We start from the raw sequence: 114,040 nt of genomic DNA on the forward strand, positions 1-114,040 counted from the left end.
TCGGTGGCGTGGGGGTTGTGGGAGCAGGCCAGCGGCATGACCCGACACCTGGGCGAGCGCGACAAGGCCCGCATGACCCGAGCCGGGCTCGCGCCGCTGTCCACCGAACACGCCCTGCAACTCTTCGACGAAGCGATGCTGGCCGAGCGCCCCGTGCTGGTCGCCGCCCGCATCGACGCGGCCGGGCTGGGCGCAAGCGGCGCAGTGCCGCCGCTGCTTCGTGAGCTGGCCGCTCGTCCGGGGCGCCGGCTCGTCATCGATACCGACACTGCCGTGTCGACGTCGGGGCTGGCCGCCCGGCTGCAGGGGCTCAGCGCCGAACAGCGTCACCTGCAGCTGGTGGAATTGGTGTCCACCAACGCCGCAACCGTTTTGGGCCGCCCCAGCGCGGACATCGACGCCCAGCTGCCGTTCCAAGACCTCGGATTCGATTCGCTGACCGCCGTCGAACTGCGCAACCGGCTCAAAACCGCTACCGGACTGACCCTTTCGCCCGCCCTGATCTTCGACCACCCGACCCCGGCGGCCTTGGCCGAACACGTCGACGAGCAGCTCAGCTTTGCGACGATCACCGGGAGTGCGCCCGACCGGTTGGCTCGTTTCAACGACATCGCCCGCGAGCTCCAAACGCTGGTCGACCAACCCGACTGGAGCCCGGATGAGAAAGCCCAGTTCTCCGCCCGCATCCAAGCCATTCTGACCGGTCTGATGGCCCCGGCCCCCAGCCAAACTCACATCGACGACGGCGATGACCTCGCGACCGCCACCGACAGCGAGCTCTTCGCCATCCTCGACGAGGACGTCGGCCCCCGATGACGGATGTGGCGATCATCGGCCTGGCATGCAGGTTCCCCTCCGCCGCCGGGCCACGCGATTTCTGGCGCCTCGTTCGCGATGGCCGGGAAGCCACCCAGTTGCCGGGCGACGTCGCCGAGTTCGACGCGGACTTCTTCAACCTGTCGCCACGCGAGGCCCGCGCGATGGATCCCAGGCAGCGATTGGCGCTCGAATTGGCATGGGAATTATTCGAGGACGCCTTCGTGGTGCCGGAAACGCTGCGCGGCGAGCGGGTTTCGATTTACGTCGGAGCGATGACCGACGACTATGCCGTCCTTACGCTCCACGACACCCCGAACAACCTGGACAATCTCGATCATCATTCGTTCGCCGGGATCAGCAGGGGGATGATCGCCAACAGGATCTCCTATGCCTTCGGGTTGCAGGGCTCCAGCATGACCGTTGACTCCGGCCAATCGTCCTCGCTGGTCGCGGTGCACCTGGCATGCGAAAGCCTGCGCACCGGCGAATCGCCGCTTGCGATCGCCGGCGGGATCCACCTCAATCTGGCCGACGAAACAGCGCTGCTGGAAACGGAATTCGGCGCGCTGTCACCGTCGGGCCACACGTATGCTTTCGACGAACGCGCGGACGGCTACGTGCGCAGCGAAGGCGGTGCCCTGGTGCTGCTGAAGCCGCTGCCCGCGGCGGTGGCGGACGGAAACCGCATCCACGCCATCATCCGGGGAAGTGCCGTGGGCAATTCCGGACACAGCTCTCCCGGCCAGACTGTGCCGTCGGTTTCCGCACAAGCCGACGTCATCCGGCGCGCGCTATGCAGCGCGGGCCTCGACAGTGACGACATTGACTACATCGAAGCCCACGGCACCGGAACCGAAATCGGTGACCCGGTCGAGGCGAGGGCGTTGGGTGAGATCTTCGCCGAACGCAGAGACCGTCCGGTCGGCGTGGGATCGGTCAAGACCAACATCGGCCACACCGGAAGCGCCGCGGGAATCGCCGGCCTCCTCAAGGCCGTGCTGGCCCTCGAAAACGCCATGATCCCGGCAAGTCTCAACTACACCAGACCGCCCCCCGGAATCGACCCGAAAAGCCTTGGCCTGCATGTCCATACCGAGCTGACACCGTGGCCGCTGCGGGACGGGCCGAAGCGGGCCGGAGTGTCGTCGTTCGGAATGGGCGGAACGAACGCGCACGTGATCGTCGAGGAGGCTCCCGCGGCGCCGGAAAGCCTTGTGCCCGAGCGTGATGACCCCGAGGTCGCGTGGGTGCTGTCGGCGCGGTCGGCCGAAGCGCTGGCGAATCAGGCCGGGCGGCTGGCCGAACATGTGCGCACGGATGAACATGTAGGTGTGGCCGACGTGGCGTGGTCGTTGGCGACGACCCGGTCGGTCTTCGAGCACCGCGCGGTTATGGTCGGTGGCGATCGCGGGCAGTTTGTCGCGGGGTTGACGGGATTGGCCGCCGGGCGGCCGGGCCCGGACGTCGTGGTGGGGCGTGCCGAGGGGGCGGGCAAGACGGCGCTGGTGTTTCCGGGCCAGGGCTCGCAGCGGTTGGGGATGGGCGCCGCGCTGTATGAGCGTTTCCCGGTGTTCGCCAACGCCTTTGACGAATCCGTGCGGGCGTTGGACGGGCAGCTGCGGCTGCCACTCAAGCGTGTGATGTGGGGCGACGATGCGGCGCTCCTGGAAAGCACCGAGTTCGCCCAGCCCGCGTTGTTCGCCCTCGAGGTCGCCTTGGCGGCCTTGTGGCAAGCGTGGGGTGTCGTGCCCGACGTGGTGATGGGTCATTCGGTGGGCGAGATCACCGCGGCGTACGTGGCGGGCGTGTTGTCGCTGGGGGATGCGGCAAAGGTGGTCGCGGCCCGGGGCCGGTTGATGGCGGGGTTGCCGGCCGGTGGGGCGATGGTCGCGGTCGCCGCCGGGGAAGACGAGGCGGCCGCGCTGCTGCGCGACGGCGTGAGTATCGCGGCGGTCAACGGGCCAACGGCGGTGGTGATTTCGGGCGAGCAGGGTTCGGTCGCCGCCATCGCGGATCGGTTCGCGCAGCAGGGCCGTCGCGCGCATCGGCTGGCGGTCTCGCATGCGTTTCATTCGCCGTTGATGGACCCCATCCTCGACGAATTCGGCCGGGCGGCGGCGGACGTGTCGGTGGGTCAGCCGCGAATGGGCTTGGTATCCAACGTGACTGGGCAGCTGGCCGGCGACGGCTATGGGTCGCCGCAGTACTGGGTCGAGCATGTGCGGCGACCAGTCCGTTTCGTCGACAGCGTAAGGGCAGCCGAGTCGCTCGGGGCCGACGTGTTTGTGGAGGCGGGTCCCGGGGCGGGCCTCACGGCCGCGGTCGAGCAATCGTTGACGGGCGAGCGGGGCAGGGCGGTGGTGACGTTGGCCGACGACCGTCCCGAAATCGATTCGCTGCTCGGCGCTGCCGGGCGCGTGTTCACCGCAGGTGTGCAGGTGGATTGGCCGTCGGTGTTGACCGGCACCCCGGCCCGTCGAGTGGACTTGCCGACATACGGATTCGCCCGCCACCGGTATTGGCTGGGCGCGGCCACGGGGGCGCCGATCGCGAGCCGCTGGGCGGGCCTGGCCGAGCAGCTGCGGGCGCTGCCTCCGGCCGAGCAGCGCCGCCGGCTGCAGGAGTTGGTGTGCTCGCACGCCGCCGCGGTGTTGGGGCACCCCGGCGGTCATGACATCGACGCCGAGCGCGCCTTCGAAGACCTCGGCTTCGAGTCGATGACCGGGGTCGAACTGCGCAACCGTCTCACGACCGAAACCGGGTTGGCATTGTCGCGCACGTTGATCTTCGACTATCCGACCCCAGCGGCATTGGCCGCTTACCTTCAACAACTTCTGCACGGCGATCATGTATCGGACGACGAGAAGACTTGGTCGACGCTGCGAAAGATTCCACTCCAGGAACTGCGCCGAACAGGATTGCTCGACAAGCTTTTACTGCTCGCCGGCGAATCGGAAAAGGCTGTTCCCGATTCCACCGTTAGTGACGACGTTATCGACTCTTTAAGTCCCGATGCGTTGATCGCGATGGCGCTCAAACAAGATGACGACGATGGCATTGCTTGACGAAAGATGCGCTGGCAGAATCGATTACGCGACGCCCCCCGGGCAACTATTCGACAGATGTTGAATAGCACTGGCTTTGCCGCCCGGCACGTGACGGCTAAACTTTGGGAACCGGGGAAATCCCATTTGAGCAGAGGGTAGGGCATGAGCGTCATCGCAGGAGTGTTCGGTGCCTTGCCGCCACATCGGTACCGCCAAAGCGAAATTACCGACCAATTCGTCGAGCTCCCCGTATTGAAGGAACACGAGGGGATTGTCCGGCGCCTGCACGCGGGCGCGCGGGTGAACAGCCGCCACCTGGTTCTGCCCCTGGAGAAATATCCGTCGCTGACCGACTTCGGTGAGGCGAACGAGGTCTTCATCGAGAACGCGGTGGAGCTGGGTTGCGAGGCGCTGCTGGGCGCACTCGACGAGGCGGGCCTGCAACCGCACGACATCGACATGATCGCCACCACGACCGTGACCGGCGTTCTGGTGCCGTCATTGGATGCCCGGATCGTCGGACGCCTCGGACTGCGCCCCGACGTGCGCCGGGTGCCGATGTTCGGCCTGGGTTGCGCGGCCGGGGCGGCGGGGCTGGGTCGGCTGCACGACTACCTGCGTGGCGCGCCCGACGGCGTCGCGGTCCTGGTGTCGGTCGAGCTCTGCTCGCTGAGCTTCCCGGCGGTCAAGCCGACCGTGTCGGGTCTGGTCGCCACCGCGATGTTCGGCGACGGCGCGGCGGCCGTGGTCGCCGTCGGCGATCGTCGCGCCGAGCAGATGACGGCGAGTGGCCCCGATATCCTCGATTCGCACAGCCGCCTGTACCCGGATTCGCTGCAGATCATGGGCTGGAACGTCGATTCCGCCGGGCTGCAGCTCATGCTGTCACCCGAGCTGCCGACCCTCATCGAGCGCTACCTGGCCGACGACGTCAACACCTTCCTCGCCTCACGCGGCCTGATCAAGGACGACATCGGTGCGTGGGTGGCCCACCCCGGTGGACCGAAGGTGATCGACGCGATCGCCAAGAGTGTGGAGCTTGCGCCCGAGGCGCTCGAGCTGACGTGGCGTTCGCTCGGCGAAATCGGCAACCTGTCGTCGGCCTCGGTACTGCACATCCTGCGCGACACGATCGCCAAGCCGCCACCGAGCGGCAGCCACGTGCTGTTGCTTGCGATGGGCCCCGGATTCTCCTCGGAAATGGTGCTATTGCGCTGGCACTGAGTCGACGACGTCGACGGTCAGGCCCGGCTTGGGTGCCAGCGCGGCGAGGTTGGCGGCGCGAATCCGCTGAGCGGGTAGCCGCAGCCGGGTCCTGGCGACCAGCCGGGCCAGCATGACCGTCATCTCGGTGGTCGCCATCGCCGCCCCGATGCAGCGGTGCAAGCCGCCGCTGAACGGGATGAACTCGTGCGGTGCCGGCTTGCGGTAACCGGGCGCGCCGGGATCCCAACGGGCCGGCCGGAATTCGGTTGGGTTCGGCCAGATCTCGGGAAGCCGGTGCGTCACGTACGCGCTGAAGATCAACAACCGTCCGGCGCGGATGCGGTGCCCGCCGAACCGGAGGTCGCGCATCACCCGCCGGGCGGAGATCACCCCGGGCGAGTAGAGCCGAAGCGTCTCGTGCACAACGCCGTTGAGATAGGTGAGCGCATTCAAATCGGCGGCGGCCGGCGGCCGGCCACCAAGCACGCGGGTCACTTCGTCGGCGGCGCTGTCCCACGCGCCGGGCAGGGTCAGCAGCGTGTAGATCGCCCAGGCGAGCGCGCCGCTGGTCGTTTCGTAACCCGCGGTAATGAGCGAAACGATCTCGTCGCGAATTTCGTTGTTACTCAAGGCGTAACCCTCGTCGCCGCGACCGTTGATCAGCATGGTCAGCATGTGGTCGTCGGGCCTGGGACCGGCGCGGGCGCAGGCGATTTGGGCGTCGACGAAGTCGTGCAGACGCGAGCGCGCGGCCGTCGCCCGTCGCCATCCCCGCAAGTTGAGCCGGCGTTGTAGCGCCACCACCTGCGGCAGTTGATGAGTCAGGTCCAGCAGGGGTTGGAGTTGCTCCCCGAGGAAGTCGGAGTGCGTCGCGATCCGCGAGCCGAACAGGCTTTCTGCGGTGCTACGCCGGACCGCCGAGCGGCACTGCCGATAGATGTCCAGCCGTTGCCCGGGCCGCCAGCCGTCGATGACGGTGTCGATAGTGGAAACCATGGTCTGCACGTAGTCCTGGATCTGCCGGTGCCGCAGGCCCGGCGCCACCACACTGCGCCGACGCCGGTGGTCGTCCCCGTCGCTGACGATCAATGCCGTGGGCCCGTCGACGAGCGCCAGGTTCTCGAAGGTTTCGCGCCAGCTGAACGCGTCGGCGTTGGCGAAGACGAACTTGTTCGCCTCGGGTCCCAGGAGGTAGGTGTAGCCGTGCCGGCCGATACCAGAGTTGATGACCGCGCCGCGACGCCGATACAGCGCGAGCAACGCCTCGCCGGGCAGGTAAGGCACCGGCCGGTAACCATTCATTCCAGCACCTCCGATAGCTCGAGCCAGCGCGCTTCCGTTGCCGCCACCTCTTTTTCGAGTTCGCGCAACTCTTCGGTCAGTCGAGTCAGCGCGACATGGTCGGATTGGTCATGCTCGGCAAGTTCGGCGTGTTTTGCCGCGATTCGCTCGGCGAGGCGAGCCAGCTGGCGGTCCGCCGCGGCCAATTCCTTTTCGGTGGCGCGACGCTGAGCGCCCGGCTTGGGCCCCGGCGGCTCTGCAGTGGGCGTGGTGGTCGCGGAACGGGTTGCCAGCCGCAGATATTCGTCGATGCCGCCGGGCAGGTGCCGCAACCGGCCGTCGAGAATCGCGTACTGCTGGTCGGTCACACGCTCGAGCAGATACCGGTCGTGCGAGACGACGATCAGGGTGCCCGCCCACGAGTCGAGCAAATCCTCGGTGGCGGTCAGCATTTCGGTGTCCACATCGTTGGTCGGCTCGTCGAGGAGTAACACGTTCGGCTCGGACAGGAGGGTGAGCATGAGCTGCAGCCGGCGTCGCTGGCCGCCGGACAGGTCGCCGACGCGCGCGGACAGCTGACCCCGGCCGAATCCGAGTCGCTCCAGCAGTTGGGCGGGGGTGACGTCGCGGCCGTCGACCTGATAGCCGCCGCGCAGCCGGCCCAACACGTCGGCGATCCGGTCGCCCGCGAGCGCGGCCAGCTCCTCACCCCGTTGGTCGAGGACGGCGAGTTTGACGCTCTTGCCGCGCTTGACGCGCCCGGTGTCCGGCTGAATCGTGCCCGCGATCAGTCCCAGCAGGGTCGACTTGCCGGCGCCGTTGGCGCCGACGATGCCGGTGCGTTCACCCGGGGCAATCCGCCATTCGACGTCGCGCAGCACGGGCCGGCCGCCAAACGGGACCGACACGTCGAGCAGATCGACGACGTCCTTCCCGAGCCGCGCGGTCGCCAGCTTGGCCAACTCGACCCGGTTGCGCAGGGGCGGCACGTCGGCGATCAGCTGGTTGGCGGCCTCGATCCGGAACTTCGGCTTCGACGTTCGCGCCGGCGCGCCCCGCCGCAGCCAGGCCAGCTCCTTGCGCATCAGGTTCTGCCGTTTGGCTTCGGCCACGGCGGCCAGCCGGTCGCGCTCGACGCGCTGCAGCACGTACGCCGCGTACCCGCCTTCGAACGGCTCGACGATCCCGTCGTGCACCTCCCACGTGGTGGTGGCGACCTCGTCGAGAAACCAGCGATCGTGCGTCACCAGCAGCAGGCCGCCGGTGTTGCGCGCCCAGCGCTGTTTCAGGTGGTCGGCCAGCCAGGTGATGCCCTCGATGTCGAGGTGGTTGGTGGGTTCGTCGAGGGCGATCACGTCCCATTCGCCGATCAGCAGCCTGGCGAGCTGCACCCGACGTCGCTGGCCGCCGCTGAGCGTGGCGATCTGCGCGTCCCAGGCGATGTCGGAGACCAGGCCGCCGACCACGTCGCGGGCCCGCGGGTCACCGGCCCACTGGTGATCGGCCCGCTCGCCGACCAGCGTCCAGCCCACGGTGCGATCCGCGTCGAGGGTGTCCGCCTGGCTCAGCGCGCTGACCCGCAACCCGCTGCGCCGGGTGACCCGGCCGGAATCGGGCGGCAGCTGGCCGGTCAGCAGGGCCAGCAGGCTGGACTTGCCGTCGCCGTTTCGCCCCACGATGCCGATGCGCGCGCCGTCGTTGACACCCAGCGTGATCGAATCGAAGACCACCTGAGTCGGATATTCGAGGTGTACGGCCTCGGCCCCGAGTAGGTGCGCCACCGGGCCGACGTTAGTCGAGCGAAGTCCGGATATTGGGATCGGTAGCGGCCCACTTCCGGTTAGCTGAGGAAATGTCATACAACCGAACCGCAAAGAAATTCGTTGCCGGGGCGCTGATGTCGGGAGTTCTCGCGCTTACCGGAACCGGACTCGGCCTAGGTATCGCACACGCCCAGCCGTTCATCCCGGGAGACGGGCCGGTGCCGCCCGGCGCATCCGGGCCGTACAAATGCTGCCCGGGAGATGAAAAGGGTGGCCTTCACCCTCAAACCGGCCGCGGCTGCCCGCCAAATGTCAACTGGGACAAGACTCAATGCCACACGTGGTACGGCGTCGTCTGGGGCCACGGAAACGTCACCCCCGGAGTTTGGGAGGGAACCGACCCGCCGCCGCCCGAAGCGACGCAGAAGCCATGGTGCGGGTTTCCCTTCATGTGTTCGGGAACGCCGTGATCAACGGCCGGTAGCCGGCGGGTGACTTTTACGAATTGCCAGGCGATTTCACCGGACTACGTCTACTGTTTTCGCCGTGGGTATGGCAAAGAGTGCGGGCATCATCCGGTCTGCCGGCGCGATCTTCGTGGCCTTCGCGGCTGTGGCCGCCGTCCCTGACGCGAACGCCGATCCGCCACCGGGATGCATCGTGGGGCCCGGACCGGCGCCGGACTGCGCTCTGCGTGCGTTCGAGGCAGACGTCGCCGCGGCCGGTTACCGGGACGCCGGGGGCAGAACCGTGGGATTGGACCAGGCCCTGGATATGTGTGGGCTGATGGACCGAGGCCTCACACCGCAGGAGACGGCGAGCTATTTCCTGCGGGACAATCCGGGGCTGGGTCCGGACGGGGCGAACCAGATCGTCGGGATCGCAATCAACGACCTCTGCCCCTGGCACCACTGACGACCAGCCCGCGGTCAGCAGGTCACGTGGCTGAGCGCACGGATGGGCTCGGTCGAGGTGTCGGTCTCTCCGGCCAGCTCGCGGCGAGCGAACAACTCGAACGCGAGTTCGTGCGCGATGAGCTGATCGACGATCGGCGCGTCCGAACCCTCGACCAACGTGCGGAGCCGCGTGTACCGACCCAGGTATTCCGCGGCCGCCCCGACAAAGCTCTGCAGCATGGGCAGGTACTCGACTTCGGTGACGCTGCCCGCGGCGTCGAGCACGGCCTTGTCCGGCTCCGCGGGGATGCCCAAACGCGCGATCACGGGCTCCAGCAGCTCCTTGGTGGAGCGCTCGAGGCACCTCAACAGGTCGATCTTCTCGCGCAGGGCCGGGTCGGTGTTGCGCTCCGCCATCCCGGCAAAGTACGCCTCGCCCAATACTTCGCCCTGGTAAGACTCCACCCAGAGCTGGGCGGCTTCGTCGTTGGTGGTATTGACTGAATCGGTCATCGTCACAGAGACCACCTCCTTGGCGGCAAAACCCCCGCGGCCAGTCTTGCTTACGGGGGCGCAGGCGCACAATCGCGACGGATCAGTCGCTATCCGGGTCGGTGGTGGACGCGGCGGCAAGCCGGATGGTGATTTCGGCGCCACCAGCGGGACGATTGCGGGCGGTGAGAGTGCCGTGGTTGCGTTGCGTGAGGGTGTCGACGATGGCCAGACCGAGGCCGGTGCCGCCTGTGGTACGCGCGGTGTCGGCGCGAGTGAACCGGTCGAAGGCGTGTGGGAGGAAGTCGGGTGGAAATCCGGCACCGTGGTCGCCGACTTGGATCTCGACCCCGTCGGCGGTGGCCCGCTGGACGTGGATGGTGATCGGCGGGGCACCGTGTTGGGTGGCGTTGTCGATAAGATTGCTGATGATCCGATCCAGGTCGTTCGGCTCGACGCGAACGTATTGGCCTACGGCGCACTCGATCTCGAGTTCGTCGCCGCGGCTGTGTCGATAGCGCTCGCCGATCACTTGCAGATGGCTGTGTAGGTCGATGGCCGGTGGCTCGGGCGAGCTGCCGGTGTCTGCGACGGTGAGCAGATCGCGCGCGAGGCGGGACAGCCGGGTGGTCTCGTTCAGCGCTGAACGGATTGCGGCGACCAGTTCGGGGTTGCTTCGTGGGCGCCGTAGCGCGAGTTCGAGTTCGGTGGTCAACAGGCTAAGGGGCGTGCGAAGTTCGTGGCCCGCATCGCTGACGAACCGACGTTCCCGTTCCAGCGCTTCTTGCAGCCGTTGCAGGAGTTCGTTGAAGGTTGTTCCCAGATGGTGGATTTCGTCATGGGCCGGCGGGACGGGTAGACGCGCGTGGGTGTCGGCGGCGCTGAGCCCGGCGGCGCGGGCGCGCATACGCTCGACCGGTCGTAGGGCGGCGGCGGCCAACAGATACGCGCCCAAGGCCGCGGCCAATAAAACGATTGGGAAACCGGTGGCCAGTTCGTTGCGCAAGTCGGCCACGGCGGCGTCGCGATCTGCCAGGCTCTGGGCCGCCACCACCACGCGTCCGCCGGGCACCGGGCCAGCCGCCACCCGCACCGGGCCCTCGAGGTTGCCAAGCCGGGGGTGATCCGCAATCAGCTGCCCGCGTCGAGCAGTGACCATTTCGGCAGGTGACAGAGCCGTCTGCCCGACGAGATTCGGGGTTGCGGCCAACACCTGACCATCAGGGGCAATGACCTGCTGGGCGGTGTCGGGGTCACCGCCGGCCAGCGTTGGATCGGTCGCGACCGCCAACGGCCGCAGGTTGGCCAGCCGATAGAACAGGGACTCGGTGATCGCCGCGTCGAGCGATTCCTTGGTGTGGGCGACAGTGAGAGCCCCGACGGCCAGCAAGACCATCGCCATCACAGCAGTGAAGGCGGCGGCGAGCCTGATCCGGATCGGCCAGCGCCGCATCATTTGCCCGTTTCGTCCGGTGCACCGCCGTCGGTACGCATCCTGTAGCCGATGCCGCGCACGGTTTCGATAGAGCACGCCCCGAACGGCCGGTCGATCTTGTCGCGCAGTGCGCGGATGTGGACGTCGACCACATTCGAACGTGATTCATACGCGAAGTCCCAGCAGTGTTCCACCAGCAGCTCGCGGGTTAGCACTGTGCCGGGTCGACGCATGAGTAGTTCGAGCAACCCGAATTCCTTAGTGGTCAGGCCGATTTCGAGGTCGCCGCGCCAGCATCGGCGACTGGCGGGATCGGCCCTTAGCGGTCCGACGGTCAACACGCTGGGTCGTGGAGTTGGCCCGCGGCGGATAAGCGACCGGAGCCGGGCGAAGAGTTCATCAAGGTGAAAGGGCTTGGTGAGGTAGTCGTCGGCGCCGCCGTCGAGTCCGGCGACACGATCGGCGACAGCGCCGCGGGCGGTAAGCATCAGCACCGGTACCCAGTTCTGCCGGTCGCGCCATTTACGGCAGATATCGAAGCCGGACATCCCCGGCAGCATCACGTCCAGCACCACCGCGTCGTAGTCGTAAACCATGGCGGCCTCGTAGCCCGTGGAGCCGTCGGCGAAGATGTCGACGGCGTAGCCGTCTTCGGCCAGGCCGCGGCGCAGCAAGTCGGCCATCTTGGGCTCGTCTTCGACGACCAGCACACGCACCGTCGCCACCAGCCTTCCCGGGTTCGGCGTCGAGCCCCGAATCCATCATCACCTTTATGCGGGTGAAACAGGTGTAGTCGGCGTTGATGAAGCCACGATGAGGATGTGCGGGCGGCCTTCATCGTGACTTCATGAAGAAGCGATAGACCGTGGGCATGGCGGGCACCAAGCATGCTGTGCGGATCATCGCGAGTGCCGCCGCGGCGGTGGTGCTGGCGGGTTGTTCGGGCTCCAAGGGTGGCGGGGGTAGCGGCAACGGCCAAGCGGGCAATCCTCGTTCGGCGGTGACCACCAGCGACGCCGATTGGAAGCCGGTGGCCGACGCGCTGGGACGTAGCGGCAAGCTCGGCGACAATAACACCGCGTATCGCATCAACTTGCCGCGCAACGATCTTCACATCACGTCCTACGGTGTGGACATCAAACCGGCGCTGTCGTTGGGCGGATACGCGGCATTCGCCCGATACGACAACAACGAGACGCTGCTGATGGGCGATCTAGTGATCACCGAGGAAGAGTTGCCCAAGGTCACCGATGCGCTGCAGGCGCATGGCATCGCCCAGACCGGGCTACACAAGCATCTGCTGCAGCAAAGCCCGCCGGTGTGGTGGACGCACGTCCACGGGATGGGTGATGCCACCCAACTGGCCCAAGGTCTGAAGGCGGCGTTGGACGCCACAGCGATCGGTGCTCCGACCCCGTCGCCGGCACAACAACCCCCGGTCGACATCGACGTCGGCGCGGTGCAACAGGCCTTGGGCCGCAAGGGAACCCAAGATAGCGGGCTGTTGAAGTACAGCATTCCTCGCAAGGACACCATCGTCGAGGACGGGCACGTGCTGCCTCCAGCCTCGCTGAATCTGACGACCGTGATCAATTTTCAGCCCGTCGGCGGCGGTCGCGCAGCGATCAACGGCGATTTCATCCTGACCGCCCCCGAGGTGCAGAAGGTCATCCAGGCGTTGCGCGCCGGCAATATCCAGATCGTGGAGTTGCATAACCACGGGCTGACCGAGCAGCCCCGCCTGTTCTACATGCACTACTGGGCCGTGGACGACGCTGTCACCCTGGCCAAGGCGCTGCGTCCGGCGCTGGACGCCACCAACTTGCAGTCGTCATGATTCGGATGCTGACCGCGAAACCGGTCGAACAGTCGAGCTGACCGAGGACGGGATTCGGATGTTGTCGTGGGCCGTGATCGGCTACGGGGCTGCGCTGTCGGCCCTCGCCGCGGCAATTCTGCTTGCTCTCGTCGGGCGGGAGCGTCGCATATCAGTACTGGTGTGCGCGGCCGTGAGCGCCCTGTTGGGACCGGTCGCCTGGAATGCGATCCTGCACAGTACCCACGCCGAGCAGTTCTTCCACGACGCACCGATTCCGGTGTTTCCGATCAGCTGGCAAGACACCGGGTCAGGCGTGTTCACCGTCGCGGTCGCCGCGCTACTGCTCGGATTCGGGCCACTACGCACAGACGCGGCACGGCGACTCGCGGGCGTGGCCACGCTGGCGGGACTCGGCGCGCTGCTCGTCGATGTCTACCTCTACTGAGCAGGTCCGGCGACGACCAGGTTTCCGTTATCGCGCGCCGGAAGGCGGTTGGTGGCGGGCTACAACGCAACCGTGGAGGGGCTGTCGGTGGTAATGCATCCTGATAGCGGTGGATAGTTTCGTGCTTGAGCGAGTCAGCGTCGTTCGCGACAAGGCGACCGTGCTGCGGCAGGTCAGCGCGCATTTTCCCGGTGGTCGTTGCATTGCAGTACGCGGTGCCAGTGGATCGGGAAAGACCACGCTGCTGCGGTTGCTCAACCGGCTCATCGATCCGACCGCCGGACGAGTCTTGCTTGACGGGGTACCACTCATCGAGCTAGATGTGCTCGCGTTGCGTCGGCGCGTAGGCCTCGTTGCGCAGGCACCCGTGCTGCTCACCGAGGCCGTGCTCGATGAGGTTCGAGTCGGACGCCCAGACCTTCCTGAAGGTCGAGTGACCGGGCTGCTGGGGCGGGTCGGTCTGGGCGAAAAGTTCGTAACACGTCCAACGTCCGGACTTTCCGGTGGCGAGGCGCAGCGGCTATGTCTCGCCCGGTCGCTGGCCGTCGAACCGGAGGTGTTGTTGCTCGACGAGCCGACCTCGGCGCTGGACGGGCCATCGGCTGCGGTCATTGCCACGCTGGTGCGTGATCATGTAAATGCTGGGGGCACTGTGGTACTCGCTAGTCATGACGCGGCTCTCGTCGGTGATGTCGCTGGCCGAATATTTGAACTCGATCGCGGGCGCCTGACCGCGGGTCGCGGTACCGGCGACACCGACCACACTTCGCCACGATGACAACGCCCGGGCTGGCCGTGCCGGGCTGGGGCGGGGTTGCCGCTTCGCTGACGCTGGTCGCCGTGGCTGCCGCAGTGGCGTACCGAGAGCGGCTTGGTCTGACCCGCGACATCGTCGTTGCGGCTGCTCGCGCCGGGCTGCAGTTGATCGCTGCCGGGGCGATTCTGCTTGCCCTGTTTCGGTGGGCCGGGCTACCCGGCGCCGCGGGCTGGGTGCTCGTCATGGTGCTGATCGCGGGGCAGGTGGCGGGCCGTCGCGGCAGGGGCGTGCCCCGGGCCCGGATTGCGGCGACCGTCGGCATCGCTACCGGCACCGCCCTGACGCTCGTCGCCTTGCTGGCGGGTCGCGTGATCACCGCCCAGCCGCGGGTAATCGTTCCGGTTGGCGGCATGATCGTCTCGGGCGCCATGCTGGCCGCCGGAATTGCGTTGCGGCGGCTACACGAGGAAGCCCAGGCTGCGCGTCCGGCGATTGAAGCGCGGCTGTGCCTCGGCCAGTCCGCCCGCGAAGCGTTCTTGCCGCACCAACGATCCGCCCTGCGCACCGCGCTGATACCCGCGATCGACTCCACCAAAGTCGTTGGCTTGATTAGCCTTCCGGGCGCGATGACGGGACTCATCCTGGCGGGAGTCGATCCGCTGACCGCGATCCGCTACCAAATTGTGGTGATGTATATGCTGCTCGCCGCTACAGCGCTGGCGGCGCTCATCTGCGCGCGCTTGGCTGAACGTGCTTTGTTCGACCGCGCACACCGGCTCGTTTCGCCGGATCTGCTCATCGATGCACGCCATCGACAGCCCGGATAGTTTCGAATCGAAATCGCGAGATCAGTCGTTGTCCGGGGCTTCCGTGCCCACGAAGTGGAACCCCTGGTCGAGGTGCACTTCGATCTGGGTGCCGTCGGGTTTGGTGACGAGCACCCCGTAATAGGCGGCGCCCTCGTTGGTTTCCTTCTCGACCTTGCCGGCTTTGCCCGGTACAGCTTGTACCGCCGCGGTGCGAGCCTGATCCGCGGCCGGTCCAGTGATCTCCTGGTCATCGGCGGCGGCGACGCCGATGCCGATGCCCGTCAGGACGGCGAGGCCGGCCACACCCATGCCGATTTTCGTTCGGAACCTCATCGATCCACCCCTTCCGGTCGTAGCGAAGGCGACGCTAGCGACGGCACATGAAGCCGGGATGAAAGCGATCGTTTGATGCGGGCCGAAGTTGTCGGTGGGGTCACCTATACTCGAACACATGTTCGATACACGGCTCCACGACTACTGGGAGCCTTCCGATACCGGGCAGTCGCGCGCCCTGATAGATCGAATGTGCGCGGCGTGGCGGACCGAGGCGCGGGCGGTGGCCGATCGCTTGGACGCGATCGGGGAGCTGTTCGAGCTGCGCCGGGCCGAACGTGGCGAACATCAGGACTGGGCCGTGGATACGTGGGCGGCGGTGGGTGCCGAGGTGGCTGCTGCATTTCGGATCAGCTTGGCCATGGCCGGCAGCTATCTTCGCTATGCGCTGGCGATGCGCGAGCGGTTGCCGCAAGTGGCCGAGGTGTTCCGGGCCGGCGACATCGATTACCGACTGTTTCAGACGATCGTCTACCGAACCGATCTGATCACCGATCCCGAGGTGCTGGCCCGGGTCGACGCCGAGCTGGCCGTGCGCGCGCCGCGGTGGCCATCGATGACGCAGGGCAAGCTGGCCGGGGCGGTCGATCGCGTAGTGGCCGCGGCGGATCGTGATGCGGTCCGCCGGCACCGCGAGAAGATGCGCGACCGCGAGGTGTCGATCTGGGAGACCGAGGGTGGGATGAGCCAGCTCTATGGCACCTTGTTCACCACGGACGCTGAAGCGCTGGACAAGCGCCTGGATGCCCTGGCGGCAACCGTGTGCGCGGCCGATCCGCGGTCCAAGGATCAGCGGCGGGCCGACGCCCTAGGCGCCCTCGCCGCGGGCGCCGACCGGCTGGGCTGCCAATGCGGCGGCTCTGACTGTGTTGCCGGTGGGCGCACCGCGGCGGGACCGGTGGTCATCCACGTGGTGGCCGAGCAGGCGACCGTCGAGGGGAGGGGAACCAACCCGGGATCGCTGTTGGGTGCCGACGGGCTGATCTCCGCCGAGCTGGTGGCCGAGCTGGCCAAGACCGCCCGGCTGCAACCGTTGCTCCCGCCGGGCGGCGCCGAATCCCACTACACTCCGTCGGCCAAGCTTGCGGCCTACGTGCGAGCACGGGATCTGACCTGCCGGGCGCCGGGCTGCGATCGCCCGGCCACCGAATGCGACCTGGACCATACGATTCCGTTCGCCGACGGCGGTGCCACGCATGCGTCAAACATCAAGTGTCTGTGCAGGTTTCATCATCTGCTGAAGACGTTCTGGGGGTGGCGCGACCAACAGCTGCGCGACGGCACGGTGATCTGGACCATGCCGGATGGGCACACGTACGTCACCACGCCGGGCAGTGCGCTGCTATTTCCTGCCCTGTGCGCGCCCACCGGCGCGCTCCCCACACCCGATCGCGCGGACCTGGATCGCCGCGGCGACCGCACGGCGATGATGCCGCTGCGCGCGACGACACGGGCCCAGAACAAAGCCCAACGCGTCAACGCCGAGCGCGGGCGTAATTATCGAAACCGTCAACCCTGTCGGGCGGTCTCCCTTGCCGCGCGAGAGATCGACTACGTCCCAACCGATCCCGACCCACCGCCCTTCTGACCGCGGCGGCATCGCGCCCGGCCAAAACACCCTGACCAGAACCGCACGTGCTGCCGATGTGCCATGATGGCCACGCTGTCAACAGTCAGGGAGCGCCGGGTGGATCTCAATATTTCGATGGTCACACGACCGGTCGAGCGCCTGGTCGCCACGGCGCAAAACGGTCTGGAAGTACTGCGGCTGGGGGGCCTGGAAACGGGGACTGTCCCGTCGCCGTCCCAGATCGTCGAGAGCGTGCCGATGTACAAGCTTCGGCGCTACTTCCCACCCGACAGCAGGCCCGGCCACGCGCCGGTGGGCCCGCCCGTGCTGATGGTGCATCCGATGATGATGTCGGCCGATATGTGGGATGTCACCCGCGAGGACGGCGCGGTGGGCATCCTGCACGCCGCGGGTCTCGATCCCTGGGTCATCGACTTCGGGTCACCCGACAAGGTCGAGGGCGGCATGCGCCGCAACCTGGCCGACCACATCGTCGCGCTCGGCCAGGCCATCGACACCGTGAAGGACGCGACGGGCAGCGACGTGCATCTGGTCGGGTACTCGCAGGGCGGCATGTTCTGCTACCAGGCCGCCGCGTACCGGCGTTCGAAGAACATCGCCAGCATCGTGGCATTCGGATCCCCGGTGGACACCCTGGCCGCCCTGCCCATGGGTATCCCGGCGAACTTCGCCGCGCCCGCCGCCAACTTCATGGCCGATCATGTCTTCAGTCGGCTGGACATCCCAAGTTGGATGGCGCGCACCGGTTTTCAGATGATGGACCCGCTCAAGACCGCGAAGGCCCGGCTCGACTTCGTGCGTCAGCTGCACGACCGGGAGGCGCTGCTGCCGCGCGAGCAACAGCGCAGGTTCCTGGAACGCGAAGGCTGGATCGCGTGGTCGGGCCCGGCGATCTCGGAGCTGCTGAAGCAGTTCATCGCCCACAACCGCATGATGACGGGCGGTTTCGCGATCAACGGGCAGATGGTCACGCTCACCGACATCACCTGCCCGGTGCTGGCCTTCGTCGGGGAGGTCGACGACATCGGACAGCCGGCGTCGGTGCGCGGGATCCGACGGGCTGCGCCTAACGCCGAGGTCTACGAATGCACCATCCGGACAGGGCATTTCGGCCTCGTCGTCGGATCAAAGGCGGCGAGGGAAAGCTGGCCGACGGTCGCCGAATGGGTGCAGTGGCTGTCCACCGGTGGCGACAAGCCGGTCGGCATCGACTTGATGGCGGATCAGCCGACCGAATCCACCGACAGCGGTGTGGCGTTCAGCTCGCGGCTCGCGCACGGCATCGGTGAAGTCTCCGAGGCGGCGCTGGGACTGGTGCGCGGCGCGGCCGGCGCGGTGATCGCGGCCAACAAGTCGATGCGCACCCTGGCCGTGGAGACCGCGCGCACCCTGCCCCGGTTGGCTCGCCTGGGACAGATCAACGATCACACCCGAATCTCGTTGGGCCGCATCATCGACGAGCAGGCGCACGACGCCCCGCAGGGTGAATTCCTGTTGTTCGACGGGCGAGTGCACACCTACGAGGCCGTCAACCGGCGCATCAACAACGTCGTTCGCGGCCTGATCGAAGTCGGCGTTCGGCAGGGCGACCGTGTCGGCGTGCTGATGGAGACCCGGCCCAGCGCGCTGGTGGCGATCGCCGCGCTGTCGCGGCTGGGGGCGGTCGCCGTCGTGATGCGCCCCGACGCCGACCTGGCCGCCTCGGTGCGGCTCGGGGGAGTGAGCGAGATCCTGACCGACCCCACCAACCTGGAAGCCGCCCGCGAGATGCCGGGCCAGGTGCTGGTGCTGGGCGGCGGCGAGACGCGCGACCTGCACCTGCCCGAGGACGCCTTGGAGCAGGGCCAAGTCATCGACATGGAGCAGATCGACCCGGACGCGGTCGAGCTGCCGGCGTGGTATCGCCCGAACCCGGGATTGGCCCGCGATCTGGCGTTCATCGCGTTCAGCGCCGCGGGCGGCGAGTTGGTGGCCAAGCAGATCACCAATTTCCGGTGGGCGGTGTCCGCGTTCGGAACGGCGTCGGCCGCCAACCTGGACCGCCGCGACACGGTGTATTGCCTGACGCCGCTGCACCATGAGTCGGCTCTGCTGGTCAGCCTGGGCGGCGCGGTCGTGGGCGGTACGCGCATCGCGCTGTCGCGTGGGCTGCGACCGGACCGGTTCGTCAAGGAAATACGGCAGTACGGGGTCACAGTGGTGGCCTACACCTGGGCCATGCTGCGCGAGGTGGTCGACGATCCGGCGTTCGTGCTGCACGGCAACCATCCGGTGCGGCTGTTCATCGGATCGGGCATGCCGACCGGGTTGTGGGACCGGGTCGTCGAGGCGTTCGCGCCCGCCCGCGTCGTCGAATTCTTCGCCACCACCGATGGGCAGGCGGTGCTGGCCAACGTGTCAGGCATCAAGGTCGGCAGCGAGGGCCGCCCGCTGCCCGGCGCGGGCCGCGTCGAGCTCGGCGCCTACGACGCCGAACACGACCTGATCCTGGAGAACGAGCGCGGCTTCGTCCAGGTCGCCGACACCAACGAGGTCGGCGTGCTGCTCGCCCAGTCCAACGGCCCGATCGACCCGACCGCGTCGGTCAAACGCGGGGTCTTCGCTCCCGCCGACACGTGGATATCGACGGAGTACCTGTTCCGCCGCGACGAGGACGGTGACTACTGGCTGATGGGCAGGCGCGGCACGGTGATCCGCACCGCGCGCGGATTGGTCTACGGCGAGCCGGTCACCGACGCGCTGGGCTGCATCAACGGCGTCGACCTCGCGGTGACCTACAACGTGCCGGTCGGTGATCACGAGGCGGCGGTCTCGGCGGTGACGTTGTTGCCGGGGGCCACCATCACCGCGGCGGACCTGACCGAGGCCGTCGCCAACATGCCGATCGGGCTGGGACCCGACTTCGTCTGCGTGGTGCCGGAGATGACGTTGAGCGCGACCTACCGTCCCACCGTCAGCGCCCTGCGGGCCGCCGGAATCCCCAAAGCGGGGCGCCACGTCTGGTATTTCGACGTGGGCAGCAACGAGTTTCGCCGGCTGACCCCGGGTGTGCGGACGGAACTGGGCGGCGAGCACTGACGTGGTCGACGATTCGCTGCTGAACATTCTGGTGTGCCCCGCGGACCGGGGCCCGCTGCTGATGGTGTCCGCGGACGACGGGGCCGAGTTGCTCTACAACCCGCGGCTGCGGCGGGCCTACCGCATCGAGGACGGCATTCCGGTGCTACTGGTCGACGAGGCCCGCGACGTCGACGACGACGAGCACGCACGGCTCACGGCGCAAGCGCGTCCGGCAGATCCCCGGTGAGGTAACGCTGCAGGTTCGGCGCGATGGTGTGCGCGATCTGTTCGGCCGGCAGTGACGCGAACGGTTCGATCCGCACGATGTAGCGCGCCATGACCACGCCCATCAACTGCGAGGCGACGAACTGAGCGCGGATCTTGCCCGTCCCGGGTGGCGTGTCGACGCGCGAACCCACCTCCCTGACAACCACCTCTTGCAGGAATGAGCGCGCCAGACTCACGTCGGCGCCGGCAAGCAGCGACCGCACCGTCGCGATCAACCCCGCGCCCATTTCCGAATCCCAGATCGGCAACAGCACCGACGGCAGCCGTAACCCGAGTTCCTCCACCGGCGTTTCCCGCATTGGCACCAGCACCGTCATGGGGTCGACTGGAAGCTTGATCGCAGCGGCAAACAGCTGCTCCTTGGTGCCGAAGTAGTGATGCACCAGGGCGGAGTCGACGCCCGCCCCCGCGGCGACGGCGCGAATCGAGGTTCTGTCAATGCCGTTGCGGGCGAACAACTCTCGGGCGCTGGTCAGGATCCGCTCCCGCGTGTCGGAAACCCCGGCGGGTCGTCCGGGCCGCCGGCGCCCGGTTTGGGCGGTTGCCACGCTAGGGCGTCCGTCGTCGCAGGGTGGCCGCGGCCAGGCACAGCGCGGCGAGCGCGAAACACATGACCACGACGATGTCGCGTACGGCGATGTACGTCAAATTCGGGTGCGCGCCCACCTGCTGCAGCGCCTCCAGCGCGTAGCTGGCCGGCAGCACGTTGCTGATCCACTGCAACCAGTGCGCCATCAACGCCCGCGGGACGATGATGCCGGCCAGCAGCAGCTGCGGCACCATCACCAGCGGTATGAACTGCACCGCCTGAAACTCGGTGCGGGCGAACGCACTACACAGCAGGCCCAGGCCGACGCCCAGCACGGCGTTGACGATCGCGATCACGAACACCCAGAGCGGGCTGCCCGCGGTGTCGAAGCCGAGGAACCAAAACGACACACCGCATGCCAGAATCGCTTGCGCCGCAGCGGCTATCGAGAACGCGGTGCCGTAGGCGATCAGCAGGTCGAGCCGGCGCAGGGGAGTGGTCAGGATGCGCTCCAGCGTGCCCGAGGCCCGTTCGCGCTGCATCGTGATCGACGTGATGATGAACATCACGAAAAGCGGGAAAAGGCCCAGCAGGATCAGGCATGCGTTGTTGAACGGTGTCGGCGTGCCCGGGCGGTGCGGTGCGTTTTCGAACATGAAGTACATCAGCGTGATGACCAGGACCGGCACCAGCAGGATCAATGCGACGCTGCGACGATCGGCGACCAATTGGCGCAAGATCCGCGTCGTCGTGGCGGTGTACCCCTTGAGGCCTAGCCGGCTTGGCGTGTGGTGCTGTGCCTGATGATGGACAGAAACCCGTCCTCCAGTGACGTGCATCCGGTGTCCTCTCGTAGTTGGGTCGGGGTGGTGTGCGCGACCAGATACCCGTCGCGCATCAGCAACAGATCGCCGCAGTGGTCGGCTTCGTCCATCACGTGGCTCGAGACCAGCAGCGTGGTGCCGCCGCGAGCCAGGTCGGTGAACTGTTCCCAAAGATCCACCCGCAGCACGGGATCCAGGCCCACGGTGGGCTCGTCGAGCACGAGCAGATCGGGTTGGCAGACCAGCGCGCACGCTAGCGAGGCCCTGGTGCGCTGGCCTCCGGAGAGGTTGCCGCAGAAGGCAGTTCGGTGATCGGTGAGCCCGACTCGGTCGATTGCGGTATCGGCGGCGCTGCTGTCGAAGCCATACAGCGACGCCAGGTAGCGGACGTTGTCGACGATCCGCAGGTCGTTGTAGAGCGTCGCGTCCTGCGGCATGTACCCGACTCGACGGCGCAGCGGCGCGGATCCGGCCGGGTGGCCCAGCACCGTCACCGTCCCCGACGCCACGATCTGCGTGCCGACGATGCAGCGCATCAGCGTCGTCTTGCCGCAGCCGGAAGGGCCGAGCAAACCTGTAATGCTGCCGCGGGCAATCCGCACCGAGAAATCATGAAGAGCTGGGCGTTTTCCGCGAATCACGCGCAGGTGGTTGATGTCGACGGCCGGTTCCGCACCGCCCTGCCTTAATTCATCGTGCGATGAAATCATCATGTGATGAATATCCGCCGGCGCGGCGGGATTGTCAAGGGGTGGTGGCGCCGGATCTGGCCGGCCGGGAATCTATCGCTCGCCGACGCCCGGGCGGCGCTGCGGCAGATGTCCGTGCACCCCTTCTGCGTAGGCGGTTTCGGCGTGCTGAGTGACGTCGACGCCGGCGGTCTCCTCTTCGGCGCTGACCCGGAAACCCATCACCCGATCGATCAACTTCGCGAGAACAAATGTCACGACGAACGCATAGAGGGCCACCACGACGATCGCGAGCGCCTGCTTGCCCAGCTGGGCGAAGCCGCCGCCGTAGAACAGGCCCCGCGGGCCCGACGTCATGACGGCGGTGGCAAGCAGCCCGATCAACGACACACCGACCACGCCGCCGACGAAGTGCACACCCACCACGTCGAGCGAATCGTCGTAGTTGAAACGGAATTTCGCGCCCACAGCGAACGAGCACACGATGCCCGCGGCGACGCCGACGACCGCAGCGCCGAGTGTGTTGACGGTTCCGCACGACGGGGTGATGGCGACGAGGCCGGCGACCACACCGGACGCCGCGCCGAAGGTCGTGGGCCTGCCGTCGCGGAGTTGTTCGACCGATAGCCAGCCGAGCATGCCCAGGCAGCCGGCGACGAGGGTGTTGAGGAAGATGGCCGCGGCAGTTCCGTTGGCGGCCATGGCCGAACCGGCGTTGAAGCCGAACCAGCCGAACCACAGCAGCCCGACACCAACGAAGAGCAGCGGCAGATTGTGCGGCCGCATGGCGTCCTTCTTGAAGCCGATGCGGGGTCCGAGCACCAGCGCCAGGGCCAGGGCGGAGCAGCCGGAGACGATCTCGACGACGAGCCCGCCCGCGTAGTCGAGTACGCCCAGCTTGGCGAGCCAGCCGCCGGGGCCCCACACCCAGTGTGCGACAACCGAATACACGATGATCGCCCATGTCGGGACGAACACAACCCAGGCCGCGAACTTGGCGCGATCGGCGATCGCGCCGCTCACCAGGGCGGCCGTGATGATCGCAAACGTCAACTGGAATGTCGCATAGAGCAGTTCGGGCACCGTGCCATGGAGGCTGTCGGGGGTGATCCCGAGCATCCCGATGTGCTCGAGGTTGCCGACGAACCCGCCGGCCCCGTCCTGGGAGAACGCGATGCTGTAGCCCACCAGCAGCCACGCCACCGTGACCAGCGGGATGGAGATGAAGCTCATCATCATCATGTTCAGCACCCCGGTGGTGCGGACCATGCCGCCGTAGAAGATCGCAAGGCCGGGGGTCATGAGCAGGACGAGTGCGGTGCTGGCCAGTAGCCACGCGGTGGCCGCGGGGTCGATCGCATGCATGATGACCGGATACTGCCATGTTCGGGGTGCCGGTAGGTTCGGTGGGTGCGATCCGGTCGCGGCGCGGGCCAGCTGTCAGTAGACCCGGTCGAGGCAGCGCATCGGCTGCTCGGTGCGACCATCACCAGCCGCGGGGTGCGCGCCATCGTGGTCGAGGTGGAGGCCTACGGCGGGGTTCCCGACGGTCCGTGGCCGGACGCCGCGGCCCACTCGTATCGCGGCCGCAATGGTCGCAACGCGGTGATGTTCGGTCCCCCGGGGCGGCTGTACACCTACCGCAGCCACGGGATCCACGTCTGCGCCAACGTCTCGTGCGGGCCCGACGGCGTGGCCGCCGCCGTATTGCTGCGCGCCGCCGCCATCGAGGACGGGCTCGACGCGGCCCAGGCCCGGCGCGGCGAGGCGGTTCGCCACATCGCGCTGGCGCGCGGCCCGGGCAATCTGTGCTCGGCCCTGGGAATCACCATGGCCGACAACGGGGTCGACGTCTTCGACCCAAAGAGCCCGGTGCGGCTGGCGCTCAACGAGGCGCATGGCGCGGTATCGGGCCCGCGCGTGGGGATCAGCCAGGCCGCCGACCGGCCATGGCGACTGTGGCTGGCCGGCCGACCGGAAGTCTCCGCCTACCGCCGCAGCCCCCGCGCCCCGGCGCCGGGGGCCAGCGACTAGCCCGCCAGACCGGCTAGGCCGGGGCGGGCGCCGGTGCGACTGTGCGAAATGCGGGGTCCACGCGGCGCGCGAGGAAAATGAACGTCACGGCCAAAAGCGGCGCGACGGCACTGTATATCGCGGCCGGCGTGGCCATTTCGGCGCTGTTCAACAACTGCGGACTCAACGCAATGCCCATCGCCACCACGGCATTGTGCATTCCGACCTCCAGGCTGACAGCGACGGCCTGCCGCGGTGCCAGCCGCATCAAACGCGGCGCCAGATAGCCGACCGAGAGGCTCACGGTGCAGAACGCGATGACGGCTCCGATCAGCACGCCGAAGTTGTGCCACAGCGTCGTTCGCCCCCCTGCGAAGGCCGCCAGCACGGCGAGCACTAGGAGCGCGATCGCGGCTATTCGGACCGGTTTCTGCAGCCGCCGGCCCAGCTCGGGGAAGTGGTGGCGAATCGCCACCCCGATCGCGATGGGGACGAGCACAAGGCCGATCACCGAAAGGAGCTTGTCCAGCTGCAGGGGGAGAAACCGCCCTTCGCCGAGGAACCAGGACATCGACACCGCGAGGATCGCGGGCAGGGCAACGACCGATAGCACCGCGTTGATTGCGGTCAGCGTGAGGTTAAGCGCCAGGTCACCATTGAACAGATGGCTCAGCAGGTTCGCCATCGTGCCGCCGGGCGTGGCCGCCATCAGCATGAGCCCGACCGCGAGATGAGGTTCGAGGTGAAAGACCTCGGCGATCACCAGGCACACGGTCGGCAGCAGCAGCGCTTGGCAGGCGAGCGCCACGACGAGTGGTTTGCGCAGCGTTGCGGCCCGCTTGAAGTCGTCGACCGTGAGTGTCAGCCCGAGCGCGAGCATGATGATGGCGACGACCAACGGCCAGTACTGGTTGTTCATGACGCTCCGGGTTGTCGTGCGCTAAGGGGGAAAGCCATAGCGCGACGATGCGCCACCTAGTTAGCTTGCCTTAGATAGCCGCGCGGTAGCGAATCGTGGCCGCGCGAGCGACTAAAGTCGTGCGCGATGTCTTCCGGAATCCTCGACGAGCTGGGCTGGCGTGGGCTGATCGCACAGTCCACCGACCTCGACGCGCTGGCGGCCGAGGACCCGCCGCTGACGGTGTACGCCGGCTTCGACCCGACCGCGCCGAGCCTGCACGCCGGACACCTCGTGCCGTTGCTGGCGTTGCGGCGCTTCCAGCGCGCCGGTCACCGGCCCATCGTGCTGGCGGGCGGCGCCACGGGCATGATCGGCGATCCGCGGGACGTCGGCGAGCGCACCCTGAACGAGACGGGCACGGTCGCGGACTGGACCGAAAAGATCCGCGGACAGCTGGAACGATTCGTCGACTTCGACAGCTCACCCACCGGCGCGATCGTCGAGAACAATCTCGAGTGGACGCGCGAGATGTCGGTGACGGAGTTCCTGCGCGATGTCGGCAAGCACTTCTCAGTGAACGTGATGCTGGACCGCGACACCATCCGGCGCCGGCTGGAGGGCGACGGAATCTCCTACACCGAGTTCAGCTACATGCTGCTGCAGGCCAACGACTACGTCGAACTGCACCGGCGGCACGGCTGCACGCTGCAGATCGGTGGCTCGGACCAGTGGGGCAACATCATCGCCGGAGTCCGCTTGGTCCGCCAAAAGCTCGGCGCCACAGTGCATGCGCTGACGGTTCCGCTGGTGACCGCCGCCGACGGCACCAAATTCGGCAAGTCCACGGGTGGCGGCAGCCTGTGGCTCAACCCGCAGATGACCAGCCCCTACGCCTGGTACCAGTACTTCATCAACACCGCCGACGCCGACGTGATCCGCTACCTGCGCTGGTTCACCTTTCTGTCGGCCGACGAGCTGGCCGAGCTCGAACGCGCCACGGCCGAACGCCCGCAACAACGCGCCGCGCAGCGTCGGCTCGCGACCGAACTCACCGTTCTGGTGCACGGCGAGGCCGCCACCGAGGCCGTCGAACACGCCAGCCGGGCGCTCTTCGGCCAGGGCGAGCTGGACCGGCTCGACGAGGCGACGCTGGCCTCGGCATTGCGCGAGACGTCGGTCGCGGAGCTCAAGCCCGGCGGCCCGGACGGGATCGTCGATCTCCTGGTGGCCAGCGGGCTGTCGGCCAGCAAGGGTGCGGCCCGGCGCACGATCGGCGAGGGTGGCGTGTCGGTCAACAACATTCGCATCGACAGCGACGAATGGGTGCCCCAGAGCTCGGACTTCCTGCACGGCCGCTGGCTGGTGCTGCGCCGCGGCAAGCGCAATGTCGCGGGCATAGAGAAGGTCTAGAACCGCGCCGCGAAACGCGTTGGTGCGCAAACCTTTATCTCGCTGTGCCATAAACGTGACTTCCGCTGGCCACTGTTGTCACAGTGATTTGCGCGCGGGGGACTCGGCAGGCGACGGCTCTTCGATTTACCGCGGTGGCAGCGGGTCTGCTCGCCGCGACGACGGTGTCGGCGGCTCCGATCCGGGCTGACATGCTCGGCAACGCGTTTCTCTCGGCGCTGAACAACGCCGGCGTGCCCTACAGCCAGCCGATCAGCACGACGGCGGCGGGCCAGGCGGTGTGTCCGATGCTGTTCCAGCCGGGTGAGTCTTTCGACACGGTCGTCCGCGAAATGGCCGTCAGGAGAGGGATGTCCGAGAAGTCGGCAGGGGTCTTCACGATCGTGGCCATCGCGACGTACTGTCCGGCGGTCTTGGCTCCGCTGCTGAACGGGCGGCTGCAGGCCTAGTTCGCCCGGCGGCCGGCATTCGGCGTGCCCGTATCCTTTGCAGCGTGGTCGACGACAGGCATGGCCGAGACGGGGAGCGACGGCCGCGCTCGGCGTCGCGGTGGTCAGGACCGGGGCGGGCGCGCCCGGCCCAACCGCAGAGCGCTGCGGTGGACCGCCCGTCCCGCGACGCCACGTCCCAAGACGGGCCCCCGATACCGCCCGGCGTGGACGCCAGGCAACTCGCACCCGAAATCCGCCGCGAACTGAGCACCTTGGATCGTGCCACCGCCGACGCCGTCGCACGCCATCTGGTCGCCGCCGGGGAACTGCTGGACGAAGACCCCGAAGCCGCCCTCCGCCACGCGCGGGCGGCGCGGTCGCGGTCCAGCAGGATCGCCGCCATCCGGGAAGCGGTCGGGATCGCCGCCTACCACTGCGGCGATTGGGGCCAGGCGCTGGCCGAATTGCGCGCCGCACGCAGGATGGGCAGCAAGTCCGCGCTGCTCGCGCTGATCGCCGATTGCGAACGCGGCCTCGGCCGCCCGGAGCGGGCGCTCGAACTGGCCCGCGGGCCGGAGGCGGCCGAGCTCAGCGGAGACGACGCCGACGAGCTGCGCATCGTCGCGGCGGGCGCCCGCTCGGATCTCGGGCAGCTGGAGCAGGCGCTGACCGTCTTGTCCACGCCGCAGCTGGACCCGACCCGCACCGGTTCGACGGCCGCGCGGTTGTTCTACGCCTACGCCGACACGCTGCTGGCGCTGGGCCGCGACGACGAGGCGTTGCGGTGGTTCTTGCGCTCCGCGGCCGCGGACATCGACGGTGTCACCGACGCCGAAGACCGGGTCAGCGAGCTCGGCTGAGAGTTTGGCTGACGTGAAAACCCTTGCGCAGGAATATGATTGCCTGCTGATAGACCTGGACGGGACCGTGTTTCGCGGTGCCCAGCCCACCCACGGCGCGGTGCAGTCGCTCGACGAAGTGCGCAGCCGCAAGCTGTACGTCACCAACAACGCCTCGCGCAGCCCCGACGAGGTCGCGGCGCACCTGCGCGAGCTCGGCTTCGACGTCACCGGCGAGGACATCGTCACCAGCGCCCAGAGCGCAGCCCACCTGCTCGCGGGTGAGCTACCCCCGGGATCGGCGGTGCTGATCGTCGGCACCGACGCCCTGGCCGACGAGATCGCCGCGGTCGGCCTGCGGCCGGTGCGCAAATATGAGGACAACCCCGTGGCCGTCGTGCAGGGCCTTTCGACGACCATCGCCTGGCCGGATCTCGCCGAGGCGGCGCTGGCCATCCGGGCCGGCGCGCTCTGGGTGGCGGCCAACGTCGACCCCACGCTGCCCACCGAGCGGGGCTTGCTGCCGGGGAACGGCTCGTTCGTGGCCGCGCTGCGGACGGCGACCGGCGCCGAACCCCGCGTGGCGGGCAAGCCCGCGCCCACGCTGATGACGGACGCGGTGGCGCGCGGCGATTTCCGGGCCGCGTTGGTGATCGGCGACCGGTTGGACACCGACATCGAGGGCGCCAATGCCGCCAAACTGCCCAGCCTGATGGTGCTCACCGGCGTCAATACCGCGCGGGACGCCGTCTATGCCAAACCCGGGCAGCGGCCCACCTATATCGGGCACGACCTGCGCTCGCTGCACCAGGACGCAGGCCTGCTCGCGGTGGGTGCGCAGGCGGCATGGCGCGTCGACGTCGGCGCGGAGGCGGTGACGGTCGGCGCTGGCGGCGACGACGACGGGGACGGGCTATCGATCGTGCGCGCCGTCGCCGGCGCGGTATGGAGCGCCCCATTCGACGGGCGGCCGCTGCGAATCGAGGCCGCGGACGGCCGGGCCCGCGACGCGCTGCGGCGCTGGTCTCTGGTGTACGGCGACTAGCGGGTCACGCAGTGAAAGGAGCCAGAAAACTACCCACAAATTGGCACACCTCTCCTGAACCCCCACCGCGGCTACAGCGTCGCACTTCGCGGTTTCATTCGAGTTACCGCAAGTTACGGATTGCGGTGTGGCGTATGGCCACGGCTGATCGCAGTTGCTGGGCGAGGATATTGTGGCCGCAATGACTATCGATCCTGAACAGATTCGCGCGGAAATCGACACGCTGCTGGCCCAACTCCCCGATCCGGGGGACCAACAGGCCGTGGAGAACGGGCCGTCGCTGGCCGAGCTCGAAGAGATTGCCCGCCGTCTTTCCGAGGCGCACGACGTGCTGCTGCAGGCGCTGGAGTCCGCGGAGAAGGGCTGAGTGCCCCATGCCTCGACGCGCCCGCGTTGACGCCGAGCTGGTGCGGCGCGGCCTGGCCCGGTCTCGTCAGCAGGCCGCGGAGTTGATCGGCGCCGGGAAGGTCAGCATCGACGGCCTGCCGGCGGTCAAGCCCGGCACCGCCGTCGCAGTCACCGCGGCGTTGACCGTCGCCGACGAGGGCGAGCGCACCTGGGTGTCGCGCGGCGCGCACAAGCTCATCGGCGCGCTGGACGCCTTCGATATTTCCGTCGCGGGCCGCCGCTGCCTGGACGCCGGCGCATCGACGGGCGGGTTCACCGAAGTCCTGCTGGACCGCGGGGCCACCCAGGTGGTGGCCGCCGACGTCGGCTACGGCCAGCTGGCGTGGTCGCTCCGTTCCGACCCGCGGGTGGTGGTCGTCGAGCGGACCAACGCCCGCGAGCTATCCCCCGAGGCGATCGGGGGCCAGGTCGACCTGGTAGTCGCTGACCTGTCGTTTATCTCGCTGGCCACCGTGTTGCCCGCGCTGGCTGGATGCGCTTGCCCCAGCGCGGATATCGTTCCCATGGTGAAGCCACAGTTTGAGGTGGGCAGGGGTCAGGTCGGCGCCGGCGGCGTGGTCCGCGATCCCGGGCTGCGCGCCGACTCGGTGCTCGGCGTCGCGCGGCGGGCCGGGGAGCTGGGCTGGCACACCGTCGACGTCATGGCCAGTCCGTTACCGGGACCGGCGGGCAATGTCGAATACTTCTTGTGGTTGCGCGCCGAGACCGATCGGGGGCTGTCCGCCGATGGGCTGGTGGATGCGGTGCGGCGCGCCGTCGCGGAGGGCCCGCAATGACCACTGAACGTACCGTCCTGCTGATCGTCCACACCGGGCGCGACGAAGCGACCGAGACGGCGCGGCGCGTGCAGAAAGTGCTGGGCGACAACGGCATTGCGCTTCGCGTCCTGTCCGCCGAGGCCGTCGACCGGGGATCGTTGCACCTGGCGCCCGACGACATGCGGGCCATGGGCGTCGAAATCGAAGTGGTCGACGCCGACCCACACGCCGCCGAGGGCTGCGAACTGGTGCTGGTGCTCGGCGGCGACGGCACCTTCCTGCGTGCCGCCGAATTGGCGCGCAACGTCGGCATTCCGGTGCTGGGCGTCAACTTGGGCCGCATCGGGTTCCTGGCCGAGGCCGAGGCCGAGGCCATCGACACGGTGCTGGACCATGTCATCGCGCGGACGTACCGGGTGGAGGAACGCCTGACGCTCGACATCGTCGTGCGCCAGGGGGGCCGCATCATCGACCAGGGCTGGGCGCTCAACGAGGCGAGCCTCGAAAAGGGCCCGCGGCTGGGTGTGTTGGGCGTCGTCGTCGAAATCGAGGGACGGCCGGTGTCGACGTTCGGCTGCGACGGGGTGTTGATCTCGACGCCGACCGGATCCACCGCCTACGCGTTCTCCGCCGGTGGTCCCGTGCTCTGGCCCGATCTCGAGGCGATCCTGGTGGTGCCCAACAATGCTCACGCACTGTTCGGCCGGCCGATGGTCACCAGCCCGGACGCCACCGTCGCGATCGAGATCGAGGCAAGCGGTAACGACGCCCTCGTGTTCTGCGACGGCCGGCGCGAAATGCTGATACCGGCCGGCGGCCGGCTCGAGGTAACCCGTTGCGCCACACCGGTGAAATGGGCGCGCCTGGATAGCGCACCGTTCACGGACCGCCTGGTGCGCAAGTTCCGGTTGCCGGTGACCGGCTGGCGCGGGAAGTAACGACGCTGCAACGGTGCTGATGGAATGCTGACTGAAATCCGCATCGAGTCGCTGGGCGCCATCAGCGTCGCGGTCGGAGAGTTCGGTCGCGGTCTGACCGTATTGACCGGCGAGACGGGTACCGGCAAGACGATGGTGGTGACCGGGCTGCACCTGCTCGGCGGAGCACGCGCCGACGCCACCCGGGTGCGATCCGGAGCTGACCGCGCGGTGGTCGAAGGCCGTTTCACGACAACCGATTTCGATGACGAGACGGTCGCGCAACTGGACGGCGTGCTGGAATCGCTGGGCGCGGAGCGCGACGAGGACGGTAGCGTGATCGCGCTGCGCTCGGTCAGCCGCGACGGACCGTCGCGGGCGTATCTCGGCGGCCGCAGCGTGCCCGCGAAGTCGCTGGGCGACTTCACCGCCGAGCTCCTCACCCTGCACGGTCAGAACGACCAGCTGCGGCTGATGCGGCCCGAGGAGCAGCGCGGCGCGCTGGACCGCTTCGCGGCCGCGGGCCCGGCGCTGGAGCGCTACCGCAAGCTGCGCGACGCCTGGCTGTCGGCCCGACGCGACCTCATCGAACGCCGCGACCATGCCCGCGAACTCGCGCAGGAGGCCGACCGGCTGAAATTCGCGCTCAACGAGATCGACACCGTCGACCCGCAACCCGCGGAGGACGAGGAACTGGTCGCCGACATCCGGCGGCTCTCCGAGCTGGACACCCTGCGGGAGGCCGCCGCCACCGCCCGCGCGGCGTTGTCCGCCGACGACACCGAGGCGTTCGGCTCCAGCGCCGTCGACACCCTCGGGCGCGCGCGTACCGCCCTCGAATCCGCCGACGACGCCACCCTGCGGGCACTGGCCGCGCAGATCGGCGAAGCGCTCACCGTCGTCACCGACGCGGGACACGAACTCGGCGACTATCTGGAGCAGCTGCCGGTCGACGCCAGCGCGCTGGAGTCGAAGCTGGCCCGTCAGGCCCAGCTGCGCACCCTGACCCGCAAGTACGCGGCCGACATCGACGGCGTGCTGCGGTGGGCGCAGGAATCCCGGGAGCGGTTGGCGCAAATCGACGTCTCCGAGGAGGGCATCGCCGCGCTGGAACGCCGGGTCGACGAGCTGGCGCGCGAATTATGCGACGCCGCAGTCGATCTCAGCAATCTTCGGCGCAAGGTCGCCAAGCGGCTGGCCAAAGCGGTGACGGCGGAACTGGCCGGGCTGGCGATGGGCGACGCCGAATTCGCCATCAGCGTGACCACCGATCTTGCGTCCGGCCAGGACGATCCCGCCGCCCTGACGCTGCCCTCGGGCGAGCTGGCCCGCGCCGGCGGCGATGGTGTCGACCAGGTCGAGTTCGGGTTCGCGGCGCACCGCGGCATGACGGTGCTGCCGTTGGCGAAGAGCGCGTCGGGCGGCGAGCTGTCACGGGTGATGCTGGCGCTGGAGGCGGTCCTGGCAGCGTCGGCGGCGGGGACAACCATGGTGTTCGACGAGGTCGACGCCGGCGTCGGGGGCCGCGCGGCGGTTCAGATCGGGCGACGGCTCGCGCGGCTGGCGCGCACCCATCAGGTCATCGTGGTGACGCACCTGCCGCAGGTTGCGGCCTACGGCGACGTGCACCTTGTTGTGCATGCCGCCGGGCCGCGGGGGACGAGTGTGGTGCAACGCGTGACCGGCGACGATCGGGTCGCCGAGCTGGCGCGGATGCTGGCCGGGCTCGGCGAATCCGACAGCGGCCGCGCACACGCCCGCGAACTACTGGATGCCGCTCAGAACGACGAGATCTGATTTCGGCGCGGGCGCAACCAAGCCGTTATGAGCTTGTGACAGATGTGACTCTAGATAACTTCTGAGGCTAATGTTACGGCGCGCCTCCTCGCCTCGGCCGGGCTTCACCGACAGAATCGCCCCCATGAAGATGTCAGGCCTGCTAACTCGTAATGCCTCCCGACCGGGCCTTACCGGCACCGCGCGGGTTGACCGCAATATCGACCGACTGCTGCGCAGGGTCTGTCCCGGCGACATCGTGGTGCTCGACGTCCTGGATCTGGACCGCATCACCGCGGACGCCCTCGTGGAAGCCGACATCGCGGCTGTGGTCAACGCGTCCCCATCCGTCTCGGGCCGCTATCCCAACATGGGCCCGGAGGTACTGGTCAACAACGGAGTGACCCTGATCGACGAGACCGGACCCGACATCTTCAAGAAGGTCAAGGACGGGGCCAAGATTCGCCTATACGAGGGCGGCGTGTACGCCGGCGACCGCAGGCTGATCCGCGGCACCGAGCGCACCGACCACGACATCGCGGACCTGATGCGGGAGGCCAAGAGCGGACTGGCGGCCCACCTGGAGGCGTTCGCCGGCAACACAATCGAGTTCATCAAGAGCGAGAGCCCGCTGTTGATCGACGGCATCGGCATCCCCGATATCGACGTGGACCTGCGTCGCCGGCACGTGGTGATCGTCGCCGACGAGCCGAGCGCCGAGGATGACCTGCGATCTCTCAAACCGTTCATCAAGGAGTACCAGCCGGTGCTCATCGGCGTCGGCAGCGGCGCGGATGTGTTGCGCAAGGCGGGATATCGGCCGCAGATCATCGTCGGCGACCCCGACCAGATCAGCACCGACGCCCTCAAGTGCGGCGCCCACGTGGTGTTGCCCGCCGACGCCGACGGGCATGCGCCCGGCCTGGAACGAATTCAGGATCTCGGCGTCGGGGCGATGACCTTTCCGGCCGCGGGCTCGGCGGTCGATCTGGCCCTGCTGCTCGCCGATCATCATGGCGCGTCGCTACTGGTGACGGCCGGCCACACCGCGAACATCGAGACGTTCTTCGATCGCACACGCACGCAAAGCAATCCGTCGACCTTCCTGACCCGGCTTCGGGTGGGGGAGAAGGTGGTGGACGCCAAGGCGGTTTCCACGCTGTACCGCAGCCACATCTCGACGGGCGCCATCGCGCTCTTGGCGCTGACAATGCTGATCGCCGTCATCGTCGCCCTGTGGGTATCCCGCACCGACGGGGTGGTGCTGCATTGGATCACCGACTACTGGAACCACTTCACTCTCGTCGTGCAGAGGTGGGTGACCTAGAACGGTGCGCACGTGATCTCGTTACGCCAACATGCGTTCTCACTGGCCGCGGTCTTCCTGGCGTTGGCCGTGGGCGTCGTGCTGGGTTCGGGCTTTCTGTCCGACGCGCTGTTGTCCAGCCTGCGTGACGAGAAGCGGGACCTGTTCACACAGATCGGCGGGCTCAACGACCAAAAGAACGTGCTGAACGAGAAGCTCAGTGCCGCAAACAATTTCGACACCCAGCTGGGCGGTCGAATAGTGCACGACGCGCTCGGCGGCAAGTCGGTGGTGGTCTTCCGCACGCCCGATTCACGAGATGACGATGTCGCCGCGGTGTCGAAAATCGTCGGCCAGGCCGGCGGTACGGTCACCGGCACGGTCTCACTGACGCAGGAGTTCGTCGACGCCAACTCCGCGGAGAAACTCCGCACGGTGGTCAACTCGTCGGTGCTGCCCGCCGGCCAGCAGCTGAGCACCAAGCTCGTCGACCAGGGCTCGCAGGCCGGCGACCTGTTGGGCATCGCCTTGTTGGTCAACCCAAACCCAGCCATCCCGCCGGTGGACGACGCGCAGCGGGACACCGTGCTGGCGTCGCTGCGTGATACCGGCTTCATCACGTATCAGCCCAGCGATCACCTCGGCGCCGGGACTGCCGCCCTCGTCGTGACCGGCGGCGGGCTGCCGCAGGACGCTGGCAACCAGGGCGTCAGCGTCGCCCGGTTCGCCACCGCGCTGGCACCACACGGCGCCGGCACCCTGCTGGCCGGGCGGGACGGATCCGCGACGGGCGGCGCCGCGGTCGCGGTGGCCCGTGCCGATGCCGCCATGGTTTCGGCGATCAGCACCGTCGACGACGTCGACACCGCGCCCGGCCGCATCACCGCGATCCTGGGCCTGCACGACCTGATCAATGGCGGCCACGTCGGGCAGTACGGCACCGGTCACGGGGCGACGTCGATCACCGTGCCCCAGTAGCCACTCACTAGCCGCTCCGCACACCGGGCGTGTTCCCCGCGGCGCGGCACGGTGGATGTTAGGGTGGATTTCCGTGGGTCGGCAGGCCCAGCTGGTTAAGGCTAGAAAAGTCGAAGCCCTGCCCGTCTTCACGGAGGTCGCCAGTGCGTAAGCACCCGCAAACCGCCACCAAGCACCTCTTCGTCAGCGGTGGGGTCGCTTCGTCGCTCGGCAAGGGGCTGACCGCGAGCAGCCTGGGCCAGCTACTCACCGCACGCGGGTTGCACGTGACGATGCAAAAGCTCGACCCGTATCTCAATGTCGACCCGGGCACGATGAACCCGTTCCAGCACGGCGAGGTCTTCGTGACCGAGGACGGAGCCGAGACCGACCTCGACGTCGGCCATTACGAGCGCTTCCTGGACCGCGACCTGTCCGGCTCGGCGAATGTTACTACCGGACAAGTGTATTCGACCGTCATCGCCAAGGAACGACGCGGCGAATATCTCGGCGACACCGTCCAGGTCATCCCGCACATCACCGACGAGATCAAGCGGCGAATCATGGCGATGGCCGAACCGGACGCCGACGGCCACCGGCCGGACGTCGTGATCACCGAAATCGGTGGCACCGTGGGCGATATCGAGTCGCAGCCCTTCCTGGAGGCGGCGCGCCAGGTCCGCCACGACCTGGGGCGGGAGAACGTCTTCTTCCTGCATGTGTCGCTGGTCCCGTATCTGGCGCCGTCGGGCGAACTCAAGACCAAGCCGACCCAGCACTCGGTGGCCGCGCTGCGCAGCATCGGTATCACCCCGGACGCGCTGATTCTGCGCTGCGACCGCGATGTCCCCGAAGCCCTGAAGAACAAGATCGCGCTGATGTGTGACGTCGACATCGACGGTGTCATCTCCACCCCGGACGCGCCGTCGATCTATGACATCCCGAAGGTGTTGCACCGCGAGGAACTCGACGCCTTCGTGGTGCGCCGGCTCAACCTGCCGTTCCGCGACGTCGACTGGACCGAATGGGACGACCTGCTGCGCCGGGTGCACGAGCCACACGAGACGGTGCGAATTGCGTTGGTAGGAAAGTATGTCGAGCTGTCCGACGCCTACCTGTCGGTCACCGAGGCGCTGCGCGCGGGCGGGTTCAAGCACCACGCGAAGGTCGAGATGGTCTGGGTGGCCTCCGACGGGTGTGAGAGCGCCGCCGGGGCCGCCGCGGCGCTCGGGGACGTGCACGGCGTGCTGATCCCCGGCGGGTTCGGCATCCGCGGCATCGAGGGCAAGATCGGCGCCATCCAACACGCCCGCTCGCGCGGTTTGCCGGTGCTCGGGCTGTGCCTGGGCCTGCAGTGCATCGTGATCGAAGCCGCCCGCTCGGTCGGTCTCACCGAGGCCAACTCGGCCGAATTCGAAGCGGGCACACCGGATCCCGTCATCTCCACGATGGCCGACCAGGAGCAGATCGTGGCCGGCGAGGCCGACCTCGGCGGCACCATGCGGCTGGGCGCCTATCCCGCGGTCCTGCAGCCGGATTCCATTGTGGCCCAAGCGTATGGGACGACGGAGGTATCCGAGCGACACCGGCACCGCTACGAGGTCAACAACGCCTACCGCGACAAGATCGCCGAAAGCGGTTTGCGTTTCTCAGGCACCTCACCAGACGGGCACCTGGTGGAGTTCGTCGAATACCCACGCGACATCCACCCGTTCGTCGTCGGCACCCAGGCCCACCCCGAACTGAAGAGCCGGCCCACCCGGCCGCACCCGTTGTTCGTGGCATTCGTCGGGGCGGCCATCGACTACCAGAAGGGCGAGCAGCTGCCGGTGGAAATCCCCGAGCACACGTCCAACGGCGATCAGCATCTAGACAGCACACGGCGGCCGTTACCCGAGCCGGCGACCCGTGGCTGAGCACGTTTTCGAAACGGCGTCATCCGAAACGCTGCACACCGGAAAGATTTTCGCGCTGCGCCGCGACCAGGTGCGCATGCCCGGCGGCAAGGTCGTCACCCGCGACGTCGTCGAGCACTTCGGCGCGGTCGCCGTCTTGGCGATGGACGACGATGGCAACATCCCCCTGGTCTATCAGTACCGCCACGCGTTCGGCAGGCGGCTGTGGGAGCTCCCCGCCGGGCTCCTCGACGTCGACGGTGAGGCGGCGCATCTGACCGCCGCCAGGGAGCTGCAGGAGGAGGCCGGCCTGCGGGCCGATACCTGGCGGGTTCTCGTCGATCTCGATTCGACGCCCGGGTTCAGCGACGAGTCGGTGCGGGTCTATCTGGCCACCGGACTGACTGAGGTGGAACGGCCCGAGGCGCACGACGAAGAAGCCGACATGACGTTGCAGTGGTATCCGCTCGCCGAGGCCGCCCGCAAGGTGCTCAGCGGTGAGATCGTCAATGCCATTGCCGTGGCGGGGATTTTGGCCGCCCAGGCCGTCACCAACGGCTTCGCGGACCCGCGTCCGCTGGACAGTCCCTGGATCGACAAGCCGAGCGCGTTCGCCGCGCGAAAGGCCCGGGGATGACGGCGCCGGCGCTGGAGACTCAAATGCAGGGCTACCTCGATCACCTGACGATCGAGCGGGGCGTGGCGCCCAACACGCTGAGCTCGTATCGCCGCGACCTGCGCCGCTACTCGAAACACCTGTCGGACCGCGGAATTCACGATCTGGCGAAAGTCGGTGAGGACGACGTCAGCGAGTTCCTGGTCGCGCTGCGGCGCGGCGACCCCGATTCCGGGACGGCGGCCCTGTCCGCGGTGTCGGCCGCGCGGGCGCTGATCGCCGTGCGCGGCTTGCATCGCTTCGCCGCCGCCGAAGGGCTGGCCGAGCTCGACGTGGCGCGGGCGGTCCGGCCCCCGACGCCGGGCCGCCGGCTGCCGAAAAGCCTCACCATCGATCAGGTGCTGGCGCTGCTCGAGGCCGCCGGCGGCGAGAGCCCGGCCGACGGTCCGCTGACGCTGCGTAACCGCGCGCTGTTAGAGCTGTTGTATTCCACCGGATCACGGATCTCCGAAGCCGTCGGCCTCGACGTCGACGACATCGACACCCAGGCACGGTCGGTGTTGTTGCGCGGCAAGGGCGGCAAGCAGCGGTTGGTGCCGGTCGGGCGCCCCGCCGTGCAGGCGCTGGACGCCTACCTGGTGCGGGGGCGCCCGGAGCTGGCTCGCCGCGGCCGGGGGACGGCGGCCATCTTCCTCAACGTGCGCGGCGGTCGGCTGTCGCGGCAGAGCGCATGGCAGGTGCTGCAGGACGCGGCAGAGCGCGCCGGGATCACCTCGGGTGTGTCGCCGCACATGCTGCGGCATTCCTTCGCCACCCATCTGCTCGAGGGCGGCGCCGACGTTCGGGTGGTGCAGGAGTTGCTGGGCCACGCCTCGGTGACGACGACGCAGATCTACACGCTGGTCACCGTGCACGCGCTGCGCGAGGTGTGGGCCGGGGCCCATCCCCGCGCCCAATAGCCCGCGCGGATTTCAGGCCAGGAGCTCGGATTCCAGCACCAGGTCGGAGACCATCGACTGGTATTCGAGGTGCGCCTTGTGCTCGACGGTGTTCCAGAGCTTGCCCTGCTGCTGACGCATGTACTCGCGGTATTTCGGTGCGCCCGGCACCCTGACGTTGTCGGCGACCACGATCGAGCCCGGATGCAGCCAGCCCCGGTCCAGGATGCTCTTCAGGTCGTTCAGGTAGGCGTCCTTGTCGTGGTCGAGGAAGACGAAATCGAGTGCACCAGAAGCGAATCCATACTCGTTGGCCAGCCTGTCCAGGGTGCGGCCGCCGTCGCCGATGGTACCGACGACACAGGTCACCCGGTCGGCGACGCCGGCGTGTTCCCAGATCTGGCGGGCGTTGATGGCGTTGGCCTCGGCGAGTTCGACGGAGTACACCCGGGCGGCGGGGGCGGCCCTGGCGATCCGGAGTGCCCCGTATCCGACGTAGGTGCCCAGTTCCAGCGCGAGCGCGGCATTGGCGCGGCGGACTGCGGAGTCGAGCAGCAGCCCCTTCTCGTCGCCGACGTTGATCAGCATCGACTTCTCGTAGGCGAACTTGTCGATGGTCGCCAGCACGTCGTCGATGTCGCCGGCGCGCGCGTTCTTCAGGACGTACTCCACCGCAGCGGCCTCGCGGCCGTCACCGATCTGCCCAGTCGTCAGGATGTTGCGCGTCCCGGCGGCCATTCGCCAGACCGACCATCGCAGGAGCGGTATCCGTCGCTTGAGATCCATGGGAATCCACGATAGTGGCGCCCGCGCCATGGCCGACCAATGTTGCTGGTGTGACTAGTGTTAACGCTGCGCGCTATTGTGCCCGTTACCAGCGAGATTCGGCAATATTCGCTGGTTATATCGCCCGCGGGTCGCCCGGGTTCTGCGCGTCAACCCATTAGACTCTGCTGCGATGTTCACCTCCCGAACACTCGACCGGCGATGACCGATCCGTCCGACAGCGATATCGCTATCGGTCTGACCGGGCGTCCGCCACGGTCGATCCCGGAGCCGCAGCCGCGCACCTCGCACGGCCCGGCCAAGGTTGTCGCGATGTGCAACCAGAAGGGCGGTGTCGGGAAAACCACGTCGACGATCAACCTGGGCGCCGCGCTCGCCGAGTACGGCAGGCGGGTGCTGCTGGTGGACATGGATCCGCAGGGCGCGCTGTCGGCGGGGCTCGGCGTCCCGCACTACGAGCTGGAAAAGACCATTCACAACGTGCTGGTGGAGCCGCGGGTGTCGATCGACGACGTGCTGCTTTCCACCCGGATCAAGCACATGGATCTGGTGCCCAGCAATATCGACCTGTCGGCGGCCGAGATCCAGCTCGTCAACGAGGTGGGCCGCGAGCAGACCCTGGGCCGGGCGCTGCATCCGGTGCTGGACCGCTACGACTATGTGCTGATCGACTGCCAGCCGTCGCTGGGCCTACTTACCGTCAACGGGCTGGCCTGTTCGGATGGCGTGGTGATCCCCACCGAGTGCGAGTTCTTCTCGCTGCGCGGGCTGGCCTTGCTAACCGATACCGTCGACAAGGTGCGCGACCGACTCAATCCCAAGCTGGAAATCAGCGGCATCCTGCTCACCCGCTACGACCCGCGTACCGTCAACGCGCGCGAGGTGATGGCCCGCGTCGTCGAGCGATTCGGCGACCTGGTGTTCGACACGGTGATCACCCGCACCGTGCGGTTCCCGGAAACGAGCGTGGCGGGCGAACCGATCACCACCTGGGCGCCGAAGTCGACGGGCGCCCAGGCCTACCGCGCGCTGGCGCGCGAGTTCATCGACCGATTTGGCGCGTGAACGACACCGCCAATGGTGAGGCGCCACCGCAGAACGGCTACGCGGCTGGTTTTCAAGTCCGCCTGACCAATTTCGAGGGGCCGTTCGATCTGCTGCTGCAGCTGATCTTCGCCCACCGGCTCGACGTGACCGAGGTGGCACTGCATCAGGTCACCGATGACTTCATCGCCTACACCCGGGCGATCGGTTCCCAGCTGGAGCTCGAAGAGACGACGGCGTTCCTGGTGGTTGCGGCGACGCTGCTCGATCTCAAGGCGGCCCGGTTGCTGCCGGCCGGGCAGATCGACGACGAAGAGGACCTTGCGCTGCTGGAAGTCCGCGACCTGCTGTTCGCCCGGCTGCTGCAGTACCGCGCGTTCAAGCACGTTGCGGAGATGTTCGCCGAGCTGGAGGCCACCGCGCTGCGCAGCTATCCCCGCGCGGTGTCCCTGGAGGACCGTTTCACCGAACTGCTGCCCGAGGTGATGCTCGGCGTCGATGCCGAGCGATTCGCCGAGATCGCCGCGGTCGCGTTCACCCCGAGGCCGGCTCCGACGGTGGCCACCGAGCACCTGCACGAGCTGCAGATCTCGGTGCCCGAGCAGGCCCAAAAATTGCTGACCATGCTCGAAGCGCGGGGCACCGGCCACTGGGCGACGTTTTCCGAGCTGGTCTCCGACTGCCAGGCGCCAATGGACGTCGTTGGGCGCTTCCTGGCGCTGCTCGAACTGTATCGGTCCCGGGCGGTAGCATTCGACCAGTCAGAGCCGCTTGGCGTGCTCCAGATTTCATGGACCGGCGAACGTCCGGCCAGCGAAGCCCTGGTAGAAGTGCGGGACGAATAAGTGACTGAAGAGCTGCCCGAGATCGACCTCGGCTACGGCATCCCCGAGATAGCCGAAGCGGCGCCGATGGACGCCGAGGAACTCGGCTCGGTGCTGGAGGCGCTGCTGCTGGTCGTCGACACCCCGGTCACCGTCGAGGCGCTGGCCGCGGCCACCCAGCAGCCCGTCTACCGCATCGCAGCGAAGCTGCAGCAGATGGCCGACGAACTGACCGAGCGCGAGAGCGGCATCGACTTGCGGAAAACCAGCGAGGGCTGGCGGATGTACACCCGCGCGCGCTTCGCGCCCTATGTGGAGAAGCTGCTGCTGGACGGCGCGCGCTCCAAACTCACCCGGGCCGCGCTGGAGACGTTGGCCGTGGTGGCGTATCGCCAGCCGGTCACGCGGGCGCGGGTGAGCGCGGTGCGCGGCGTGAATGTCGACGCCGTCATGCGCACCCTGTTGGCGCGCGGCCTGATCACGGAGGCGGGCGTCGACGACGACACCGGCGCGACGACGTTCGCCACCACCGAGCTCTTCCTGGAGCGCCTGGGGCTGACGTCGCTGGCCGACCTTCCCGATATCGCGCCGCTGCTGCCGGATGTGGACACCATCGAGGACCTCAGCGAATCACTGGACAGTGAGCCACGTTTCATCAAACTCGCGGGCGGTCAGGCACCGGAGCAGTCACTGTCGTTCGACGTGGATCGGGATTAATGGTCCAGCCGGAGGAGCCCCGGGGAACGCGTCTACAGAAAGTGTTGTCCCAGGCCGGGGTCGCGTCGCGGCGGGCCGCGGAGAAGTTGATCGTCGACGGCCGGGTCGAGGTGGACGGGCAGGTGGTGACCGAGTTGGGCACCCGGGTAGACCCGGACGTTTCGGTGATCCGCGTCGACGGGGCCCGGGTGGTCCTCGACGACTCGATGGTGTACCTGGCGCTGAACAAGCCGCGGGGCATGCACTCGACGATGGCCGACGATCGCGGCCGGCCCTGCATCGGCGACCTGGTCGAGCGCAAGGTGCGCGGCACCAAGAACCTCTTTCACGTCGGGCGGTTGGACGCCGACACCGAGGGGCTGATCCTGCTCACCAACGACGGCGAGTTGGCGCACCGGTTGATGCATCCCTCCCACGAGGTGCCCAAGACGTACCTGGCGACGGTGACGGGTTCGGTCCCGCGCGGGCTGGGCAAGAAGCTGCGAGCCGGCATCGAATTGGAGGACGGCATCGCGCGCGTCGACGATTTCGGCGTGGTGGACGCCATTCCGGGAAAGACGTTGGTGCGGTTGACGTTACACGAAGGCCGCAACCGCATTGTGCGCCGATTGCTGGCGGCCGCGGGCTTCCCGGTGGAATCGCTGGTGCGCACCGACATCGGCGCGGTGTCGCTGGGCAAGCAGCGCCCGGGCAGCATCCGGGCTTTGCGCCTTGACGAGATCGGGCAGCTGTACAAAGCGGTGGGCCTGTGAGCGTGGACGTCGTCGTCGCTATCGACGGGCCGGCGGGGACCGGAAAATCCTCGGTATCAAGGCGATTGGCTCGCGCGTTGGGTGCGCGCTATCTGGATACCGGGGCGATGTATCGAATCGTGACGCTGGCGGTTCTGCGCGCCGGGGTCGAGCCGACGGATGCCGATGCCGTCGGCGAGGTCGCCTCTAAGGTGCAGTTGTCGGTGGGCTATGACCCCGAAAGCATCACGTGTTACCTTGACGGAGAAGATGTTTCGGTCGAGATCCGCGGTGACGAGGTAACCGGTGCGGTTTCGGCGGTCTCGTCGGTTCCCGCGGTGCGCACCCGGCTCGTCGAGCTGCAGCGGGCCATGGCCGGGGGGCCGGGCAACGTCGTCGTCGAGGGTCGAGACATCGGGACGGTGGTGTTGCCCGACGCGCCGGTGAAGATCTTCCTGACCGCGTCGGCCGAAACTCGCGCCCGGCGCCGCAACGACCAAAACGTCGCGGCGGGCCTGGCCGACGACTACGAGGGCGTTTTGGCCGATGTCCGGCGCCGCGACCACCTGGATTCGACCCGGACGGTGTCACCGCTGCGGGCGGCACCGGACGCGCTGATCGTCGACACCAGCGACATGACCGAGGCGCAGGTGATCGCGCACCTGCTGGAGTTGGTCAAGCAGCGAAACGGGGCAGTGCGGTGACCCAGGACGGCACCTGGACCGACGAAAGCGATTGGGAGTTCGCCGAATCGGGCGTCGAAGAAGCGGGCCCCGCGCCGGTCGTCGCGGTGGTGGGCCGGCCCAACGTCGGGAAGTCGACGCTGGTGAACCGGATCCTGGGCCGGCGCGAAGCGGTGGTGCAGGACGTCCCCGGCGTCACACGGGACCGGGTGTCTTACGACGCGCTGTGGACCGGACGCCGGTTTGTCGTGCAGGACACCGGGGGCTGGGAGCCCGACGCGAAGGGCCTGCAGCAGCTGGTGGCTGAGCAGGCGTCGGTTGCCATGCGTACCGCCGACGCCGTGATCTTGGTGGTCGACTCGCTCGTCGGCGCCACCGCCGCCGACGAGGCCGCCGCACGCATCCTGCTGCGCTCCGGTAAGCCAGTGTTCCTGGCCGCCAACAAGGTTGACAGCGAGAAGGCCGAGGCCGACGCGGCGGCGTTGTGGTCGCTGGGGCTGGGGGAGCCGCACGCTATCAGCGCGATGCACGGTCGCGGCATCGCGGATCTGCTCGACGAGGTGCTCGCCGCGCTGCCCGAGGTGTCTGAAGCAGCACCCGCGGCGGGCGGTCCCCGGCGGGTGGCGCTGGTCGGCAAACCCAACGTAGGCAAGAGCTCGCTGCTGAACAAGCTTGCGGGCGACCAGCGTTCGGTGGTGCACGAGGTCGCGGGGACGACGGTGGATCCGGTGGACTCGCTCATCGAGTTGGGCGGCAAGGTGTGGCGGTTCGTCGACACCGCGGGCTTGCGGCGCAAGGTCGGCCAGGCCCGCGGGCACGAATTTTACGCCTCGGTGCGCACTCACTCGGCCATCGATGCCGCCGAGGTGGTGATCGTGTTGATCGATGCGTCCGACCCGCTGACCGAACAGGATCTGCGGGTGCTGTCCATGGTCATCGAAGCCGGACGGGCTTTGGTGCTGGCATTCAACAAGTGGGATCTGGTCGACGAGGATCGGCGCGAGCTGCTGGAGCGCGAGATCGACCGTGAGCTGGTGCAGCTGCGCTGGGCGCAGCGGGTCAACATCTCCGCCAAGACGGGCCGGGCGGTGCAAAAGCTGGTGCCCGCGATGGAGGCCGCGCTGGCGTCGTGGGACACCAGGATCGCCACCGGCCCGCTGAACGCTTGGATCAAGGAGGTGGTGGCTGCCACGCCGCCCCCGGTGCGCGGCGGCAAGCAGCCCCGCATCCTGTTCGCCACCCAGGCCACCGCGCGACCGCCGACGTTCGTGCTGTTCACCACGGGGTTTCTCGAGGCCGGGTATCGACGGTTCCTGGAACGGCGGCTGCGCGAGACGTTCGGGTTCGAGGGCAGCCCCGTCCGGATCAACGTGCGGGTCCGCGAAAAGCGGGGCGGCAAGCGCCGCTGAGCGCACACTGGACTCTCCGCGGCACGTGACCGCTCGACTGTGCGTCTGCGGTAGGCTTTCGACCTGCTGCCGGTGCACTCGCCGGCATCCGGGCTGTGGCGCAGTTTGGTAGCGCACTTGACTGGGGGTCAAGTGGTCGCAGGTTCAAATCCTGTCAGCCCGACTAACTACTTCGTGCCCTGGGGACACCACGCAACCGCGTGTGTCAGGACGGGCTGCTCGAAGCCTTTGAGGCTAACCTCGCCGAGATTTTGGAACGAGAGCTTTTTTCCTTCGCAGAGTTCAGCGACGACATTCGAAACCAGGATTTCTTCGGGCCGCGCGTGGGCGCACAGCCTGGCGGCGAGCTGGACCGTGCAACCAAAGAGGTCGTCATGATGTTCGACCGGCTCTCCAGCCGCGATGCCGACCCGCAATTGGAACGCGTTCGCCTCGTTTTCTTCGCCGTGTTTCCTAATCTCCTGTTGAATCCGGGTCGCGCATTTGACCGCAGCTGCGGCGGACGTGAATGAGGCCATGATGCCGTCGCCCAAATGCTTGATTTCACTGCCGCCCATCTCGGCGAGCTCCTGGCGGACGATGGAATCGTGCACGTCGAGCACCTCCATAGCGGCTTCGTCGCCCATCTTCCGAGTCAGCGAGGTGGACCCGACAATGTCGGTAAACAGGATTGTCCGAATCGCGGGGTCTCGCGCACCTTGCAGCATGACGGCGCCGCTCGCATCCAGTTCGCTGCCGCCCATGAACAGATCGGCAACGCCCGGTTCGACTTGAATAATTTTTTCCGCTACCAGGCCATGGGCTTCGCGATGGACCGCTTCGGCGGCTTCCTCGCTGGGTCCGTGACAAAGGCAAAACACCTTCCCGGCTTTTTCGTTGACCCAATACTTGTGATAGCTGACGCCGTACTTTTCCTGGACGGCAAGGTCCTGGGCATGGGCCTTGGCCAAATCTGCCCGCGTGATGCCGTCTGGAAGTTCGTGAATGTCCATGTAATACGGCATAAACAATCTTACGACGCCGTCGCCACGCCAGCCCCATCCGCACGGGCGGCTGCGGTCCTCGCTGCGTCGCCGCCCGGCTGGAACGCCTTTGCGCTGGTCAGGTGGCTGCGAAAGCCATTGCAAGACAGTCAAATTCGGGCGATGTCCGACTGGGCTATAGTGGTCGCCGGTTCAACTTCTGTCAGCCCGACACACGTCGAAGAGGTTCTCATCGCTGACAACCCAGCTCCAAAGATTTCTCAAATCCCCATGTAACCGATCGTGCAGGCATTTAGGCTCTCATCGATGGTGCCGTGGTGACGTCGACCCAGTGCTACACCGGTGATAATGCTGAAGTGGTGGTTTGGTGATACGGAGTCGACGATGCTGCGCGACCTCGCGGGAGGCCGTCCTCGGGCACGGCGGCATCTCGAAATGCGGTTTCAGTTTCACTGGCGTTGATGGGTAAGGCGTGCCCCTTAAACGTGTCGACGAATTGCAGCCCGGAGACCGGATCCGCATGAAGGTCGGGCACGCCACCGTCATAGCGGTCGCATCTCTTGACGACGACCGCACCCTGCTCACGTTTGCCTACGGCACGAAGGGCGCCGCCGACAACGATCTCACCGTGGATGTCCTCGACGATGACGAGTGGGGTTGGGAGGAAGACCATGAGTGAGTTGGCTCGGGAGCTTGGCCACCCCGACGCGCAGAAGCTGCTCTCCGGTTCCATGGCCCGGCTCGCGTACAACGGACACGACGGCTTCCCGCGGGTCATCCCCGTCGGGTTCTACTGGACGGGCGAACGCATCGTTGTCTCCACGGCACCGACCTCCCCGAAAGTTCGCGCGCTTTCATCCCGCCCGCAAGTCGCGTTGACGATCGACACCGGCTCGACTCCAGAAGAGGCAAAGGCGCTTTTGGTGCGGGGCCTCGCCACACTCGAAACCGTCGACGGCGTCACCGACGAGTACCTCGCGGCGGCGAGGACGTCAATGGACGAATCAGATCTTGCCGAGTTCGAACGCAACGTGCGATCGACCTATAAGCAGATGGTGCGCATTTCGATCGAGCCGCTCTGGGCGCGGTTCTATGACTTTGGCGCCGGCCGGTTACCCGGTTTCCTCGCCGACCTCATCAACGACGGTTAGCGTCTTGCTCGTCGTAATCGCGGGGGCGCTGCTTCTTCTGAACGTTGTGGAAAAAGGCCGTTGCCACTAGGGCCAGCAGCACAATTGCCGGACCAACCCCCACGCCATAGCTAAACAATCCGTCCATTTTCCCCTCCTGACTGTCGCCAGGGTAATAGTCCGCCGGCCACGCCGTCCCGGGATTGGCGAAGATCACAGACTCGGGTTCGAAGCCGTCAGGACCGGGGCGATATGCGCCGCGCGACCTCGCCGTATCGCTCGAAGCGCTCGGGATCGGCGAGGGCGTTGTAGAGGACGATGCGGGTGGCGATTCCTTGGTACTTGTCGACCAGTGCGTCGGCCAGGCCGTCCCACGTCGACTCGGTGGCGAAGGCGGCAATGTGTTCGTCGCTGATCTGCGCTGCCATGCCTTTGAAGTCGCCGGCCTTCTGCTTTTCGCGGATCCGCGCGGTCGTCCCCTCGAATCCCGCCTCGTCCATGATGAACGCGTAGTTGGGTGTGCTTGCGTAGAAGCTCAGGCTGGCTCGCACGAGTTCGCGTTCGGTGTGGCGTGCTTCGTCGGTGTCGCCGACGATCGTGATGACCGGCACGATGACCGCGATGTCCGACGGCGTGCGCCCCGAATTGGCAGCCCCCGCAGCGATGTTCGGCGTTGCGTGGCGCGCGAGATATCCGGGCTCGCCGAGCGGATGGATGTGCACACCGTCGGCCACCTCGCCCGCCATGCGCAGCATCCACGGGTTCACCGCGGCGATGTCGACTTTGGGATCGGGCGCGTCGATGGGTCCCGGGCTCCACTGCGGGGTGATGAAGTCCAGCTCGTAGAAGTCCCCGTGGTGGTCCAATGTCGCCGACCGGAAGGCGGTGAAGCATGCTTTCACGGCGAGCACGTAGTCGCGCAGGCGCGGGCCGGGGCGATCGAAGGGCATCCCGTAGCGGCGCACCACGTGTCTGCGAACCTGCGTGCCAAGGCCCAGCCGAAACTTGCCGTTGGTCGCCTCCTGGAGTTCCCACGCGGTCGCCGCGGTGACGAACGGGCTGCGCGGAAAGGCGACCGCAACGCCGGTCGAGAGTTCGAGGCCGGGCGCGGCCTGCGAGGCAACCGCGGCGTTGAGGTAGGCGGTGCGCCCCGTTTCGGTGAAAAGAAGACCAGAAAACCCCGAGGCCTGCGTGCGTCGGGCAATGTCGGCGATCTGCCCCAACGGCTGCGGAACGGCCATCACGTCGACCTGCATTGTCGAAAGGTACCTCCCTGCGATCGCGGGTGTGCCCGCGCACTATTCACTCCACCGCGACACGCTGGTTGACGTGCATGCGAGGATCACCTGATGGCCCCCCCGCTCACCCTGAACATCGAGCGTGGCCCCGATGGGACGCCGCGGCTGATTGCGACGGGCGAGATCGATCTCAGCAACATCAGTCAGTTCATCCATGCGCTCGACGCCGCCAGCGCGGGGACTCGCAACCCAATCACCGTCGATCTCAGCACGATCAAGTACCTCGACAGCAGGGCCATCAACGCGCTATTCGATCAAGCCGACAAGGTCGACGGCCTGCATGTCATCGTGCATCCCCTGCTGGTTCGCGTCCTCACCATCAGCGGTCTCAACAAGGTTGCGACCGTCGAAGCCGCGCCGTCGCCCTAGGCCAAATGTGCGCTGGCGTCGTGCAATTCGTCGCGGTGCAGATTCATCGGCGTGACGGCGGGGACGTCGCCGCCGGCGATCACCGCCCGGGCGATCGGCGTGAGCGCCCGAAACAGGGCCTCCACCTGGTCGTCGCTCAGCGCATCCAGCGCCGACAGCGCGAGCGCGTCGGTGCTCGTTTCGATGTGGTCCTTCAACTGCCGGCCCGCCGCGGTCAGCGATCCGTCGCCATCGAGCAGGCCCCGCTCGGCGAGCCGCTGCTCCTGCTGGCGCCACGCGTCCTCGTCGTAGTCGCGGGTGCGGGCGATGTAGTCACGGGGGACTTTGCCAGCCGCGGCGTGCAACACGTTGGATTCCCGACCGGAGATGCCCGCCGCGGCCAGCACGGCCACGTGGCCGTCGCCGCGCTGCTCGCGCAACAGCGTCGTCGCGTGCCATAGCGCCGCCAGCGGATCGTCGGGCCACGGCAGCGCCAGGTTCGCGGCGAACAGCGGCCGCCCGTCGACAGGGGCCTGGCGGGCCGCCTTTGCCGCCAATTCGGCTGCGGTGCGGACGTTTTCGTCTACGGTGATGCCGTAGCGACTCAGCGCCGCAACCGCGGATTCCTGCCGGGCGTGCAGCGCGGCTTGCGGACCGGCGATCTGCCATGCCGCCGGCAGGGCCTTCGCGACGCGCTCGGGCGCGAAGTTGTAGAAGGTCGCGGTCACCACCTCTGTCGGCACGATGCCCAGCGGCGCGGACCGGGCGGCGAAGTAGCCCATCCAGAAGCCGCGGTAACCCAGCCCGTCCAGCGCCGCCCGCGCCTCCGGCGCAAAGTACGTCACCGCGTGCACGGGCTCGAATCGGTCGTAAAAGCGTCGGGCCAGTCGCGGTTCTCTGGGCATCGCGGGCTACAACCCCTTGGGCGCGTCGCGAACCGCTTGGACCGCGGCCGCATCGCCCGCGAAGTCGACTCGCGCCTGGCGCCCGACGGCGAACAACAGCAGCTCCTCTGGTGCGCCGGTGACCGTAACGGCCGGGCCCCGCCCGGCGGTCAGCACCGTCTTGCCCTCCGGGGTGCGCAATGCGATGCGGCCGGGAACCTTCGCCAGCGTTAGCCGGGCCATCAGCGGCAGGGTGCGACGCAGTTTGGAGACCAGAGCCGGCGCGAGCGTGCGCGGCTCCCAGCCCGGCTGCGCGCGCCGCACATCCTCGTGGTGGATGAACATCTCCGCGACGTTGGCCACCGGATCGAGCAGTTTGAGCGGCGAGTAGACCGGCGGGCCGGATGCGACCTTGTCCAGCAGCTCCTCCCAGTCGCTGCGTTGCACCACGTCCTTTTGCACCTTGTCGGTGCGGGTGGCGAAGAGCGGGATGACGATGCCGGGCGCGGCGTCGAGGCGGTATTCGCGGATCACCAGATGGGCGGCCAGGTCCCGGGTGGTCCAGCCTTCGCAGAGGGTGGGCGCCTCGGGCCCGACGCTGCGCATGGTTTCGACGAGGGCGGCACGTTCGCGTTGAGCAACCGACACCTTGTCAGCCTAGAGGCTGGCCTGATCGGCGGAAGTGCCTCAGCGGTCCTTTGTGACGACGGCCGAATTGTGGTTGGGGGCCCACGCGCGCTCGAACGTCGCGATCGGTATCCGCTCGTCGCGGCCGGTGTCGATCCCGCTGTCGTTGAGGTGCACCACACCGGCCTTGGTGTCGATGCCGGTTACCGCGACAAAGTGGTTGGCCAGGTCGCGCCTGCCCGGCCGGTTCCAGATGGTTTCGGCGTTGAGGATCACGACGATCTTGCGCCTGTCGGCCAAAACCTGCTCCAGCGCATTGAGAGTGGTCTGGATGTTGTCGGCCCTGATCCAGTAGTGCCAGAACAGCGCCGGCAGGTTTCGGATATCGGTGTTGCCGGAGCGCCTCCAGATCGGTCCGCGACCCGCTGTGCTGGGGGTGGTTTCGGCTACCGCCGTGATCTGCCGCTCGGTGGGCTCACGGCCGGTGATCTCGCCAACCGCGTCGGCCACCGCCATCTCCCCGCAGTCCGAGGAATGTTGCTTGCGCCAATAGCGCGCTGCCGCGGCGGGGTCGCCGTACATCCCCAGCTCGTAGTTGGCGTCCGGGACGGACATGCCGGTTTCGGCATGCGCCGCGCCGGCCGATGCGACCCACGACACGGAGAGCGCCCCACACACCAGAGCGACGACGAGGCACGCGGCCGTCGCGATCGAGGCCCTCGTGGTGCGCGCCATGGATGGATCATCGACGGAGAACAGGCCAAAACGTCGCAGCGACTCGCGGGATTACCCGATGAGCTTGGTGAGCCAGGTCGCGTCCTGATAGTTGATCGCCTTGGTGCCGTCCCACACGAACGGCGTCCCCGTGGCGTTGAACCCGGCCAGTGTCGTGTCCCCGGCACCGGCCTTGGTTTTGGCGGTCGCGACGTCTTCGCCCGACTTGATGCAGTTGATCACGCTGGGGTCGACACCGACGGTTTTGGCCAGCTGGGCCAGTTCGCCGTCGGTGCGATCCTGCGCTGCGTTCTCCGCAGGCTGGAAGTTGCTCGCGAAAAGCCCAGTGTAGAAGGCGCTGTAGAGCTTCGGATCATTTTGCGCGGCAACGCAATACGTCGCCGCCACCGCCCGGGTCGAGTAGTCCTTACTGTGCGACCTGTCGTCGAGGAAGTTGAGCAGGTGATAGCGCACCGCGAGCTTCTTGTTGTTCACCGCACTGTCGATATCGCCCGCATTGGACCGGATGAAGCTGCCGCATGGCGGACAGATGGGCTCGTTGAAGATGTCGATCGTCGTCGATGCCGCAGAGCTGCCGACAAACACGCCGTCGTCGAGCACTCGCAACTCGACGGCGTCGGCCGGCTGCGGCGGGGGCGTCGGCGCGGGCGGGGACGCCTTCCGCCACGGAAGGGCGACCACGAGGACGACGCCGACGACCGCCACCGCGACGACGGCGGCGACGCCGACCCAGAGCCAGGGCTTGTAGCCGCGCTGAGGCGGTTGGCCCCACGGCGGGGTACCCGCGCCCAAATCGCCTGGCGCCCAGGCGGGCGCGCCTCCCCATCCCGTCGGCTGTGGCACCGGTCCGCCGGGACCGACCGGTGACCCCGTGGCCGACGCCCAGCCCGGGCCCGGGCCCGGTGGCGGTGCCGTCGGCGGTGCGTGGGTTGCGACCGCGGGCGGCGACGGCGCGACACTGCCGGGGGGTTGGCCGGCAAACGCGGCCGGGCGCGCGGCCAATTGGCTTCGCTGCAGGATGTCGGTCGCGCGATCCTGATCGGGCGTGGCCAGCGCCGCGTACGCGGCCGCCGACAGATCACCGCAGGTGGCATAGCGGTCCGCGGGCTCTTTGGCCATGCCGCAGGCGATCACGCTGTCAAAGGCGACCGGAATGCTCGGCCGCGCCGCACTGGGCCGCGGGATCGCCTGGTTCAGGTGTGCACCCATCACGCTGATCTGGTCGCCCCGATAGGGCGGCGACCCGGTCAGACACTCGTACAGCACACACGTCAGCGCGTAGATGTCGGCCCGGTAGGTCACGTCGGCGTCGGTAAACCGCTCGGGCGCCATGTATTTGAAGGTGCCTACGGTGGTGCCGAACTGCGTCAGCTTCTCGTCGGAGGTGGCGCTGGCGATACCGAAATCGACGAGGTAGGCGAAGTCATCCGCGCTCACCAGAATGTTCTCCGGCTTCACGTCGCGATGCAGCACTCCGGCGGCATGTGCGGCATCGAGCGCCGAGCCGATTTGGCGCACAATCGCCACCGCCCGCGGCGGGGACAGCGGCCCGTAGCGACTCAGCATGGTCGCCACGTCCATGCCGTCGATCAGCCGCATGTCCACGTAGAGCTGCCCGTCGATCTCGCCGAAGTCGTGGATCGGCACGACGTGGGGCTCCTGCAGGCGTCCCGCGGTCCGGGCCTCGCGTTGCATGCGTGAACGAAACACCGGATCGCTGGACAGGGTCGGTGACATCAGCTTCAGCGCCACGATCCGCTCCCGCACCGTGTCCTCGGCCTCGTAGACGTCGCCCATGCCGCCGCGACCGACCAGCCGCCGCAGCCGATACGGCCCGAACTCCGAACCCTCCCGCGGATCCGCGGTCGTGTCACTCATCGCCGACTCCTCACCCGCGGTGGCGTGCCAGGCATAAGGCTAATGGTTTGGGCAACCGGGGGGCACGGTGAATGCGGAGAATGGCAGCGTGCCGGATCAGCGGTGTTCTTCGCCGCCGGTTCTCCGTTCGCTGAGGCCTTCCCGGGACAGGGCCCGGACAAATCCGTAAGCGTGCATGCCGGCGGGGCCCGGATTTTGGGTGATCCAGTCGTTGATCTTTCCCAGCGCGTTGGCGAGATCATCGCGGCGGACCCGGACCAGGTAGGTCTTTCTGTCGTCGTTCGGATCGTCAGTGGCTTCCGCCACGGCGACGGGGTGCCGGAACGCGTACGCGATCCCGTGCACCGAGTCATGGTTGAGCGCCCAGTGAAGTTCGCTGGGCCGCAGTCGATTCACCGCCAGATTGCGGAAATCCTGCTCGTCGTTGGCACTGCTCACGCCGATGGCCCTCCTAGAACGCCCGCGAGAATTTCGGCGACGTGGACTGAAGGTGATGTCGCGCATGCGATTCGATGAAAGCTTCACCCCGGACCCCCTCATCATAGGAAGGTCCGCGGTTCGTCGCCTGTCGAGCGCGTCCGGCCGGTCAGCGGCCGAGAAGACGTCGTTTCAGCTCGAGGAATTCTTCTTCGGTCAGCACTCCCGAGTCGCGAAGCTCAGCCAGTTCCCGCAGCTCGGCGGCGATTCCCTTGACGACGCCGCCTCGTTCGAGCGACTCCGTGCCACTGGCAGGCGTTCTGGCGCCTTCCCGGCGACCCGTGCCGAGGGCCCCGCTGAGGGCTCGGCTGGCCGTCGCCCCGACGGCCATGTCGCCCAGCGGACTACCGGTACCAATGGTCAGCGCGGCGTTGGGTGCGGCACCTGCGCTGGCCGTCGGCAACCCGAGCGCGGCCGGCCGCACCGCCGGGGCGGCCTCGGCGGTCCAGCCCGCGGGCACCGACAGTGCGCCGATTTTGTTCGCCCCGCCCAGGGACGCCGACGCCGTCGTCCCCCCGGCGAGGTTGGTGATCACGGGGAACGGTGTCGGCGGCACCGGTGCGTTGCCCGGCCAGGGCTGGATGCCAGCCCAGCCACTGACGATCTCGTCGGTGTGGGTACCGGTCAGGGCACTCACAGTGTCGAAGGGCAGGGCCACCGTGCCGACGGTAAGTCCCGCCGCCCCGATTTCTGGGTCGACAAAGATTGAGCTCAGGCTGCCCAGGAGGTTGATCAGGGTCAGCAGCGACGGTGGGTCGGCCGCGGCCGGGGCGGCGAGGCCGGTCAGCGCGTTGGGCACCGCGGCCAGCGACGAAACGGTGCTTTGGACGCTCCCGGCGGCGGTGCCGGTGCTCTGGCCGACGGCGGCGGCCTGGTCGGCCAGCGCTGCCGGGCGGGTGGTTTGCGGTGGTTCGGTGAACGGCGAGAGCGTGGTCGCGGACGCCGACGAGAACGCGTAGGCGTACATCGCCGCGGCGTCCTGGGCCCACATCTCCGCATAGTCGGCCTCGGTGGTCGCGATGGCGGGGGTGTTCTGCCCGAAGAGGTTCGTGGCCACCAGCATTGCAAGCAAACTGCGGTTGGCCGCGATGGCCGGCGGGGGCACCGTGTCCGCGAACGCCGTCTCGTATGCGGCGGCCGCCATCTTGGCCTGGACGGAGGTCTGCTCGGCCTGCGCGGCGGTCGCGTCAATCCAGGCCGCGCTGGTGGCAGCGGCGGCTGCCATCGACGCGGCGGAGGGGCCCAGCCACGGGCCGGCGATCAATCCGGCCATCACCGATTGATACGCACCGGCCGCGGAACGCAGTTCGGCGGCCAGCGTGTCCCACGCAGCGGCGGCGGCCAGCATGGGGCCCGACCCAGCACCGGCATACATCCGCCCGGAATTGATTTCCGGTGGCAATGCCGCGAAGTCCATCGCTACACACCCTCCCGCAGGTCGCGCCGAAGCGGCCCTACGCCGCCGTGTCGTGCCCCGTTCGTGCCACGTTAATCGCAAGTTAATGTGATTTTTCCAGCGCCAACCGTATACCCACTGCCGCACACCCGATCTGGTCGAGTTCCCCCGGCGAATAGCCGTAAAGTGATTGACCATCTCATCTTCGGGGGTTGCGAGGAATCATGACCGAACGCATCGAGATCGATCGCATCATCCCGGCCACGGCGCCCGACATCTTCGCGCTGCTGTGTGACCCGCAGGGGCACGTCGCGATCGACTCATCGGGGATGCTGCAGGACGCCGAAGGCGACCCGGTGGCGGCCGTCGGCGACACCTTCGTGGTCCACATGGACCGCGAAGCGCTGAACGACTTCCCGCAGTTCGGCAAATACGACGTCACCGTCAGCATCACCGAGTTCGAGCGGGATCGGCTCATCGCGTGGACGGTGCTGGGCCAGATCAAGCCACCCATCGGCCATGTCTACGGCTACCGCCTCCAGCCGGCCGACGACGGGGCGGGCACCCTGGTCACCGCGTTTTACGACTGGTCGAACATCGATCAGAAGTGGCGCGACGCCGGAATCTTCCCGGTGTTGTCCGAGGGCGCGCTACGGGCGACGCTGGGCATTCTCGATCGCACGGTGCGCCGCGGTTATCAGGCCTCGTGACCCGGTGCTAAGTGCTGAACGTCGCTGAAGGACACCCACCGCTCGAGTTCGTGCGGAGGGCTGCCGTCAACTGGTTGCAGCAGGTGCCCGACGTGGTCGCCCAAAGAGAAACGATCGAGGATCTCGCCGACGAACCAGGCGGCCGCCTCGCCGAGGATGGGCATCTGCGCGGGACCGTGATGCCAGGAACAGCGGTCGAACTTGTTGACCTTGTCGCCCGTTTGGCTGCCGAACAGTTCGACCACGTCGAGATGCGCGCGGTCGAACACGTGCACCGCCAGGTGGGTGGCTTCGGCGGCCACCCGGAACGTGTGGTTCTGCGTTGACAGACCGACCAGAAACCGGGGCGGATGGATGCTGGCCTGACTGGCGAAGCCCACCAGGCATCCGGCCGCGACGCCACCGGCCTGCGTGGTGACGACGAACATCGGATAGTTCAGCAGCGCAACCAATTTCTCGAACGCTTGCGTCCCAACCACGCGCTCAGTGTTCCCGCTCAGACCGCACCGGAATCGCATGGTTGTTTTGGCGCACTCCGCGATACATGCCCCAGCGAACGATCCACGGCATCACCACCCGATCGACCGACCATGACGGGAAGCGGAATGCATTGCCGGTGGGGAAGAACACCTCCAGCCCGTTGGGCTGGATACCGAACAGCGATCCCCACCGCCGCCCGGGCGTGCGAAAGGTGCGCAGCTTTCGACCGGTGAATTCGGCGCGGATGTTGTGGGCCACCAAGGCATCCCCACGATTGCGGGCGGAGCTGCGCAGCGGGTCGGTAGCCGCGACGTCGCCGACCGCGAAGACGCCGCGATGGCCGGGCACGCGCAGGTCGGGTGTCACCCGCACGAACCCGTGTTCGTCGAGCAGTTCCGCCGGCAGCCAGTCGGTGTTGGGTTGAACCCGGCCTATCGCCCACAGCACCGCGTCGGCGCGAGCCGGGGGTTGTCCCGTGCTCCAGCTGACCGGTTCGCCGGTGATCTCGTCGCCCGCGAATCCCTCCGGGATCACGGCGCGGTGCCCGGGGTGCACGCCCACGCCGAGGTCGGTCAGCCTACCTCGGATGCGCTGCCAAATCCCCGGGTGGTACGCGACCAACGCGCGCTCTCCAGGGAAATAGAGGTCAATCCGCTTGGCGGGCCACGTGGTTGCCATGTTGGCGGCACTGCTGACCGCGGCCGCGCCGCCGCCCACGATGATCACCGAGTTGGCCGCCGCCAGCCGGTCGTGTGCGGCGCGCAGGCCGGCGCCGATCTCGGCGGCCGACTGCAGTGTCGGCTGCCGCCAGAAGCCGTTGGCGACTCCGGTCGAGATGACCAGCGCGTCGTATGCCTCCGTGATGGTGGTGCCATCGTCGCGCCGCCCACGGACCAATCGGGCGGCCAGGTCTACGCCCGTCAGCGTTGCGTGAACGGTCCGGACCCCGTCCAGCCGGCGGAATCTGTCGAACGGAATCCAGTAGTCGCGGGCCCAGTCGTGGGGACGGGCCAGGCGTACGCCGAGTTCCTGGCCGCTGACCAACGCTGGTTTGACCGAGATCCCGACGACGTCGGCGTGGCCGGCCAGGCGGATCGCGGTCAGCAGACCAACGTCTCCCAATCCCGCTACGACGACGCGTTTACGGTTCACGCCGTATCACGTAGGAATCCATGGGAGCCTCCTTACGCGAAGTCGGCAAACTGTAACACGTTCTAGCAGCGTGCACGGCCGGCAAAACGATGGTTCACTATGCCCATCAGCAAAACGGATGCCCGGACCCTCATCGCGACACGCGGTGCCGCGGTGGTCGTTTGCCTCGCCATCGCCACCGTCGCCGCCCTCGCAGCGTGCGCCTCGCGCACGTCCTCGACCTCGTCGTCCACCAGCGCCGCACAGTCCCTTGCCACCAGCAGCGCGGCGTCCCCGGCTGCCGAGGGAGCGCCCAGCAACTCGCCGTCGACCCCGCAGCCGACCATCGGCCCTGGCGTGTACGGCGACCCGGGTGCGGCGGTGAAGTTTTGGCGCGCGCAGTCAAAGGAAGACAACTGTGGGCTGATGGCGGTGTCTTACATAGTCGGTGAGCGCACCGGTAACCAGCCGAGCGAGCAAGAGATGATCACGCTGGCGCAGAGCACGCCGTCGAGCGTCAACCCGGGGACGATGATCTATGCGGCCTCGAACGATCCGAGCCATGAGGGCGCCAATGGCGGTGTCTCCGTTGAGGATTTGGTCGTGCTGCTTGACCACTTCGGCATCAAATCGGCGATGACCTATGGCGACCAGACCAGTATGGAGCAGCTGCAGCAGTATCTCGGTGGCGGCCGCAAGGTCATCGCCTGGGTGAATTCCACGATCATCGGCGACCAAACCGGAAACGGCACCGACCAGCGCACCAAGGCCGATCACTACGTCGAAATCACCGCGATCGACACGAACAAGGAAATCGTTCACCTCAGCGACCCCGGCGTCGATCACGCCGACGAGCAAATCCCCGTCGCCACGTTCACGAGCGCATGGCAGACAGGGCAGGACACGATCGTCGCCACCGCGCCGCCCGCCTGAGCGCGCCGCGGCGCCAGTGCCCGGACGCTACGGTGGAGCGGATGTCGGAGTCGAGTAAGCCCAAACGCCAACCCGTGCGCGGCGCGCTGCGCGCCTCGATGAGTGCATCGCCCGCCCATCGCGTGGCCGCCGAACGGGCCGCCGAAGACCTCGGCAAGGGTCCGTGGTCGGCGTTGCGGTCCGAGGTTCGCTGGGCGTTCACCCCGCCGCGCATCTGGCTGTCGGGGGTGCTGGCCAACCTGTTGCTCGCCGTGGCGTGGTTGGTGGTGCAGCACCTGACCGCGCCCACCCACCACCACACCCACTCCCACTACCATCACGCCGGTTTTTACCATCACCATCACTTCGACTGGGTCGTCCTGATCAGCACCTACTTCGCCTCGTTCGTCCTGGCCGACGTCACCACGACCAACCTGCTCGGCGCCGACCACCACCGCGTCGCAAAGGGTTTGTCGGACGGGGTGTCGTTTTGGCGGGTGCTGCTGATCAAGAACCTGGCCCTGATTGTGATCGTGGGCCTGCCGACTTTGGCGATGGCGATGGCGTTGACATTGTGGAAGCAAACGCCGGCGCAACTGGCAGTCACGATTCCCAATGTTGCGGTGCCCATCATCACCTGGTTGGGCGTGGGCAACCTGATCTCCGTGCTGTTCCCGGTGGGCGCCGAGCCGTTGCTGCAGCGGTGGGAGGATCGCCGCGACTGGCGGCGCACCGGCGCCTGGATTTTCGCGCTGGCGCTGCCCTATGCGGTGTACTACCTCGCCGACCCGATGGGCGGAATCGAACACAAAGTGTTGTGGACACAGGTCCCCGCGGCGATCGGGCCGGTGTTCGGGCGCGACACCAAAAGCTTCGTGCATCTCGGCATCGCCCTGGCGGTCTGGGCGGCGGGAACCGTGTTGGCCGTGCTGTGGGTCCGCAAGCGCGGACTGCACATCAGGTGAGTCAGCCCGCGGGCGTGATTCCCGAGCTGGAGATCGTGAAGCCGCGGCCCGACGCGACCGTGCACGTGATTCCGCTGACCTCCGACCGGCAGCTGAACGGGCCGATGCCGGCGGTTTGGCCGTAGGGGAGCGTTGCCTGGCCCAATCCCGGGTTGCCCAAACAGGTTTCACCCGTGCAGACCGTGAACGCGCCGGTGGGATCCATGCGCACGGAGTGGTGCGGCGACATGGTCTGGCAATAGGCCTCGTCGGGCATGCCGGCGCCGCGTTGGTAATCGATCTCGCAGCTGATGTTGTGCGACGGGGAATAGAAGGCGCACACGTCGGCTAAACAGATCGGGTCGTCGGCGGCGGCAGCGGGGATTCCCGCACAGCAGCCCGTCGCGACGATCCCGGCGAGCGTGATCTTCACTGCGGTAGGCGTGATGTTGCTCATGCGGTGTCGGTGTGCAGCCGCACCATGCGCGTCGTGCTGCTCTCGTCGAGGTCGACGAGATCGCTTCGCGAGCGCAGGAAGTCGCTGAATGACTTGAACCCCAAGGACTTCTCGCTGAACGACGGGTCCATCCGTTTCATCTGGGCCTTGACCGCCGAGTTATGCAGCCAGTCGGCGTCGTCCTTCTCCTGGCCGATGCGCAGCGCGCGCTCGAGCAGTCCGGTGGCGGCGGCTTGCGGGTCGGCGGGCGCCGGTTCGTCGTCGGGCTCGGACGCGTTGGTCTTTCGGCCGCGCCTGCCGTTCTTCGGGGCCGACGCGGCGACGGTCGGTATCCCGGGGAGCGCGTCGTAGGTGACGAACTCGTCGCAGGCGGCGGCCAGCGAGCGGCTGCTGGCGCCCGCCACGCCGATGCCGACGACGTAGCGGCCCAAGCGTTTGCAGCGCTGGGCGAGGGCGATGTAGTCCGAGTCGCCGCCGACGATGACCACGTGGGTCAGGTCGGGAAGCCGGAACATGTCTTCGACGGCGTCGACGGCCAGCCGGATGTCGGCGCCGTTCTTGCCGTAGGCGGCAGCGGGGAACAGTTGGACCAGATCGACCGCGCGGCCCACGAGCTGGCCGTGGTAGGCGGCGTTGACGTCGGCGGACCAGTCCGCGTACGCGCGGGTGAGCACGAGAGTGCCGAACGACGAGGCGAAGTCGATCACCGCGCCGATGTCGACGGCCGCGAGCTCGAGACGCTCCTTGTCCAGCCCTTTGGCTTTGTCGCGCTGAAATGAGTTGCGCCCGTGCACCTGGTCGTACCGCGAGATCACGATGTTGTCGAAGTCGAGGTAGACCGCAACGCGGGTGGGGCCGGAGTCGGTCATGGTGCCAGCGAACCATACGGATCAACTTGGGTGAAGCCGCCATCATCGCTGGTGTCCCGGCCAGCGGTCAGTGTCGCGCAAAGTTCCGTTCTGTGTTGTTAACCTGGCGGCGTGGACTCCGAGACGGATCCTGCCAGCGAGAACCCGACGAAGGCGGCACTCGCCGCTACCAGTTGGGCACTGCTGGGCATGATGTCCTACGAGGAGGAAGTCTCTGGCTATGACCTCAAAAAGTGGATCGATTGGAGCGTCGACCTCTATTACTGGAGCCCGTCGTACAGCCAGATCTACACAGAGTTAAAGAAGCTCGAGGGCCTGGGACTGGTGACATCCCGCGTCGAACGCGACGAGGGTACCCGCAGCCGTCGGCTCTACAAGATCACCCCGGCCGGGATGGAAGCCGTCACCGACTGGACCAACGACGCGCCCGTGGACCCGCCGGTGCTCAAGCACAGCGTGTTGCTGCGGGTGACGTTCGGGCATCTCAGTAACCCAGCTCGGCTCAAGGAGTTGCTGCAGGAGCACGTGGCGTACGCGGAATCCCGGCATCGCAAAGCGATCGAGGATGCCGAAGGGGCCGAGGCGGAACCCGCCTGGGCGTATTCGGTGATCGCCTTGCGTTGGGCGGCGAAATACTATGCGGCAGAGCGTGAGTTCGCACTGGAACTGATGAAGGACATCGACGAGGCCGACGCCATCATCGCGAAGGCCGCAAAGGGTGGTTTCGGAAGACCCCGCCCTACGCCTGGCTACTGGCGTGAGGTCGAGAAGCAGGTCGAGGCCAAGCGCGCGGCGGACTAGCCGATCCGAAGTGTCCCGCTCACTGAGATGAGCCCTCGCTAGCGGTTCGCCCGGCCCGGAACCTAGCGAGTACATTTGCAACAACGGAGGACCGATGGCTGCAAGCTGGGACACGATCGATCGCTACGTCGTCATCTCGACGGACACCCACGCCGGGGCGGATCTCCATGACTACAGGCAGTATCTGCCCGCCCGCTTGCACGACGACTTTGATGCCTGGGCCAAGGAATACGTCAGCCCCTTCGACGACCTGATCATCGCAACTGCAGACCGAAACTGGGATCACGATCTCCGGATCGCCGAGATGGACGCCGACGGGGTAGCCGCCGAGGTGCTATTACCGAACACGGTCCCGCCGTTCTTTCCGACCACTCCCAACATCACCATCAGCCTGCCCCGGACCCGCGACGATCTCGAGAAGCGGTGGGCCGGAGTGCAGGCCCACAATCGCTGGCAGATCGACTTCTGTTCGCTGGCCCCCGACCGTCGCCGCGGGTTGATTCAGATCTTTCCCAACGATGTCGAGCTGGCTTTGGAGGAGATCCGCTGGGGAGCGGAGCAGGACTGTTTCGGCGGCGTGCTCATCCCCCCGGTTTCCCCCGGTGACCCTCAGGTCGCCCCGCTCTTCCACACCCGCTACGAGCCGATCTGGGCACTGTGCACCGAGCTGGACCTGACAGTGGTGCAGCATGCGGGAGCCGGTAGCCCCGAGATGCCGATGGACCAGCCAGCGTCTAACGCGGTCCTGATCACCGAGATGGCGCTGTGGGCCCAACGCACGCTTGGCCACCTGATCCTGGCCGGGGTTTTCGAGCGGTACCCGACGCTGCGGTTCGTGCCGACGGAGCAGGGCACGTTGTGGGTTCCTCCGCAACTGGCGATGCTCGACGCCATGGTGCCCACCATGAAATCCGAGGCTCACAACCGCACCTACGGGATGTTCGGCGGGTCGTCGGTCGACGCACTGACCATGACCCCGAGCGAATACGCCAAGCGCAACTGCTACCTGGCCAGCGAGCTGGCACCGTTTGACTCCGCGATGATCGACTTCATGGGGGCTGACCACATCATGTGGGGCAGCGACTATCCCCACGAGGAGGGCTTCGCGCCCCAGTCCAAGCTGGCCATCCGCTGGGCGTTGCACGACAGGTCCGAGGACGACTGCCGAAAGATCCTGGGCGGCAACGCGGGACGCCTCTACCGCTTCGACCTCGACGCGCTGGTACAGGTTGCCGCCAAGATCGGTCCGACCGTCAACGAGGTGCACTCGCCGCTGGAGGACACCGGCTACCGTGCGCCGGCCGCGTTCGGGTACCGGCCGTTCGAAGGCGGGCTGGCCCTGAAGCGTCTGGCCCCGGAGCGCAATTAGCAGTACAACTATCCGGCGGCGTCCCGGGCTGCGATGTAGCCGTACACCAGCCCCTGCGCGATGGTCGCGCCCGCGCCTGGATAGGTCGTGCCGAACGCATTGGCTGCGGTGTTGCCGATCGCATACAGCCCGGCGATGACGCCGCCGTCCTCGCGCAGCACCCGCGCGCGCTCGTCTGCTCTCAGGCCGCCGCAGGTACCCAGATCGGACAGCACCATCTTCACGGCGTAGAACGGGCCTTTGATCAACGGACGCAGGTTGGGGTTCGGCTTGATCGTCGGGTCGCCGTAGTAGCGGTCGTAGGCGCTGCGGCCCCGACCGAAGTCGGGATCCGCACCGGCAGCGGCGTTTTGGTTGAAGCGAGTCATCGTCTGGAAGAATTCCGATACCGACACACCCATCTGCTCGCCCAAGGCGCTGAAGTTGTCGGCGCGCACCGCGATGCCGGCGTCGTACCACGCCTGCGGAATCCGCATCCGCGGAAAGAGCACGGCACCAAAGACATAACTGTTGCGGTATTGCTGATCGAAGATGATCCACATCGTTTCGACCGGGCTTCCGGTCCGTTCCAACTCGAGCAACCGCTGGCCGAAGGACATGTAGTCCGCCGACTCGTTGGCGAACCGGTGGCCGTTCTGGTCCACGATCAGACAGCCCGGCAGTGACCGCTCGGCCAGCATCACGGCGGGTGCCTTACCGGGCAGCGGCGCGACGGCGGGGAACCACCATGCCTGATCCATCAGATCGAGGTCCGCGCCCAATTCTTGTCCCGCCCGGATCCCGTCGCCGGTGTTGGTGTTCGCGCCCAGGCTCACGTTGGCGCCCAACGACTCCGACTGGAATTTCCACCGCATATCCATGGCGTGGTCGAAACCACCGGTAGCCAGCACCACGCCACGCCGGGCGGTGATGGTCACCTCGCGTCCGTCATGGTCCACGACAGCGCCGGTCACGCGGTCGCCGTCACCGGTGAGACGCAGCAGCGCGGTGTCGGTCCACACGGCGATACCGGCGCCCAGCACACCCGCGAACAGCCCGGCCATCAGGCCCTGGCCGCCGGCGGCATAACGCCGGCCGAGCAGCCGCCCGCCGACGCCTTGCGTCAGTCGCTTGCCGAACGTCGGAATGCCCTTGTGCGGTACGCGTGCAACCAGGTTCATCCAGCGGTAGTCGGCGCCCGTCGTGGGAATCGGGACACTCGATTCCATCACGCCGGGCTGTAGCCGGGCGCGGTACTCGCCGAGAACCGAGGTATCGAAGGGGCGGCATTCGCAGGTGCGGCCTGCCGCGCTGCCGCCGGGCTCCTCGGGGTGGTAGTCGGAGTAGTCCCGAGCCCAAAACAGTCGTAGGGGGGTCGTTCGGCGCAGCATTTCGACCGTTGCGGACACGTGCGCTAAAAACTCGGACGAACGCTGCCGGGACGCCGATCCTGCGACCACCGAATCCAGGTAGGCACTGGCGCGCTCCGTGGTGTCGTCGGCGCCGGCCTCCCGCAGCACGGGGCAGGCGGGGAGCCAGAGAGCACCACCGGACCGCGCCGTCGAGCCACCCACGTAGCAGGACTTTTCCACGATCAGAACGGACAGCCCGAGTTCATGGGCCGCCAGCGCTGCGGCCATGCCCGTGCCTGAGCCGACAATTAAGAGATCGACGGTTGTGTCGGCCACCGGAAGTCCCGCAGGGATGGTCGTGCCGTGCGCAGTCACGGGGAGAACGGTAGGCCGGGGCGGCGCGACGCAGGAAGAGCCGTCCTGATGAGTGGAACAAGCGGCTGCCACGGGTCGGGCCGGGGGAGTTAGATCATGGCGATGACGTCGCAGACTGAGGCCGACCCGGTTCGGCTTATTGAAGCGCACGCCGCGCCGACCCGGTTCGCCCGCGGCTGGCACTGCCTGGGCCTGATCAGAAATTTCGGTGACGGCAAGCCGCACGCGATCAACGCGTTCGGCCACAAGCTTGTCGTCTTCCGGGGCGGCGACGGCAAGATCAGTGTGCTCGATGGTTACTGCCGGCACATGGGCGGTGATCTCTCGCAGGGCGAGGTCAAGGGCAACGAGATCGCGTGTCCGTTCCACGACTGGCGTTGGGGCGGCGACGGCCGCTGCAAGCAGGTGCCCTACAGCAGGCGCGCACCAAAACTGGCCCGCACACAAGCGTGGACCACGCTTGAGCAGGACGGCATGTTGTTCGTCTGGAACGACCCCGAGCGCAAACCGCCGCCGCCGGAAGTCGCCATCCCGCGCATCGAGGGCGCCACCAGCGACGACTGGACCGACTGGCACTGGTACACCACGGTCGTGCATAGCAACTGTCGCGAAATCATCGACAACGTAGTGGATATGGCGCACTTCTTCTACATCCACGGCTCGTTGCCCACGCATTTCAAGAACATCTTCGAGGGGCACGTGGCGACGCAGTACATGAACGGCGGGAGCCGACCCGATCTGGGGAGCGCCGAAGGGGCGCAGATGCTTGGTACCACCTCCGTTGCGTCCTACTACGGCCCGTCCTTCATGATCGACGACCTGACCTATCACTATCAGCACGGCGATGCCAAGACGATCCTGATCAATTGTCATTATCCGATTGACTCGAATTCTTTTGTGCTGCAATACGGCATCATCGTGAAGAAAACGGACACGTTGCCCGGCGATCAGGCCACGGAGGCGGCGATCAGTCTCGGCGACTTCGTGAAGCTGGGCTTCGAGCAGGATGTTGAGATCTGGCGGCACAAGGCGCGCATCGACAACCCGCTGCTGGTCGAGGAGGACGGCCCGGTTTACCAGCTGCGGCGTTGGTATCAGCAGTTCTACGTCGACGTCGCCGATGTGCAACCAGATATGGTGGACCGCTTCGAGTTTGAGCTGGACACCACCCGACCCTACGAGGCATGGATGAAAGAGATCGAGGCCAACATGGCGGCGCAGGGAGCCGGTTCGATCTGATGAGGCTTGATCCGTCTGTCCAGCACGACAATCGCCTCGACGAAATGCCAATGATGCCAGTCGTGTGCCGCAGTTGCGGCGCGCGCGTGTCGGCCCGCAAGAGCAGTTGGAACCAGACCAATGTGCAGTGGAACGCCGAGGCGACGGCGCGTTGCGCCGAGCGTGCCGAAGCTCAGAAGATATCTGCGCACGGCCATGGTGTGTTCCTGGCGTGCTTAGCGCTAAGTGAGTCGATAACCGAGGCGGTGCGACACGGCGACTTAGCTATCGTGGATGAAATAGCAAGGGTGTCACTGTAATTTACGGCGCTGGCGGGGATTGCGACCCGTCCACGCCCTTGTGTTCTCGTGGCGTGATGAATACGCCCTCGGCTTCCACCGAGACGCCGTCGACGTTACGGAGTTGCCCGACCGCATATGTTTTGGTGCCATCGATCCGCTCCATCCGCGCCTCGGCTCGCAACGCACCTAGCCGGGTGGGGCGCAGATAGCGCACCGTGAGGGTGCCCGTGTAGGCGGGTTTACCCGGTTGGTGTGCCGTCGCGCCCAGGACATGGTCCAGGATGAGAGCGCACATCCCGCCGTGCACGTGGCCCGGCGGCCCCTCGTAGCCGGCGCCAAGGTGCACGTCGGCATGAACGCCGCCCGCCTCGTCGTGCTGGATGACTAGGGGCGGAGCGATCGGGTTACGCAGCCCGACGGCCACATTGCCCCAAACCACGTTTTCACCGTCGGGGTTGGTGCGCACACCGAACGATCCAGGCATGAGGCGCGTGCTCAGCAGCTCGACGGTTTGCTCGACCAGAGCCAAGGCCTGCGCCACGGTGCCTTCGTCGGCCTCGCTGCGAATGGTGACGTCAATGAGCCGTCGCACCGACGCCGTCAGTCGTTCGTGGAGGGCGTCAGTCATGTGCGCCACCGTTCATCGCCGTCGCACAGCAGCGTCTCGATCGGATCGACTGAGTCGCAAGGGCTGCCGGCCGCCGCAAGCGCATAGCCCTTGAACACCCGCGCCGCCGGGCTTAGCACGTGTTGGACCGTGGCCATCGTGCGATTGACCCCGCTGGGCCACCCCTCACCCCACAGCGCCACTTCGGTCGGCTGGTGGTCCAGGGCTTCGAACACTGTGTCGCGGATGCGAACATCCCCGGTGAGGACCTCAGCGCTGACCGCCAAGCTGTGCCCCGGCATACGGCTCGCCGTCGAGACCAACTCCAACGCGGATTTCGTGTTGAGGTCCAAAGCCTGCAGCCCGAGGATTCGTAGCGGTCGGGTATCGCAGCCGCGCGCTATCAACACCGACACCGACCAACCCGCCCTGGCCCGGTCAAACAGCCAACCTCCGGCGGACTGCACGACGTCGGCGGCGCCGGCGGCAAACACGTCAAGTCGATATCGCAAATACTCGTCATCAGCGCGGGTTGCTCGCTCGGTTGCGATCCCGCCGGTCCGGCTGATGTGAATACTCGTGACCATCAGTTCCCTACTTGGTCCTCAGGCGTGCGCGCCGCCGTCGATCCGGATCTCGGTGCCCGTGATGAACGCACCGTCGTCGGAAGCCACCATGGCGATCACCGACGCGACGGAGCTCGGGTCGCCGAGGATGTCGTCGGCTCTCCCGTGCAGCAACGGTGTCTGCTTGGCCCACAAGCCGATGTCGTAGCCGGCGGGCATCTTGTCCAATGTGCTCAGCGCCAGCGCGGTGGCGACGCCGCCCGGTTGGATGTTGACGGCGCGCAGCCCCTGTTTGGAGTATTCAAGAGCTAAGGAATGCGTCAGCGACAACACTCCACCCTTGCTGGCGGCATAGGCGGCCATGTAGGGGTGCGCGAAAGACGCTGCGGTGGAGGTGAAGTTGACGACCACACCGCGGCCGGATTCCAGCAGGGCCGGCAACGCCTGGCGGATCATTAGGAACGTGCCGGTCAAGTTCACCGCCAACGTGCGGTTCCAATCGTCCAGCGTGTGCTCATGCGTGTTGGCACAGCGCTGAATGGCAGCGGCGTTGACCAGAACGTCGAGGCCGCCCAGATCGTCGACGGCACGGCTGACCGCGCCGACGACCGTGTCTTCGGCTGACACATCGACTATCTCGGTGCTCAGCCGTTTGGCCGTGCCTGCCGTCTCTGCCGCCGCAGTGGTTATGGCCAGGCCGTCAGGCGAAACGTCATATCCCACGACGGTGCCGCCCTCGTCGAGCAGTCGCAGCGTGGTGGCCTGCCCGATGCCCGAGCCCGCGCCGGTGATGATGATTCTGCGGCCGTCGAATCGATCTAGCATGCAGGACCTTTCGTTACGCCGGCTGGAAGGCGCTAAGCGGCGCCTCGTGCGGATAGTTCGACGGACCGCCGAGGTCGTAGGCCGCGTTCAGGGTGCGGATGAACTCCGGGTCGTGTAGCGGGTCGTCCGGCATGGCAAGTTTTATGCCCCGCGCATTGACATCCTTGACCATGATGTCGATGGCCCGCTCGGGGGTCAGGTCGTCCGAGCCCTCCATGTTCTTCTTTAGCTCGTCGAAATCCGAGAACACCTCTGCCGACCAGTGCACCAGGAACCGCAGTTCGTCGGTGTGGTGGCGCGCGATCACGTCGCCGCCGTTCTTCAGCAACCAATGGTCGCGGTCCTCGGGATCACCGGTGAAAACCGTGTCGAACGCCAAGCCGGCCGGAACCTGTTGATCGAGTGGCCCGTTCGCCTCGCCGCGATGCACCATCATCTCGTTCTGTACGACCACGCCGCGGTTGTTGATTGGCGGCAGGACTCGCTGCGGCGGCTGCAGCGGACCGTTTGGCCAATAGGTGAAGCCGCTGCCGGCATCCAACGAAAACCAGGTAATTACCTGCGCCATTTTGATCAGGTAATCCTGGAAGAGGCCCGATTTGCCCATGACGCTGGTGAGCCATGTCGGCGCGTTCTCGTATCGCACGCCGCGGAAGCTCGGTGAATCCAGATGCCCCGGATCGCGATTGGCACATGGGCCGTTGATGTTGAACAGCATCAGCTGCGGCTTGGCGTATTGCGCGTTCCAATAGCTCTTGGCCATCTCCAGGAACCGCGCGTTGTAGAAACAATCGTGCAGTTGCGGGTAGAGCACCGCGCCATAGTTGGCGAGGTAGCCGCGGAAGGTGGGCGTGATGAACAGGTCCAGCGACGGCTCGAAGCCTTCGGGGAAGGCGCCGCTCATCGTGGCGATCAGTTCCTCGGGGGACGCGAAGTGTTGCGCAATGATCAACTTCCACGGGCCCTCCGTACGCACGACATCGAGCAGGCGTTCGCGTTGGTCTTCGGTGTAGACGTTGTCGATCTCGCGAGGGGGTGCCGCTGGCCGCAACACGTCGGAAAGCTCCATCCGTCGCTCGTCGCTGAGCATCAGCTGTCTCCTTCTGCCAATTCTGCGTTGGCGTGATTGTGCGCGGCGTCAGTGCCCCGCGGCGGCGCCCTGTCCGGTGATCGGGACGTCGAATCGGATCGGGTGCGCGAACTTCGCTCGCAGCAGGGCGCCGATCTCGGCGACGGCCAGCCGGCCCCGCGCCGTTGCGTCAGAGCGCATAAGAAAGCCGTGATACATGCCGGGATAACGGGTCGTGGTGGTCTGGACGCCGGCTTCTCGGAGCCGGACCGCGTAACGTTCACCCCAGTCCTGGATCGGATCGCAGCCCGCAGTCACCACGATCGCCGGCGGCAGGCCGGACAGATCGGACGCGTAGGCCGGGACCAGGTACGGGTCGCGGGGCGGACCGGCGTTGCCGTCGACGAGGGCATGCATGTAGTCGATGTCGTCGCGCGCGAGCAGCGGTGCATCAGGCAGCCCAATGATCGACGGGACCGTCATGTCGCGATCCAGGCCCGGGTACAGCAGCACCTGCGCACAGATCGCCGGCCCGCGACGGTCGCGTGCGGCCAACGCAACCGCGGCCGCGAGCGACCCGCCTGCGCTGTCGCCGACTACCGCAACGCGGCCGGAGTCGACACCGAGGCCGCGTGCGTTCCGTGATACCCACTCGGTGGCGGCGTAGGCGTCGTCGAACTGCGCGGGGGGCGGCGACTCTGGCGCCAACCGGTAGTCCACGGCCACGACGGTGGCGCCCGACGCCGACGCCAACTCGCGGGCAAGCGGTTCGAACGAGTGGTTGGAGCCCATGACGAGCCCACCGCCATGAAAGTAGACCAGCACGGGCAGAACGGAATCGTCTGTGGGACGGTAGATCCGGACAGAAATCGATCCGGCGGGGCCGGGTATCGTCACATCGCCGATGCTGGCCATCGCGGGCATTTCATCGGGCAGTGGCGCGGATTCGACCGCGGCTCGCACCGCGGCCAATCCGCGCTGGCGCATCGGTGGTACTGCTCCGAAGGACGCCACTCGCGCGGCGGCGTCGGGATCGAGTTCCGGCGTCACCTCAGCACCGGAGGTCGTTGTGCAGCAAGCACATTCGCGCGGTCTGCCATGGCCGATGCGACGGTTTGCTGGGTCAGTAGATAGAACCTTCCCTCGGCGGCCTGCTCGAATAACGTCTCAGCGGCCGCAAGCGGATCCATGGCCGCGGCCTTGATGTCCAGCATGGCGGAGCGTTGCGCCTCGGCGGCGCCGGCATCGCTGGCGTCAGGGTCGACTCCGCCGGCCGCCTCGAAGATGTTGGAGACCACCGCGCCGGGCAGCACGGCCTGGACGTGGATGTGGTGGCCGTGCCCGGCCAGTTGAACATCCAGATGCAGGCATTCGGTCAACGCGAGCACCGCGTGTTTGCTCATGATGTAGGGCGCCTGCAACGGAATTGCGCGTACTGCACCGACCGACGACAGGTTCCACACCCAGGCTTCCTCGTCGGTGGCCATCATCTTCGGCAGAAATGCGCGGATACCGTGGAAGACGCCGCTGATGTTGATGTCGACGACGCGCCGCCAGTTGGCTATTGGGGTGTCCCATAGGTAGCCGAACTGCTCGATGCCTGCGTTGTTCACCAGCAGCCGCACCGGGCCGACGTCGCGGTAGACACGGTCGGCGAGTTCCTGGACGGCATCGGGGTCGCGCACGTCGCACCCGATGTCTATCGCCGTGCCGCCCGCGGCGCAAAGGTCGCCGCGCAACGCGGCGATGGCAACGGCGTCGATGTCGGCCAGGACCACGGCCATGCCCAGGCCGCTGGCATATCGCGCCAAGCCCGCGCCGATCCCGGCGCCGGCCCCCGTGATGACGGCGACGCCGTCGGAGAATGTAGCGCGCGCGCTCACGAACCTGTGGCGCTGTCGGCGGCGAGCTCCGACAGCAGGACGGAGTCGGTGGCGTCGAGCACGACGTCCATCTCCGTGAACACCAGCCCGGCGGCCTCGCGCCGGACGCCAACGTTGACGACACCGCTCGACACCGCGAACGGTACGAAGTTGGCGATTTGGTTGACGAGGATATAGAACCGCGCGCGGGTAACGTCACCGTCGGTTCCGGTGCGGTGCACGTTGGTGGCGTGGTGGCGGAGCGGGTACGGGCTCTGCTTGCGATGTTCCGACAGCCATTCCATCACTGCATCGCGGCCGCGCAGTTCGGGTGACATCAAATCTTCGAACGGGCTGGCTCCCGAATCGCTGCGGGTCAGGTAGTGCACGTCTTCGGCGTAGCTCGCGGCGAGTTCGTCGTAGTGCGCTTCGTCGTAGTGGTACCAGAAGCTGCCGATGAACTCCTGCAGTTCCGGCAGCGTGACGTCGTTGCTCATGTCGGCGAGTCAACCCTGGTGTGGCCCTGATGACACCGCGGATGCCCGGTCAGTGGAACACCGTACTGGCGTCAGCGTCCGGCGCAAGTGCGGGCCGAGTGGAAGTCTAGAATCGGCCCGCTTACTGCTGAGTAAGGCTGAAGCCTTCGCGCAGTTCGCGTTTAAGCAGTTTGCCGCTGGGATTCTTCGGCAGTGAATCGACGAAGAAAATGCGTTTTGGCGTCTTGAACCCGGCCAGGTGCTCCCGGCAGTGGATGACCAGGTCCTCTTCGGTCAGGGCCACTCCATTGCGGGGCACCACCGCCGCCGCCACGGCTTCCATCCAGACCGGATGCGCCAAGCCGAATACCGCGACTTCCTGGACCCCGCTGTGCCGGTACAAGACTTCCTCCACTTCGCGGCTGGCCACGTTCTCGCCACCAGTTTTGATCATGTCCTTCTTGCGGTCGACGACGTGCAGCAGGCCGTGCTCGTCGAAGTAGCCCAGGTCGCCGGAATGGAACCAGCCGGCGCGAAAGGCCTCGGCAGTCCGTTCGGCATCGTCGAGGTAGCCCAGCATCAAATGCGGGCTGCGGTGAGCGATCTCGCCGACGACACCGGTGGCCACCGGGATGTCGTTGTCGTCGAGAATCGACGTCTCCACGTTGACCACGGGGCGGCCGGCGGCACCCGCGTGGGCGTCCTGTTCGTCCGGTCCGAGCGCTGACGCGAGCGGCGCCATCTCGGTCTGCCCGTAGAAGTTCCACAAACTCAGATTGGGTAGCCGCGTGCGGATCTCGTTGAGGACCTCGACGGGCATCGCCGAGGCGCCGTAGTACCCCTTGCGCAGGCTGGACAGATCCACCTCGTCGAAGACCGGGCAACGCAGCAGGCTGATCCATACCGTCGGTGGCGCAAAGTAATTCGTCACGCCGTAGCGTGCGATGGTGCGCAGGACCAGTTCAGGGTCCGGACGCGGGAGGATGATGCTGGTAGCGCCGAGATAGATATCTGTGGCCAGAAAGTTGTCCAGCTGTGCGCAGTGGTAAAGCGGCAGCGAGTGGATCTCGATGTCGTCACCGGACATCGACCCGGCGACGATGGTGCTCACGTATTGCCACATCAGGCTGCGGCTGGAATGCATGGCCGCCTTCGGGCGCGACTCGGTGCCACTGGTGTACATCAGCCGCACGAGCTGGTCGTCGTCGATGCGCGGGTTGGGGGCCGCGGCGGTACTCATCAACCAATCTGCGAAGTCTTCCCAGCCCGCTGCAGCCGTGCGCCCGCCCGGCAGCAGCGCAACCTTCGTCGTGACTGAGCCGCCCAGTCGCATCGCTTCTTCGGCCGCGGGCATGAGCTCCGCTTCGACGATGAATCCACTGACTCGACTGTGGCCAAGGAGGAAGGCGATTTCCTCGGCGGTAAGCATGAAGTTGATCGGCACCAGAACCACCGCCGCGCGCGCGGTCGCGAATGCCAGCACGGCGTACTGCCAGCAGTTGTGCGCCAGCAACGCGACGCGGTCGCCAGGTGCAAAGCCGTTGTCGCGCAACGCCGCCGCCGCTCTGTCGACGAGACGGTCGAACTCGGCGAAGGTCAGTTCGACATCCCCGTCGATGATCGCAGTCTTGTCCGGTTGCCGGCGGGCCGACCGGCGAGGAATATCGCCGAGCGAATGACTACGGGCCCGCGCGATGGCGATGTCCACCCGCTCGCCGAAGTGCACCCGGTCCATGCGTCGGAGGCTATGCTCGCGATGGCGCCGCAGGTCTCCTCGTGTCCCGCTGAGTAGACAGATCGCCGCGCGACCCAACCGTCCGCCTCGATACTCGATGGCATGACCGCCGCCACGGAATCGACGTCGCCCACCGGCCCCGGCGTTCCCGACCCCGGCGAACTGCGGGACAACCTGCGGCAGGCCGACCCTGGCGTCCTGGTCGCGGTGCTGGCCCAGCTCACCGGAGACCCCTCGGTGATCGAGACGTACGCGCCCAAAATCTCGCACATTCCTGACCCGCCCGAAAGGGCCGGTGTCACCGACCCCGATACTGGCGAGGCGCTGGTGAACGCCGTCATCGACGCGCTGGGTCAGCCGCGGCGAGCCGATGCGGTGGCCGCCGACGATCGCGACTTCTTCGCCCGATTGCTGCCGATCGCGCTGGGTTCGGAAGTCGAGGACGAGCAGGTGGACCTCCTACTCGAGCAGGGCGGCTTCCAGCGGTCGCAGCCGACGTTGCCGCGCACGGTGCCGATCCCCGATACCGTGACAATCGCCATCATCGGGGCGGGCATCGCGGGGATCAGCGTCGCGCTGGCCGCCGCCAGTGAGGGCGTGTCCTACGAGATCTTCGACCGCAACGCGGAGGTCGGCGGCACTTGGCTGACCACAACCTATCCGGGCATCGGCGTCGACACACCGTCGGCGTACTACTCGCTCTCTTGGGAGGTCAACCCCGACTGGAGCAGCTACTATCCGCAAGGCGCGGAATATCAACGCTATCTGGTGGCGCTTGCCGACAAATACAAGCTGCGCGAGCGGACCCGGTTCCGCACCGAGGTCGACGCCTTGTGGTGGGACGCCGATCGGAACCAGTGGCAGATCCATTCGGTTGATGCCGACGGCCACCGTGACATCAGCTACGCAAGCGTAGTGATCACCGCGGCCGGCTACCTCAACCGCCCGCGCTGGCCCGATGTCAAGGGTCGAGAAACGTTCGCGGGCATCAGTATTCACTCGGCCCAGTGGGATTCCTCGCTGGATCTCACCGGCAAAAGGGTGGCGATCATCGGCGCCGGGTGCACCGCGGTGCAGATCGTCGACGCGTGCGTCGACCAGGTGGACCACCTGACGGTGTTCCAGCGTCAGCCGCACTGGGTGGCGCCACGCAAACGTCCCACCGACGAGGTCCCCGCGCATCGGCGCTACCTCGGGCGCCACCTGCCGTACTACGCGAATTGGAACCGGCTCAAATCGTATTGGGGAACCGCCGACAACAACTACCCGGTCATCCTGCAGGACCCGGAGTGGGCCAAGGACCACTTGTCCATCTCTGCGGCCAACGACGTGCTACTGCAGATGTGCCTGGCGTACATCGAGCAGACCTTCGGCAAAGACACGGAGCTGGCCAAAAAGGTCACGCCGGATTTCGCGCCATACGGCAAGCGGATCATCCGCGACCCGGGCGGGTATTATGCGGCGTTGACGCGCGACCATGTTGACGTGGAGGCCAGCGAACCTGCCGAGGTCAACGCGAAAGGCATTGTCACACAGGACGGTCGGCAGATCGACCTCGACGTGATCATCTATGCCACCGGCTACTACCTGGACTTCCTGTCCACAATTGACATCCGCGGCCGTGACGGCAAGAAGCTGACAGATGAATGGGGCGAAAGTCCCCGTGCCTACCGCGGCGGAACCGTACCCGGCTTCCCCAACCTGTTCACCATGTCGGCACCGAACTACAGCCCCGGTCACGGCGCCGGCGCGAACTTCTCAATGGAGGTGCTCGCCCACTACATCATCGAATGCCTGCAGTTGATGGCGCTCCGCGGCGCCGACACTATCGAAGTCACTCAGCGGGCCTACGAGGACTACGTTGCGGAAATCGACGAGACGATGAGCGGTACCGTGTGGTGCCACACGCCGAATGCGCACACCTACTACCGGTCGGGATCGGGGCGGGTGGTGGTGGCGACGCCATATCGACTGGTCGACGTCTGGCATCAGCATCGCGCGCCGATCGAAGAGGATTTCACGTTGCGATGAGTCAATTGCTCATGGGCAAGACGGCTTTGGTCACCGGCAGCAGCCGCGGCATTGGACGCGCAATCGCCCAGCGTCTCGCCGCGGAAGGCGCGACCGTCGCGGTCACGGCGCGCGCCTACCAACCGTCGCAGTCCATCCGCGCCGGGGTCACCTCTGCGCTACCGGGGACCATCGATGAGACCGTCGCCCTGATCGAAGAGGCTGGCGGATCAGCCTTCGGACTGACCGCGGACCTCGAGGACGGCGCGGCGCGCGATGGCCTGGTGGACGCGGTGCTGGAGCGCACCGGCCGCATCGACATCCTGGTCAACAACGCCGGTTTCGCCGACTACTCGGTGATCGAGAACATGTCGCTGGAAACCTTCGACCGGACCATCGAGCACTACCTGCGGACGCCGTTCGTTTTGACCAAAGCTGCGGTGCCACATATGCGTAGACAAGGTGGCGGGTGGATCGTCAACATCGGCTCGGTCACCGGGCTCGCACCGGTGCGGCCGTACCGGGAGTACAACAAAACCTCCGGTGACGTCATCTACGCGTCGTGCAAGGCCGCACTGCATCGCTTCACCCAGGGCGTCGCTGCGGAGTTGCTTGATGCCAACATCGCCGTGAACTGCGTCGGCCCGTCGGCGGCCGTCCGCACACCTGGTGCGGCACAGTTGATCCCGGAGACTTTCTTTACCGAGCCGGTCGAGTATCTGGCCGAGACGGTGCTCGCGATGTGCCATCTGCCGGCCGCGCAACGCACCGGCCTGGTGGCCTTCAGCCTGCACTACCCGTGGTCACACGGGCTGCCGGTGCGCAGCCTCGACGGTAGGTCGGAGCTGAAGCCGCTGGAACCGCCGGCATCTGCTAACCCGAATATCCTCCCCGCCGGGCTATAGCCCGAAAGATAAAGAAACATGCCTACGGGACGTGGTGCCTGACAGAGCGGATCAAGGCCAACCGCGCCCACGTCGGATCGCTCAGCGTCTTCAGCAGCCAGTCGGCAAGGGCGCGTTGCATCGACAGAAGCTGTGGCACACCCGGTCGCGTACGATCACGTCAGGACATTCCGGATCGAACCATCGGTCCACCACCGCCCAGTGGATCGGATGCATCAGGTAGGGACCCATCAGTCCGTCGAGATCGCTGAACTCCTGCTCGAACACGTGCGTCCATGACGAGGCCCCGATTGCATCGTCGACGCGGCTCAGCTGCCACGCTCTGATGGCCGGTATGTAGTGAGGCATCCGGGACAGCTCGTCTTCGAAACGTGCAGCTGTGGCGGCGTCGGTATCTGGCGCTACCCGCAACAACAGGGCGCGATAGACGGTTCCCGGGTCGCCGCCGTTGTGGTTCGGAACACCGGGGTAAGTCGCTCCGTTGACTCGCGTAATCCCGGGATCGTGCAGCACCGCAGCGAAATCATCTGCGGCCGAGAGCCATTGACTTCGGGAATCGAACCTCAAGTGAACCAGGACGTCACCCCCGTTGCGCGACCCTGGCATTGTCGGCTCGACGAGACGGTGTAGTGCGGGAGTCGCTTCCGCCGCCGAACGCACGGCCGCCAGCACCCGAGGCCGCTCTTCCTCGGCGATGTCGATGAGCCTGGTGATGCTATACATCGCAGAGGCCATCGACGTCGTCGGCTGCGGCGGCGAAAGACCGCGACCGCTCGGTGACCAATTCGCTGATCCGAGACCACCATTCGCCCAGCGCCGGGTCCGGCCGACCCTTCCAGGTCATCTCCCACCATGCCTGCGCGCTCGGCAGCGTCCAGCTGATGGTGACGGTATTTGAGAGATCATTGGACCAGATCGGAGGACTGACGAGGATGTCGCGCAATGTCATCCCACGGGAGCGGGCACCGGGCGCGTACTCGGCGAGGTAGGTGTCGACGAACGTCCTGGCGCATCCTGGCTTGGTCACCACTGTGTCGATGACGAATATCCGACCGTCAGCCATGGTCCGACCTTTCAGCGAAGCAGTTGAGCCAGTGCCGAACACGACTCCCGACGGGCTTCGTGAGCTATATCGAGCATCGACATCGTCATAAACCCGTGGATGCCGCCGTCGAAGGGGCATCGCACAGTGATCACACCCGCAGCCTCGAGCGCGTCGGCGTAGGCGTTGCCCTCGTCACGAAGTGGATCGTGACCGGCAGTGACGATGACTGCGGGCGGCAGACCGGCCAGGTTTGCCCGAAGGGGCGACGCGTATGGGTGTTCCCGATCGGCACGCGCCGGAACGTACTGATCCCAATACCACTGCAGCGCCGGCTTCGGATTGTAGAAACCGTTGCCGAACAAGCGATAAGACTCGTTGTTAAAGTCGGCTGCGATCACCGGATAGATGAGCAACTGGCCCGCGATCGGGGGACCGCCGCGATCGCGCGCCATCACCGCGGTGACGGCGGCTAGGTTTCCTCCCGCGCTGTCGCCGCCCACCACAACGCGCAGTGCGTCGCCGCCGACCGCGTCCGCATTGTCGGCCGCCCAGCGGGCGACCGTGTAGACGTCCTCGGCCGCGTCAGGCCACCTATGCTCCGGCGCCAGGCGGTAGTCGACCGAAATCACCACGGCAGGAACATGATTAGCGATAGTGCGGCACAGGCCGTCGTGACTCTCCAGGTCGCAGAACACAAAGCCGCCACCGTGGGCGTACACGAGGACCGGCAGGTGCTCGCCGTCGGGTCGGTAGATCCGCACCGCGATGTCGCCGCCGGGCCCCGGAATGGATTCGTCTCTCACCTCGGCAACGGGCTCGAGTTCTTCAGGTGGCACGAAGCGGGAGCGGATGGTTGCCCTTGCCTGCGCACCGGTCATGGTGTGGACCGGCGGGAAGCCGGCGTCCAGCGCCTCGATCAGCGGCGCGATCTGTGGATCGAGGCTCACGCGTACTGCAGGGCGGGACGCGGCGCGGAGCGCGCCAGTCGCAGTGGCCGCAGCGGTTGCAGGGTTGGCGCCACCCGCTGCGGGCCGTCCTCGACGTTGCGCCACACGGCCATCGCGGTCATGCGCACGGGGGCGGCCAGGCGCTGATCGAACATCATGCGATTCATCGGACCGCACACCGACACCGCGGCGACCGCCTCACCCGGGCTGCCGATCGGGGCTGCCACACAACCGAATCCGAGCAGCGACTCCTCGCGCTCGAATGCGACACCGTGGGCGCGCACCTTGGCCAATTCGATCGCCAGTTGCGAGCTGTTAACGATCGAGTACTTGGTCTTGCGGGCCCGCAGATCCACGGCGGTGTCCTCGTCACTGTAGGCCAGGATCGCCTTGCCCACGGCGGTGCAGTGCGCGGGTTGACGGCCCCCAACTCGGGTGGGGATCGCGGCGTTCATCGGTTCGCCGACCTTGTCGAGATAGACGACGTCGGGTCCGTCCAGGACCGCAAGGTGTACGACAAGCCCGGTGGCGCGGTGCAATTCGCCCAGCAGCGGACTGGCCGCGCGCACCAGACGGTCCTGGTGTACGGCTAGCGAACCGAGCTCCACCAAACGCATACCGAGCTCGTAGTCGCGGCCGCTGCGGCGCAGCCAGCGCAGTTGCACCAAGCGCTCGAGCATCCGATGCGCCGACGAGCGCGGCAGGCCGGTGCGGCGGACGATCTGTGCCAGCGTCAGCCGTCCCGGTCCATCGAACGCATCAAGCACCAACGAGATGCGGTCGATAACGGCACTGGGTGTTGGTTGGGCGGTCGCGACGGCGTCGGCTCGTGACATCGGTGTCCTCGGGTTGTGCTATAACTGGCTGGAATATTCCTATTAGGAATATCTGTACCATACCCGTGTGGCTGTTGTCACACAAGACACGAAAAAGCGCCGCCTGACGCGGGTTAGTCGACGGATTAGCGCAGGTCAGCCCTTGGCGGCGGAGCGTCCCGCGCGGCGGCCGTAGAAGCTGCCGTCGCCGAGCGAGATCCCGCTGGCGTAACCCCACGCGGCGAGACCCGCGGTCGAACGCCCCGCGGCGAAGAGGCCGGGTATGGGCTCACCGCTGACGTGCAGCACCTCGGCGTCCAACGTGGTACTTAGGCCGCCCAGGGTGAAGCCGCCAGTGCTCTCGCGCAGGTCGATCGCGCCGACCGGGCAGCCGATCGGCTTCACCCATTCCGGCTTCTTGTGCAGCAGCGGATCCTCGCCCCGGGCGGCGCCGTCGTTGTAGGCGGCGACGGTCGCCTGCAACGAACCGGTCGTCAGCCCCATGTCGCGTTCCAGGTCGGCGACGCTGTCGGCCACCCACGTCGCGGGCCGCAGCATGAACTTCGGTGACCACGACGCCATCGCCTCCTCCTGGGCATCGCCGTCGATGATCAGGTAGGCGGTGTTGTCCTGCTGATACAGCGTGAGCTGCCCGATCCGGCCCGGGTAGGTGTCCTCGGTGACGTAGCGCTGACCGCGGCCGTTGACCAGGATCCCGCGCACCAACTGCTGCGGGTCGATGAAGATCGCGACCTCGGTGGCGTCCATGTGGGCCAGGTCCGCGCCCAGGGCCTGTGCCATCCGGATCGCCTGCCCGTCGTGCTGTTCGATCGACGCGGCCGGGCGTCCGGCGATCCGCGGGGCGTAGCGCGTCACCATCGCGTCGTTGTAGGCGAAGCTGCCCGTCGCGAGCACCACGCCCGAGCGCGCCCGCAACGCCATCTCGGTGCCGTACTGCCGCGCGCGCAAGCCGACCACCCGCCCGTCGGACTCGACGATCAGCGACTGCACCCGCACGTCGTAGAGGGCGCGCGCGCCCGCTGCGGTGGCCGTCTCGACGAGCGGCTTCATCAGCATGTAGCCGGCGCTGGCCTCGCCCTGCTTCTTGTTCGACATCTGCGGGACGTGTCCGCGCGGGGCGGGGGAGGCGATGGTGTTGAACGGGTAGGCGTTTTCGCCGCCGCTGTACATCAGGCCCTGGTCGCCCATCGGCTCCCAGCCGGGCTCGGAGAAGAACTCCGCCTTGAACGGCACACCGCAGCCGACGAGCCAGTCGAAGTGGGCGACGCTGCCCGCGCAATAGTCGGCGATCCGGCCCTCGTCGGCTCCCGGCCCCATCGCGACGTTGAGGAACGTCGCCATGTTCTCGACGGAATCGCTGAAGCCGCAAGCTTTTTGCAGCGCGGTGCCACCACCGAGGTATATGAAACCACCCGCCATAGCCGCCGCGCCGCCCCACGAGCCGGTGCGCTCGAGGACCAGGACGTCGGCGCCGGAGCGGGCCGCTTCGACCGCAGCGGCGGCGCCGGCCACTCCGTAGCCGGCGATCACGACGTCGGCCTCGTCGTCCCACGAAGTGATCGACGCGGCGGGAATGGGTGTGACGTCGGTGTCGGGCGTCATAGCCGCATCGCCGCGGGCATCTCGCCGACCCACTGGTGACCCCAGTAGCTGTCGGCGGTGATTTCCTCTGCGGTGTAATACGTTTCGTCGACCCGCATGCCGTCGGTGCCGAATTCGATGTCCCAGTCCCCGGGCGCGCGAACGTAGAACGAGACCATCTTGTCGTTCGTGTGGCGTCCCAGGGTGGACGACAGCTGGAACCCCTCCGCGTTGACGCGGTCAAGCGCCTGGCCCACCGCGTCGAGCGTGTCCACTTCGACCATGATGTGCACCAGCCGCGGGTCGCGCTGATGTGCGGCCGGGACGATCGCCAGGCTGTGGTGTCGTTCGTTGATGCCCAGGAAGCGAACCCGCACCGGGCCGAACTCTTTCGGCAGGGGCACCCGGAACGCGCCGCGGGAACGGAAACCCAGCACGTCGGTGTAGAAGTCGAACAGCCCGTTGGGATCCATGGCCGGCACGACGACATGGCCCAGCCCCTGGTCGCCGGTGACGAATTTCGCGCCGAACGGGGTGACGACCGGGCTGTGGTCGAGCACCGCGCCGTGAAACACCTCGAGCGTGGTGCCGGCCGGGTCCTCGAAGGTGATCACCTCTTCCACGCGGCGCGCCTCGGCCTCGTCGGTGGACAGCTGTTTGAACGCAACCCCCGCGCCATCGAGGGCGGCCTTGACCCGCTGCAGCGCCGGGTGGTCCCGCACTTCCCAGCCGACGGTGAGCACCCGGTCGGTCTCACCGGGCACCACGATCAGCCGGGCCGCGCGCTCGTCCATGCGCAGATACAGCGCGGACGCATCGGGGCCTCCTCCTTTTGGTGGGGAGCCTTCCGCGAATCCGAGGACGCCGAAGGCGAATTGCCGCCAGCGATCGATGTCGTTGGTCGAAATGGTGATGTAGCCAAGGCTTTTCAGGTCGCTCATGGTGAAGCGTTCTCCTAAATCAAGGCTCGCAGCGGACCTTCCGGCGGATCGATGCCCAGCGAGCTCAGCGCCGACGCGTGGTAGGTGGTGCCGGGGACGTGGATAGCGTGCAGGTGGCCGACATGCACGTCCCGCCAGTACCGCTGCAGCGGCTTGTCCATCCGCGCCGCGTTGCCGCCCGAGCGGGCGAAGATCTCGTCGACCGCCGACACCGCGCGCCATACCGCGCGAACCTGCGTGCGCCGACCGGCCGCGCGGTCCGCGAACGACACCTCCTTGCCGGCGGCAACCATGTCGTAGATGCGGTCGGCGTTGGCCAGCAGCTCCTGGCGCGCGGCGTTGATGTCGGCCGCCGCCTCGCCGATGGCGTGCATGACGTAGGGGTCGTCCTTGATCGCTGTTCCCGTGGCTCCGACGCGCTCCCGCTGGTAGTCCAGGTGGGCGGCGAGCGCTCCCTCGGCGATGCCGATGGTCGCCGCCGAGATGCCCAGCGGGAACATCGTCGACCACGGCATCAGGTACAGCGGCTCGGTCATGCCCGCCTCGCGCTGGGCGGTGCCGTCCATCACCTTCGTCGCGTCCATGGTCCGATAGGTCGGGACGAACGCGTCCTTGACGATGACGTCCTTCGAGCCGGTTCCGCGCAGCCCCACCACATTCCAGGAGTCCTCGACGATCTCGTAGTCCTTGCGCGGCAGGATCATGTGCAGCATCTGCGGCGGCATCAACGGGATGCCCTTCTCGTCGCCGAGCATTGCCCCGAGAATGATCCAGTCGCAGTGGTCGGTGCCCGAGCTGAACTGCCAGCGCCCATTGAAGATGTAGCCGCCGTCCACCGGCTTGGCGACACCCTGCGGTGCGTACGGGGAGGCCATCCACGTGTCGACGTCCTCTGCCCAGATTTCCGCGGAGACTTTCGGATCGGCATAGGCCAACTGGTAGGGATGCACACCAACCACGCCGACGATCCAGCCGGCCGCCGGATCCAGCGCCGCAGTGGCCATCGTCGTCTCGGCGAACTCGCGGGGGTGGACCTCGAAGCCCTGGTATTGCTTGGTCTGCAGCAGCCGGATCAGGCCGGCACCTTTCATCAGCTTGACGGTGTCGTCGGTGAGGCGGCCAATCCTTTCGGCTTCGGCGGCCTGGTCGCGCAACTGATCGGCCATGGCAACTACCCGGTCGAGTACCCGCTCGCTCATATCGTTCGTCCTAACGTGTGGGGGCGTAGTAATGGTCTACCGCAGTCCGCGCCGAACCCGAAGGCAATCCCGGTGAGCGGACGCAAACGCGGTCAAAACTCGATGCGGAGATGGTCGCTGGCCGGCCTGGCCTGACACGCAAGAATCAGGCCGCCTCGCAGGTCGTCGGCTTCCAGGAGGTCGCACGCCGCCATGACGGTCTCGCCCGCGACGACGGTGGCCACACACGAACCGCAGCGGCCTTCGCGGCACGAGTGGGGCGCGTCGATGCCCGCATCGAGCAACAGGTCGACCAGGGTCTGACTACGTGGCCAACGCAAACGATGTCGCTGACCATCCAGCTCAACTTCGACATGAGCAACTTCCGACATGAGCCGATGGTCTGCGATATGCGGCGGGGGGCGGGTGCGCACGCCCGGTGGACGGGAAAACTCGGCCGGAGCGTCCGTTGACCGGGAAGGGGAACCGCGCGCGACGACTAAGGCCCTACCGTGGCTGCCTGTGACCGATCCCGGCCAGCAGCCTCTCGACGTACTAGTGGTCGGCGCGGGGTTCGCCGGCCTGTACGCCCTACACAAGCTGCGTAGCCAAGGCCTGTCGGTGCGGGTGCTCGAAGCCGCGCCCGAGGTGGGCGGGACCTGGTACTACAACCGCTATCCGGGCGCGCGCTGCGACGTCGAGAGTGTCGACTACTGCTACTCGTTCTCCGACGAACTGCAGCAGGAATGGAACTGGACCGAAAAGTACGCCACCCAGGCCGAGATCCTCGCCTACCTGAACTGGGTCGCCGACAAACTGGACCTGCGCCGCGACATCGCGCTCAACACCCGCGTCGCGTCGGCGGTGCTGGATGAGACTGCGTTGCGCTGGACTGTTACCACCGACGGCGGGCAGGTGCTCTCGGCGCGGTTTTGTCTGATGGCAACCGGCCCGTTGTCGGCCGCGCTGACGCCGACCTTCGACGGCTTGGACGATTTTGCCGGCCAGATCTACCACACCGCCCAATGGCCCCACGATCCCGTCGACTTCACCGGCAAGCGGGTCGCGGTCATCGGCACCGGATCCTCCGGAATTCAGTCGATTCCAATTATCGCCGAGCAGGCGTCCCATCTTTACGTCTTCCAACGCACCCCCAATTACAGCGTCCCGGCGGGCAACAAGCCGTTGTCGGCGGAAGAGCTCGACGACATCAAGGCCGGCTACGCGGAGCGGCGCAGACTTTCGTGGCGCAGTGGCGGTGGCTCGCCGCACATCACCGCCCCGAAGCCGACGATGGAGTGCACGCCAGAGGAGCGTCGAGCGGCGTTCGAAAAGCGATGGCTGCTGGGTGGCGTGCTGTTCTCGAAGACATTCCCCGACCAGATGATCGATCTGGCGGCCAATGACGAGGCCCGAAAGTTCTACGAGGAAAAGATCCGGGCCGTTATCGACGATCCCGCGGTCGCCGACATGCTGATTCCCAATGACCACCCGATCGGTACCAAGCGAATCTGCACCGACAGCAACTACTTTCAGACCTTCAATCGGACCAACGTGTCGCTGGTCAGCGTGCGCGCCACCCCGATCGAATCCGTCGACGCGACCGGGATCAACACCACCGAGGCCCGGTACGACGTCGACATGATTGTTCTGGCAACGGGTTTCGACGCTATGACCGGGGCGCTGGGCAAGATCGACATCGTCGGACGCGACGGCACGGCCCTACGTGACGACTGGGCGCACGGACCTCGCACCTATCTGGGGTTGGGCGTGGACGGGTTTCCCAATCTGTTTTTGATCTCCGGCCCGGGAGCACCCGCCGTCCTGGCGAACATGGTGCTACACGCGGAAGCTCAGGTGAACTGGATTGCTGAGGCCATCACCTACCTGGATAACCACGACTACGCCGCGATCGAAGCCACCGTGGACAGCGTGGACGGCTGGGTCGCCGAATGCTCCCGGCGCGCCGAGACGACGCTGTTCACCAAGGCGAACTCCTGGTACATGGGCGCCAACGTGCCCGGAAAGCCAAGGGGTTTCATGCTGTTCGTTGGGGGCTTCGCGACCTACAACGACATCTGCGCCGACGTCGCCGACTCCGGCTACCGGGGATTCGACCTGATCAAGATGCCGCAATGACAGGACTGGTTGACAAAGTCGTGCTGGTAACCGGCGCCGCCCGTGGCAGCGGACGCGTGCATTGCGAGCGGTTCGCCGACGAGGGCGCCGACGTGATCGCGCTGGACGGGCAGGCGGCCGCAGGCGAATTGAGCGATACCGCAAGGGAAATCGAAAATAGGGGCCGGCGCTGCGTGGCCGGCGTGGCCGATGTGAGCGACCTCGAAGCGATGACGGCCGCGATCGATCACGGCGTCGCCGAGCTGGGTCGGCTTGACGTGATCGTCGCCAACGCCGGAATCCACCTCCCCGGCGCGCCCTCGTGGGAACTGGACCCCCGGGACTGGCAGCGCACGCTCGACGTCAACCTCACCGGCGTATGGCACACCGTCAAGGCGGCTGTGCCGCACATGGGGGAGGGCGGCGGCTCCATCACAATCATTAGTTCCACCAACGGAATACGCGGCACGACCAACACCGCCCACTACACGGCAAGCAAGCACGCGTTGGTGGGCCTGGCGCGCACCCTGGCCAACGAACTCGGGCCGCGCCGCATCCGGGTCAACACCGTCCACCCCGGCGCGGTCGCAACAGCCACGGTGCTCAACCAGGCGACGTTCAAGCGCCTGCGGCCCGATCTGGAGAACCCCACGGCGGCCGATGCAGCCGAGGTCCTCCAGGCGCGCAACCTGCTGCCTGTGCCGTGGCTGGAGCCGGTCGACGTGGCCAACGCCGTGGTGTTCTTGGCCTCCGACGAGGCCCGCTACATCACGGGTACGCAGCTCGTCGTCGACGCGGGTCTGACGCAGAAGACGACGTGAAAGGGCGGCTTGCGGGAAAAGTCGCCCTGATCACCGGCGCGGCGCGCGGGATCGGGCGCGCGCAAGCCGTGCGCTTCGCGCAGGAGGGCGCCGACATCGTGGCGCTCGACGTGTGCGGACCCGTCGATACGGTGGTGATCCCGCACAGCACGCCCGCCGACCTCGACAGGACGGCGGCCCTGGTTACCGAGGCTGGTGCCCGGGTGCACACGGAGATCGTCGACGTGCGGGACCTCGCCGGCATGCACGCCGCCACCGACCATGGCGTCGAGCGGTTCGGCGGACTGGACGTGGTGTGTGCGACCGCGGGAATCACCTCTCGCGGCATGGCCGTCGATCTGAACGAAACCGCGTGGCGCGCCATGCTGGATGTCAACCTCACCGGTGTGTGGCACACCTGCCGGGCCGGTGCGCCCCACCTGATCGCGCGCGGTACCGGTGCGATGATTCTGACGAACTCGATCGCTGGACTGCGCGGGCTGGTCGGGGTTGCGCACTACACTGCCGCCAAGCACGGAGTGGTCGGCCTGATGCGCAGCCTGGCCAACGAGCTCGCGCCGCACAACGTCCGGGTCAATTGCGTTCACCCCACGAATGTCGACACTCCGATGATCCAGAACGACGCCGTCAGGAGCGCGTTTCGCCCCGACTTGGACCGGCCGCCCACACGCGCCGAATTCGCCGAGTCGGCGCGGAACATGAACATGCTTGGGGTGCCGTGGGTGGATGCTGTCGACGTGGCCAACGCGGCGCTGTTCCTTGCCTCCGACGAGGCGCGGTACATCACCGCAGTGACCCTGCCCGTCGACGCGGGTGCCACCCAGCGATGAGGGCTCGACGGGCAGTTAGCCGTTCCCACGGGACAGGAATGCCAGGACCGTACTTTCGAACGCCTCCTTGGCTTCGATCATCGCCCAGTGCCCGGAGTTGGGGAATATGTGAAGTTCCGCGTCGGGAATGGTGCGCATGGGGATCAGCGCCATGTCGGGCGGGCTCACCCTGTCGTCGCGGCCCCAGGTCAGCAGGGTTGGCACCGTCAGCTTGTGCATGACGGCCCACGGCAGCGGCCGGTCGGACGCCGCCATGGCGGAGTTCATCGCGGCGAACGCCGCCTTGCCGTACATGCGGCGGGCGGCGTCCAGCGTCGCGGGATCGGTGGCCAGCGACCAGCGTTCCTCGGCCAGCTCGTCGGTGACCAACGACTGGTCGTACACCATCGATTTCAGCCAGTCGACCAGCCGCTGCCGGGTGGGGTCTTCGACGAACTCCTGCAACAGCCGGATGCCCTCGCTGGGGCTGGGGCTGAAGATGTTTGTCCCGATGCCGCCGATCGTGACGAGCCGACCGACGCGATCGGGATTGGCGATGGCGAAATTGATTCCGACGCCGCCGCCCATCGAGTTGCCGACGATGTGCACCTTGTCGACGCCCAGCGCGTCCAGGAAAGGCGACACGGTGCCGAACGCCGTCACCATCGGGTGGCCGCCGAAGTCGTCGCTGACCCCGAAGCCGGGGAATTCCAGGATCAGGCAGCGGAAGCGCTCGGCGAAGGTGGGCAGCACCCCGCGGAAGTTGCGCCACCCGGTGACCCCGGGGCCGGAGCCGTGCAGGAACAGCAACACCGGTCCGGACTCGGGGCCGCAGTCGTAGTAGCGCAAAGCGCCCTTTGGGGTACTGATCTCACGCAGGTCGTGCTCGACGGTCGGAGTCTTGGCCACGAGGTCACCCTGCCATGCCGCCGCGTCGGGCGGGAGCGGTGGTTCCGCTGATCGGTCGCCGCCTCGTCTACAGTCTTGATGCATGCGCTTGCTGGTCACCGGCGTTGACGCGGCTGGGCGGTCATGCGCCGCCCAGGATGGCCCAATCACCCTGCAGGGGGACGCCGGCCTCGGCGGCATCCGGTATTCGATTCTCTACGCGACCGCATCGGCCCCATCGATCGATGCGGGCGGCCGCGTGGCCGATCTGCTCGACCTCGCGGTCCCGCCGGGCTCGATCCGTTGGGCGGCCATCGAGTACGGTCCTGGCGCGGAATTCTCAATGCACCATACGGACACGGTCGATTTCGATGTCGTGCTTTCGGGCTCGGTGGAATTGATCCTCGATGACGGTGTGCACCTACTGACGGTCGGCGACAGCGCTGTGGTCACGGGCGTCGACCACGCCTGGCGCGCCGGCGCGGAAGGCTGCCGGCTCAACATCATGACGATTGGCGTTTCGGCGCCGAACGTGTAATCAGTGCGACGACACGCCGACGCCGGTCGCACTGATTACACGTTCGGCGGCCGTCGGGCCATGACCGAGTCGGGGGCTGCCCAATCGGTCGACACCTTGCGGTGCTTGATCAGCCAGGTATCACCGTCGGGCACCAGGACGTCGCGATAACGACCGAAATGGTCGAGCCCGATATGGGTGACCACCGTGAAGTACGAATCGACGTGGGCCTCGTCCTGGGTCAGGCCGGTGAACACCACGGTGGCGACGTTGTGCCGCACAACCGGTTTGACGTCGATGTTGTCTGCGAGGTTGCCGGTGACACCGCCGAGAAAGGCCGCGATCTGGGCTCGACCGCGCAGTGGTTCGGACCCGCGTATCTCGAGAACACCGTCCGCGCAGAATGTTTCGGCAAGTCCGTCGAGCCGTCCGGCATCACCCGACCAGTTGTACCGCGCGAGGGTGTCGCGGATCTGCTCACGCGCGACCAGTTCCCACATCTCCATCGTCGGGACTTTAGTCAGCGCTGCGGAGTTACCTGACGAGGTGGGGGCGGAAGCCGTGGGTGGCCGCCGGCGTGACTCCGTTTAGGTCGAAGACGGCGATCAGGGCCCGCAAGAGGGCGGGGGACCAGTCCTCGAATGGGTGCGCATCGATCCGGTCGAGGACCTCGCGGCGCAGGTACTCGATGTCGTGCCGATCGGTCATGTACCCGACGCTAGGGTCGGCGTCTCGCCGTTGTACAGCCGACTTGTCAGATTCAAATGTGTCTCAGACCCGATCATCAGCGGTTTGTCAGCGAGTGCCGCGATTTTTGGGTACTTCCGCTACCGAGAGTAGCGGAATACAGTGAGTGGGTGACGACCGGCAATAACGGCAGGCATCTGCGTACCTGTCCACTGTGTGAAGCCATGTGCGGCTTGGAAATTCACGTCGAAGGCGGCCCCACAGACGGGAAGGTCACCAGCATCCGCGGCAATCCCGACGACGTGTGGAGCCGCGGACACATCTGTCCCAAAGGCGTGTCACTGGCCGCGCTGCACGACGACCCGGACCGCATCCGCCGCCCACTGATCAAGGTCGACGGTCGCTGGCAGGAGGTCAGCTGGGACGCGGCGTTTCGCCGCTGCACCGAGCTGCTGACGCCGGTCATCGAAAAGTACGGAATCGGCGCGGTCAGCGCCTACACCGGCAACCCGCTAGCACATTCCTTCTCGCTGGCCCGCTACTCGGGCGTGCTGCTGGGCATGTCGGGGATGCCAGTCACGTATTCGCCGGGGACCGTCGACCAGTGGCCCAAGAACCTGTCGTCGCACCTGATGTACGGCCTCTGGTGGAACTTCCCGGTGCCCGACATCGAACGCACCGACCTGATGGTCATCATGGGCGCCAACCCCGCCGCGTCGCAGGGATCGCTGCTGGCCGCGCCCAACGTGATGGGCCTGATCGAAGCGATCCGCAAACGCGGCAAGGTGATCGTGATCGATCCGGTGCGCACGCTGACCGCCGCCCGCGCCGACGAGTGGCTTCCTATCGTCCCGGGCACCGATGCGGCGCTGCTGCTTGCGGTCGCGCACACGCTGTTTGACGAAGACCTGATCGACCCCGGACCGCACGTCGACGGCGTCGATACGATGCGCCGGGTCGCCGCGGACTGGCCGCCGGAACGGGTCAGCGCCGTCACCGGCATCGACGCGGATCGGATCCGCGGGCTGGCCCGTGAGCTTGCGGGCACCCCCAAGTCGGTGGTGTACGGCCGAATTGGCCTGTGCAATCAGGAGTTTGGCAGCCTGGCCAGCTGGCTGGTCGACGTGATCAACATCTTGATCGGCCACTTCGACACGCCCGGCGGGGCGATGTTCCCGAAGCCGGCGGCCTGGTCGATCACCTCCCAGCCGCTGCCCGGCCTGGAGGGCGGCGCCGCCGAATTCGGCCGGTGGCACACGCGCGTTCGCGGCGCGAAGGAAGTTCTCGGCCAGGCACCGGTGTCGTGCATGGCCGAAGAGATCGCTACGCCGGGCGACGGGCAGCTCAAGGCGCTGATCACGGTCGCGGGCAACCCAGTCTTGTCCACGCCGGGGGGAGACAAACTCGACGAGGTGCTGCCGATGCTGGACGCGATGATCTCGATTGACCTGTGGCTCAACGAGACAACGCGGCACGCCGACGTGATCCTGCCGGGGCTCTCCCCGCTCGAGCAACCTCACCACGACGACCTCATCTTGTTGTTTGCGATCCGCAGCATCGCGAACTACTCGGCCCCGGTGTTTGACCCGGGTGATCGCCCGCACGAATGGGAGATCCTGATCCGGCTGACGGGCCTGTGCACCGGCACACCCGCCGAAGACGTCGACGTCGCGGCGATCGACGACGGCTTCTTCGACTACCTGGCGTTCACGCGCGGCCTCGACGGCGCGGAGATCCGCAAGCTCTATGACGATGCCGGTTTGAAAGGCGGCCCGGAACGGATGCTCGACCTTACGCTGCGGACCGGCCCGTTCGGGGACCAGTACGGGCAGAACCCCGGCGGCCTCACGTTGGACATGCTCAAGGCCAACCCCAACGGGATCGACTTCGGGCCGATGGTGCCCCAGCTGCCCGACATCCTGGGCACGCCCGACAAGAAAATCCGGCTCGCCCCCCAATACCTGCTCGACGACCTGCCGCGGCTGGCCGCGCGCCTGGAACGGCGCGACGAGCCGCTGGTGCTGGTCAGCCGGCGACACCTGCGTTCGAACAACACCTGGCTGCACAACGTGCCCGCGCTGATGAAGGGCAAGGACCGGTGCACGCTGCTGATCCACCCCGACGACGCCGCGCGCTTCGGTGTGGCCGACGACGACGTCGTCACCGTGAAATCGGAGGCCGGCGAGATCAGGGTCCCCGTCGAGATCACCGACGCGATCAAACCCGGCGTGGTGTCGATGCCGCACGGCTGGGGCCACGGCAAGCCGGGCACCCGCATGTCGGTGGCCAACAGCTCGCCGGGCGCCAACACCAATGTGCTTTCCCCGCCGGCGTTCATCGACGAGCCCTCCGGTAATGGTGTCCTCAACGGTATTCCGGTCACCGTGATCCACGAGCAAGCGCGATTTCGAGCCGCGCAAAGCGTCTGAGCTCACAGCGGATCGATAACTGCGATCCAGGCCGCTGCTAACACCGAAGCGCAATGTTGCGTGATGGCGGCGCACAAGCAACGCATTTTGATCCAAACCGTTCTCGCCGGTATCGCGACGTTTGCGATGCTAGCGCTATTTCACACCCCGCAATATGACGACACGAAAACCGTTGGGGGATCGGGGCTTACCCGCGTCGTAGCAGACGGCAACGACGACGAAGCCCAACTGCAACAACAGCTCCAGGCCCAGCAGCAGATGCAACAGGCCGAACAGCAGGCCCAAGAGCAAGAGCAACTGGACCGCCAGCAAGCCCAGCAAGACGAGCAACAGGGGCTGCAGGTCGAGCAGCAAGCCACTCTCTCGGTCCCCGGAAGTTGACGGCGGGGTCAGGGTGCGATCGGGCGATTCGTCCATTCGCGATCCGCCCGGCGCGACGAGCGGAACCATCCGCCCGCCGCCCCGGTGCCGCCGTCGGTCGGGATGGTGTGGCCGGTGACGAACGCCGACAGGTCCGACGCCAGGAAGAGGATGACGCGGGCCTGGTCCTCGGGCAGGCCCATCCGGCCGACGGGAACCCATTGCGGCCACTGCGTCTGCTCCTCGGCGGATAGCCACTGCGAGTAGGGCACCTGCAGCGATTCGGTCACGTCAGGACCAACGCCGTTGACCCGCACTCCATCGCGGCCCACCTGGACCGCGAGGCTGCGCGTGAAGTGGATGACGGCCGCTTTGAACGCGGCATAGACCGGATCCTCCGGGTAACCGCGCAAGCCTTCGACCGACGAGACGTTGACGATCGCACCCGCGCGCTGGCCGATCATCGCCGGCAGGAATGCGTGGGTGACGAGGAAAACATGGTGCAGGTTGATGCGGTAGAGCTCATCCCACAGCTGCGGGTCGGTGTCGACGAAATTGCCCGGGTGACGCAACCAATGACCGACATTGTTCACCAAAACATCTATCCGCCCGTCGCGATCCAGCACCGTTTGCGCCAAGGCCGCAACCTGATTGGCGTCGCGAACGTCGGTGATCACCGCCAGGGCAGAACCCCCGGCCGCCGCGATGTCGTCGGCCGTTCGTTGTGCGAGTTCGGCGTCGCTGTCGGCGATGACCACCCGCGCGCCATGCTGGGCGAACAGCCGCGCGGTGGCCGCGCCGATTCCTCCGCCGCCGCCCGTGACGACCGCGACCCGCTCCGCCAACAGCCGACCGTTGATAGCGTCCATGCCCATATCTTGGGCCATCGCGCTCGGCGCGCACATAGATAAAGCCGGAATACCCGGCTTTCGCACGCGTAAACCGTGAGAAACCCAACTTTGCCACGGGCTTTACACAGAGTTTTCCTGGTCCGGAGGCCGGGTATCCGCTTGTCCAAATAGGAGTTGTTGCCAATGGCCACAAGGGATCCGAAGCGTCGCCGTTATTCGTTGCGGCGCAACATGAGCAATCGACGAATTCACCACGGGCACAGCGCACAATCGGTTGCTGTTTCGTTGGCCAGCCGGTTGATCGTGAAAAACGCAGTGCGCGCCTGGGCAATTCAGCCGCATCTGCGCTGGCCATTCGAATACGTCGACAGCATGGCCGGTTTGCTGCCACGCATTCGCTCGTCGGCGACGATCGAACCGATACAACTCGAACATTGCGGCGCGGAATGGGTTCGCGCGCGGGGGGCGTCGCCGGCGCGCGCAATCCTCTACTTACACGGCGGCGCGTTTCTGACCTGCGGCCTGAACACCCACCGCTCCGTGGTGTGTCGTTTGTCGAAGGCGGCCGACGCAGGTGTGCTCACGGTCGGATACCGAAAACTGCCGTCGCATCAAATCAGCGACGCGATCGAAGACGGCCTCAGCGGGCTGCGCTGGTTGCGGCAGCGGGGTTACGACGATGACCGAATCGTCGTGGCGGGCGACTCCGCCGGTGGGTACCTCGCGTTCATGACCACGCTGGCCGCCATCCGGAACCGCCTTGCGAAACCGGCTGGAATCGCGACGGTTTCGCCCTTCACGGACCCGGATCCGGCCCGCAAGCTCAAGCATCGGAACGCACGCAAGTGCTCGATGTTCACCCGCGGGGCGTTGTCGATGTTCGCCCGATACCTCGGCGAGGTGCAACTGCCGATGGGCAACGGGAGTGCCAAGGCGCGCGTGGTCTCACCGGTCGACGCCGACCTGTCCTCGCTGCCTCCCGTGACCATCCACGCCAGCTCCGATGAGCTGTTGCTCCCAGACGCCGAGCTCATGGCGAAGCGCTTGGAAGCCAGTGGAATCCGCTGCGATTTGCATCTTTGGGACGGGCAGATTCACGACTTTCCGTTGGCGGCCGACATCCTGCCCGAGGGGCGGCGCGCCATCCGCTACATCGGGGACTTCGTCAAGGATGTCACGACCGGCCCCGGCAGCGCTTGGCGCACGCCGGAGATCACCGCCGCCGCCGGATAGCGGGAGCCGAGCAGCCGCCGCGAAAGCGCGTGCACCGCAGGACTATTCGTACTGATCGGGCTCGTCGAGTTCCGGGTCGATCACGACCGTCTCACGTTGTTCCTGCCAGTCGGAGGGGGCCGCCTCGAGCGGCACGTCGCCGTCGTCGGGCCAGGATGTGGCGTCGTCCTCGTCGGCCGGCGAACCGGAGGTCGGCTGCTGTTGCTCAACGGCATCCGCGACCGGCACGTCGTCGGGGAAGTCATTGTCGCTGTGCTGCATGGACGGCGGGTTACCCGCCGTTTCACCATCGAAAACGTTGCGATGGCTTGCCCTGCGTTTGCCGCCAGCCGATACAGTTGGCGTAATGAGCCGACCAGCCCCGCCTGTGCTGACCGTGCGGTATGACGGAGCCGAGCGCACCTTCGCCGCAGGCAACGATGTCGTGATCGGGCGTGACCTGCGGGCGGATGTCCGCGTCGCTCACCCTCTGATATCGCGCACGCACCTGCTGGTGCGATTCGACCAGGGCCGATGGGTCGCGATCGACAACGGCAGCCTCAACGGCCTCTATGTCAACAGCCGGCGGGTGCCGACCGTCGACATCCTGGACGGCCTGCGGGTCAACATCGGAAACCCGGATGGTCCGGCGCTGGCCTTCGAGGTCGGTCGCCACGTCGGCTCGGCCGGGCGCCCACCCTTGACGACGTCGATTCCGCTTCTCACCCCGCAGGGCGAACCGAGCGGCCCAGCACCGGCCCAGGGCCCGCGGGCAACCGTCACCTCGCCGTGGGTGGGCCAGCCGCAACCCTCCCCGTCCGGGCCGCAGCCGCGCTACCCGACCGGCCCGCAATCGGTTCAGCCATCGGGCCCGCTGCCCAGTCACCCATCCGGGCCGCAGCCGCGCAACCCGACCGGCCCGCAACCGGCGGCCCCGCCCAGCGGATCGCACTCGTCACCCCAGATCTATCGGGCGCCGCCGGCGAAAGCGCCCCAGGCCCCCGCGGCCGGACCCGAGACCATGCGCGTCGGCGCCGATGCGTCGAACCTCGCGACCTCGATGATCAAGATGCTGCGGCCGGGTAAAGCGGCGGAGTCGACGCCGGGGGCGATCAAGATCGGCCGCGCCAACGACAACGACATCGTCATTCCCGAGGTGCTGGCATCGCGCCACCACGCCACCCTCATCCCGACGACGCGCGGCACCGAGATTCATGACAACCGCAGCATCAACGGCACCTTCGTCAACGGATCCCGAGTCGAGGTGGCGCTGCTGCACGAGGGCGACGTCGTCACGATCGGCAACATCGACCTCGTCTTCGCGGGCGGCGTCCTGGCGCGTCGCGACGAGTCCGCGACCGCGACGCGCACGGGCGGCCTCGACGTGCGCGGGGTGACCTGGACGATCGACAACAACAAGACGCTGCTGGACGACATCTCGCTGGGCGCGCTGCCCGGAACGCTGACGGCCGTCATCGGCCCGTCGGGCGCGGGGAAGTCGACGTTCGCCAGGTTGGTAGCCGGGTATACCAGCCCGACCAACGGCACGGTGGCCTTCGAGGGCCACAACGTTCACGCCGAATATGCCTCGCTGCGCAGCCGGATCGGCATGGTGCCGCAGGACGATGTCGTGCACGGTCAGCTGACCGTGCAACAGGCGCTGATGTATGCGGCCGAACTGCGGCTGCCGCCGGACACCACCAAGGAGGACCGCGCCCAGGTGGTGGCCCGGGTGCTCGAGGAACTCGAGATGAGCCAGCACCTGCAGACCCGGGTGGACAAGTTGTCGGGCGGCCAGCGCAAGCGCGCGTCGGTGGCGCTGGAGTTGCTGACCGGGCCGTCGCTGCTGATCCTGGACGAGCCGACCTCCGGTCTGGACCCCGCCCTGGACCGGCAGGTCATGACGATGCTGCGGCAGCTGGCCGACGCCGGCCGGGTGGTCCTCGTGGTCACCCACTCGCTGACCTATCTCGACGTCTGCGATCAGGTGCTGCTGCTCGCCCCCGGCGGCAAGACCGCCTTCTGCGGGCCGCCCAGCCAAATCGGCCCCGCGATGGGAACCACCAACTGGGCCGACATCTTCAGCACGGTCGCCGGCGACCCCGACGCGGCCAAAGCGCGGTACCTATCGCAGACGGGCCCGGCCCCGCCGCCGCCACCCCCGGAGAAACCCGCCGAGCTGGGCGATCCGCCACAAACCAGCCTTGTCCGGCAGTTCTCCACGATCGCGCGACGACAGATTCGCTTGATCGTGAGCGACCGCGGCTACTTTGCTTTCCTTGCGCTGTTGCCGTTCATCATGGGCTCGCTGTCGATGTCGGTGCCCGGCGACGTCGGCTTCGGCATACCCAATCCCATGGGTGCCGCGCCGACCGAGCCCGGCCAGATCCTGGTGCTGCTCAACGTCGGTGCGGTCTTCATGGGGACGGCGCTCACCATCCGGGACCTCATCGGCGAGCGCCCCATCTTCCTGCGCGAGCAGGCGGTCGGGCTGTCCACCACCGCCTACCTGCTCGCGAAGGTCTGTGTCTATACCGTGTTCGCGATCGTCCAGTCGGCGATCGTCACCGCCATCACGCTGCTCGGCAAGGGCGGCCCGACCCAGGGCGCCGCGGCGCTGGGCAAGCCCGGGCTGGAGCTGTTCGTCGATGTCGCGGCGACCACGGTCGCCTCGGCGATGCTCGGGTTGGCGCTGTCGGCCATCGCCAAGTCCAATGACCAGATCATGCCGCTGCTCGTCGTGGCGGTCATGTCGCAGCTGGTGTTTTCCGGCGGCATGATTCCTGTCACCGCGCGCATCGGGCTGGACCAGATGTCTTGGGCCACACCGGCGCGGTGGGGTTTCGCGACGTCGGCCTCCACCATCGATTTGATTCGCCTGGAGCCGGGACCGCAGGTGCCGAAGGATTCACATTGGCATCACAATGCCGGCACCTGGTGGTTCGACATGGCCATGCTGGTGGTGATCAGCGTTTTCTATCTGTGCTTCGTGCGCTGGAAGATTCGCCTCAAGGGAGGCTAGGCGCCCTTGAGGACCACGTGGTCGGCGGCGGCGTGCATTCGGTCCGACAGTTGCAGGAGAGCATGCTCGCCCACGCCGTGGGGCATCGTGTATGCCAGCTGCCGCAGTTCGACGGCGTAGTTGCGCAACTCCTCGCGGAGGCTCTCGATGGTGGGCATGCCCAAAATTTTCGCAGCCCCCGCGCCCATTCGCGATGGCAGCGAAGTGTTTTAACGGGAGTTTGACAGCGTCTTTACAGTCGGGGCACCCAAGGGTGAGGCTGCTCCCGTCCTCCGGTTTCGCTTCTGCGCATCCCGTGGTCAGCACCTACAGTTGGAAGCTGTGTTGAGCCGTAAAGGTGGGACGGCGGCCACGATATGCGGTGGTGCGGCCGTACTTGCGTTGGCCGTCGCGGGTGTTGGCGATTTCGACAAGCCGCTGACCAACTCAATGAGCGCATCCGGTGCGGCGCCGGCACCCCCGTCGCCCGCGCACGCCCCCGCTGGTGGCGGCGCGTTGCCGGTGCACCCTGTCGGTGGCGGCGGCTGCATCATCGGCTGGAACTGCGGGTGTCTTCGGTTCCAAACCTGTCCCACCCCGCACCCGCGTCCCGGCACTCAACGCGACCACCAACGCGCTCTTCCTGGCGCTCAGACTCCGTAGCCGCTACCCACCAGTACTTGGCCGCCGAAGCGACTTCCTATCATTTGGGGATGAGCGCCGGCGGGCTGGAAACCCTGGGCTCGCCGGCTTTCAGCGACGAGGACCCGGCCCGGTTCCGTGCGGCCGGCTGGTGGTCCGACACCACGCTGTCGGATGCGGTGCGCCGCAACGCCGTCCGGTCGCCGGGCCGTCTCGCCTATGTCGACCACGCCGGTGCCTCGTTGACGTGGCGTGAATTCGACGATGCGGCAACCAACCTGGCGGAACAACTGGCGGGTGTGGGTATAACGCGGGGCGATCGAGTCGCGGTGTGGCACGGCGACTCCGGCGCGATCCACGCGCTGTTCGTGGCAATCGAACGCTGCGGCGCGGTCGTCGTCGGCATCGGCGCGCGCGCCGGCACCCGCGAGGTCGCCGCGATACTGCGCGGTGCGCGGCCAAAGGTCCTGATCAGCGACCACCAGCGCCGCGAGCTCGCAGCGGGTATGTCCATCGAGTCGATGACCTTGAGTCACGACGCGGGAGGCCTGCGCCTGAACATCGATGTGGAGCCCAAACCACCGGAAGTCGGTTCCGGGCTCGGTCCCGACGACGTCTTTCTGATCAACTCCACGTCGGGGACCACTGGCCTGCCCAAGTGCGTCGTGCACACCCAGAATCGTTGGTACTACTTTCACCAGAAGGCCGTGGCCAACGGGCTCCTGACGTCAGACGACATCTTCTTGCCGGTCATACCCACGCCCTTCGGCTTCGGAATATGGACCAGCCACACCACCCCGATCCACCTCGGTGCCACCGCGGTGATCCTGGGACGCTTTACGGCGAAGGCGGCATGTGAAGCGATCGCCCGACACCGGGTCACCGTATTGTGCTGTGTCAGTACACAATTGACAATGCTGATGGCCAACCCCGCGTGCCGAGACTACGACCTCAGCACCTTGCGCGTCGTGTTCGCCGGCGGCGAGGCGTTACCGTATCGGCCCGCCGTCGAGTTCGAGCGCCTCACGGGCGCAAAGATTCTGCAGTTCTACGGCTCGAATGAGACCGGGCTGCTCAGCGGGACCACGCTGGATGACCCACCGCAGCGCCGGCTGCGCACCGGGGGCCGGATCGTCCCCGAGATGGCGGTCCGGCTCTTCGACGGCGACCGGGACGTCACCGACACGGGGCGTGGGCAACCCGCATGCCGCGGCCCGGCGACGAGTCTGGGCTACCTCGACGGCATCGACCACGACCAGCTGTTCACCAGCGACGGGTGGATGCGCATGGGCGACATCTGCGAGATCGATTCTGACGGTTATCTGAGCGTCACGGGCCGAACGTCCGATTTCATCGTGCGAGGCGGCAAGAACATCAGCGCCGCCCAGGTCGAGGACGCGGTGATGACGCACCCGGCGATCGCGCTGGCGGCCGCGGTGGCGATGCCCGATGCGGTGTTCGGCGAAAAAGTGTGCCTCTACGCCGAACTCGCCGATTCGCGGGCCATCGACTTGCCCGAACTCGTCAACCACCTGCTGGCACTGGGGGTTTCCAAGGAGCTGCTGCCGGAACGACTCATCGTCGTCGACGAACTACCCCGATCGTCCGGAGGAAAGATCGCCAAAGGCGAGCTCCGCCGCGATATCCGAGTAAGGATGGAGGCCGATCATGAACGCTCCTGAGGCACGGCGAGGCGGTCTGGAGGTCTGGGCGCCTTCGGTGGTGCCCCCGATCCCGGAACTGTCCGACGAGCAGGCGCTCGCGGTGGCGTTTCGCCACCTGGCCGGCATCGGCTTCGCCGAGAACATGGCCGGGCACATCACCTGGCAGCCCGACGGGCACACCGACATGTTCGTCAACCCGTGGGGACTGTGGTGGGCCGAACTCACCGCCTCGGATATCTGCGTGGTGGATGGCGACGCGCGGGTGGTGCGCGGCCGTTGGGACGTGACGCCGGCGATCCACATCCATACCGAACTGCACCGGGTCCGCGAAGACGCCCGGGTCGTCATCCACAACCACCCCTACTACGTCTGCGTGCTGGCCGCGCTCGGCAGGCTGCCCGAGTTGGTGCACCAGACCGGTTCGCTCTTCCTGGATGACCTGTGCCTGGTCGACACGTACGACGGCGAAATCGACAGCCCCGCCCGCGCAGCCGACCTCGCGGCCCGTATCGGCGGCGCCAACCTGACGATTCTGGCCAACCACGGCGTCATCGCGACCGGAAGCAACCTGGCCCAAGCCGTCTATCGCGCGGCATCGATCGAACGGGTCTGCAAGCTGGCCTACGACGTCATGCTCACCGGCGCCGAACCGGTGAAAATGACCTGGCCGGACATGGCGGGTATGCAACTGTCGCTGATCGAACGGGCCGCCGACGTGTACTGGGCGGGGGCCGCCCGGATGACCATCAAGGCCGATCCCGATGTGCTCAGGTGAATCATGAAATCGATCGACGAGTTGGCCGCCAACCTGGACTTCACCACCGCGAAGACCGGTGAGGATCGCTCCGTCACGTTTCTCCCGGACCCGCCCCGGGCACCGCGGCGCTACACCGTGATCTCGGTGGACGATCACATCGTCGAACCGCCGGATACGTTCGCCGGACGCGTGCCACGCAAGTTCGCCGAGCGTGCACCCAAAGTGGTGGACACCGACGAAGGCGGACAAACGTGGGTCTACGACGGCCGCGAATTGCCCAACGTCGGGTTCAACGCCGTGGTCGGTCGGCCGGTGGCCGAATATGGGTTCGAGCCGGTCAGATTCGACGAGATGCGCAGGGGCGCATGGGATATCCACGAACGGGTCAAGGACATGGACCTCAACGGCATCTACGCCTCGCTCAATTTCCCGTCGTTCCTACCGGGGTTCGCCGGCCAGCGGTTGCAACAGGTGACCACGGATCGTGACCTCGCCTTGGCCGCGGTCCGCGCCTGGAACGACTGGCACCTCGAGGTGTGGGCGGGGTCCTATCCCGAACGGATCATTCCCTGCCAGCTGCCGTGGCTGCTGGACCCCGAGCTGGGCGCGAAGATGATCCGTGAGAACGCCGAGCGTGGATTTCACGCGGTGACATTCAGCGAGAATCCCGCGATGCTCGGCTTGCCGAGCATCCACTCGGGTCATTGGGATCCGATGATCGCGGCATGCGCCGAGACCGGCACGGTCGTCAATCTCCACATCGGTTCGTCGGGCTCGTCGCCGTCGACCACCGACGACGCGCCGCCGGACGTGCAGGGTGTGCTGTTCTTCGCCTACGCCATCTCGGCGGCGGTCGACTGGTTGTATTCCGGCCTGCCCAGCAGGTTCCCGGATCTCAAGATCTGCTTGTCGGAAGGTGGAATCGGCTGGGTCGCAGGGTTACTCGACCGCCTCGATCACATGCTCAGCTATCACGCGATGTACGGCACCTGGCAGGCGCTCGGTGAGAGTCTGTCTCCCGCAGAGGTTTTCACCCGCAACTTCTGGTTCTGCGCGGTGGAGGACAAGTCGTCGTTCGTGCAGCGCGACCGGATCGGTGTGGACAACATCATGTTGGAAGCCGACTATCCGCATTGCGACTCGACGTGGCCGCACACCCAACAAACGATCTACGAAGAAATCGGCGACCTACCGCCCGACGCGATCCGCAAGTTCACGTGGGAGAACGCGTCGCGCCTGTACCAGCACCCGGTGCCGGTCGAGGTGCAGCAGAATCCGGACGCATTCTGACTGCCCGCGCCGGGCGGCGGCCTATTCGCTCGCGTTTTGAGCTGCCGATGCCGGGGTAACCCCCCTTCGGCGATTTTGCGGCCGGTCGCGCGATCGTCACTGAAGTCGCACAGAGTGGGCGGGGCAGATGAATACTCTCGTGTTGCTCGCTGGCCGGTACGAGATGCACGGCAGGCTGGGCCTTGGTGGCATGGCCGAGGTTCGTGACGGCTGGGACACCCGATTGCACCGGCCGGTCGCCATCAAACTCCTCCACCCGGCGCTGAGCGCCCAGAACGGCATCCGGAACCGGTTCGACGCCGAGGCGCGCGCGGCCGCGGCGCTCAACCACCCGAACATCGTCGCCGTCCACGACATCGGCGAGCACGACGGCACACCGTTCATCGTGATGGAACGGTTGCCCGGAGAGAGCCTTGCCGACCAGATAGCCGCCGGTCCACTGCCCCCGGCACGGACCGGTGCGATGCTCGACAACGTCCTCGCCGCGCTGACCGCGGCGCATAAAGCTGCGATCCTGCACCGCGACATAAAACCCGGAAACATCCTGCTCGCGGCGGGCGGCGAGATCATGAAGGTCGCGGACTTCGGGATCGCCAAGATCCCCGAGGCCACCAACACCCTGACCGGCCACATCGTCGGGACCATCGCCTATCTGAGCCCCGAGCGCCTCGCCGGTGCGCCCGCCTGTGTTGCCGACGACCTCTACGCGGTCGGTGTCGTCGGCTATGAGGCGCTCGCCGGGCATCGCCCGTTCCCACAAGAGAATGTGGCCGCGCTGGCCAGCGCCATCTTGCATGGCCGGCCGCCCCCACTCGCCGCGCTGCGGCCCGACGTCGATCCCGGCCTGATAGGGGTGATCGAACGCGCGATGGCCCGTGACCCGCGGCAGCGGTTCGGCTGCGCCCAGGAGATGCGGGCCGCCCTGCACGGCGGTCGGATCGCGCCGGCGGCGGGCGTGCGGGTCGCCGCGCCGCGGCGTCCAGCCACCAAAGTGCTGGACGGTCCGCCACCCGGGTTGGTCACGAACACGTTTTTCCCTGCGTTAGTCCCACCGATGACGGCCACCCGAAGGAAGGTGCTGGGTGCGGTGGCGGTGTTGGCCGTCCTGATGCTGATCCCGCTGGCGTTCGCGCTCGATGCGTCGTCCTCGCACGCGCCCACCAAACCCGTGACCACCAGCACACCCGTGCCTGTTCCCGTCGGCAATCCCGCGCCGCCGCCGACGCCGACGGCACCGCCCCCGGGCCCGCCAGGGCACGGCCCCGGCAAGGGCCACGGCAAGGGGCACGGCGGCGGGTGAGACTAGCGGAGGGCGTCGATCAGAGCTCGGAGGCCAATCGTCGCAGAATGTCGCCCGTCGGCTCCGCGGTGGCGTGGCGGTACCCGGTGCCCGCCCACAGATGGACGTAGTCGGGTTTGCCCGCCGCGGCCGCGGCCTTGCGCATCGCGGTGGTGAGGTAGTGAAGCGCCGGGTAGCCCAGCGGGGCCTCCGCCTCGTGCGCGTCGATGAACGCATTGCGCAGGCCGCGGGCCGGCCGGCCGGTGAAGGCCCGAGTGATCACCGTCTCGGTGTACGCGGGGTCGGTGAGGGCCGCCTGGTGGGTGGCCGAGGCGCCGCTTTCGGCGGCACGAAGCAGGACCGTTCCGACCGCTGCCGCCGCGGCGCCCGCGCGGATCACCTCGGCCACCGCGGCCGGAGTGGCGAGCCCACCCGTTGCCAGCACCGGCAACGGCACGGCCGCGGTGATCCGTTTGACGAGGTCGACGATCGGGACCGGGGTCAACGGTTTTCGCGGCGAAAGCGTGGCGGAATGCCCGCCCGCGGCCGAAGCCTGCACGGCAAGCATGTCGACCCCGGCCTCGTGCGCTTGCGCGGCCTCCTCGGCGGTTGTAACCGTTTGAACGACAACGCTATTCGCCCGTTGCAGCGCGGCGATCGCGTCACGTGGCGGTATCCCGAACGTGAAAGACACCATCGGCACCGGATCATCGAGCAACAGCGCGATCTTCTCGTCGAAGGCATCGGTGTCCTCGATCGGCTCCGACGGCACCGTCAGGCCGAACTGGTCGGCCTCCCTCTGAATCGTTGCGGCGTACGCCCGGTAGCTGTCGGGGTCGACCGGTAGCGGATTGGGGGCAAACACGTTGATACCGAACGGGATTCCCTCAGCGCGAACGGTCTTGATCTCGGCTTCGACAGCCTCCACGGTCTTGTACCCGGCCGCGAGGAAACCCAGACCACCCGCGCGGGTAGCCGCCGACACCATTGCCGGGGTCGTCGGGCCGCCCGACATCGGGGCGGCGACCAACGGAATGGACATCCCAAACTGTTGCAGCATCCCATGACCATATCGGCGATGGCGCTGGCCGCAGAAGTTCCCTTCGGCCGCTAGACCTGACAGGATGCTTGACCGTGACGCGGCCCAACTTCTTGGTCATCGTGGCGGACGATCTGGGGTTTTCCGATATCGGCGCCTTCGGCGGTGAGATCAACACGCCGAATCTGGACCGGCTCGCCTACGCCGGGATCCGGCTCACCGATTTCCATTCGGCGCCGGCCTGCTCGCCCACCCGGGCGATGTTGTTGACAGGAACCGATCACCACATCGCCGGCATCGGAACGATGCTCGAGGTCGCGATCCCCGAATTCCAGGGCGCGCCCGGCTACGAGGGCTATCTGAACGATCGCGTCGTCGCGCTGCCGGAGCTGCTGCGTGACGCCGGATACCTGACGCTCATGTCGGGCAAATGGCACCTGGGCGACACCATCGAGACCTCGCCGTGGGCCCGCGGATTCGAGCGTTCGTTCGCGCTGTTGCCGGCCGGTGCCAGCCATTACGGCGGTGCCGCGGCAGAGGGTTTCGCGCCGGTGCCAAGGCTTTACACCGAGGATGACCAGTTCGTCACGGTCGACGAGAACTTCTACTCGTCGGACTTCTACACCGACACCCTGCTGCGCTACTTCCGCGAACGCGCCGAGCGTCCCGGAGATCAGGACCGGCCATTCTTCGCCTACCTGCCCTTCCAAGCGCCCCACTGGCCGCTGCAAGCACCCGACGAATCCATCGTTACCTACCGCGGACGCTACGACGCGGGTCCGGACGCCTTGCGCGACGCTCGCCTGGCGGCGCTCGAGCGACTCGGCCTGTGCCCACCGGGCGTCACCCCGCATCCCGTGGTCGCCGACGGGGCTCCGGAGTGGGCCGACATGACCGCCGAGCAGCGCGCGCTCTCGGCCCGCAGCATGGAGGTCTACGCCGGCATGGTCGACCGGATGGACTGGAATATCGGGCGGGTGATCGACTACCTGGCCGACACCGGCGAACTCGACGACACGGTCGTGATCTTCTTGTCGGACAACGGCGCCGAGGGCGCGATCGTCGAGGCGATGCCGCTGCATGGCGCCCGGATCGCCGCGCAGATCGAAAAGTACTACGACAACAGCCTCGACAACCTCGGGCGGCCCACCTCGTACATCTGGTACGGGCCGCGCTGGGCCCAAGCTGCCACGGCGCCGTCGCGGCTGCACAAGGCGTTCACCACCGAGGGCGGCATCCGGGTGGTCGGGTTCGTCACCTGGCCCGGATTCGAGCGGCAGCACGAGATCGGCACCGCCTTCGCGACCGTGATGGACATCGCCCCGACGGTCCTGGAACTCGCCGGCGCCACGCATCCCGGCACCAGTTATCGCGGCCGCGAAATAGCACCCATGCGCGGCCGGTCGCTGGTGCCGTATCTCTCGGGCGACACCGACGCGGTGCACGGGGGCGACACCGGCACCGGTTGGGAGTTGTTCGGCCGCCGCGCCATTCGCCAGGGCGACTGGAAGGCGTTGTGGCTACCCGAACCGTACGGCCCGGGCACCTGGCAGCTCTACGACCTCTCGGCCGATCCCGGTGAAATCGACGACCTGGCCGCCGCGCGGCCCGAGAAGCTGGCCGAACTGCTCGAGTTGTGGGATCGCTACGTCAAGGAAAGCGGCGTGATTCTCGATCCCGTTTCCGTTTTCGAAATCGACACCCAATTGCTCGGCTGAAATCACCACGTACGCTGAGCGCTGATGGTCGACAGAACCACGTGCGCGATTATTGGCGGCGGCCCGGCCGGGATGATCCTAGGGCTGTTGTTGGCTCGGGCGGGAATCGACGTCACCCTGCTGGAGAAGCACGGCGACTTCCTGCGCGACTTCCGCGGTGACACCGTGCATCCGACGACGCTGCGGCTCCTCGACGAGCTGGGCTTGTGGGAGCGCTTCTCGGAGCTGGACTATAGCGAGGTCCGCAAGGCGGCGTTTGAGTCCAATGGCCGCTCGGTGACTTATGTCGACTTCGAGCGTCTGCGCCAACCCCATCCCTTCATCGCCATGGTGCCGCAGTGGGACCTGCTCAACCTGCTGGCCGAGGCCGCCCAGGCCGAGCCGACCTTCACGTTGCGGATGAAGACCGAGGTCACCGGGTTGCTGCGGGAAGGCGGCAAGGTCACCGGGGTGCGCTACGAAGGGCCCGAGGGCCCGGTTGAACTGCGGGCCGAGTTGACGGTGGCGTGCGACGGCCGGTGGTCGATCGCGCGCCGGGAGGCGGGCCTCAAGACTCGGGAATTCCCGGTGAACTTCGACGTGTGGTGGTTCAGGTTGCCGCGGGACGGCGACGAGCAATTCACCTTCTTGCCTCGCCTGGCCCCCGGCAAGGCCCTCGTCGTGATCCCGCGCAAAGGTTACGACCAGATCGCCTACCTCGGGCCCAAGGGGGGCGATGCGCAGTTGCGCGCACGCGGCATCGAGGCCTTCCGGCGCGACGTCGACGCGCTGCTGCCAGATGCGGCCGTGTCGGTGGCGGCGCTCACCTCGATGGACGACATCAAGCACCTGGACGTCCACGTGAATCGGTTGCGCCGCTGGCACACCGACGGGCTGCTGTGCATCGGTGACGCCGCGCACGCGATGTCTCCGCTGGGTGGTGTCGGCATCAATCTGGCCGTCCAAGACGCCGTCGCGGCGGCGGCGATCCTGGCCGAACCGCTGCGGCGGCACCGCGTCACGGATCGCGACCTGGCCGCCGTGCGGCGGCGCCGGGTCGTTCCCACGGTGGTGACCCAGGCCGTGCAGCGGGTGTTGCAGAGGGCGCTGCTGGGTCCGCTGCTGCGCGGCGCGGACCCCACCCCACCGGATGCCCTGCTGGGCCTGGTGCAGCGGCTGCCGTGGCTGTCGGTGGTGCCCGCGTATTTCGTCGGCGTCGGGGTTCGACCCGAGCACGCGCCCGCATTCGCGCGGCGCGGATCCGCCTGACCGGCCCGCGGGGGCTGCTAGCGTCGGTCCGTGTCTGAACTCCTACGTATCGGCATTCTGGGTGCGGCCCGCATCGCGCCGTTGGCGCTCGCCAACCCCGCCAAGGACAACGCAGAGGTCGACGTGGCCGCCGTCGCGGCGCGCGACGTGGCGCGCGCCCAAGCCTTCGCCGCCAAGCACCACATCGCGCGGGTGCACGACGACTACGACAAGCTGATCGCCGACCCGGGCATCGATGCCGTCTACAACCCGCTGCCGAATGGCTTGCACGGCAAGTGGACCCGCGCCGCGCTCGCCGCCGGCAAACACGTGCTGTGCGAAAAACCGTTCACCGCCAACGCCGCCGAGGCCCGCGAGATCGCCCAACTGGCCGCGAAGTCGGATCGGGTGGTGATGGAGGCGTTTCACTACCGCTACCACCCGCTGACATTGCGGGTCGAGCAGATCATCGCGTCGGGGGAGCTGGGCAAGCTCCAGCGGGTGGAGGCCGCGCTGTGCTTCCCGCTGCCGAAGTTCTCCGACATCCGCTACAACTATTCCCTCGCCGGCGGCGCGACCATGGACGCCGGCTGCTACGCGGTGCACATGGTGCGTACGTTCGGCGGTTCGACCCCGGAAGTCGTTTCCGCGCAAGCGAAATTGCGCGATCCCCGGGTCGACCGGGCCATGACCGCCGAGTTGCGGTTTGCCGATGGGCACACCGGCTGGATTCGCTGCTCGATGTGGTCGACGCGCCTGCTGCAGATCAACGCCAAGGTCGTTGGCGACCGGGGCGAGCTACGGGTGCTCAACCCGGTGATGCCCGCTTATTTTCATCGGCTCTCCATTCGTTCGCCGGCCGGCAAACGCACCGAGCGATTCCCGCGCCGCGCGTCTTACGCGTATCAGCTCGACGCTTTCGCCGGGGCGGTGCTGCGCGGCGAGCCGATCAAGACGACGCCGGAGGACGCGATCGAGAACATGACCGTGATCGATGCCATCTATCGCGCCGCCGGCCTCCCGTTGCGCGAGCCGACCCGATCGTAACCCGTTCAGCCAGTTGATATTTCGGCCAACAAACGACCGGCCGCAGCCACGCACGGGCGCAGGCGGTCGATAGGCCCGACGCCCGCCAGCGCCAGCGAGCGTTGGGGTACTTCGAGTTCGATCACGACGTCCGGTGGCAGTGCGGCCAGGATGTCGCGCAGCGGTAATTCGCCTTCACCGGGAACCATGCGCTCGTACATGGCTTCCTCCATGTAGTTGTCCAGGCGCGGCGCCAGCGTGGTGTCGTTGAGTTGGGCGTAGCCGATGTGTTCGGGCTCCAAGGCCGAAAGGTCCGCGGCGCCGGACCCCGAGCGCACCAGATGCATGGTGTCGATCAACAGCCGGAAATCGGGTCGCCCGACGTGTTCCAGGGCGGCGACCGCGGTGGGCAGGTCGCCGACGGTCAGGCCCGGTACCGGTTCGACGTTGGTTTCGATGTCGCGTTGCGCACCGAGTTCGGTCAACGCCGCGAATTGGTCGAACGTGCGGCTGAGGTCGGGATCGAGGCTGACCACGTTGATCCGGGGAACGCCGAGCTCGGCCAGGACATCGAGATCCGAGCGGAAGTCGCGCATATCGGCCCCGGGCAGCACGAGAAACCCGTCGCCGAGCGTGATCGTCACACCCCTGTCGTTCATCGCCGCGCGCAGCGCCTTTCTCTCGGCGGGGTCCTTCAGCGAGAATGGCCGAAAGCCGAGAGGCACCAGCGGCTGTCCCCGCACGACGGTCGAGATGTGCTGGCAGCCAAGGTCCGCCGCGACACCGACGAACTCCACTGGCGGAAGTGCGAACACGCTGAGGAAGCCGACGGCGAGCTCGGTCACGCGGGGCGGCCCGCAAGTTGTGTCAACTGATCCGCGGCCTGAACGGTCTGCGTGGTCAGCGCGATCTGCCCGGAGGCGACCTGGTACTCGATCAACGGGGCTTCGAGGACGAGATCGTCACGGATGAAGGCAACGTGGTCGTGCAGATTCGCGGCGGTGAACGACGCCCAGGCGGCCGCCGACGGTCGGTCCAGCGTCAGCAGCACCTCGTAGAAGCCGGCGGTCAGCGACTTGGGCGGGTCCACCTGAGTCAGCCCGAGCCGCATCGCCTCGGGGCCCAACGTATAGAGAGTGGTCCGGGCGAGGTCACAGGCCATCAAAACCTTGTCGGGCGCGGCGGGAGCGTTCGGATTCGCGGCGGGGCACTTGTCGGGCGAGGCGGGTTGCGACTTCTCTACCTTCCGAACCGGCAAGGGCTGAATGTTGACGGGTGCCGCCACCGATTGGCTCGTTGCGGGCGGCGCCTTGGTGGTCGAGGCGGTGGGCGACGCCGGGTGCTGAGTCGCCTGGCAGCCACACGTCACCGCGCCGAGCAGCACGACGGTCGTCAATGATTTCTTCGCCGCTTTCTTTGCCGCTTTCTTTGCGGCTTTCTTTGCCGGACCCACCGCACTCCTTTCGCACACGGGATCAAGCCGATCGTAGCGGCAGGTTCTTTACCGACACTACGAACATAGAGTAATGTCGGCCGTCTCATGGCTCGATACACGCCGGCCGCGGCGAAACGACGAAAGCCCAATCCCGTGGAGCGTCGCCGCGACCTTTGCGATGTGGCGATCCAACTGCTGGCCGACGACGGGGCCAAGGGGCTGAGCCATCTGAAGGTGGACCGCAGGGCCGGTGTGCCCGACGGCACCACTTCCTTCTACTTCCGGACGCGTTCGGCGCTGCTGCGTGCCGTCGCGGAGCGACTGGCCGAGCTGGACCTCGCAAGCCTGCAGTCCGTCGCCGACACCGCCGATGGCCGAGGGGACAACCCGTCGCCGTCGCGATTGTCACAGGTGGTGATCCAAGCCGGCGCCGAGCCGCAGTTGTCCCGAACAAAGGCACGCTACGAGCTGACGTTGCAGGCCGTCCGCGATCCGGCGATGGCCGCCATTCTGCAACAGGCCACCGATGGGTTCACCAAGTTGCACCGGGAAATCCTGGTGCAGCTCATGCCGCGCGGCGCCGAATTGGAGTCGGCGGTCGTCGACGATTTGAGCAACATCACGCTGACGTTCATCAACGGGCTGCTGCTGCGATTCGCCCACGGCGACAGGATCATTGACAGCCCCGAACGACTCGACCGGATCTTGGCGGCGATCGCTACCGGCGTGCTGAAGAGTCCGGACAAGGGGCGCTTGACCGGTTCGGGCGGGCGCGCCAACTGAAACGCTAATGGTAGGAGGGATTTCGTGACGGCGAGCACCGATAGTCAGGTTCATTTCGACCCCTACGATGTCGATCTGATCGCTGACCCATATCCGATGTTCGCCCGCCTGCGCGACGAGGCGCCGCTGTATTACAACGCCGAATACGACTTCTACGCGTTGAGCCGCTACGCCGATGTCAGCAAGGCGCTCATCGACCACGGCACCTACAGCTCCGCCCGCGGCGTGATCCTCGAGCTGATCAAGGCCAACCTCGAAATCCCCTCGGGCATGCTCATTTTCGAAGACCCGCCGATCCACGACGTGCACCGCAAGCTACTGTCGCGCATGTTCACCCCGCGCAAGATCAACGCGCTGGAGCCTTTGATCCGGGACTTCTGCGCGCAGCTGCTGGATCCACTGGTGGGTTCGGGGCGATTCGACTTCGTCACCGATCTTGGCGCGATCATGCCGATGAAGGTCATCAGCATGCTGCTCGGCATCCCCGAGGACGATCAGGAGTACATCCGCGACCGGGGCAACGCACAGCTGCGCACGGAAGCAGGCAAGCCCATGAAGGCCGCGGAGCAGGGCCTGTCCGTCGGCGAACAGTTCGAGGCTTACATCGACTGGCGCGCCGAGCATCCGTCGGACGACATCATGACCGAGCTGCTCAACGTCGAGTTCGTCGACGAAACCGGCACCACGCGGCGCCTGACGCGCGAGGAAATTCTCGTGTACCTCAACGTGGTCGCGGGAGCGGGAAACGAAACGACGACGCGCCTGATCGGTTGGGCGGGGAAGGTTCTCGCCGAACATCCCGATCAGCGCCGCGAACTCGCCGAAAACCCCGCGCTGATCCCGCAGGCGATCGAGGAGCTGTTGCGCTTCGAGCCGCCGGCACCGCACATGGCACGGTATGTGACCCGCGACATCGCGCTGCATGACCGAACGGTGCCCGAGGGCAGCGTGATGATGATGCTCCTCGGGGCGGCGTGCCGTGACGAGCGCCAGTTCGGCCCGGACGCAGGTGAATTCGACATCCATCGCGAGGCCCGGCCGCACCTCACCTTCAGCGTGGGCACCCATTTCTGTCTCGGTTCGGCGCTGGCGCGTCTGGAAGGCCGCGTCGCGCTGGAAGAAATCTTGAAGCGCTTCCCCGAGTGGGAGATCGACATGAGCAACGCCAAGCTCAGCCCGACGTCGACGGTGCGGGGCTGGGAGTCCCTGCCTTCGTTGCTGCCTAGATGACCCATAACAGAAGTGGAGAGAACCGATGCCTGAGTACGACTACGTGAAGCTGAAGAAGGAAGCGGAGCAGTACATCAAATTCGAGAAGGACAAGAAGAACAGGATCGCCTACATCACTTTCGATCGTCCCGACGCGCAGAACTCCACCACCCTGGGGATGCGGCAGAATTACGCCGATCTGATCCACAAGTGCAACGTGGACGACGACGTTAAAGTCGTCGTGATCCGCGGCGAGGGTGAGGATTTCGGTAGCGGTGGCGATTTGCCCGAGCAGCGCCCGATGCTGGAGAACCCCGGCATGCCGCTGCTGCACGAGCTCGCGATCAACGATGACGACGTCAAGTATCCGCCGGGCGGCTCGTACCGCTATCTGTCCACCGTCACCGATTTCTATGCCAAGGCCCCCGCGGGAAACCGGCCGCTGCAAGAACTGCGCAAGATCAGCATCATCGAGGCCAAGGGCTATTGCTACGGATGGCATTTCTACCAGGCCGGTGACGCCGATTTGGTGATCTCCTCCGACGACGCCCTGTTCGGTCACCCGGCGTTCCGCTACGTCGGCTGGGGTCCGCGGCTGTGGTGGTGGGCCGAGACGATGGGTCTGCGCAAGTTCTCCGAAATGCTGTTCACCGGGCGGCCTTTCAGCGCGAAGGAGATGTACGAGTGCGGCTTCGTCAACAGCGTGGTCCCGCGCGAGAAGCTCGAAGACGAGACGCTCAAGTACGCGATGGCGTGCTCGCGCTCCCGTCCGACGGACACCGTCGCGGTGCAGAAGACCTTCCTGGAGCTCTACAAGCAGCACAAGGGCGAATACTTCGGGAGCCTGCTCACCGGCATGGTCGAGGGCATGCTCCCGCTGATCGCCAACGACCGGGACAACGAGGTCGACCTCACCGAGGGAACCTTCGGCAAGGGACTCAACAATGTGGTGAAGGACAACGATATGAACTTCCCGCCCGAATGGCGCCTGAGCCGCTCCGGACGCAAGAAGCCTTGATCTCGTTGCGAGGGCCGGCATGTCGGCGCTGACCGGTATCAGGGTCGTCGAGCTGGCCGAGTCGGTCGCGGGGGAGTACTGCGGGAAGCTGCTGGCCGATTTCGGCGCCGAGGTCATCAAGGTCGAACCAGCGGGACGCGGCAGTCGCACCCGGGCGATGGCGCCCATCCTGGCCGACGGTCCTGACGGCAGTGCGTTGTTCGCCTACCTCAACACCAACAAGCAATCGATCGAGCTTGACGTCGGCGACACCGCGCGCCTGCACAAGCTCATCGCCACCGCCGACGCGGTCATCGGCGAGCGCGCGGCCGACTGGGCCGAACGACATCCGGGCGTGGTGTTCTGCTCGGTCACGCCCTTCGGCCAAGGCGCGCCCGCCGAATTCGACAAGGTCAAGAGCATCAACGTCTTTCACGCCAGCGGCTGGGGATACCACACTCCCAGCCATCCGGACCCCTGCCGGCCCCCGCTGCAAGGACCGGGCCGGTTCCTCGCCGACTACGAAGCGGGGCTGGAGGCGGCGTTGTGCACTGTGGCATCGCTGTTCAGGCGCCTGCATACCGGCCAGGGCGAGTCCATCGACATTTCCGAGCATGCCGTGCTGGTCTCGCGCGCCGACTCGATACTGGGCCGATTCATCACCGGCGAGGTCGCGGCCGCGGGCACCCGCGACGACTACGACCAGCAGGGACCGGCGGCGTTCTTCCCGTGCGCCGACGGCTTCGTCTACCTGTACATGACCAGTCGCGCCCATTGGCAGGGCATCAAGGCTCTCATGGGTCAGCCCGAGTGGCTCGCCGCGTTCGACGACGACTGGCTGGAATTCTCCGTTACCCCGGAAAAGGTCGCCGCGTTTCGGCGCGGATTCGCGGACTGGGTCCGGGGCCTCGCCAAAGAGACCGCGGCCGACCAAGCCCAGCGGCTGGGCGTGCCGTTGGTCCCGGTCAATGGCGCTGCGGATCTGCACCAGGCACCGCAATACCGCCATCGCGGTTTCTTCCAGGACGTCACACATTCCGTCCTGGGTCGGGCGGCGTATCCCACGGTGCCGTACACGCTTAGCGCCTCGCCCGCCGAAATCACCACCGCGGCACCGACTCTCGGGCAACACACCGCCGCGATCCTGGAACACCTCGACAGCCCGCGGGCGCCGGCGGCGGCTTCACAACTCAAGCCGGCACAACTCAAGCCGCCCAAGAATCCGCGCGGCGGCCCGCTGCAGGGCGTGCGCGTCGTCGAGCTGACCAAGGTGTGGGCGGGCCCGTACGCCGGCAAACTCCTGGCCCTGCTGGGTGCCGAAGTGATCAAGGTCGAAACGGCCGCCCACCCGGAGGAGATGCGGGCCTACGGCGGCACCGACGTCAACCACGCCCCGTACTTTCTGAGCATCAACCCCGAAATCCTCAGCGTGGACCTCGACATCAAGTCGCCGGACGACATGGCCCGGCTGCACGAGCTGATCGCCCGCAGCGACATCGTCATCAACAACCTGCGCCCGGGCGCGATGGAACGGCAGGGTCTCGGTTATGAACAGCTCACGGCGATCAAGCCGGACATCATCTCGGTGTCGGTCAAAATGTGGGGCAACGACGGACCGCTGGGCCATCAAACGGGCTACGCGCCGTGCTTCTCCGCGCTGGCCGGCCTCGCGTCGCTGGTCGGCTATCCCGACGGACCGCCCCTCGGAACGAGCATGCGTTACGGGGATTCCACGGTCGGCGCAGCAGCCGCGTACGCCGCAGTCGTGGCGTTGCTGCATCGCGATCTCACCGGCGCCGGACAATTCGTCGACGTGTCCGCCGTGGAAACCCTGTCGTCGATGATCGGGGACCGCCTGCTCGAACAAAGCCTCACCGGGAAGGGCCTCGGGCCCGACGGCAACAATCACCCCGACATGTGCCCGCACGGCTGCTATCCCTGCTCCGATGGTTCGTGGATCGCCGTGGCGGTGGCCGACGACGACGAGTGGCGGCGGCTGTGCGACGTGCTCGACGCCGCGGCGTTGGCCGCCGATTCGCGCTACCGCACCGCAGCAGACCGGCATGGCCACGCCGACGCGCTCGACGCCGATCTCGCGGTGCTGACGCGGCACCACGACGCCGAACCGCTGGCTCACCGCCTGCGCACGGCCGGGGTACCGGCGACCAAGAGCGCCACCGCCCTCGACGTGATCGGTGATCAGCGGCTCTGGGACCGTGGGCTGTATCGCTTCGTCAGCGACCACCGCGAAGGCCAACGCCCGGTCCTGGGACCCTCCTGGCGGATGGCGCGCAACCCCGCGCGGATTGCGCGCGGCGCACCGGACCTGGGCGAGGACAACGACTACGTCCTCCACGAGATACTCGGAACATGACGGCTGCACTCGCAGGCACCGCGGCGCTGGTGACCGGCGCCAGCAGCGGTATCGGCGCGGCAACGGCGAAAGCGTTGGCGGCCCAGGGCGCCGCGGTGGCCCTCCTCGCCCGCCGGGCCGACCGGCTGACCGAGCTGAAAACCCAGATCGAATCCGCCGGTGGCACAGCGCTTGTCGTGCCCGCCGACGTCACCGACGCCGAGCAGGTCGCCTCCGCGGTGCAGCGCACCGTCGCGGAATTGGGACGCCTCGACGTCCTGGTCAACAACGCCGGACTGATGCAATCGGGGCCCGCCGCCGAGGCCGCATTGCAAGACTGGGACGACATGGTCGCCGTCAACGTGCAAGGCGTCCTCTATGCCACCCGCGCCGCGCTGCCGCACCTGATCAGCGCGGCCGCCGACTCGCCGCGCGGGGTGGCCGACCTGGTCACCATCGGCTCGACGGGCGGCTGGGTCGCCCGACCCGGCACCGCGGTCTATTCGCTGACCAAGTTCGGGGTGAACGCCTTCAGCGAAGGCATCCGACAGGAGTTGCTCGGCAAGAGGGTCCGCGTGGGCGTGGTGAGTCCGGGAACCGTCGACACCGAGATCTTCACCCACCTGGCGGCACCCTCGCGCGCCGCTTTCGAAAAGCAAACCGCCGACATGGTCAAATTGCGGCCCGAGGACATCGCGGATGCGGTGTGCTACATGGTGACTCGCGACCGCCGGGTGGCGGTCAACCACATGCTGGTGCGCGCGGCCGAACAAACCTGGTGAGAAGGGAAGCGCGATGAATCTCGACGGAAAGTTTGCCGTGGTCACCGGCGGCGGATCGGGCATCGGCCTGGCGATCACCCGGGCGCTGCGCGCCGCCGGTTCGGATGTGCTGATCGTCGGCCGCAGCAAGGCACGGCTCGACGCGGCGCGCGGCGACGATTCACGCATCCTGACCGCGGCGGCCGACCTGGCCAACTCCGACGATCGGGACCGGTTCATCGAGCAGCTCGGCAACGGCCGGCCCCTCGACATTCTGGTCAACAACGCCGGCAGCATGGCCCTAATCGATCTTCACGACCCGAACGCGCAGTCCCTGCTGGAACGCGACGTCGCACTCGATCTGACCGCGCCCGTGCATCTGTGTATCGCGCTCCTTCCCCTACTACGGCAGCGACCCGAGGCCGCCATCGTGAACGTCAGC

At 67.0% G+C, this 114,040-nt stretch carries 114 protein-coding genes and 1 tRNA gene (1 of these 115 cut by a window edge); 64 read left to right on the forward strand and 51 right to left on the reverse strand.

The genetic code is table 11. From position 1 onward, the window contains the following. From A5745_RS15980 to A5745_RS15990, 3 genes are all read left to right on the forward strand, one after another. A partial coding sequence (locus A5745_RS15980) for a phosphopantetheine-binding protein (protein ID WP_254848601.1) occupies positions 1-816 on the forward strand: 816 nt, incomplete at its 5' end. Continuing rightward, positions 813-3,884 (forward strand): type I polyketide synthase, encoded by a 3,072-nt coding sequence (locus A5745_RS15985; protein ID WP_076117225.1) that lies wholly within the window; start codon positions 813-815, stop codon positions 3,882-3,884. The genes A5745_RS15980 and A5745_RS15985, both read left to right, overlap by 4 nt. A gap of 144 nt (positions 3,885-4,028) precedes the next feature. Further along, positions 4,029-5,090 (forward strand): type III polyketide synthase, encoded by a 1,062-nt coding sequence (locus A5745_RS15990; RefSeq protein ID WP_076117227.1) that lies wholly within the window; start codon positions 4,029-4,031, stop codon positions 5,088-5,090. Here the strand turns inward: A5745_RS15990 and A5745_RS15995 are convergent. After that, complete coding sequence (locus A5745_RS15995) at positions 5,073-6,356, reverse strand: cytochrome P450 (protein WP_139329656.1); 1,284 nt, start codon at positions 6,354-6,356, stop codon at positions 5,073-5,075. The two genes, A5745_RS15990 and A5745_RS15995, sit on opposite strands and share 18 nt — an antisense overlap. 14 nt (positions 6,357-6,370) lie before the next feature. Continuing rightward, positions 6,371-8,134 (reverse strand): ABC-F family ATP-binding cassette domain-containing protein, encoded by a 1,764-nt coding sequence (locus A5745_RS16000; protein WP_076117231.1) that lies wholly within the window; start codon positions 8,132-8,134, stop codon positions 6,371-6,373. 534 nt (positions 8,135-8,668) lie between these two features. Here A5745_RS16000 and A5745_RS16010 point away from each other — a divergent pair. Continuing rightward, the gene (locus A5745_RS16010; RefSeq protein WP_076062212.1) at positions 8,669-9,031 is read left to right on the forward strand and encodes a DUF732 domain-containing protein; all 363 of its coding nucleotides are present in this window, start codon (positions 8,669-8,671) and stop codon (positions 9,029-9,031) included. Positions 9,032-9,045: 14 nt separating this feature from the next. Here A5745_RS16010 and A5745_RS16015 read toward each other — a convergent pair whose 3' ends face one another. The 3 genes from A5745_RS16015 to A5745_RS16025 all read right to left on the reverse strand — a co-directional run bounded on the left by A5745_RS16015 (position 9,046) and on the right by A5745_RS16025 (position 11,664). Further along, positions 9,046-9,525, reverse strand: a complete 480-nt coding sequence (locus tag A5745_RS16015; RefSeq protein ID WP_076062211.1) for a hypothetical protein — start codon at positions 9,523-9,525, stop codon at positions 9,046-9,048. An 82-nt stretch (positions 9,526-9,607) separates the two neighbouring features. Next, positions 9,608-10,906 carry an ATP-binding protein gene (locus A5745_RS25250; protein ID WP_175879838.1) on the reverse strand — a complete coding sequence of 433 codons (1,299 nt, stop codon included), beginning with the start codon at positions 10,904-10,906 and terminating at the stop codon, positions 9,608-9,610. Positions 10,907-10,956: 50 nt separating this feature from the next. Next, a complete protein-coding gene (locus A5745_RS16025) occupies positions 10,957-11,664 on the reverse strand; it encodes a response regulator transcription factor (protein WP_076117237.1) in 708 nt (235 codons plus the stop codon). Positions 11,665-11,810: 146 nt separating this feature from the next. On the opposite strand from A5745_RS16025, the gene A5745_RS16030 reads away from it, so the two are divergent. The 4 genes from A5745_RS16030 (at position 11,811) to fetB (ending at position 14,787) form a co-directional block, all read left to right on the forward strand. Beyond that, positions 11,811-12,776: a DUF1259 domain-containing protein gene (locus A5745_RS16030; protein WP_076117239.1), complete on the forward strand. Its 966-nt coding sequence runs from the start codon at positions 11,811-11,813 to the stop codon at positions 12,774-12,776. A gap of 58 nt (positions 12,777-12,834) precedes the next feature. Then, positions 12,835-13,203 carry a hypothetical protein gene (locus A5745_RS16035; RefSeq protein WP_076117242.1) on the forward strand — a complete coding sequence of 123 codons (369 nt, stop codon included), beginning with the start codon at positions 12,835-12,837 and terminating at the stop codon, positions 13,201-13,203. Between the two features lie 109 nt (positions 13,204-13,312). Then, the gene (locus A5745_RS16040) at positions 13,313-13,981 is read left to right on the forward strand and encodes an ATP-binding cassette domain-containing protein (protein WP_371336974.1); all 669 of its coding nucleotides are present in this window, start codon (positions 13,313-13,315) and stop codon (positions 13,979-13,981) included. After that, on the forward strand, positions 13,978-14,787 hold the full coding sequence (fetB, locus tag A5745_RS16045; protein WP_076117247.1) for an iron export ABC transporter permease subunit FetB: 810 nt from the start codon (positions 13,978-13,980) through the stop codon (positions 14,785-14,787). The genes A5745_RS16040 and fetB overlap by 4 nt, the downstream gene beginning before the upstream one ends. A gap of 21 nt (positions 14,788-14,808) precedes the next feature. Here fetB and A5745_RS16050 read toward each other — a convergent pair whose 3' ends face one another. After that, a complete protein-coding gene (locus A5745_RS16050) occupies positions 14,809-15,102 on the reverse strand; it encodes a PepSY domain-containing protein (protein WP_076117249.1) in 294 nt (97 codons plus the stop codon). Positions 15,103-15,220: 118 nt separating this feature from the next. On the opposite strand from A5745_RS16050, the gene A5745_RS16055 reads away from it, so the two are divergent. From A5745_RS16055 to A5745_RS16065, 3 genes are all read left to right on the forward strand, one after another. Beyond that, complete coding sequence (locus tag A5745_RS16055; protein ID WP_083662949.1) at positions 15,221-16,690, forward strand: HNH endonuclease signature motif containing protein; 1,470 nt, start codon at positions 15,221-15,223, stop codon at positions 16,688-16,690. A gap of 66 nt (positions 16,691-16,756) precedes the next feature. Then, positions 16,757-19,771 carry an acyl-CoA synthetase gene (locus tag A5745_RS16060; RefSeq protein ID WP_139329649.1) on the forward strand — a complete coding sequence of 1,005 codons (3,015 nt, stop codon included), beginning with the start codon at positions 16,757-16,759 and terminating at the stop codon, positions 19,769-19,771. Position 19,772: 1 nt separating this feature from the next. Further along, on the forward strand, positions 19,773-20,000 hold the full coding sequence (locus A5745_RS16065) for a Trm112 family protein (protein ID WP_076117251.1): 228 nt from the start codon (positions 19,773-19,775) through the stop codon (positions 19,998-20,000). On the opposite strand, the gene A5745_RS16070 is transcribed toward A5745_RS16065, so the two are convergent. The 4 genes from A5745_RS16070 to A5745_RS16085 form a co-directional block, all read right to left on the reverse strand. Further along, the gene (locus A5745_RS16070; protein ID WP_076062196.1) at positions 19,966-20,589 is read right to left on the reverse strand and encodes a TetR family transcriptional regulator; all 624 of its coding nucleotides are present in this window, start codon (positions 20,587-20,589) and stop codon (positions 19,966-19,968) included. The two genes, A5745_RS16065 and A5745_RS16070, sit on opposite strands and share 35 nt — an antisense overlap. Position 20,590: 1 nt before the next feature. Then, complete coding sequence (locus A5745_RS16075) at positions 20,591-21,409, reverse strand: ABC transporter permease (RefSeq protein ID WP_205866311.1); 819 nt, start codon at positions 21,407-21,409, stop codon at positions 20,591-20,593. Then, the gene (locus A5745_RS16080) at positions 21,343-22,107 is read right to left on the reverse strand and encodes an ABC transporter ATP-binding protein (RefSeq protein ID WP_076117253.1); all 765 of its coding nucleotides are present in this window, start codon (positions 22,105-22,107) and stop codon (positions 21,343-21,345) included. Before A5745_RS16080 ends, A5745_RS16075 begins: the two co-directional genes overlap by 67 nt. Before the next feature lie 69 nt (positions 22,108-22,176). After that, the gene (locus A5745_RS16085; protein ID WP_076117255.1) at positions 22,177-23,448 is read right to left on the reverse strand and encodes an ammonium transporter; all 1,272 of its coding nucleotides are present in this window, start codon (positions 23,446-23,448) and stop codon (positions 22,177-22,179) included. Between the two features lie 45 nt (positions 23,449-23,493). Between A5745_RS16085 and A5745_RS16090 the strand changes: the two genes are divergently transcribed. After that, complete coding sequence (locus A5745_RS16090) at positions 23,494-24,117, forward strand: DNA-3-methyladenine glycosylase (RefSeq protein ID WP_076117257.1); 624 nt, start codon at positions 23,494-23,496, stop codon at positions 24,115-24,117. A 13-nt stretch (positions 24,118-24,130) separates the two neighbouring features. Here A5745_RS16090 and A5745_RS16095 read toward each other — a convergent pair whose 3' ends face one another. Continuing rightward, complete coding sequence (locus A5745_RS16095; protein ID WP_076117259.1) at positions 24,131-25,015, reverse strand: bile acid:sodium symporter family protein; 885 nt, start codon at positions 25,013-25,015, stop codon at positions 24,131-24,133. 126 nt (positions 25,016-25,141) lie between these two features. Between A5745_RS16095 and tyrS the strand changes: the two genes are divergently transcribed. The 13 genes from tyrS to xerD all read left to right on the forward strand — a co-directional run bounded on the left by tyrS (position 25,142) and on the right by xerD (position 38,314). Then, on the forward strand, positions 25,142-26,407 hold the full coding sequence (gene tyrS / locus A5745_RS16100) for a tyrosine--tRNA ligase (RefSeq protein ID WP_076117261.1): 1,266 nt from the start codon (positions 25,142-25,144) through the stop codon (positions 26,405-26,407). Between the two features lie 83 nt (positions 26,408-26,490). Further along, a complete protein-coding gene (locus A5745_RS16105) occupies positions 26,491-26,856 on the forward strand; it encodes a DUF732 domain-containing protein (protein ID WP_076062185.1) in 366 nt (121 codons plus the stop codon). A 44-nt stretch (positions 26,857-26,900) separates the two neighbouring features. Next, complete coding sequence (locus A5745_RS16110) at positions 26,901-27,698, forward strand: tetratricopeptide repeat protein (protein WP_139329650.1); 798 nt, start codon at positions 26,901-26,903, stop codon at positions 27,696-27,698. A gap of 13 nt (positions 27,699-27,711) precedes the next feature. Continuing rightward, positions 27,712-28,722: an HAD-IIA family hydrolase gene (locus A5745_RS16115; RefSeq protein ID WP_076117265.1), complete on the forward strand. Its 1,011-nt coding sequence runs from the start codon at positions 27,712-27,714 to the stop codon at positions 28,720-28,722. A gap of 181 nt (positions 28,723-28,903) precedes the next feature. Next, positions 28,904-29,089: a hypothetical protein gene (locus A5745_RS16120; RefSeq protein ID WP_076062180.1), complete on the forward strand. Its 186-nt coding sequence runs from the start codon at positions 28,904-28,906 to the stop codon at positions 29,087-29,089. A 7-nt stretch (positions 29,090-29,096) separates the two neighbouring features. Continuing rightward, positions 29,097-29,906 carry a TlyA family RNA methyltransferase gene (locus tag A5745_RS16125; protein WP_076062179.1) on the forward strand — a complete coding sequence of 270 codons (810 nt, stop codon included), beginning with the start codon at positions 29,097-29,099 and terminating at the stop codon, positions 29,904-29,906. After that, positions 29,903-30,826, forward strand: coding sequence for an NAD kinase (locus A5745_RS16130; RefSeq protein WP_076117267.1), 924 nt, complete (start codon positions 29,903-29,905; stop codon positions 30,824-30,826). Before A5745_RS16125 ends, A5745_RS16130 begins: the two co-directional genes overlap by 4 nt. 24 nt (positions 30,827-30,850) lie before the next feature. Continuing rightward, positions 30,851-32,602, forward strand: a complete 1,752-nt coding sequence (recN, locus tag A5745_RS16135) for a DNA repair protein RecN (protein WP_076117269.1) — start codon at positions 30,851-30,853, stop codon at positions 32,600-32,602. A 124-nt stretch (positions 32,603-32,726) separates the two neighbouring features. Next, the gene (steA, locus tag A5745_RS16140) at positions 32,727-33,908 is read left to right on the forward strand and encodes a putative cytokinetic ring protein SteA (protein ID WP_076117272.1); all 1,182 of its coding nucleotides are present in this window, start codon (positions 32,727-32,729) and stop codon (positions 33,906-33,908) included. Between the two features lie 12 nt (positions 33,909-33,920). Then, positions 33,921-34,865, forward strand: coding sequence for a copper transporter (locus tag A5745_RS16145; RefSeq protein WP_076117274.1), 945 nt, complete (start codon positions 33,921-33,923; stop codon positions 34,863-34,865). Positions 34,866-35,008: 143 nt separating this feature from the next. Next, complete coding sequence (locus tag A5745_RS16150; protein ID WP_076117276.1) at positions 35,009-36,760, forward strand: CTP synthase; 1,752 nt, start codon at positions 35,009-35,011, stop codon at positions 36,758-36,760. Then, positions 36,753-37,376: an NUDIX hydrolase gene (locus tag A5745_RS16155; RefSeq protein WP_076117278.1), complete on the forward strand. Its 624-nt coding sequence runs from the start codon at positions 36,753-36,755 to the stop codon at positions 37,374-37,376. The genes A5745_RS16150 and A5745_RS16155 overlap by 8 nt, the downstream gene beginning before the upstream one ends. After that, complete coding sequence (gene xerD / locus A5745_RS16160) at positions 37,373-38,314, forward strand: site-specific tyrosine recombinase XerD (RefSeq protein ID WP_076117281.1); 942 nt, start codon at positions 37,373-37,375, stop codon at positions 38,312-38,314. Before A5745_RS16155 ends, xerD begins: the two co-directional genes overlap by 4 nt. Before the next feature lie 12 nt (positions 38,315-38,326). Here xerD and A5745_RS16165 read toward each other — a convergent pair whose 3' ends face one another. Beyond that, complete coding sequence (locus A5745_RS16165) at positions 38,327-39,079, reverse strand: O-methyltransferase (protein WP_076062164.1); 753 nt, start codon at positions 39,077-39,079, stop codon at positions 38,327-38,329. Positions 39,080-39,280: 201 nt separating this feature from the next. On the opposite strand from A5745_RS16165, the gene A5745_RS16170 reads away from it, so the two are divergent. The 7 genes from A5745_RS16170 to A5745_RS16200 all read left to right on the forward strand — a co-directional run bounded on the left by A5745_RS16170 (position 39,281) and on the right by A5745_RS16200 (position 44,650). Continuing rightward, complete coding sequence (locus A5745_RS16170) at positions 39,281-40,144, forward strand: ParA family protein (RefSeq protein ID WP_076062162.1); 864 nt, start codon at positions 39,281-39,283, stop codon at positions 40,142-40,144. Beyond that, positions 40,141-40,968 carry a segregation/condensation protein A gene (locus A5745_RS16175; RefSeq protein WP_076117283.1) on the forward strand — a complete coding sequence of 276 codons (828 nt, stop codon included), beginning with the start codon at positions 40,141-40,143 and terminating at the stop codon, positions 40,966-40,968. The genes A5745_RS16170 and A5745_RS16175 overlap by 4 nt, the downstream gene beginning before the upstream one ends. After that, complete coding sequence (gene scpB / locus A5745_RS16180) at positions 40,969-41,664, forward strand: SMC-Scp complex subunit ScpB (protein ID WP_076062158.1); 696 nt, start codon at positions 40,969-40,971, stop codon at positions 41,662-41,664. Next, positions 41,664-42,416, forward strand: coding sequence for a pseudouridine synthase (locus A5745_RS16185; protein ID WP_076062156.1), 753 nt, complete (start codon positions 41,664-41,666; stop codon positions 42,414-42,416). Before scpB ends, A5745_RS16185 begins: the two co-directional genes overlap by 1 nt. Beyond that, positions 42,413-43,099: a (d)CMP kinase gene (gene cmk, locus A5745_RS16190; RefSeq protein ID WP_083662950.1), complete on the forward strand. Its 687-nt coding sequence runs from the start codon at positions 42,413-42,415 to the stop codon at positions 43,097-43,099. Before A5745_RS16185 ends, cmk begins: the two co-directional genes overlap by 4 nt. Next, the gene (gene der / locus A5745_RS16195; protein WP_076117288.1) at positions 43,096-44,487 is read left to right on the forward strand and encodes a ribosome biogenesis GTPase Der; all 1,392 of its coding nucleotides are present in this window, start codon (positions 43,096-43,098) and stop codon (positions 44,485-44,487) included. Before cmk ends, der begins: the two co-directional genes overlap by 4 nt. 89 nt (positions 44,488-44,576) lie before the next feature. Continuing rightward, positions 44,577-44,650: transfer RNA gene (locus A5745_RS16200), tRNA-Pro, on the forward strand. Positions 44,651-44,654: 4 nt separating this feature from the next. Here A5745_RS16200 and A5745_RS16205 read toward each other — a convergent pair. Further along, positions 44,655-45,479, reverse strand: coding sequence for a nickel-binding protein (locus A5745_RS16205; RefSeq protein ID WP_175879839.1), 825 nt, complete (start codon positions 45,477-45,479; stop codon positions 44,655-44,657). Positions 45,480-45,942: 463 nt separating this feature from the next. Here A5745_RS16205 and A5745_RS24450 point away from each other — a divergent pair, with 463 nt between their 5' ends. Beyond that, a complete protein-coding gene (locus tag A5745_RS24450; RefSeq protein ID WP_139329652.1) occupies positions 45,943-46,149 on the forward strand; it encodes a hypothetical protein in 207 nt (68 codons plus the stop codon). Then, complete coding sequence (locus A5745_RS16210; RefSeq protein ID WP_076117292.1) at positions 46,142-46,621, forward strand: pyridoxamine 5'-phosphate oxidase family protein; 480 nt, start codon at positions 46,142-46,144, stop codon at positions 46,619-46,621. The genes A5745_RS24450 and A5745_RS16210 overlap by 8 nt, the downstream gene beginning before the upstream one ends. 215 nt (positions 46,622-46,836) lie before the next feature. Here A5745_RS16210 and A5745_RS16220 read toward each other — a convergent pair whose 3' ends face one another. Further along, positions 46,837-47,856, reverse strand: coding sequence for a TIGR03617 family F420-dependent LLM class oxidoreductase (locus A5745_RS16220; RefSeq protein ID WP_076117296.1), 1,020 nt, complete (start codon positions 47,854-47,856; stop codon positions 46,837-46,839). A gap of 93 nt (positions 47,857-47,949) precedes the next feature. Between A5745_RS16220 and A5745_RS16225 the strand changes: the two genes are divergently transcribed. Next, positions 47,950-48,267, forward strand: a complete 318-nt coding sequence (locus A5745_RS16225; protein ID WP_076062141.1) for an STAS domain-containing protein — start codon at positions 47,950-47,952, stop codon at positions 48,265-48,267. Here A5745_RS16225 and A5745_RS16230 read toward each other — a convergent pair. The 6 genes from A5745_RS16230 to A5745_RS16255 form a co-directional block, all read right to left on the reverse strand. Further along, positions 48,264-49,151: a hypothetical protein gene (locus tag A5745_RS16230; RefSeq protein ID WP_076117298.1), complete on the reverse strand. Its 888-nt coding sequence runs from the start codon at positions 49,149-49,151 to the stop codon at positions 48,264-48,266. The genes A5745_RS16225 and A5745_RS16230 overlap by 4 nt on opposite strands. A gap of 6 nt (positions 49,152-49,157) precedes the next feature. Beyond that, a complete protein-coding gene (locus tag A5745_RS16235) occupies positions 49,158-49,778 on the reverse strand; it encodes a TIGR03085 family metal-binding protein (RefSeq protein WP_076117300.1) in 621 nt (206 codons plus the stop codon). A gap of 39 nt (positions 49,779-49,817) precedes the next feature. Then, positions 49,818-50,492 (reverse strand): hypothetical protein, encoded by a 675-nt coding sequence (locus tag A5745_RS16240; RefSeq protein WP_076117302.1) that lies wholly within the window; start codon positions 50,490-50,492, stop codon positions 49,818-49,820. A 51-nt stretch (positions 50,493-50,543) separates the two neighbouring features. After that, positions 50,544-52,370 (reverse strand): serine/threonine protein kinase PknE, encoded by a 1,827-nt coding sequence (locus A5745_RS16245; RefSeq protein WP_076117304.1) that lies wholly within the window; start codon positions 52,368-52,370, stop codon positions 50,544-50,546. Between the two features lie 96 nt (positions 52,371-52,466). Continuing rightward, a complete protein-coding gene (locus tag A5745_RS16250; RefSeq protein WP_369805029.1) occupies positions 52,467-52,766 on the reverse strand; it encodes a hypothetical protein in 300 nt (99 codons plus the stop codon). Between the two features lie 190 nt (positions 52,767-52,956). Next, on the reverse strand, positions 52,957-54,264 hold the full coding sequence (locus A5745_RS16255; protein WP_076117306.1) for a PPE domain-containing protein: 1,308 nt from the start codon (positions 54,262-54,264) through the stop codon (positions 52,957-52,959). Positions 54,265-54,467: 203 nt separating this feature from the next. Between A5745_RS16255 and A5745_RS16260 the strand changes: the two genes are divergently transcribed. Next, a complete protein-coding gene (locus A5745_RS16260) occupies positions 54,468-54,953 on the forward strand; it encodes a polyketide cyclase (protein ID WP_076117308.1) in 486 nt (161 codons plus the stop codon). On the opposite strand, the gene A5745_RS16265 is transcribed toward A5745_RS16260, so the two are convergent. Together A5745_RS16265 and A5745_RS16270 are read right to left on the reverse strand one after the other, a co-directional pair. Next, on the reverse strand, positions 54,941-55,381 hold the full coding sequence (locus tag A5745_RS16265) for a flavin reductase family protein (protein ID WP_254848605.1): 441 nt from the start codon (positions 55,379-55,381) through the stop codon (positions 54,941-54,943). The two genes, A5745_RS16260 and A5745_RS16265, sit on opposite strands and share 13 nt — an antisense overlap. Before the next feature lie 55 nt (positions 55,382-55,436). Continuing rightward, a complete protein-coding gene (locus tag A5745_RS16270) occupies positions 55,437-56,585 on the reverse strand; it encodes an FAD-dependent oxidoreductase (protein WP_076117312.1) in 1,149 nt (382 codons plus the stop codon). Positions 56,586-56,684: 99 nt separating this feature from the next. On the opposite strand from A5745_RS16270, the gene A5745_RS16275 reads away from it, so the two are divergent. Then, positions 56,685-57,497, forward strand: coding sequence for a C39 family peptidase (locus A5745_RS16275; protein ID WP_083662951.1), 813 nt, complete (start codon positions 56,685-56,687; stop codon positions 57,495-57,497). A gap of 98 nt (positions 57,498-57,595) precedes the next feature. Then, complete coding sequence (locus A5745_RS16280; protein ID WP_076062232.1) at positions 57,596-58,441, forward strand: hypothetical protein; 846 nt, start codon at positions 57,596-57,598, stop codon at positions 58,439-58,441. A gap of 1 nt (position 58,442) precedes the next feature. Here the strand turns inward: A5745_RS16280 and A5745_RS16285 are convergent, their stop codons facing one another. Further along, the gene (locus tag A5745_RS16285; RefSeq protein ID WP_076062122.1) at positions 58,443-58,877 is read right to left on the reverse strand and encodes a hypothetical protein; all 435 of its coding nucleotides are present in this window, start codon (positions 58,875-58,877) and stop codon (positions 58,443-58,445) included. Then, positions 58,874-59,746, reverse strand: coding sequence for an NYN domain-containing protein (locus tag A5745_RS16290; protein ID WP_076062120.1), 873 nt, complete (start codon positions 59,744-59,746; stop codon positions 58,874-58,876). Before A5745_RS16290 ends, A5745_RS16285 begins: the two co-directional genes overlap by 4 nt. Before the next feature lie 111 nt (positions 59,747-59,857). On the opposite strand from A5745_RS16290, the gene A5745_RS16295 reads away from it, so the two are divergent. Both A5745_RS16295 and A5745_RS16300 read left to right on the forward strand, forming a co-directional pair. Beyond that, positions 59,858-60,547 (forward strand): PadR family transcriptional regulator, encoded by a 690-nt coding sequence (locus tag A5745_RS16295; RefSeq protein WP_076062118.1) that lies wholly within the window; start codon positions 59,858-59,860, stop codon positions 60,545-60,547. Between the two features lie 94 nt (positions 60,548-60,641). Next, entirely contained in the window at positions 60,642-61,916 is a 1,275-nt protein-coding gene (locus A5745_RS16300) for an amidohydrolase family protein (protein ID WP_076117314.1), read from the forward strand. A gap of 8 nt (positions 61,917-61,924) precedes the next feature. Here A5745_RS16300 and A5745_RS16305 read toward each other — a convergent pair whose 3' ends face one another. Then, the gene (locus A5745_RS16305; protein WP_076062114.1) at positions 61,925-63,622 is read right to left on the reverse strand and encodes a 3-ketosteroid-delta-1-dehydrogenase; all 1,698 of its coding nucleotides are present in this window, start codon (positions 63,620-63,622) and stop codon (positions 61,925-61,927) included. Positions 63,623-63,724: 102 nt separating this feature from the next. Here A5745_RS16305 and A5745_RS16310 point away from each other — a divergent pair, with 102 nt between their 5' ends. After that, positions 63,725-64,861, forward strand: a complete 1,137-nt coding sequence (locus tag A5745_RS16310) for a Rieske 2Fe-2S domain-containing protein (RefSeq protein ID WP_076117468.1) — start codon at positions 63,725-63,727, stop codon at positions 64,859-64,861. Continuing rightward, on the forward strand, positions 64,861-65,160 hold the full coding sequence (locus tag A5745_RS24890; protein WP_076117317.1) for a ferredoxin: 300 nt from the start codon (positions 64,861-64,863) through the stop codon (positions 65,158-65,160). Before A5745_RS16310 ends, A5745_RS24890 begins: the two co-directional genes overlap by 1 nt. A 1-nt stretch (position 65,161) precedes the next feature. Here A5745_RS24890 and A5745_RS16320 read toward each other — a convergent pair whose 3' ends face one another. The 8 genes from A5745_RS16320 to A5745_RS16355 form a co-directional block, all read right to left on the reverse strand. Further along, positions 65,162-65,770, reverse strand: coding sequence for a PaaI family thioesterase (locus A5745_RS16320; protein ID WP_076062229.1), 609 nt, complete (start codon positions 65,768-65,770; stop codon positions 65,162-65,164). Continuing rightward, the gene (locus A5745_RS16325) at positions 65,767-66,339 is read right to left on the reverse strand and encodes a hypothetical protein (protein WP_076062110.1); all 573 of its coding nucleotides are present in this window, start codon (positions 66,337-66,339) and stop codon (positions 65,767-65,769) included. Before A5745_RS16325 ends, A5745_RS16320 begins: the two co-directional genes overlap by 4 nt. Positions 66,340-66,354: 15 nt before the next feature. Continuing rightward, positions 66,355-67,140, reverse strand: a complete 786-nt coding sequence (locus A5745_RS16330) for an SDR family NAD(P)-dependent oxidoreductase (RefSeq protein WP_076117319.1) — start codon at positions 67,138-67,140, stop codon at positions 66,355-66,357. A 13-nt stretch (positions 67,141-67,153) separates the two neighbouring features. Next, positions 67,154-68,230 carry a hypothetical protein gene (locus A5745_RS16335; RefSeq protein ID WP_076062106.1) on the reverse strand — a complete coding sequence of 359 codons (1,077 nt, stop codon included), beginning with the start codon at positions 68,228-68,230 and terminating at the stop codon, positions 67,154-67,156. Positions 68,231-68,278: 48 nt separating this feature from the next. After that, on the reverse strand, positions 68,279-69,259 hold the full coding sequence (locus A5745_RS16340) for an alpha/beta hydrolase (RefSeq protein WP_076062104.1): 981 nt from the start codon (positions 69,257-69,259) through the stop codon (positions 68,279-68,281). Continuing rightward, on the reverse strand, positions 69,256-70,092 hold the full coding sequence (locus tag A5745_RS16345) for an SDR family oxidoreductase (protein ID WP_076062102.1): 837 nt from the start codon (positions 70,090-70,092) through the stop codon (positions 69,256-69,258). The genes A5745_RS16340 and A5745_RS16345 overlap by 4 nt, the downstream gene beginning before the upstream one ends. Continuing rightward, positions 70,089-70,568, reverse strand: a complete 480-nt coding sequence (locus A5745_RS16350; RefSeq protein ID WP_076062100.1) for a nuclear transport factor 2 family protein — start codon at positions 70,566-70,568, stop codon at positions 70,089-70,091. Before A5745_RS16350 ends, A5745_RS16345 begins: the two co-directional genes overlap by 4 nt. Positions 70,569-70,689: 121 nt before the next feature. Next, entirely contained in the window at positions 70,690-72,282 is a 1,593-nt protein-coding gene (locus tag A5745_RS16355; protein WP_076117321.1) for an acyl-CoA synthetase, read from the reverse strand. Between the two features lie 102 nt (positions 72,283-72,384). On the opposite strand from A5745_RS16355, the gene A5745_RS16360 reads away from it, so the two are divergent. Both A5745_RS16360 and A5745_RS16365 read left to right on the forward strand, forming a co-directional pair. After that, positions 72,385-74,313 carry an NAD(P)/FAD-dependent oxidoreductase gene (locus A5745_RS16360; protein ID WP_076117323.1) on the forward strand — a complete coding sequence of 643 codons (1,929 nt, stop codon included), beginning with the start codon at positions 72,385-72,387 and terminating at the stop codon, positions 74,311-74,313. Next, complete coding sequence (locus tag A5745_RS16365; RefSeq protein ID WP_076117325.1) at positions 74,310-75,197, forward strand: SDR family NAD(P)-dependent oxidoreductase; 888 nt, start codon at positions 74,310-74,312, stop codon at positions 75,195-75,197. The genes A5745_RS16360 and A5745_RS16365 overlap by 4 nt, the downstream gene beginning before the upstream one ends. Before the next feature lie 90 nt (positions 75,198-75,287). Here the strand turns inward: A5745_RS16365 and A5745_RS16370 are convergent, their stop codons facing one another. The 8 genes from A5745_RS16370 to A5745_RS16405 all read right to left on the reverse strand — a co-directional run bounded on the left by A5745_RS16370 (position 75,288) and on the right by A5745_RS16405 (position 82,117). Then, positions 75,288-75,920 carry a Dabb family protein gene (locus A5745_RS16370; protein WP_076117327.1) on the reverse strand — a complete coding sequence of 211 codons (633 nt, stop codon included), beginning with the start codon at positions 75,918-75,920 and terminating at the stop codon, positions 75,288-75,290. Next, the gene (locus A5745_RS16375) at positions 75,913-76,260 is read right to left on the reverse strand and encodes a hypothetical protein (protein WP_076117329.1); all 348 of its coding nucleotides are present in this window, start codon (positions 76,258-76,260) and stop codon (positions 75,913-75,915) included. The genes A5745_RS16370 and A5745_RS16375 overlap by 8 nt, the downstream gene beginning before the upstream one ends. Before the next feature lie 11 nt (positions 76,261-76,271). Next, a complete protein-coding gene (locus tag A5745_RS16380; RefSeq protein ID WP_076117331.1) occupies positions 76,272-77,189 on the reverse strand; it encodes an alpha/beta hydrolase in 918 nt (305 codons plus the stop codon). Beyond that, positions 77,186-78,025, reverse strand: a complete 840-nt coding sequence (locus A5745_RS16385) for an IclR family transcriptional regulator (protein WP_076117332.1) — start codon at positions 78,023-78,025, stop codon at positions 77,186-77,188. Before A5745_RS16385 ends, A5745_RS16380 begins: the two co-directional genes overlap by 4 nt. Positions 78,026-78,160: 135 nt before the next feature. Further along, positions 78,161-79,627, reverse strand: a complete 1,467-nt coding sequence (locus tag A5745_RS16390; RefSeq protein ID WP_076117334.1) for an FAD-dependent oxidoreductase — start codon at positions 79,625-79,627, stop codon at positions 78,161-78,163. Further along, entirely contained in the window at positions 79,624-80,547 is a 924-nt protein-coding gene (bphC, locus tag A5745_RS16395) for a biphenyl-2,3-diol 1,2-dioxygenase (RefSeq protein ID WP_076062083.1), read from the reverse strand. The genes A5745_RS16390 and bphC overlap by 4 nt, the downstream gene beginning before the upstream one ends. Positions 80,548-80,561: 14 nt before the next feature. Next, positions 80,562-81,746, reverse strand: coding sequence for an acyl-CoA dehydrogenase family protein (locus tag A5745_RS16400; protein ID WP_076062082.1), 1,185 nt, complete (start codon positions 81,744-81,746; stop codon positions 80,562-80,564). Positions 81,747-81,838: 92 nt separating this feature from the next. After that, positions 81,839-82,117: a 2Fe-2S iron-sulfur cluster binding domain-containing protein gene (locus A5745_RS16405; protein WP_076117336.1), complete on the reverse strand. Its 279-nt coding sequence runs from the start codon at positions 82,115-82,117 to the stop codon at positions 81,839-81,841. A gap of 130 nt (positions 82,118-82,247) precedes the next feature. Here A5745_RS16405 and A5745_RS16410 point away from each other — a divergent pair, with 130 nt between their 5' ends. Genes A5745_RS16410 through A5745_RS16420 form a run of 3 tightly spaced genes read left to right on the forward strand, consistent with a single transcriptional unit; the run spans position 82,248 to position 85,494 of the window. Next, the gene (locus A5745_RS16410) at positions 82,248-83,864 is read left to right on the forward strand and encodes an NAD(P)/FAD-dependent oxidoreductase (RefSeq protein ID WP_076117339.1); all 1,617 of its coding nucleotides are present in this window, start codon (positions 82,248-82,250) and stop codon (positions 83,862-83,864) included. Then, positions 83,861-84,664, forward strand: coding sequence for a mycofactocin-coupled SDR family oxidoreductase (locus tag A5745_RS16415; RefSeq protein WP_076117342.1), 804 nt, complete (start codon positions 83,861-83,863; stop codon positions 84,662-84,664). Before A5745_RS16410 ends, A5745_RS16415 begins: the two co-directional genes overlap by 4 nt. Then, positions 84,661-85,494: a mycofactocin-coupled SDR family oxidoreductase gene (locus A5745_RS16420; RefSeq protein WP_076117344.1), complete on the forward strand. Its 834-nt coding sequence runs from the start codon at positions 84,661-84,663 to the stop codon at positions 85,492-85,494. The genes A5745_RS16415 and A5745_RS16420 overlap by 4 nt, the downstream gene beginning before the upstream one ends. 15 nt (positions 85,495-85,509) lie before the next feature. Here A5745_RS16420 and A5745_RS16425 read toward each other — a convergent pair whose 3' ends face one another. After that, complete coding sequence (locus A5745_RS16425) at positions 85,510-86,382, reverse strand: alpha/beta fold hydrolase (protein ID WP_175879841.1); 873 nt, start codon at positions 86,380-86,382, stop codon at positions 85,510-85,512. A gap of 82 nt (positions 86,383-86,464) precedes the next feature. On the opposite strand from A5745_RS16425, the gene A5745_RS16430 reads away from it, so the two are divergent. Then, on the forward strand, positions 86,465-86,899 hold the full coding sequence (locus tag A5745_RS16430; protein WP_076117346.1) for a cupin domain-containing protein: 435 nt from the start codon (positions 86,465-86,467) through the stop codon (positions 86,897-86,899). A gap of 35 nt (positions 86,900-86,934) precedes the next feature. Here the strand turns inward: A5745_RS16430 and A5745_RS16435 are convergent, their stop codons facing one another. Further along, complete coding sequence (locus tag A5745_RS16435; protein ID WP_076117349.1) at positions 86,935-87,384, reverse strand: nuclear transport factor 2 family protein; 450 nt, start codon at positions 87,382-87,384, stop codon at positions 86,935-86,937. Between the two features lie 28 nt (positions 87,385-87,412). Beyond that, complete coding sequence (locus A5745_RS24760; RefSeq protein WP_175879842.1) at positions 87,413-87,586, reverse strand: hypothetical protein; 174 nt, start codon at positions 87,584-87,586, stop codon at positions 87,413-87,415. A 149-nt stretch (positions 87,587-87,735) separates the two neighbouring features. Here A5745_RS24760 and A5745_RS16440 point away from each other — a divergent pair, with 149 nt between their 5' ends. Further along, on the forward strand, positions 87,736-89,994 hold the full coding sequence (locus tag A5745_RS16440) for a molybdopterin-dependent oxidoreductase (RefSeq protein ID WP_076117351.1): 2,259 nt from the start codon (positions 87,736-87,738) through the stop codon (positions 89,992-89,994). 135 nt (positions 89,995-90,129) lie between these two features. Here A5745_RS16440 and A5745_RS16445 read toward each other — a convergent pair whose 3' ends face one another. Both A5745_RS16445 and A5745_RS16450 read right to left on the reverse strand, forming a co-directional pair. After that, a complete protein-coding gene (locus A5745_RS16445; protein ID WP_076117353.1) occupies positions 90,130-90,411 on the reverse strand; it encodes a hypothetical protein in 282 nt (93 codons plus the stop codon). Continuing rightward, complete coding sequence (locus A5745_RS16450; protein WP_139329654.1) at positions 90,384-91,229, reverse strand: SDR family NAD(P)-dependent oxidoreductase; 846 nt, start codon at positions 91,227-91,229, stop codon at positions 90,384-90,386. The genes A5745_RS16445 and A5745_RS16450 overlap by 28 nt, the downstream gene beginning before the upstream one ends. 159 nt (positions 91,230-91,388) lie before the next feature. Here A5745_RS16450 and A5745_RS16455 point away from each other — a divergent pair, with 159 nt between their 5' ends. Then, positions 91,389-92,438 carry an alpha/beta hydrolase gene (locus A5745_RS16455; RefSeq protein ID WP_076117356.1) on the forward strand — a complete coding sequence of 350 codons (1,050 nt, stop codon included), beginning with the start codon at positions 91,389-91,391 and terminating at the stop codon, positions 92,436-92,438. A gap of 42 nt (positions 92,439-92,480) precedes the next feature. On the opposite strand, the gene A5745_RS16460 is transcribed toward A5745_RS16455, so the two are convergent. Next, on the reverse strand, positions 92,481-92,699 hold the full coding sequence (locus tag A5745_RS16460) for a hypothetical protein (protein WP_076117357.1): 219 nt from the start codon (positions 92,697-92,699) through the stop codon (positions 92,481-92,483). Positions 92,700-92,784: 85 nt separating this feature from the next. Here A5745_RS16460 and A5745_RS16465 point away from each other — a divergent pair, with 85 nt between their 5' ends. Then, the gene (locus A5745_RS16465; protein WP_076117359.1) at positions 92,785-95,439 is read left to right on the forward strand and encodes an FHA domain-containing protein; all 2,655 of its coding nucleotides are present in this window, start codon (positions 92,785-92,787) and stop codon (positions 95,437-95,439) included. Here the strand turns inward: A5745_RS16465 and A5745_RS24765 are convergent. Beyond that, positions 95,436-95,597, reverse strand: coding sequence for a hypothetical protein (locus A5745_RS24765; RefSeq protein ID WP_170874494.1), 162 nt, complete (start codon positions 95,595-95,597; stop codon positions 95,436-95,438). The two genes, A5745_RS16465 and A5745_RS24765, sit on opposite strands and share 4 nt — an antisense overlap. A gap of 534 nt (positions 95,598-96,131) precedes the next feature. Here A5745_RS24765 and A5745_RS16475 point away from each other — a divergent pair. The 4 genes from A5745_RS16475 (at position 96,132) to A5745_RS16490 (ending at position 101,071) form a co-directional block, all read left to right on the forward strand. Next, entirely contained in the window at positions 96,132-97,742 is a 1,611-nt protein-coding gene (locus A5745_RS16475; RefSeq protein ID WP_076117363.1) for a class I adenylate-forming enzyme family protein, read from the forward strand. Further along, positions 97,729-98,499 carry a class II aldolase/adducin family protein gene (locus A5745_RS16480; RefSeq protein ID WP_076117365.1) on the forward strand — a complete coding sequence of 257 codons (771 nt, stop codon included), beginning with the start codon at positions 97,729-97,731 and terminating at the stop codon, positions 98,497-98,499. Before A5745_RS16475 ends, A5745_RS16480 begins: the two co-directional genes overlap by 14 nt. 3 nt (positions 98,500-98,502) lie before the next feature. Further along, positions 98,503-99,771 carry an amidohydrolase family protein gene (locus A5745_RS16485; protein WP_076117367.1) on the forward strand — a complete coding sequence of 423 codons (1,269 nt, stop codon included), beginning with the start codon at positions 98,503-98,505 and terminating at the stop codon, positions 99,769-99,771. Between the two features lie 127 nt (positions 99,772-99,898). Then, complete coding sequence (locus tag A5745_RS16490; protein WP_076117369.1) at positions 99,899-101,071, forward strand: serine/threonine-protein kinase; 1,173 nt, start codon at positions 99,899-99,901, stop codon at positions 101,069-101,071. A gap of 19 nt (positions 101,072-101,090) precedes the next feature. Here the strand turns inward: A5745_RS16490 and A5745_RS16495 are convergent, their stop codons facing one another. Beyond that, on the reverse strand, positions 101,091-102,110 hold the full coding sequence (locus tag A5745_RS16495; protein WP_076117371.1) for a nitronate monooxygenase: 1,020 nt from the start codon (positions 102,108-102,110) through the stop codon (positions 101,091-101,093). 74 nt (positions 102,111-102,184) lie between these two features. Between A5745_RS16495 and A5745_RS16500 the strand changes: the two genes are divergently transcribed. Genes A5745_RS16500 through A5745_RS16510 form a run of 3 tightly spaced genes read left to right on the forward strand, consistent with a single transcriptional unit; the run spans position 102,185 to position 106,081 of the window. Beyond that, on the forward strand, positions 102,185-103,807 hold the full coding sequence (locus A5745_RS16500; RefSeq protein ID WP_076117374.1) for an arylsulfatase: 1,623 nt from the start codon (positions 102,185-102,187) through the stop codon (positions 103,805-103,807). Positions 103,808-103,831: 24 nt separating this feature from the next. After that, positions 103,832-105,055, forward strand: coding sequence for an FAD-dependent oxidoreductase (locus A5745_RS16505; protein ID WP_076117376.1), 1,224 nt, complete (start codon positions 103,832-103,834; stop codon positions 105,053-105,055). A 30-nt stretch (positions 105,056-105,085) separates the two neighbouring features. Further along, positions 105,086-106,081: a Gfo/Idh/MocA family protein gene (locus A5745_RS16510; RefSeq protein ID WP_076117379.1), complete on the forward strand. Its 996-nt coding sequence runs from the start codon at positions 105,086-105,088 to the stop codon at positions 106,079-106,081. A gap of 5 nt (positions 106,082-106,086) precedes the next feature. Here the strand turns inward: A5745_RS16510 and A5745_RS16515 are convergent, their stop codons facing one another. Together A5745_RS16515 and A5745_RS16520 are read right to left on the reverse strand one after the other, a co-directional pair. Next, the gene (locus A5745_RS16515; protein WP_076117381.1) at positions 106,087-106,905 is read right to left on the reverse strand and encodes a sugar phosphate isomerase/epimerase; all 819 of its coding nucleotides are present in this window, start codon (positions 106,903-106,905) and stop codon (positions 106,087-106,089) included. Continuing rightward, positions 106,902-107,513 carry a preprotein translocase subunit SecD gene (locus A5745_RS16520; protein WP_254848603.1) on the reverse strand — a complete coding sequence of 204 codons (612 nt, stop codon included), beginning with the start codon at positions 107,511-107,513 and terminating at the stop codon, positions 106,902-106,904. Before A5745_RS16520 ends, A5745_RS16515 begins: the two co-directional genes overlap by 4 nt. Positions 107,514-107,600: 87 nt before the next feature. Between A5745_RS16520 and A5745_RS16525 the strand changes: the two genes are divergently transcribed. The 6 genes in view from A5745_RS16525 to A5745_RS16550 are tightly spaced (at most 25 nt apart) and all read left to right on the forward strand, a layout consistent with a single transcriptional unit that may run on beyond the window. Further along, complete coding sequence (locus A5745_RS16525) at positions 107,601-108,278, forward strand: TetR/AcrR family transcriptional regulator (RefSeq protein WP_076117384.1); 678 nt, start codon at positions 107,601-107,603, stop codon at positions 108,276-108,278. 24 nt (positions 108,279-108,302) lie between these two features. Beyond that, positions 108,303-109,508 carry a cytochrome P450 gene (locus A5745_RS16530; RefSeq protein ID WP_076117386.1) on the forward strand — a complete coding sequence of 402 codons (1,206 nt, stop codon included), beginning with the start codon at positions 108,303-108,305 and terminating at the stop codon, positions 109,506-109,508. Positions 109,509-109,533: 25 nt separating this feature from the next. Next, the gene (locus tag A5745_RS16535) at positions 109,534-110,505 is read left to right on the forward strand and encodes an enoyl-CoA hydratase/isomerase family protein (RefSeq protein ID WP_076117389.1); all 972 of its coding nucleotides are present in this window, start codon (positions 109,534-109,536) and stop codon (positions 110,503-110,505) included. Between the two features lie 19 nt (positions 110,506-110,524). After that, complete coding sequence (locus tag A5745_RS16540; protein WP_076117392.1) at positions 110,525-112,858, forward strand: CaiB/BaiF CoA-transferase family protein; 2,334 nt, start codon at positions 110,525-110,527, stop codon at positions 112,856-112,858. Next, a complete protein-coding gene (locus A5745_RS16545) occupies positions 112,855-113,619 on the forward strand; it encodes an SDR family NAD(P)-dependent oxidoreductase (RefSeq protein ID WP_076117395.1) in 765 nt (254 codons plus the stop codon). Before A5745_RS16540 ends, A5745_RS16545 begins: the two co-directional genes overlap by 4 nt. Before the next feature lie 13 nt (positions 113,620-113,632). Beyond that, positions 113,633-114,040, forward strand: partial view of an SDR family oxidoreductase gene (locus A5745_RS16550; RefSeq protein WP_076117397.1) — the 5' portion only. 345 nt of this gene lie beyond the right edge of the window; 408 of the gene's 753 nt are visible here — the first part of the coding sequence; the start codon lies at positions 113,633-113,635; its stop codon lies off the right edge, out of view.

It is taken from the genome of Mycobacterium sp. IS-2888 (genome assembly GCF_001954215.1).
Lineage (GTDB): Bacteria > Actinomycetota > Actinomycetes > Mycobacteriales > Mycobacteriaceae > Mycobacterium.

Bases quoted from the DNA above. Each gene is read 5' to 3' on its own strand.
- A5745_RS16540 (WP_076117392.1), top strand. From the start codon at position 110,525: ATGTCGGCGCTGACCGGTATCAGGGTCGTCGAGCTGGCCGAGTCGGTC.
- A5745_RS16495 (WP_076117371.1), bottom strand. From the start codon at position 102,110: ATGCTGCAACAGTTTGGGATGTCCATTCCGTTGGTCGCCGCCCCGATG.
- A5745_RS16060 (WP_139329649.1), top strand. From the start codon at position 16,757: ATGGCCACGCTGTCAACAGTCAGGGAGCGCCGGGTGGATCTCAATATT.
- A5745_RS16455 (WP_076117356.1), top strand. From the start codon at position 91,389: ATGGCCACAAGGGATCCGAAGCGTCGCCGTTATTCGTTGCGGCGCAAC.
- A5745_RS16435 (WP_076117349.1), bottom strand. From the start codon at position 87,384: ATGGAGATGTGGGAACTGGTCGCGCGTGAGCAGATCCGCGACACCCTC.
- A5745_RS16385 (WP_076117332.1), bottom strand. From the start codon at position 78,025: ATGTCACGAGCCGACGCCGTCGCGACCGCCCAACCAACACCCAGTGCC.
- A5745_RS16370 (WP_076117327.1), bottom strand. From the start codon at position 75,920: ATGTATAGCATCACCAGGCTCATCGACATCGCCGAGGAAGAGCGGCCT.
- A5745_RS16475 (WP_076117363.1), top strand. From the start codon at position 96,132: ATGAGCGCCGGCGGGCTGGAAACCCTGGGCTCGCCGGCTTTCAGCGAC.
- A5745_RS16165 (WP_076062164.1), bottom strand. From the start codon at position 39,079: ATGGATCTCAAGCGACGGATACCGCTCCTGCGATGGTCGGTCTGGCGA.
- tyrS (WP_076117261.1), top strand. From the start codon at position 25,142: ATGTCTTCCGGAATCCTCGACGAGCTGGGCTGGCGTGGGCTGATCGCA.
- A5745_RS16205 (WP_175879839.1), bottom strand. From the start codon at position 45,479: ATGGACATTCACGAACTTCCAGACGGCATCACGCGGGCAGATTTGGCC.
- A5745_RS16095 (WP_076117259.1), bottom strand. From the start codon at position 25,015: ATGAACAACCAGTACTGGCCGTTGGTCGTCGCCATCATCATGCTCGCG.
- A5745_RS16010 (WP_076062212.1), top strand. From the start codon at position 8,669: ATGGCAAAGAGTGCGGGCATCATCCGGTCTGCCGGCGCGATCTTCGTG.
- A5745_RS16350 (WP_076062100.1), bottom strand. From the start codon at position 70,568: ATGAGCAACGACGTCACGCTGCCGGAACTGCAGGAGTTCATCGGCAGC.
- A5745_RS16080 (WP_076117253.1), bottom strand. From the start codon at position 22,107: ATGATGATTTCATCGCACGATGAATTAAGGCAGGGCGGTGCGGAACCG.
- xerD (WP_076117281.1), top strand. From the start codon at position 37,373: ATGACGGCGCCGGCGCTGGAGACTCAAATGCAGGGCTACCTCGATCAC.
- A5745_RS16545 (WP_076117395.1), top strand. From the start codon at position 112,855: ATGACGGCTGCACTCGCAGGCACCGCGGCGCTGGTGACCGGCGCCAGC.
- A5745_RS16320 (WP_076062229.1), bottom strand. From the start codon at position 65,770: ATGACTGACGCCCTCCACGAACGACTGACGGCGTCGGTGCGACGGCTC.
- A5745_RS16050 (WP_076117249.1), bottom strand. From the start codon at position 15,102: ATGAGGTTCCGAACGAAAATCGGCATGGGTGTGGCCGGCCTCGCCGTC.
- A5745_RS16360 (WP_076117323.1), top strand. From the start codon at position 72,385: ATGACCGCCGCCACGGAATCGACGTCGCCCACCGGCCCCGGCGTTCCC.
- A5745_RS16415 (WP_076117342.1), top strand. From the start codon at position 83,861: ATGACAGGACTGGTTGACAAAGTCGTGCTGGTAACCGGCGCCGCCCGT.
- A5745_RS16055 (WP_083662949.1), top strand. From the start codon at position 15,221: ATGTTCGATACACGGCTCCACGACTACTGGGAGCCTTCCGATACCGGG.
- A5745_RS16480 (WP_076117365.1), top strand. From the start codon at position 97,729: ATGAACGCTCCTGAGGCACGGCGAGGCGGTCTGGAGGTCTGGGCGCCT.
- A5745_RS16450 (WP_139329654.1), bottom strand. From the start codon at position 91,229: ATGGGCATGGACGCTATCAACGGTCGGCTGTTGGCGGAGCGGGTCGCG.
- A5745_RS16460 (WP_076117357.1), bottom strand. From the start codon at position 92,699: ATGCAGCACAGCGACAATGACTTCCCCGACGACGTGCCGGTCGCGGAT.
- A5745_RS16430 (WP_076117346.1), top strand. From the start codon at position 86,465: ATGCGCTTGCTGGTCACCGGCGTTGACGCGGCTGGGCGGTCATGCGCC.
- A5745_RS24760 (WP_175879842.1), bottom strand. From the start codon at position 87,586: ATGACCGATCGGCACGACATCGAGTACCTGCGCCGCGAGGTCCTCGAC.
- A5745_RS16375 (WP_076117329.1), bottom strand. From the start codon at position 76,260: ATGGCTGACGGTCGGATATTCGTCATCGACACAGTGGTGACCAAGCCA.
- A5745_RS16390 (WP_076117334.1), bottom strand. From the start codon at position 79,627: ATGACGCCCGACACCGACGTCACACCCATTCCCGCCGCGTCGATCACT.
- A5745_RS16330 (WP_076117319.1), bottom strand. From the start codon at position 67,140: ATGCTAGATCGATTCGACGGCCGCAGAATCATCATCACCGGCGCGGGC.
- A5745_RS16355 (WP_076117321.1), bottom strand. From the start codon at position 72,282: ATGGACCGGGTGCACTTCGGCGAGCGGGTGGACATCGCCATCGCGCGG.
- A5745_RS16030 (WP_076117239.1), top strand. From the start codon at position 11,811: ATGGCGGGCACCAAGCATGCTGTGCGGATCATCGCGAGTGCCGCCGCG.
- A5745_RS16310 (WP_076117468.1), top strand. From the start codon at position 63,725: ATGACGTCGCAGACTGAGGCCGACCCGGTTCGGCTTATTGAAGCGCAC.
- A5745_RS16230 (WP_076117298.1), bottom strand. From the start codon at position 49,151: ATGCCCAGAGAACCGCGACTGGCCCGACGCTTTTACGACCGATTCGAG.
- A5745_RS16285 (WP_076062122.1), bottom strand. From the start codon at position 58,877: ATGAGCAACATCACGCCTACCGCAGTGAAGATCACGCTCGCCGGGATC.
- A5745_RS16445 (WP_076117353.1), bottom strand. From the start codon at position 90,411: ATGGACGAATCGCCCGATCGCACCCTGACCCCGCCGTCAACTTCCGGG.
- A5745_RS16290 (WP_076062120.1), bottom strand. From the start codon at position 59,746: ATGACCGACTCCGGCCCCACCCGCGTTGCGGTCTACCTCGACTTCGAC.
- A5745_RS16405 (WP_076117336.1), bottom strand. From the start codon at position 82,117: ATGTCGGAAGTTGCTCATGTCGAAGTTGAGCTGGATGGTCAGCGACAT.
- A5745_RS16170 (WP_076062162.1), top strand. From the start codon at position 39,281: ATGACCGATCCGTCCGACAGCGATATCGCTATCGGTCTGACCGGGCGT.
- A5745_RS16210 (WP_076117292.1), top strand. From the start codon at position 46,142: ATGAGTGAGTTGGCTCGGGAGCTTGGCCACCCCGACGCGCAGAAGCTG.
- A5745_RS16280 (WP_076062232.1), top strand. From the start codon at position 57,596: ATGAGTGCATCGCCCGCCCATCGCGTGGCCGCCGAACGGGCCGCCGAA.
- A5745_RS24890 (WP_076117317.1), top strand. From the start codon at position 64,861: ATGAGGCTTGATCCGTCTGTCCAGCACGACAATCGCCTCGACGAAATG.
- A5745_RS16130 (WP_076117267.1), top strand. From the start codon at position 29,903: ATGACCACTGAACGTACCGTCCTGCTGATCGTCCACACCGGGCGCGAC.
- A5745_RS16225 (WP_076062141.1), top strand. From the start codon at position 47,950: ATGGCCCCCCCGCTCACCCTGAACATCGAGCGTGGCCCCGATGGGACG.
- steA (WP_076117272.1), top strand. From the start codon at position 32,727: ATGAAGATGTCAGGCCTGCTAACTCGTAATGCCTCCCGACCGGGCCTT.
- A5745_RS16120 (WP_076062180.1), top strand. From the start codon at position 28,904: ATGACTATCGATCCTGAACAGATTCGCGCGGAAATCGACACGCTGCTG.
- A5745_RS16300 (WP_076117314.1), top strand. From the start codon at position 60,642: ATGGCTGCAAGCTGGGACACGATCGATCGCTACGTCGTCATCTCGACG.
- A5745_RS16465 (WP_076117359.1), top strand. From the start codon at position 92,785: ATGAGCCGACCAGCCCCGCCTGTGCTGACCGTGCGGTATGACGGAGCC.
- A5745_RS16015 (WP_076062211.1), bottom strand. From the start codon at position 9,525: ATGACCGATTCAGTCAATACCACCAACGACGAAGCCGCCCAGCTCTGG.
- A5745_RS16275 (WP_083662951.1), top strand. From the start codon at position 56,685: ATGCCCATCAGCAAAACGGATGCCCGGACCCTCATCGCGACACGCGGT.
- A5745_RS15985 (WP_076117225.1), top strand. From the start codon at position 813: ATGACGGATGTGGCGATCATCGGCCTGGCATGCAGGTTCCCCTCCGCC.
- A5745_RS16265 (WP_254848605.1), bottom strand. From the start codon at position 55,381: ATGTTCGTCGTCACCACGCAGGCCGGTGGCGTCGCGGCCGGATGCCTG.
- A5745_RS16365 (WP_076117325.1), top strand. From the start codon at position 74,310: ATGAGTCAATTGCTCATGGGCAAGACGGCTTTGGTCACCGGCAGCAGC.
- A5745_RS16490 (WP_076117369.1), top strand. From the start codon at position 99,899: ATGAATACTCTCGTGTTGCTCGCTGGCCGGTACGAGATGCACGGCAGG.
- A5745_RS16240 (WP_076117302.1), bottom strand. From the start codon at position 50,492: ATGGCGCGCACCACGAGGGCCTCGATCGCGACGGCCGCGTGCCTCGTC.
- bphC (WP_076062083.1), bottom strand. From the start codon at position 80,547: ATGAGCGACCTGAAAAGCCTTGGCTACATCACCATTTCGACCAACGAC.
- A5745_RS16335 (WP_076062106.1), bottom strand. From the start codon at position 68,230: ATGCTCAGCGACGAGCGACGGATGGAGCTTTCCGACGTGTTGCGGCCA.
- A5745_RS16505 (WP_076117376.1), top strand. From the start codon at position 103,832: ATGGTCGACAGAACCACGTGCGCGATTATTGGCGGCGGCCCGGCCGGG.
- A5745_RS25250 (WP_175879838.1), bottom strand. From the start codon at position 10,906: ATGGCGATGGTCTTGCTGGCCGTCGGGGCTCTCACTGTCGCCCACACC.
- A5745_RS16085 (WP_076117255.1), bottom strand. From the start codon at position 23,448: ATGCATGCGATCGACCCCGCGGCCACCGCGTGGCTACTGGCCAGCACC.
- A5745_RS16485 (WP_076117367.1), top strand. From the start codon at position 98,503: ATGAAATCGATCGACGAGTTGGCCGCCAACCTGGACTTCACCACCGCG.
- A5745_RS15990 (WP_076117227.1), top strand. From the start codon at position 4,029: ATGAGCGTCATCGCAGGAGTGTTCGGTGCCTTGCCGCCACATCGGTAC.
- A5745_RS16255 (WP_076117306.1), bottom strand. From the start codon at position 54,264: ATGGACTTCGCGGCATTGCCACCGGAAATCAATTCCGGGCGGATGTAT.
- fetB (WP_076117247.1), top strand. From the start codon at position 13,978: ATGACAACGCCCGGGCTGGCCGTGCCGGGCTGGGGCGGGGTTGCCGCT.
- recN (WP_076117269.1), top strand. From the start codon at position 30,851: ATGCTGACTGAAATCCGCATCGAGTCGCTGGGCGCCATCAGCGTCGCG.
- A5745_RS16245 (WP_076117304.1), bottom strand. From the start codon at position 52,370: ATGAGTGACACGACCGCGGATCCGCGGGAGGGTTCGGAGTTCGGGCCG.
- A5745_RS16075 (WP_205866311.1), bottom strand. From the start codon at position 21,409: ATGCACGTCACTGGAGGACGGGTTTCTGTCCATCATCAGGCACAGCAC.
- A5745_RS16185 (WP_076062156.1), top strand. From the start codon at position 41,664: ATGGTCCAGCCGGAGGAGCCCCGGGGAACGCGTCTACAGAAAGTGTTG.
- A5745_RS16525 (WP_076117384.1), top strand. From the start codon at position 107,601: ATGGCTCGATACACGCCGGCCGCGGCGAAACGACGAAAGCCCAATCCC.
- A5745_RS24765 (WP_170874494.1), bottom strand. From the start codon at position 95,597: ATGCCCACCATCGAGAGCCTCCGCGAGGAGTTGCGCAACTACGCCGTC.
- A5745_RS16535 (WP_076117389.1), top strand. From the start codon at position 109,534: ATGCCTGAGTACGACTACGTGAAGCTGAAGAAGGAAGCGGAGCAGTAC.
- A5745_RS16125 (WP_076062179.1), top strand. From the start codon at position 29,097: ATGCCTCGACGCGCCCGCGTTGACGCCGAGCTGGTGCGGCGCGGCCTG.
- A5745_RS16220 (WP_076117296.1), bottom strand. From the start codon at position 47,856: ATGCAGGTCGACGTGATGGCCGTTCCGCAGCCGTTGGGGCAGATCGCC.
- A5745_RS16400 (WP_076062082.1), bottom strand. From the start codon at position 81,746: ATGAGCGAGCGGGTACTCGACCGGGTAGTTGCCATGGCCGATCAGTTG.
- A5745_RS16260 (WP_076117308.1), top strand. From the start codon at position 54,468: ATGACCGAACGCATCGAGATCGATCGCATCATCCCGGCCACGGCGCCC.
- A5745_RS16035 (WP_076117242.1), top strand. From the start codon at position 12,835: ATGTTGTCGTGGGCCGTGATCGGCTACGGGGCTGCGCTGTCGGCCCTC.